The 115,343-nt window shown below is 71.4% G+C and carries 91 protein-coding genes, 1 tRNA gene, 2 pseudogenes and 1 riboswitch (1 of these 95 running past the window's edge); of the genes and pseudogenes, 36 read left to right on the forward strand and 58 right to left on the reverse strand.

Going from position 1 to position 115,343, the window contains the following annotated elements:
• Positions 1-610 precede the first annotated feature (610 nt).
• Positions 611-1,618: a stage II sporulation protein M gene (locus HNQ79_RS08790; protein ID WP_185028817.1), complete on the reverse strand. Its 1,008-nt coding sequence runs from the start codon at positions 1,616-1,618 to the stop codon at positions 611-613.
• Between the two features lie 126 nt (positions 1,619-1,744).
• Here HNQ79_RS08790 and HNQ79_RS08795 point away from each other — a divergent pair, with 126 nt between their 5' ends.
• Entirely contained in the window at positions 1,745-2,893 is a 1,149-nt protein-coding gene (locus HNQ79_RS08795) for an RDD family protein (RefSeq protein ID WP_185028819.1), read from the forward strand.
• A 15-nt stretch (positions 2,894-2,908) separates the two neighbouring features.
• Here HNQ79_RS08795 and HNQ79_RS08800 read toward each other — a convergent pair whose 3' ends face one another.
• The 8 genes from HNQ79_RS08800 to HNQ79_RS08835 form a co-directional block, all read right to left on the reverse strand.
• Positions 2,909-3,547: a hypothetical protein gene (locus tag HNQ79_RS08800; protein WP_185028821.1), complete on the reverse strand. Its 639-nt coding sequence runs from the start codon at positions 3,545-3,547 to the stop codon at positions 2,909-2,911.
• Between the two features lie 142 nt (positions 3,548-3,689).
• A complete protein-coding gene (gene ahcY / locus HNQ79_RS08805; protein ID WP_185028823.1) occupies positions 3,690-5,147 on the reverse strand; it encodes an adenosylhomocysteinase in 1,458 nt (485 codons plus the stop codon).
• Positions 5,148-5,645: 498 nt separating this feature from the next.
• On the reverse strand, positions 5,646-6,611 hold the full coding sequence (locus HNQ79_RS08810; protein WP_185028825.1) for a cation diffusion facilitator family transporter: 966 nt from the start codon (positions 6,609-6,611) through the stop codon (positions 5,646-5,648).
• Between the two features lie 129 nt (positions 6,612-6,740).
• Positions 6,741-7,964 carry a mannose-6-phosphate isomerase, class I gene (gene manA / locus HNQ79_RS08815; protein ID WP_185028827.1) on the reverse strand — a complete coding sequence of 408 codons (1,224 nt, stop codon included), beginning with the start codon at positions 7,962-7,964 and terminating at the stop codon, positions 6,741-6,743.
• A 64-nt stretch (positions 7,965-8,028) separates the two neighbouring features.
• Positions 8,029-9,171: an SIS domain-containing protein gene (locus tag HNQ79_RS08820; protein ID WP_185028829.1), complete on the reverse strand. Its 1,143-nt coding sequence runs from the start codon at positions 9,169-9,171 to the stop codon at positions 8,029-8,031.
• Between the two features lie 190 nt (positions 9,172-9,361).
• On the reverse strand, positions 9,362-9,544 hold the full coding sequence (locus HNQ79_RS08825) for a Trm112 family protein (protein ID WP_185028831.1): 183 nt from the start codon (positions 9,542-9,544) through the stop codon (positions 9,362-9,364).
• A 512-nt stretch (positions 9,545-10,056) separates the two neighbouring features.
• On the reverse strand, positions 10,057-11,421 hold the full coding sequence (locus tag HNQ79_RS08830; RefSeq protein WP_185028833.1) for a phosphomannomutase/phosphoglucomutase: 1,365 nt from the start codon (positions 11,419-11,421) through the stop codon (positions 10,057-10,059).
• Positions 11,422-11,532: 111 nt separating this feature from the next.
• On the reverse strand, positions 11,533-11,958 hold the full coding sequence (locus HNQ79_RS08835) for a DUF3499 domain-containing protein (protein ID WP_185028835.1): 426 nt from the start codon (positions 11,956-11,958) through the stop codon (positions 11,533-11,535).
• A gap of 276 nt (positions 11,959-12,234) precedes the next feature.
• Here HNQ79_RS08835 and HNQ79_RS08840 point away from each other — a divergent pair, with 276 nt between their 5' ends.
• A complete protein-coding gene (locus HNQ79_RS08840; RefSeq protein ID WP_185029530.1) occupies positions 12,235-12,744 on the forward strand; it encodes a metallopeptidase family protein in 510 nt (169 codons plus the stop codon).
• 228 nt (positions 12,745-12,972) lie between these two features.
• Here the strand turns inward: HNQ79_RS08840 and HNQ79_RS08845 are convergent, their stop codons facing one another.
• The 3 genes from HNQ79_RS08845 to HNQ79_RS08855 form a co-directional block, all read right to left on the reverse strand.
• Positions 12,973-14,472, reverse strand: coding sequence for a DUF5719 family protein (locus HNQ79_RS08845; RefSeq protein WP_185028837.1), 1,500 nt, complete (start codon positions 14,470-14,472; stop codon positions 12,973-12,975).
• A complete protein-coding gene (locus HNQ79_RS08850) occupies positions 14,469-18,125 on the reverse strand; it encodes a glycosyltransferase family 2 protein (RefSeq protein WP_185028838.1) in 3,657 nt (1,218 codons plus the stop codon). Before HNQ79_RS08850 ends, HNQ79_RS08845 begins: the two co-directional genes overlap by 4 nt.
• A 270-nt stretch (positions 18,126-18,395) precedes the next feature.
• Positions 18,396-18,659, reverse strand: coding sequence for a WhiB family transcriptional regulator (locus HNQ79_RS08855; protein ID WP_185028840.1), 264 nt, complete (start codon positions 18,657-18,659; stop codon positions 18,396-18,398).
• Positions 18,660-19,372: 713 nt separating this feature from the next.
• Between HNQ79_RS08855 and HNQ79_RS08860 the strand changes: the two genes are divergently transcribed.
• The 4 genes from HNQ79_RS08860 (at position 19,373) to HNQ79_RS08875 (ending at position 23,516) form a co-directional block, all read left to right on the forward strand.
• Positions 19,373-19,888 (forward strand): cysteine dioxygenase, encoded by a 516-nt coding sequence (locus tag HNQ79_RS08860; protein WP_185028842.1) that lies wholly within the window; start codon positions 19,373-19,375, stop codon positions 19,886-19,888.
• 13 nt (positions 19,889-19,901) lie between these two features.
• Complete coding sequence (gene cofD, locus HNQ79_RS08865) at positions 19,902-20,858, forward strand: 2-phospho-L-lactate transferase (protein ID WP_185028844.1); 957 nt, start codon at positions 19,902-19,904, stop codon at positions 20,856-20,858.
• Between the two features lie 5 nt (positions 20,859-20,863).
• Positions 20,864-22,222 carry a coenzyme F420-0:L-glutamate ligase gene (locus HNQ79_RS08870; RefSeq protein ID WP_229923560.1) on the forward strand — a complete coding sequence of 453 codons (1,359 nt, stop codon included), beginning with the start codon at positions 20,864-20,866 and terminating at the stop codon, positions 22,220-22,222.
• Positions 22,223-22,619: 397 nt separating this feature from the next.
• Positions 22,620-23,516, forward strand: a complete 897-nt coding sequence (locus HNQ79_RS08875) for a DNA-3-methyladenine glycosylase family protein (protein ID WP_185028846.1) — start codon at positions 22,620-22,622, stop codon at positions 23,514-23,516.
• A 102-nt stretch (positions 23,517-23,618) separates the two neighbouring features.
• Here the strand turns inward: HNQ79_RS08875 and manB are convergent, their stop codons facing one another.
• Both manB and HNQ79_RS08885 read right to left on the reverse strand, forming a co-directional pair.
• On the reverse strand, positions 23,619-24,701 hold the full coding sequence (gene manB, locus HNQ79_RS08880) for a mannose-1-phosphate guanylyltransferase (protein WP_185028848.1): 1,083 nt from the start codon (positions 24,699-24,701) through the stop codon (positions 23,619-23,621).
• 111 nt (positions 24,702-24,812) lie between these two features.
• Positions 24,813-26,051 carry a peptidoglycan recognition protein family protein gene (locus HNQ79_RS08885; RefSeq protein WP_185028850.1) on the reverse strand — a complete coding sequence of 413 codons (1,239 nt, stop codon included), beginning with the start codon at positions 26,049-26,051 and terminating at the stop codon, positions 24,813-24,815.
• A gap of 127 nt (positions 26,052-26,178) precedes the next feature.
• Between HNQ79_RS08885 and HNQ79_RS08890 the strand changes: the two genes are divergently transcribed.
• The 4 genes from HNQ79_RS08890 (at position 26,179) to HNQ79_RS08905 (ending at position 32,231) form a co-directional block, all read left to right on the forward strand.
• On the forward strand, positions 26,179-26,946 hold the full coding sequence (locus tag HNQ79_RS08890) for a TIGR03089 family protein (RefSeq protein WP_185028852.1): 768 nt from the start codon (positions 26,179-26,181) through the stop codon (positions 26,944-26,946).
• A gap of 178 nt (positions 26,947-27,124) precedes the next feature.
• On the forward strand, positions 27,125-28,474 hold the full coding sequence (locus tag HNQ79_RS08895) for an LCP family protein (protein WP_373312572.1): 1,350 nt from the start codon (positions 27,125-27,127) through the stop codon (positions 28,472-28,474).
• A gap of 228 nt (positions 28,475-28,702) precedes the next feature.
• Positions 28,703-30,475 carry an LCP family protein gene (locus tag HNQ79_RS08900; protein ID WP_185028856.1) on the forward strand — a complete coding sequence of 591 codons (1,773 nt, stop codon included), beginning with the start codon at positions 28,703-28,705 and terminating at the stop codon, positions 30,473-30,475.
• A 55-nt stretch (positions 30,476-30,530) separates the two neighbouring features.
• Positions 30,531-32,231 carry an LCP family protein gene (locus HNQ79_RS08905; protein ID WP_229923546.1) on the forward strand — a complete coding sequence of 567 codons (1,701 nt, stop codon included), beginning with the start codon at positions 30,531-30,533 and terminating at the stop codon, positions 32,229-32,231.
• A gap of 98 nt (positions 32,232-32,329) precedes the next feature.
• Here HNQ79_RS08905 and HNQ79_RS08910 read toward each other — a convergent pair whose 3' ends face one another.
• Positions 32,330-33,349 carry a glycosyltransferase family 2 protein gene (locus HNQ79_RS08910; protein ID WP_268253569.1) on the reverse strand — a complete coding sequence of 340 codons (1,020 nt, stop codon included), beginning with the start codon at positions 33,347-33,349 and terminating at the stop codon, positions 32,330-32,332.
• 137 nt (positions 33,350-33,486) lie between these two features.
• Here HNQ79_RS08910 and HNQ79_RS08915 point away from each other — a divergent pair, with 137 nt between their 5' ends.
• On the forward strand, positions 33,487-34,959 hold the full coding sequence (locus tag HNQ79_RS08915; protein WP_373312571.1) for an LCP family protein: 1,473 nt from the start codon (positions 33,487-33,489) through the stop codon (positions 34,957-34,959).
• 114 nt (positions 34,960-35,073) lie between these two features.
• On the opposite strand, the gene HNQ79_RS08920 is transcribed toward HNQ79_RS08915, so the two are convergent.
• Complete coding sequence (locus HNQ79_RS08920; protein ID WP_185028858.1) at positions 35,074-35,622, reverse strand: acyl-CoA thioesterase; 549 nt, start codon at positions 35,620-35,622, stop codon at positions 35,074-35,076.
• Between the two features lie 107 nt (positions 35,623-35,729).
• Between HNQ79_RS08920 and HNQ79_RS08925 the strand changes: the two genes are divergently transcribed.
• Positions 35,730-37,046: an LCP family protein gene (locus tag HNQ79_RS08925; protein WP_185028861.1), complete on the forward strand. Its 1,317-nt coding sequence runs from the start codon at positions 35,730-35,732 to the stop codon at positions 37,044-37,046.
• 253 nt (positions 37,047-37,299) lie between these two features.
• Entirely contained in the window at positions 37,300-38,520 is a 1,221-nt protein-coding gene (locus HNQ79_RS08930) for a dipeptidase (RefSeq protein WP_185028863.1), read from the forward strand.
• Positions 38,521-38,580: 60 nt separating this feature from the next.
• Here HNQ79_RS08930 and HNQ79_RS08935 read toward each other — a convergent pair whose 3' ends face one another.
• A complete protein-coding gene (locus HNQ79_RS08935; protein ID WP_185028865.1) occupies positions 38,581-39,918 on the reverse strand; it encodes a UDP-glucose dehydrogenase family protein in 1,338 nt (445 codons plus the stop codon).
• 201 nt (positions 39,919-40,119) lie between these two features.
• On the opposite strand from HNQ79_RS08935, the gene HNQ79_RS08940 reads away from it, so the two are divergent.
• The 3 genes from HNQ79_RS08940 (at position 40,120) to HNQ79_RS08950 (ending at position 43,051) form a co-directional block, all read left to right on the forward strand.
• Positions 40,120-41,280 carry an acyl-CoA dehydrogenase family protein gene (locus HNQ79_RS08940; RefSeq protein ID WP_185028867.1) on the forward strand — a complete coding sequence of 387 codons (1,161 nt, stop codon included), beginning with the start codon at positions 40,120-40,122 and terminating at the stop codon, positions 41,278-41,280.
• Between the two features lie 192 nt (positions 41,281-41,472).
• Positions 41,473-42,048, forward strand: a complete 576-nt coding sequence (locus HNQ79_RS08945) for a hypothetical protein (RefSeq protein WP_185028869.1) — start codon at positions 41,473-41,475, stop codon at positions 42,046-42,048.
• Positions 42,014-43,051, forward strand: a complete 1,038-nt coding sequence (locus HNQ79_RS08950) for a tyrosine-type recombinase/integrase (RefSeq protein ID WP_185028871.1) — start codon at positions 42,014-42,016, stop codon at positions 43,049-43,051. The genes HNQ79_RS08945 and HNQ79_RS08950 overlap by 35 nt, the downstream gene beginning before the upstream one ends.
• Before the next feature lie 79 nt (positions 43,052-43,130).
• Here the strand turns inward: HNQ79_RS08950 and HNQ79_RS08955 are convergent, their stop codons facing one another.
• From HNQ79_RS08955 to HNQ79_RS08965, 3 genes are read right to left on the reverse strand one after another with little or no spacing between them, the layout of a single operon-like run.
• Positions 43,131-44,333, reverse strand: a complete 1,203-nt coding sequence (locus HNQ79_RS08955) for a dipeptidase (protein ID WP_229923545.1) — start codon at positions 44,331-44,333, stop codon at positions 43,131-43,133.
• Positions 44,330-44,863, reverse strand: a complete 534-nt coding sequence (gene purE, locus HNQ79_RS08960; protein ID WP_185028873.1) for a 5-(carboxyamino)imidazole ribonucleotide mutase — start codon at positions 44,861-44,863, stop codon at positions 44,330-44,332. The genes HNQ79_RS08955 and purE overlap by 4 nt, the downstream gene beginning before the upstream one ends.
• Complete coding sequence (locus HNQ79_RS08965; protein ID WP_185028875.1) at positions 44,860-45,999, reverse strand: 5-(carboxyamino)imidazole ribonucleotide synthase; 1,140 nt, start codon at positions 45,997-45,999, stop codon at positions 44,860-44,862. The genes purE and HNQ79_RS08965 overlap by 4 nt, the downstream gene beginning before the upstream one ends.
• A gap of 171 nt (positions 46,000-46,170) precedes the next feature.
• Between HNQ79_RS08965 and HNQ79_RS08970 the strand changes: the two genes are divergently transcribed.
• Positions 46,171-46,719: a GtrA family protein gene (locus HNQ79_RS08970; protein WP_185028877.1), complete on the forward strand. Its 549-nt coding sequence runs from the start codon at positions 46,171-46,173 to the stop codon at positions 46,717-46,719.
• 54 nt (positions 46,720-46,773) lie between these two features.
• Here HNQ79_RS08970 and HNQ79_RS08975 read toward each other — a convergent pair whose 3' ends face one another.
• Both HNQ79_RS08975 and HNQ79_RS08980 read right to left on the reverse strand, forming a co-directional pair.
• Positions 46,774-48,048 (reverse strand): sensor histidine kinase, encoded by a 1,275-nt coding sequence (locus HNQ79_RS08975; protein WP_185028879.1) that lies wholly within the window; start codon positions 48,046-48,048, stop codon positions 46,774-46,776.
• A gap of 138 nt (positions 48,049-48,186) precedes the next feature.
• Positions 48,187-48,864, reverse strand: a complete 678-nt coding sequence (locus tag HNQ79_RS08980; RefSeq protein WP_185028880.1) for a response regulator transcription factor — start codon at positions 48,862-48,864, stop codon at positions 48,187-48,189.
• A gap of 426 nt (positions 48,865-49,290) precedes the next feature.
• Here HNQ79_RS08980 and HNQ79_RS08985 point away from each other — a divergent pair, with 426 nt between their 5' ends.
• The gene (locus tag HNQ79_RS08985) at positions 49,291-50,817 is read left to right on the forward strand and encodes a peptide MFS transporter (protein ID WP_185028882.1); all 1,527 of its coding nucleotides are present in this window, start codon (positions 49,291-49,293) and stop codon (positions 50,815-50,817) included.
• A gap of 498 nt (positions 50,818-51,315) precedes the next feature.
• Here the strand turns inward: HNQ79_RS08985 and HNQ79_RS08990 are convergent, their stop codons facing one another.
• Positions 51,316-52,023, reverse strand: a complete 708-nt coding sequence (locus tag HNQ79_RS08990; protein WP_229923544.1) for an ATP-binding protein — start codon at positions 52,021-52,023, stop codon at positions 51,316-51,318.
• 182 nt (positions 52,024-52,205) lie between these two features.
• Positions 52,206-52,574 carry an STAS domain-containing protein gene (locus HNQ79_RS08995; protein WP_185028884.1) on the reverse strand — a complete coding sequence of 123 codons (369 nt, stop codon included), beginning with the start codon at positions 52,572-52,574 and terminating at the stop codon, positions 52,206-52,208.
• Positions 52,575-52,913: 339 nt separating this feature from the next.
• On the opposite strand from HNQ79_RS08995, the gene HNQ79_RS09000 reads away from it, so the two are divergent.
• Positions 52,914-53,891, forward strand: a complete 978-nt coding sequence (locus tag HNQ79_RS09000) for an RNA polymerase sigma factor SigF (RefSeq protein ID WP_185028886.1) — start codon at positions 52,914-52,916, stop codon at positions 53,889-53,891.
• A gap of 125 nt (positions 53,892-54,016) precedes the next feature.
• Here HNQ79_RS09000 and hutI read toward each other — a convergent pair whose 3' ends face one another.
• The 3 genes from hutI to HNQ79_RS09015 form a co-directional block, all read right to left on the reverse strand.
• Positions 54,017-55,204 carry an imidazolonepropionase gene (gene hutI / locus HNQ79_RS09005; protein WP_185028888.1) on the reverse strand — a complete coding sequence of 396 codons (1,188 nt, stop codon included), beginning with the start codon at positions 55,202-55,204 and terminating at the stop codon, positions 54,017-54,019.
• Positions 55,201-56,085, reverse strand: coding sequence for a hypothetical protein (locus HNQ79_RS09010; protein ID WP_185028890.1), 885 nt, complete (start codon positions 56,083-56,085; stop codon positions 55,201-55,203). The genes hutI and HNQ79_RS09010 overlap by 4 nt, the downstream gene beginning before the upstream one ends.
• A 265-nt stretch (positions 56,086-56,350) precedes the next feature.
• Positions 56,351-57,169: a class I SAM-dependent methyltransferase gene (locus HNQ79_RS09015; RefSeq protein ID WP_185028892.1), complete on the reverse strand. Its 819-nt coding sequence runs from the start codon at positions 57,167-57,169 to the stop codon at positions 56,351-56,353.
• 104 nt (positions 57,170-57,273) lie between these two features.
• Between HNQ79_RS09015 and HNQ79_RS09020 the strand changes: the two genes are divergently transcribed.
• The 3 genes from HNQ79_RS09020 (at position 57,274) to HNQ79_RS09030 (ending at position 58,962) form a co-directional block, all read left to right on the forward strand.
• Positions 57,274-57,999 carry a GntR family transcriptional regulator gene (locus HNQ79_RS09020; protein WP_185028894.1) on the forward strand — a complete coding sequence of 242 codons (726 nt, stop codon included), beginning with the start codon at positions 57,274-57,276 and terminating at the stop codon, positions 57,997-57,999.
• 97 nt (positions 58,000-58,096) lie between these two features.
• Positions 58,097-58,780, forward strand: coding sequence for a hypothetical protein (locus tag HNQ79_RS09025; RefSeq protein WP_185028896.1), 684 nt, complete (start codon positions 58,097-58,099; stop codon positions 58,778-58,780).
• Positions 58,777-58,962, forward strand: a complete 186-nt coding sequence (locus HNQ79_RS09030; RefSeq protein ID WP_185029607.1) for a hypothetical protein — start codon at positions 58,777-58,779, stop codon at positions 58,960-58,962. The genes HNQ79_RS09025 and HNQ79_RS09030 overlap by 4 nt, the downstream gene beginning before the upstream one ends.
• 167 nt (positions 58,963-59,129) lie before the next feature.
• Here the strand turns inward: HNQ79_RS09030 and HNQ79_RS09035 are convergent, their stop codons facing one another.
• The 3 genes from HNQ79_RS09035 to hutU all read right to left on the reverse strand — a co-directional run bounded on the left by HNQ79_RS09035 (position 59,130) and on the right by hutU (position 63,426).
• A complete protein-coding gene (locus tag HNQ79_RS09035) occupies positions 59,130-60,464 on the reverse strand; it encodes a formimidoylglutamate deiminase (protein WP_185028898.1) in 1,335 nt (444 codons plus the stop codon).
• Positions 60,461-61,651, reverse strand: coding sequence for an allantoate amidohydrolase (locus HNQ79_RS09040; RefSeq protein ID WP_185029538.1), 1,191 nt, complete (start codon positions 61,649-61,651; stop codon positions 60,461-60,463). Before HNQ79_RS09040 ends, HNQ79_RS09035 begins: the two co-directional genes overlap by 4 nt.
• 110 nt (positions 61,652-61,761) lie before the next feature.
• Entirely contained in the window at positions 61,762-63,426 is a 1,665-nt protein-coding gene (gene hutU, locus HNQ79_RS09045; protein WP_185028900.1) for a urocanate hydratase, read from the reverse strand.
• A gap of 336 nt (positions 63,427-63,762) precedes the next feature.
• Here hutU and HNQ79_RS09050 point away from each other — a divergent pair, with 336 nt between their 5' ends.
• From HNQ79_RS09050 to HNQ79_RS09065, 4 genes are all read left to right on the forward strand, one after another.
• Positions 63,763-64,152: a roadblock/LC7 domain-containing protein gene (locus tag HNQ79_RS09050; RefSeq protein ID WP_185028902.1), complete on the forward strand. Its 390-nt coding sequence runs from the start codon at positions 63,763-63,765 to the stop codon at positions 64,150-64,152.
• Positions 64,149-64,928, forward strand: coding sequence for a transcriptional regulator (locus tag HNQ79_RS09055; protein ID WP_185028904.1), 780 nt, complete (start codon positions 64,149-64,151; stop codon positions 64,926-64,928). The genes HNQ79_RS09050 and HNQ79_RS09055 overlap by 4 nt, the downstream gene beginning before the upstream one ends.
• Before the next feature lie 121 nt (positions 64,929-65,049).
• Positions 65,050-65,505 carry a roadblock/LC7 domain-containing protein gene (locus HNQ79_RS09060; RefSeq protein WP_185028906.1) on the forward strand — a complete coding sequence of 152 codons (456 nt, stop codon included), beginning with the start codon at positions 65,050-65,052 and terminating at the stop codon, positions 65,503-65,505.
• 57 nt (positions 65,506-65,562) lie between these two features.
• Entirely contained in the window at positions 65,563-65,937 is a 375-nt protein-coding gene (locus HNQ79_RS09065) for a hypothetical protein (protein WP_185028908.1), read from the forward strand.
• A 238-nt stretch (positions 65,938-66,175) separates the two neighbouring features.
• Here the strand turns inward: HNQ79_RS09065 and HNQ79_RS09070 are convergent, their stop codons facing one another.
• On the reverse strand, positions 66,176-67,018 hold the full coding sequence (locus HNQ79_RS09070; RefSeq protein ID WP_185028910.1) for a MurR/RpiR family transcriptional regulator: 843 nt from the start codon (positions 67,016-67,018) through the stop codon (positions 66,176-66,178).
• Between the two features lie 274 nt (positions 67,019-67,292).
• On the opposite strand from HNQ79_RS09070, the gene HNQ79_RS09075 reads away from it, so the two are divergent.
• Positions 67,293-67,739 (forward strand): hypothetical protein, encoded by a 447-nt coding sequence (locus HNQ79_RS09075; RefSeq protein ID WP_185028912.1) that lies wholly within the window; start codon positions 67,293-67,295, stop codon positions 67,737-67,739.
• 452 nt (positions 67,740-68,191) lie between these two features.
• Here the strand turns inward: HNQ79_RS09075 and HNQ79_RS09080 are convergent, their stop codons facing one another.
• Positions 68,192-69,589, reverse strand: coding sequence for a cystathionine beta-synthase (locus HNQ79_RS09080; RefSeq protein ID WP_185028914.1), 1,398 nt, complete (start codon positions 69,587-69,589; stop codon positions 68,192-68,194).
• Between the two features lie 201 nt (positions 69,590-69,790).
• Here HNQ79_RS09080 and HNQ79_RS34445 point away from each other — a divergent pair, with 201 nt between their 5' ends.
• From HNQ79_RS34445 to HNQ79_RS09095, 3 genes are all read left to right on the forward strand, one after another.
• A complete protein-coding gene (locus HNQ79_RS34445; protein ID WP_185029539.1) occupies positions 69,791-70,783 on the forward strand; it encodes an SGNH/GDSL hydrolase family protein in 993 nt (330 codons plus the stop codon).
• Between the two features lie 208 nt (positions 70,784-70,991).
• Entirely contained in the window at positions 70,992-72,212 is a 1,221-nt protein-coding gene (locus HNQ79_RS09090) for an acetyl-CoA C-acetyltransferase (protein ID WP_185028917.1), read from the forward strand.
• A gap of 494 nt (positions 72,213-72,706) precedes the next feature.
• A complete protein-coding gene (locus tag HNQ79_RS09095) occupies positions 72,707-73,600 on the forward strand; it encodes a hypothetical protein (RefSeq protein ID WP_185029541.1) in 894 nt (297 codons plus the stop codon).
• 18 nt (positions 73,601-73,618) lie between these two features.
• Here the strand turns inward: HNQ79_RS09095 and HNQ79_RS09100 are convergent, their stop codons facing one another.
• The gene (locus HNQ79_RS09100; protein WP_185028919.1) at positions 73,619-73,930 is read right to left on the reverse strand and encodes a hypothetical protein; all 312 of its coding nucleotides are present in this window, start codon (positions 73,928-73,930) and stop codon (positions 73,619-73,621) included.
• 100 nt (positions 73,931-74,030) lie between these two features.
• On the opposite strand from HNQ79_RS09100, the gene HNQ79_RS09105 reads away from it, so the two are divergent.
• Positions 74,031-74,261: a DUF4287 domain-containing protein gene (locus tag HNQ79_RS09105; protein ID WP_185028921.1), complete on the forward strand. Its 231-nt coding sequence runs from the start codon at positions 74,031-74,033 to the stop codon at positions 74,259-74,261.
• Between the two features lie 116 nt (positions 74,262-74,377).
• Here HNQ79_RS09105 and HNQ79_RS09110 read toward each other — a convergent pair whose 3' ends face one another.
• Entirely contained in the window at positions 74,378-75,241 is an 864-nt protein-coding gene (locus HNQ79_RS09110; protein ID WP_185028923.1) for a Bax inhibitor-1/YccA family protein, read from the reverse strand.
• 213 nt (positions 75,242-75,454) lie between these two features.
• Positions 75,455-75,537 (reverse strand) — tRNA-Leu (locus HNQ79_RS09115).
• 396 nt (positions 75,538-75,933) lie between these two features.
• On the opposite strand from HNQ79_RS09115, the gene HNQ79_RS09120 reads away from it, so the two are divergent.
• Entirely contained in the window at positions 75,934-76,707 is a 774-nt protein-coding gene (locus HNQ79_RS09120) for an ABC transporter ATP-binding protein (RefSeq protein WP_185028925.1), read from the forward strand.
• 64 nt (positions 76,708-76,771) lie between these two features.
• Complete coding sequence (locus tag HNQ79_RS09125; protein WP_185028927.1) at positions 76,772-79,309, forward strand: ABC transporter permease; 2,538 nt, start codon at positions 76,772-76,774, stop codon at positions 79,307-79,309.
• A 109-nt stretch (positions 79,310-79,418) separates the two neighbouring features.
• Here the strand turns inward: HNQ79_RS09125 and HNQ79_RS09130 are convergent, their stop codons facing one another.
• The 13 genes from HNQ79_RS09130 to HNQ79_RS09190 all read right to left on the reverse strand — a co-directional run bounded on the left by HNQ79_RS09130 (position 79,419) and on the right by HNQ79_RS09190 (position 94,796).
• Complete coding sequence (locus tag HNQ79_RS09130; RefSeq protein ID WP_185028929.1) at positions 79,419-80,636, reverse strand: phospholipase D-like domain-containing protein; 1,218 nt, start codon at positions 80,634-80,636, stop codon at positions 79,419-79,421.
• A gap of 133 nt (positions 80,637-80,769) precedes the next feature.
• The gene (locus tag HNQ79_RS09135; RefSeq protein ID WP_185028931.1) at positions 80,770-82,113 is read right to left on the reverse strand and encodes a class I SAM-dependent methyltransferase; all 1,344 of its coding nucleotides are present in this window, start codon (positions 82,111-82,113) and stop codon (positions 80,770-80,772) included.
• A gap of 232 nt (positions 82,114-82,345) precedes the next feature.
• A complete protein-coding gene (locus tag HNQ79_RS09140; protein WP_185028933.1) occupies positions 82,346-83,752 on the reverse strand; it encodes an NAD(P)/FAD-dependent oxidoreductase in 1,407 nt (468 codons plus the stop codon).
• A 360-nt stretch (positions 83,753-84,112) separates the two neighbouring features.
• Positions 84,113-85,030 carry a Ppx/GppA phosphatase family protein gene (locus HNQ79_RS09145; RefSeq protein WP_185028935.1) on the reverse strand — a complete coding sequence of 306 codons (918 nt, stop codon included), beginning with the start codon at positions 85,028-85,030 and terminating at the stop codon, positions 84,113-84,115.
• The gene (locus HNQ79_RS09150; RefSeq protein ID WP_185028937.1) at positions 85,027-85,569 is read right to left on the reverse strand and encodes a DUF501 domain-containing protein; all 543 of its coding nucleotides are present in this window, start codon (positions 85,567-85,569) and stop codon (positions 85,027-85,029) included. The genes HNQ79_RS09145 and HNQ79_RS09150 overlap by 4 nt, the downstream gene beginning before the upstream one ends.
• Positions 85,570-85,608: 39 nt before the next feature.
• Positions 85,609-86,103, reverse strand: coding sequence for an FtsB family cell division protein (locus HNQ79_RS09155; RefSeq protein ID WP_185028939.1), 495 nt, complete (start codon positions 86,101-86,103; stop codon positions 85,609-85,611).
• 110 nt (positions 86,104-86,213) lie between these two features.
• Positions 86,214-87,500 (reverse strand): phosphopyruvate hydratase, encoded by a 1,287-nt coding sequence (eno, locus tag HNQ79_RS09160; protein ID WP_185029543.1) that lies wholly within the window; start codon positions 87,498-87,500, stop codon positions 86,214-86,216.
• A gap of 329 nt (positions 87,501-87,829) precedes the next feature.
• On the reverse strand, positions 87,830-88,564 hold the full coding sequence (locus HNQ79_RS09165) for a LysM peptidoglycan-binding domain-containing protein (RefSeq protein WP_185028941.1): 735 nt from the start codon (positions 88,562-88,564) through the stop codon (positions 87,830-87,832).
• 2 nt (positions 88,565-88,566) lie between these two features.
• Positions 88,567-88,769, reverse strand: a riboswitch (cyclic di-AMP (ydaO/yuaA leader).
• Between the two features lie 291 nt (positions 88,770-89,060).
• The gene (locus HNQ79_RS09170; protein WP_185028943.1) at positions 89,061-90,197 is read right to left on the reverse strand and encodes a LysM peptidoglycan-binding domain-containing protein; all 1,137 of its coding nucleotides are present in this window, start codon (positions 90,195-90,197) and stop codon (positions 89,061-89,063) included.
• Positions 90,198-90,344: 147 nt separating this feature from the next.
• On the reverse strand, positions 90,345-91,628 hold the full coding sequence (locus tag HNQ79_RS09175; RefSeq protein ID WP_185028945.1) for a cytochrome P450 family protein: 1,284 nt from the start codon (positions 91,626-91,628) through the stop codon (positions 90,345-90,347).
• Positions 91,625-92,884, reverse strand: a complete 1,260-nt coding sequence (locus tag HNQ79_RS09180; RefSeq protein ID WP_373312569.1) for a nucleoside triphosphate pyrophosphohydrolase — start codon at positions 92,882-92,884, stop codon at positions 91,625-91,627. The genes HNQ79_RS09175 and HNQ79_RS09180 overlap by 4 nt, the downstream gene beginning before the upstream one ends.
• A 143-nt stretch (positions 92,885-93,027) precedes the next feature.
• Complete coding sequence (locus HNQ79_RS09185) at positions 93,028-93,717, reverse strand: SurA N-terminal domain-containing protein (RefSeq protein WP_185028947.1); 690 nt, start codon at positions 93,715-93,717, stop codon at positions 93,028-93,030.
• Between the two features lie 62 nt (positions 93,718-93,779).
• Entirely contained in the window at positions 93,780-94,796 is a 1,017-nt protein-coding gene (locus HNQ79_RS09190) for a glycosyltransferase family 2 protein (RefSeq protein ID WP_185028949.1), read from the reverse strand.
• 122 nt (positions 94,797-94,918) lie between these two features.
• Between HNQ79_RS09190 and HNQ79_RS34450 the strand changes: the two genes are divergently transcribed.
• Positions 94,919-97,480: a YfhO family protein gene (locus HNQ79_RS34450; protein ID WP_185028952.1), complete on the forward strand. Its 2,562-nt coding sequence runs from the start codon at positions 94,919-94,921 to the stop codon at positions 97,478-97,480.
• Between the two features lie 18 nt (positions 97,481-97,498).
• Here HNQ79_RS34450 and HNQ79_RS34455 read toward each other — a convergent pair whose 3' ends face one another.
• The gene (locus tag HNQ79_RS34455) at positions 97,499-100,063 is read right to left on the reverse strand and encodes a YfhO family protein (protein ID WP_268253568.1); all 2,565 of its coding nucleotides are present in this window, start codon (positions 100,061-100,063) and stop codon (positions 97,499-97,501) included.
• Here HNQ79_RS34455 and HNQ79_RS34460 point away from each other — a divergent pair.
• A pseudogene (locus HNQ79_RS34460) lies at positions 99,962-100,273 on the forward strand (hypothetical protein); the annotation flags it as partial. The gene HNQ79_RS34455 and the pseudogene HNQ79_RS34460 overlap by 102 nt on opposite strands.
• Positions 100,274-100,333: 60 nt before the next feature.
• Here HNQ79_RS34460 and HNQ79_RS09210 read toward each other — a convergent pair.
• The 9 genes and pseudogenes from HNQ79_RS09210 to HNQ79_RS09250 all read right to left on the reverse strand — a co-directional run.
• A pseudogene (locus tag HNQ79_RS09210) lies at positions 100,334-100,684 on the reverse strand (GtrA family protein); the annotation flags it as partial.
• Between the two features lie 17 nt (positions 100,685-100,701).
• A complete protein-coding gene (locus HNQ79_RS09215; RefSeq protein ID WP_185029545.1) occupies positions 100,702-101,736 on the reverse strand; it encodes a glycosyltransferase family 2 protein in 1,035 nt (344 codons plus the stop codon).
• A 90-nt stretch (positions 101,737-101,826) separates the two neighbouring features.
• Positions 101,827-102,783 carry a class I SAM-dependent methyltransferase gene (locus HNQ79_RS09220; protein WP_185028954.1) on the reverse strand — a complete coding sequence of 319 codons (957 nt, stop codon included), beginning with the start codon at positions 102,781-102,783 and terminating at the stop codon, positions 101,827-101,829.
• Between the two features lie 191 nt (positions 102,784-102,974).
• Positions 102,975-104,552: a serine/threonine-protein kinase gene (locus HNQ79_RS09225; protein WP_185029547.1), complete on the reverse strand. Its 1,578-nt coding sequence runs from the start codon at positions 104,550-104,552 to the stop codon at positions 102,975-102,977.
• Entirely contained in the window at positions 104,549-105,379 is an 831-nt protein-coding gene (locus tag HNQ79_RS09230) for a hypothetical protein (protein ID WP_185028955.1), read from the reverse strand. Before HNQ79_RS09230 ends, HNQ79_RS09225 begins: the two co-directional genes overlap by 4 nt.
• Positions 105,380-105,512: 133 nt before the next feature.
• Positions 105,513-106,268 carry an HNH endonuclease family protein gene (locus HNQ79_RS09235; RefSeq protein ID WP_185028957.1) on the reverse strand — a complete coding sequence of 252 codons (756 nt, stop codon included), beginning with the start codon at positions 106,266-106,268 and terminating at the stop codon, positions 105,513-105,515.
• A 493-nt stretch (positions 106,269-106,761) separates the two neighbouring features.
• Complete coding sequence (gene mfd / locus HNQ79_RS09240) at positions 106,762-110,295, reverse strand: transcription-repair coupling factor (protein ID WP_185028959.1); 3,534 nt, start codon at positions 110,293-110,295, stop codon at positions 106,762-106,764.
• Between the two features lie 372 nt (positions 110,296-110,667).
• Positions 110,668-113,244, reverse strand: coding sequence for an ABC transporter permease (locus tag HNQ79_RS09245; protein WP_185028961.1), 2,577 nt, complete (start codon positions 113,242-113,244; stop codon positions 110,668-110,670).
• The gene (locus HNQ79_RS09250; protein ID WP_185028963.1) at positions 113,241-114,029 is read right to left on the reverse strand and encodes an ABC transporter ATP-binding protein; all 789 of its coding nucleotides are present in this window, start codon (positions 114,027-114,029) and stop codon (positions 113,241-113,243) included. Before HNQ79_RS09250 ends, HNQ79_RS09245 begins: the two co-directional genes overlap by 4 nt.
• Positions 114,030-114,310: 281 nt before the next feature.
• Here HNQ79_RS09250 and HNQ79_RS33580 point away from each other — a divergent pair, with 281 nt between their 5' ends.
• Positions 114,311-115,343 carry the 5' portion of an MFS transporter gene (locus HNQ79_RS33580; protein WP_229923540.1) on the forward strand. It continues 701 nt past the right edge of the window, so only the first 1,033 of its 1,734 coding nucleotides appear in the window; the start codon lies at positions 114,311-114,313; the stop codon falls past the right edge of the window.

The raw sequence follows: 115,343 nt of genomic DNA on the forward strand, positions 1-115,343 counted from the left end.
ACTCTCCGTGAATGTTTACCCGTGATCGGGCAGACACATCGGAAGAGCGGAACAGCCACCATCGGAATAAGACGGTGTGTTCCTGCGTCCTCGCTGTGTTTTGCCTACCTGCCGCATGGGCCGGTAGGACTTCAAAGGAACCACCAACCACCGAAGTGGCCGGGGTATCAACATATTTGGCGTTGACTTTTGGCACGCTGTTGAGTTCTCAAGGAACGGACGCTTCCTTCGTACTCACCCCTGCGGGCTTTCCTCCGGACGTTTTCGTTCGGTGTTTCTTTTGTGTTGTTGCGTTTCCGACTCTATCAGACCGTTTCCAGTGCCGATTTTCTCGGTGCTTTCCAGGTTTTCCGCTCTCGCGTTTTCCCTTTCCGGCGGTTCCGACTCTATCAGACACATTTTGGCCGAGCTAATCGACCTGATGATTCTGAATAGGGAATCGAAAGGCTCTCACCGGATGTAAATCCTGGAGAACGAGGGAGACGCTAACCGGTCGCCATCGAGTTTGTCCAACTCAAGGCAACCGTTCGAATCTACCTCCCCTTTGTAACCATGTCAACGGTCTTTGGGGCGCCATGCAGACTAGCAGGTCAGAGAGGTTGCACGCACGTCAAGCGGCTGCGGGGAGCTCGGAGTTCCGGTCCGCCGGTTCGACATCTCCTCGTTCACCTGCTCGGGCAGCCCGGCCGCCCAGTACGTAGACGTACAAGAGGAAGACGAGTTCCGCTGCAACGCCGATCGTGACGCGAGCCCAGGTGTGGAGACCGGACGGGGTGACGAAGCCTTCGATCAGGCCCGACACGAAGAGGACCAGTGCGAGGCCGATGGCCATACCCAGGGCGGCTCGGCCTTCTTGGGCCATGGCAGCCCTACGGGTGCGCGGCCCCGGGTCAATGAGAGTCCAGCCGAGGCGGAGTCCCGTACCGGCGGCGACGAAAACGGCGGTGAGTTCCAGAAGCCCGTGCGGCAGGACCAGTCCGAGGAACGTGTCCAAGCGGCCCGCGGCGGACATCAGGCCCACGCCGATGCCCAGATTGAGCATGTTGAGGAAGAGGATCCAGAGCACCGGCAGGCAGAGGAACGCGCCGAGCGCGAGGCACATGGCGGCCGCCTGGGCGTTGTTCGTCCAGACCTGGGCTGCGAAGGAGGCGGCCGGGTGGCTGGAGTAGTACGACTCGTACTGGCCGCCGGGCCGGGTCAGCTCGCGGAGGTCCCCAGGGGCACCGATGGACGCCTGGACTTCGGGGTGGACGGCGATCCACCAGCCGATCACCGCTGCCGCCGCGATGGAAAGCAGTGCGGTGGGTATCCACCAGCGCCGGGAGAGGTAGACCGCGGCCGGAAAGCCCGCGGTCACGAACCGCGCAGCGTCCCGCCAGGAGGCACGGCGGGTGCCGGTTACTACGGCACGGGCCCGAGCCACGAGGTGAGTGAGGCGGGCGACCAGCGCGGGGTCCGGGGTCGTGGACTGGAGCAGCGAGAGATGCGTCGCGGTGCGCTGGTAGAGAGCGACCAGTTCGTCGACCTCGGTGCCTGAGAGCCGGCGGCTACGGCTCAGAAGTTGGTCGAGGCGGTTCCACTCGGCGTGGTGGGCGGTCACGAAGACGTCGAGGTCCATGGTCGGCTGCTGCTCCAGGCACTGGGTCCGGGTCCGGCGGGAAAACACAGCATTGCGCGCGCTGCGGGTCAGCTTGGCAGACTGAGGATTTCAGGGGTGGGGAAGGTCTGCGAGAGGTGGGCAGCGGTGAGTCGGTTCGTGACGGGCGACGCGGTGGTCCTGGGGGTGCGCCCGGCACGCCTGCCTACTCGGGCGCTGGCATTGCTGATCGACATGGTGGTGGTGTGGACGGCCTACCTCGCGTTGGTGCTGGCGCTGGCGGTGGCCACCGCTTCGCTGGACGACGCGGCGACAGCGGCGGTCATGGTGGCTTCGTTCCTGTTGTTTCTGGTGGGGGCTCCGATCGCGGTGGAGACGCTGACGCGTGGGCGTTCCCTGGGGAAGCTGGCCTGCGGACTGCGGGTGGTGCGGGACGACGGTGGACCGATCCGGTTCCGCCATGCGCTGGTGCGGGGAGCGGTGGGGGTCGTCGAGATTTTGGGCACCTTCGGCGTTGTGGCCTGCATCGCCTCGCTTGTTTCCCCGCGAGGACGCCGGATTGGGGATGTTCTCGCGGGGACGCTCGTGGTGCGGGAGCGGGTGTCGGCGGGGCGGGCCGGTGCGGTGCCGCCTCCGCCGCTTTGGTTGGTGGGTCGTTTTGCCGGGCTGGATCTGTCGCGCGTGCCGGATGGGTTGTGGCTGGCCGTACGGCAGTACCTGACGCGCATGGCACAGCTGGACCCTCAGGTGGGCGGGGCGATGGCGCAGCGGTTGGCAGGGGACCTCGCCGGGTACACCGGAGTATCGGCGCCTCAGGAGGCGCCTGCGGCCGCCTACTTGGCGGCGGTGGTGCACGAGCGGCAGCTACGCGACGCCCGGCGGGCGTTCCCGGGTGCGGCTGGCCCTGGCGGGGCGGTCGGGCCGCGGGTTACGGGTCCGAGTGCTGTGACTCACGAGGCGGAAGGGCCGTGGGGCCGGGCGCCGGGTGAGGCTGTACCGCGGAGCGCGGGTGACACGCAGACTCGTGGGCCGAGCGAGGCTGTGGCGCAGGGCGCGGGTGAGGTGTGGGGGCGGCCAGGGGGTTTTGTGAGCGAGCGCGCGGGTGGGGTGGCGGGGCAGGGAGCGGCGGAGAGCGCGTCGCCGCTCGTCGTGCCGGACTCGGCGGACGGACGTGTGGGCGCCCCTGGGACCGCGCTACCGGTGAGTGAGGTTCCGGTGACCGCCCCCGAGGGCGGCTCGCGGGGCGGGACGGGGGACGACAGGCCACGGAGAACGGGGTTCGCTCCCCCTTCGTAGGTGCGGGGCGTTGGGTCAGGCGCCGGCGGTGTCCGGAGCCGCGGGGAAGACCGACGGTGGACTTTCGAGGTGTTCGAGCTCGATTCCCGGTGCGGAGAGCACGACGTCCCCCGCGAGGTGGATCAGGTGTTGTTCACCGGTGTCCAGGGCGCCGACCTGGTATTCGTCCACCGTCAGGGGGCCGTTGTCAGTGGCGTGTGCTTCGCTTCTCACCAAGGCCCAGGACTGGTCGAGCGTACGTGGTGCCAGGACGGGGTCGGTGAAGGCGACCAGGCGGACGCGGGCGGCGGGGGAAGCGGGGGTGAGGCGCAGCAGGCGGGCGGTGGCGATGAGGAATGCCGGGGAGGTGCCGGTGAAGGCATGGGCGCGGACATTGCCTTCGGTGGCGTGCTCGCCGGTCGGGTCGGTACGGACCCAGGTGACGCCGTCGAGGGCGGCCCCCCGTACCTGCCAGCTGGAGGCGTGGAGTTGGAGCCGGATGGGGCGGCCGAGTTCGTCGAGGGCGAGGTCGAGGGAGCCGGCGTGGCGGCCGGAAGGGGTGGTGGTCTGGGAGACGTAACGCCAGCCGGAGGGGCCTGGCGCGCAGTGGAAGTGTTCTTCGCCGAGAGGGGTGTGGTCGTGGGTGTCGTGCAGTGAGTAGCGGCCGCGGGGCATGGCGTCCTTCGGGTCTTGCGGGTCGCACGGGGGCGGGCACGGGGCAGGCCCCCGGCACGGGAGTCCGGGGGCCTGCCCGACAGCCGGCGCCGTGCTGCGGCGAGGCTGTCCACTGCTGGTGAGCGGCGTGGTGCCGGTCGGCTCAGTAGCGGTAGTGGTCCGGCTTGTACGGGCCTTCGACCGGGACGCCGATGTAGTCGGCCTGCTCCTGGCGCAGGGTCGTCAGCTTGACGCCGAGGGCGTCGAGGTGGAGGCGGGCGACCTTTTCGTCGAGGTGCTTGGGCAGCACGTAGACGTCGGTCGGGTACTCCTGCGGCTTGGTGAACAGCTCGATCTGGGCCAGGGTCTGGTCCGCGAACGAGTTGGACATCACGAAGGAGGGGTGTCCGGTCGCGTTGCCCAGGTTGAGCAGGCGGCCCTCGGACAGCACGATCAGGACCTTGCCGTCGGGGAACGTCCAGGTGTGGACCTGCGGCTTGACCTCGTCCTTGACGATGCCCTCGACCTTGGCGAGACCGGCCATGTCGATCTCGTTGTCGAAGTGACCGATGTTGCCGACGATGGCCTGGTGCTTCATCCTGGCCATGTCCGAGGCCATGATGATGTCCTTGTTGCCCGTCGTGGTGATGAAGATGTCCGCGGTGGAGACGACATCGTCCAGCGTCGAGACCTGGTAGCCGTCCATCGCCGCCTGCAGGGCACAGATCGGGTCGATCTCCGTGATGATCACCCGGGCGCCCTGGCCGCGCAGCGACTCCGCGCAGCCCTTGCCGACGTCGCCGTAGCCGAAGACGACGGCGACCTTGCCACCGATGAGGACGTCGGTGGCGCGGTTGATGCCGTCGATGAGGGAATGCCGGCAGCCGTACTTGTTGTCGAACTTCGACTTCGTCACGGCATCGTTCACGTTGATCGCCGGGAAGAGCAGGTGACCGTCGCGCATCATCTCGTACAGGCGGTGGACGCCGGTGGTGGTCTCCTCGGTCACGCCGCGGATCTCCGAGGCGAGCCGGGTCCACTTCTGCGGGCTCTCACCCAGGGTGCGGTTGAGGAGCGTGAGGATGTGCGCGTACTCCTCGGAGTCCGCGGTCGACGGGTCCGGCGCGGCCCCGGCCTTCTCGAACTCGACGCCCTTGTGGACGAGGAGGGTGGCGTCGCCACCGTCGTCCAGGATCATGTTCGGGCCGCCGGTGGCGGTGTCCGGCCAGGTCAGCGCCTGCTCCGTGCACCACCAGTACTCCTCCAGCGTCTCGCCCTTCCAGGCGAAGACCGGAACGCCCTGCGGGTTCTCCGGAGTGCCGTCGGGGCCGACCGCGATGGCCGCGGCGGCGTGGTCCTGGGTGGAGTAGATGTTGCAGGAGGCCCAGCGGACGTCGGCACCGAGCGCGACGAGGGTCTCGATGAGCACGGCCGTCTGGATCGTCATGTGCAGCGAGCCGGTGATCCGCGCGCCGGCGAGCGGCTGGGTGGCGGCGTACTCGCGACGGATCGACATCAGGCCGGGCATCTCGTGCTCGGCGAGGATGATCTCCTTGCGCCCGTACGCGGCGAGGGAGAGATCGGCGACCTTGAAGTCCTGGTCGGTGGCGACAGTCGTCATGAAGTGCTGCTCCTCGTGAAGTGGTGCGAGGCGGTTACGGCTGATCTGCGGCGGCGGGCATACGAATGCCCGAGCACTCGCAGCGCAGTCCGTCGGAGGCCCTCTCTCCCTCGGCCGGTCCTGCGGACCGCCCGACCGCCATCAGCAGCGACGTCTGGCTAGGTTACGAACCTACACCGATCGGCCCAGCGACCCCCAGCCCGTCCGGGGTGTGATCCTGGCCGTAATCCGTGTGACCGGCAGGGCGCATTTCGGCACCTTGAGGACTTTCCGTGCAGGTGGTGGGAAGGGTGTCGCTGGTCGGACGCGGCGGAGGTCTGCTGCGGAGGTTACGGGTGCGGCTGGAAAACGTCCGTAGGGCGAGAGGTGGAGCGCCTCCGGGCACCGTCTGTGGGGCGCCCGCATCCGCGTAGCGATGTGCTTTCGGCCGTGTACAGGACGTGCCGTACGCGGGAAGGCCCCCGTCCGGTTGGGCGGGGGCCTTCGGGGCGGAGCGCGTCAGAGAGCGGGGCCCGCCGGGGTGTGCCCGGGGTCCTGGCCCATGGCGGCCGCGGTCTCGCTGTAGATGTCGGGCTCCAGGTAGATGACCCGTGCGATCGGTACGGCGGCGCGGATGCGGTCCTCGGCGGCGTTGATCGCCTGCGCGATCTCCGCGGCCGTGTCGTCGTGCTGTACGGCGATCTTGGCGGCGACGAGGAGTTCCTCGGGGCCGAGGTGGAGCGTGCGCATGTGGATGAGTCCGGTGACCGTCTCGCCGTCGACGACGGCGGCCTTGATCCTGTCGACCTCATCGATGCCGGCCGACTCGCCCAGCAGGAGCGACTTGGTCTCGGCCGCGAGGACGATCGCGATGATGATCAGCAGAATGCCGATGCAGAGGGTGCCGATGCCGTCCCACACGCCGTTGCCGGTGATGAGAGCCAGGCTGACGCCGATGAGCGCGAGGATCAGGCCGACGAGCGCGCCCAGGTCTTCGAGAAGGACGACGGGCAGTTCGGGGGCCTTCGCGCGGCGGATGAAGTCCTTCCAGGACTGCTGGCCGCGGGTCGCGTTGGACTCCTGAATGGCCGTGCGGAAGGAGAAGCTCTCAGCGATGATCGCGAAGATGAGTACGCCGACCGGCCAGTACCACGCCTCGATCTCGTGCGGGTCGTGGATCTTCTCGTAACCCTCGTAGATGGCGAACATGCCGCCGACGGTGAAGAGCACGATGGAGACGAGGAAGGCATAGATGTAGCGCTCGCGGCCGTAACCGAAGGGGTGCTGCGGGGTGGCTTCGCGCTTGGCCTTCTTGCCGCCGAGCAGGAGCAGGCCCTGGTTGCCGGAGTCGGCGAGGGAGTGAACGCTCTCCGCGAGCATCGAGGACGAGCCGCTGAAGAGAAACGCCACGAACTTCGCGACGGCGATCGCGAGGTTGGCGACGAGAGCCGCCACGATTGCCTTGGTGCCGCCTGACGCGCTCATGGGTACAGGGTTCCTTTCTGGAAATCCTGGTGGACGGGGATGCCCTGAATGCTGCGGCCGGAGCGCCACAGGGAGGTGCGGCCGCACATTGTTGCAGCTTCGGGTGGTGAGTGTGGGGTCGCTGGTGCGTCAGGCCATCAGGGTGGCACGGAAAACCGTGCCGGGCCCGGACAGTTCGGTATTTTCGCTCGCCGGTACGAACACGGACTGGCCGGGGGTGAGGGGGAGTTCACCGGCCCGGGGTGTGCCCGCGGTGCAGAGCAGGATCTGCGGGGCGCCGGCCGGAAGACGTACCGGAGCGGCGTCCCGGGGCAGGACGTACCGGGAGAGCCGGAACTCGTCGGTCGGGGTGACGTACAGCTCTTCACCGTCGGGGGCGGCTTCGGGGCGGAGGATGCCGGGGTCGGTCGCCTCGAAGCGTACGACGCGCAGGAGTTCGGGGACGTCGACGTGCTTGGGCGTGAGGCCGCAGCGCAGGACGTTGTCCGAGTTCGCCATGATCTCGACGCCGAGGCCGTCCAGGTAGGCGTGCGGGACGCCGGCACCGAGGAACAGGGCCTCACCGGGCTGGAGTTCCACGTGGTTGAGGAGCATCGCGGCGAGGACGCCCGGGTCGCCCGGATAGTGGTGGGCGAGGGACACGGTCATCGCGTGAGCGGCTGCTTCGCGGGGCGGAGTGCCGGGGTGGGCGGCCAGGCGTCCGGCCGCGGCGGCAGCCTCCGTGACCGTGGCGGCGATCTCGGTGCGGTCGGCGGCCAGGACCGCGGTGAGGACTTCGCGGAGGGCGGCTTCCTCGGGGCGGGCACGCAGCAGGTCCGCGTACGGCTTGAGGGAGTCGACGCCGAGGGATTCGAGGATTTCGGCCGATTCGGCGGGAACTCGGAATCCGCACAGTCCGTTGAACCGGGTGAGCGCACAGATCAGTTCGGGTTTGTGGTTGGCGTCCTTGTAGTTGCGGTGCGGGGCGTCGACCGGGACCCGGCGGCGTTCCTCGTCGGCGTACCCCTCCTGCGCCTGGGCGAGGTTCGGGTGGACCTGGAGCGAGAGCGGTGCTCCGGCGGCGAGCACCTTGAGGAGGAACGGCAGTCGCGGGCCGAATTTCCTCACCGCCGCCGGGCCCAGCTCGGTCTCGGGTGCGGCGGCGATGACGTCGGACAGGGCGTACGACTGTGCTGTCCCGTCCTGGGCCGCTTCCCCGGTTCGTGCGCGGGTGAGGCGGGAGGGCGCGCCGGGATGGGCGCCCATCCACAGTTCGGCCTGCGGTTCGCCGGTGGGCTCGGTGCCGAGGAGTTCCGGGATGGCGGTGACGGAACCCCAGGCATAGGGGCGCACGGTGTTGTCGAGGCGGTCCATGGTGGCTCTTTCCGGTCCGGGGCCGTGAGTCGGAGACGATCCGGCGGGCGTCCGCCGGGAAGTGTCAGCCGGCGGGCGGAGGTGCGGATGCGGCGAGGGAGAGGTAGGCGGTCGCGAAGTCTGTGACGGCGAGAAGCTCGGCGAGGCTTTCCAGCTCGCCGCCCTCGCCGGGTTCGAGTTCGCTGAGCGCCGTGTCGTGGCCGAGGGCGAGCTCGCGGGCGGCGGGAGCCGCGGTGAGGCCGCCGGTGAGGCGGTCGCGCAGCAGCACCACGCGGGCACGCAGTGCCTGGGGGTCCTCCACGCGGTCCCGGAAGAAGTCCTCCGGGTCGGCTCCGGCCGCGTACGTGCCGGTGAGCAGCATGCCGTGGGCGGGCAGCGCTTCGGGCAGTTCGGCGGCGAGGGCCGGGCGGCCCGCCAGCTCGGCCAGGACGGCGGCGAACCGGCGGCCGACCGGGCTCGCGACGGTGCCTTCCGTCCAGACCAGCGGGAGCGAGTCGGCCAGCTCGGTGGCGAGCGTCTTGGCCGGGTTGCTGTACGTGGCGACGGCCGGGCCGCAGCGCTCGGCGGTGTGGTCGAGGCGGTCGGCGACGAGCTGGAGGGTCTCGGGGGGCGCGGAGAGGAGACCGACGCGGTCGAGCAGGACCAGGAGCGGGGTGAGCAGCGCCCAGAGGGCGCCGGGGCCCGCGGCGGTGCCGTTGTCGTACTCCTCGTACGGGGCGGCCGCCATGGGTACGACCACTCCGTGCACGCCGCTGACGGACTCGCTCAGCGGGGAGCGTTGCGGGGCGACCGCGACGACCGTGCAGCCGCGGCGGTAGGCCTGTTCGGCGAGGAGGGCGAGGCCGGGCTCGGCGCCGTCCGTCGTGACGAGCAGCAGGAGGTCGACGGAGCCCGCCCAGCCGGGAAGTGTCCAGCGCAGGGCGCCCGCGGCGGGGGCGACGCCGGTCGGGTTGAGACGGGCCACCGGGCAGGCGGCGCCCGCGAGGGTGGTCAGCAGGTCGCTCACCCCCACGGCGGCGATGCCGGGTCCCGCGATCAGTACGGCGCGGGGGCGGCCCTCCGGCTTGAGTTCGGCGAGGCCGGCCTCGGTGGCGTGCCGGGCGGCGGTGCGTACCCGGGCTCCGGCCTCGGCCGCGCCGCGGAGAAGCCCGCGGTGGTCGGCTCGGGCCAGAGCTTCCGGGGCATCGAGCAGCGACTCGTCGAGCATGGGGTGAAGCCTCCGATCGCCTTGCACGGATTGGGACTTGCGGGACGCCAGGAGGGGGCCCGGCGCTGGTGGCCGGGGGCGGGTTCCGGGCGGTGGCCGCGGTCCCTGAACGGGATCTGGTCCCGGGGGGCCGGGCCTGGTGGCCCGGCCTGGGCATCCATCGATGGGGCTGGGCCTGGCAGTGGTCGGGTCAGGCGGGGCGGCGGGCCTCGTCCACGAGGAGGACCGGGATGCCGTCGCGTACCGGGTAGGCCAGTCCGCAGTCCTTGCTCGTGCAGATCAGTTCCGGGGTGTTCGCTGCCGTCTCGTCGCCGAGCGGGGCGTGGCAGGCCGGGCAGGCGAGGATCTCCAGGAGGCCGGCTTCGAGCGGCATGGGGGGTGGTCCCTTCAGAGCGTGCGGTGTGCGGGGTGCGCGGGTGCGGGTGCACGGGTGTGCGCGGCGTTCAGGTGCGTGGTGCGTGTACGGGTTGGGCGAGGTCAGCGTACCGCCGGGGTGGGGTGGGGGGAGGGGGTTGGGGGTGCGGGTTCCGGGGTGGGGTCGCACTGGGGTGGGGTCGGGGTGAGGGGGCGCGGGGTGGGGGGGGGGTGCGGGGTGGGGCGTACGGGGGGGGTGGGGACGTAGGGCAAGGGACGGCGCCCGCTGAGGGCCGCCCCTTGCCCGCCCGCTCCGCCCCGCGGGGCGGCCCGCCGCCCGAGGAGGCTGGCGTAGGGGTGTCCCGCCGCCCAAGGGAGCTACCGGGGGTGGGCGGCCCCGCCGCCGAAGGGGTCGGGGCCGGGAGGGGGTGGCCGCGCCGCCCAAGAGGGCTATGGAGAGCGGGCGGGCACGGCGAGGGAGGGGGGCTGGCGTTGGGGCGGGAGAGGGAGGGGGTTCGCTCGGGGGTGGGGTCAGGGGTGGAGGAGGGTGAGGGTTTGGTCGCGGATCTGGCGCATGGTGGGTTCGTCGCGGGCTTCGACGTTCAGGCGCAGGAGGGGTTCGGTGTTCGAGGCGCGGAGGTTGAACCACCAGTCCGCGGCGGTGACCGTCAGGCCGTCGAGGTGGTCGAGGGTGACGTCGTCGCGGTCGGCGTAGAAGGCCGAGACCGCGGCGGTGCTGGCGGCCTGGTCGGTGACGGTGGAGTTGATCTCGCCGGACCCGGCATAGCGGTCGTACGAGGAGACGAGGGCGGAGAGGGGGCCCTCCTGCCCGCCGAGCGCCGCCAGGACGTGCAGGGCGGCCAGCATGCCGGTGTCCGCGTTCCAGAAGTCCTTGAAGTAGTAGTGCGCGGAGTGCTCGCCGCCGAAGATCGCGCCGGAGGCCGCCATCTCGGCCTTGATGAACGAGTGGCCGACGCGGGTGCGTACGGGGGTGCCGCCGTGCTCGCGCACGACCTCCGGGACCGACCAGGAGGTGATCAGGTTGTGGATGACCGTGCCGCGGCCTCCGTTGCGGGCGAGTTCGCGGGCGGCGACGAGCGCGGTGATGGCGGAGGGGGACACGCCCCGGCCGCGTTCGTCCACGACGAAGCAGCGGTCGGCGTCCCCGTCGAAGGCGAGGCCGAGGTCGGCGCCCTCGGCGAGGACGCGGGCCTGGAGGTCGACGATGTTCTTCGGGTCGAGCGGGTTCGCCTCGTGGTTCGGGAACGTCCCGTCGAGCTCGAAGTACATCGGGACGAGGGTGAGCGGCAGGGACTCGAAGACGGTGGGCACCGTGTGGCCGCCCATGCCGTTGCCCGCGTCGACGACGACCTTCAGCGGGCGGAGCGCGGAGAGGTCGACGAGGGACAGCAGGTGGGCCGCGTAGTCCTGCAACGTGTCGCGGGAGGTGAGGGTTCCCGGGGAGGCGGCAGGGGCCGGCGCGCCGGTTGTGGACCACTTCTCGACCAGCGCGCGGATCTCCGCGAGGCCGGTGTCCTGACCGACCGGAGCGGCGCCGGCGCGGCACAGCTTGATGCCGTTGTACTGCGCCGGGTTGTGCGAGGCGGTGAACATCGCGCCGGGAAGGTTCAGCGCGCCGGACGCGTAGTAGAGCTGGTCCGTGGAGCAGAGGCCGATCTCGGTGACGTCCGCGCCGAGGGCTGCCGCACCGCGGGCGAAGGCCCGCGAGAGGCCGGGCGAGGAGGGGCGCATGTCGTGGCCGACGGCGATCGCGTCCGCGTCGGTGACTCGTACGAAAGCGGCTCCGAACAGTTCCGCCAGGGTTTCGTCCCACTGGTCGGGGACTACCCCCCGTACGTCGTACGCCTTGACGATCTGTGACAGATCAGCAGCCACGGCCACCCCTCCTGAAATTCCTGTTCGGTCGGCCCAAAACTACCCGTGCGGGGGTACTGCGGGCCGTGCGGTCCGAGCGGAGCTCGCGGGAGGAGAAGGCGGTACGGGAAACTACTCGGGCGACCGGAGGACCCTCAGGTGGCCGCGCCGGGTGGCGGAGGGTGCGCCCGGGTTCGCCGTACGCGCGCTGTTGGCGTCGGAGTCGGCGGGACGTTCGTGCGGCCGGGCGGCCTCGCGGACGGCGTTGGCGAGCGCTTCGAGGTCGTCACCGCTGGGACGCGCGGGGGCCGAGCTGTCGGAGAGCCGGACCACCTCCCAGCCTCGGGGCGCGGTCAGCCGGTCCGAGTGCTCGGCGCACAGGTCGTAGCAGTGGGGCTCGGCGTAGGTGGCAAGCGGACCGAGAACTGCGGTCGAGTCCGCGTAGACGTACGTCAGTGTCGCGACGGCAGGGCGGCCGCACGCGGTGCGCGAACAGCGACGTACAGGGCTCACGAGGTTGGACGGTACCGCACTCTTGAACGGGCCGCGACGACTCACCCCCGACGGCACCCCACCGTGTCGCTCCCGGGGTGTTCTCCTGAGCGGTCCCGGGGCGGCTGCGCTGACCTGCGGGAAGGCGGACGGGACGGAAGGATCGGTCCGGTCGTTTCGGTCACATAAAGCCGTGTATGCGCCAATTGACGAAAAGTCCGTGATCGCTGACAGGCGTGATTTCGAGCCCCTGCTTGGCTGAAACGATCAATCGAGGACAGGTGCGGCGTCCGGCCGGAGACCTGATCGTGGGGCTCGCAGGAGGGCTACGCTGCGTCAGTGATGGACAGTTCCGGACCGCACCGATCCCCCGGGCCGCACGCAGTCGGCTCCCCGCCCGCCGAACCGCCCCCCGCCGGCCCCCGGCCGCGCAGGCGTGACCGGCACGGCCGCGGCATGCGCGGCCCGGTGGCGCCGCCCCAGGTGCCGCTCTCGGTCAGCCGGGCGGAGGTGTTCGGCGATCTCGTACGGGACTCCGTGGAGCGGCTGGAGCGGCGCTGGCCGCAGCTCTCCGAAGTCGACTTCCTGGTGCTCGACGTGCCCCGCGCGCCGAGTGCGGAGGGGGCCGAGGACTGGACGGACGAGCCGGTTCCACTCGGCGGGGTGATCGCGTCGGGCAGCACGGGCGAGGGCAGCCCGGCACGCGTGGTGGTCTACCGGCGTCCGGTGGAGATCCGTACCAAGAGCCGGGACGAGCGGGCGATGCTCGTGCACGAGATCGTGGTCGAGCAGGTGGCCGAGCTGCTGGGGCTGGCTCCCGAGTCGGTCGATCCGCGCTACGGCCAGGACTGATCCCCGCCCGGCGGGGGCACCCACGCTCCCACGCGTCCGGCACCCACGACGGACGGCAGGACCGGACTCGACCGTTCCCGACCATTTCCGACGGCAAAGGCCCCCCTTGCGCGGGCGGGCCTTTGCGATCACTTCCGTGCACACGGGCCGGTGACCCGTGTGCGTCGGCGACGTGCACGGCCCAGGGCTCCGTACGCGTCGGGGATGCGTACGGAGCCGGGGCGGCCGTCAGTCGTCCAGGACCGACAGGTCGCTGTGCGCCCGGGGCACCACGACGGTTCCCTTGTCGTCCGGCAGGGTCTGGATGGTGAACATCGGGACGTTGTCCTCGGGGAACTGGAGCATCCGCGCCGCGTGCACCGGGCCGCCCGAGACCGTTTCGACGGTCAGCGCGTACGAGCCCTTCAGGCCGGTCGGCACGGGTGCCGTCAGCGACTGCGTCGTACCGGCCTTGACCTTGTACGTCCTGACGACCGGCGCGCCGCCGCCGCTGCCCGCCGATGCGGTCACCTTCACTTCGCCGGCCGCCCCCGGCGCGACCAGCGACAGCACTCCGCCCTGTGCCCTGTTGTCGGCCACCGAGGAGCGCGCGCCGATCGGGGCGGTCGCCGGGACGAACGCCACCTCCTGCTTGTCCTTCGTGCCGCGCACGATCCGCACCGCGGCCACCACGGGGGCCCCGCGCCCGCCCTGCGAGGGCGTGAGCACCAGGGAGCCCGCCTCGCCCTTGGTGACGTCGCGCAGGTCGAGCGAACTGGTCATCCGCGACTTCACGTGCAGCGTCTCCGCCCCGGCCGGGGTGAGCGAACCGTTGGCACCCGCCAGCCGCACCTTCAGATCGGCGTCGTCCTCACCGGTGGCGAACACCACCAGGCGCACCGAGGTGGCGTCGGCCGGGATGCCGGGGAGCACCACGCTGCCCGTCGGGTCGGCCGAGGCGGCCAGCCAGTCGCTGCCGGCCTTCGCCTCCACGGCCTGCACGGCGGCGGCGACGCGCCCCGCGCGCGTGCGGACGTGGACGGTCGCGTCCGTCACCCGCGTGGCCGACAGCGTGGACAGGAGCACCGCGACGCTGGAGCGCGGCGGCACGGTGATGTTCTGTCCCGTCTCGGACTTGAGGGCGCCCTGCGGCCCGTACAGCTCGACGTCGGCGACGGCCGCGGCGTCGTCCGGGTTGGTGAGGTGGACGTAGTCCTGGCGGGTGGCGGCGGTGCTCGCGCCGGGGAACCAGAACGCGGTGTCCGGCGCGGTGCAGCTGACTCCCAGCACGCCGCGCGAGGTTCCGGCGGCGACCTTGGTCGTCTGCTGCGCGGCCCAGCCGGGCGCGAGAGCGCCGTCCGCGGTGCCGACGAGGGCGGGGCGCTCCGCACCGCTCGCGGTGGCTGTGACGGGCGTCCCGGGCCCCGCCAGCGAGACGACCGGTTTACCGGCGGCCTTGCCGCCCGCCGGGAACAGTTCCGCCTTGCCCGGCTTCGCGTCGCCGGCGCGGCCGGGCGCGGCGTCGCTCTTCGGGGTGAAGGCGGAGTACGTCGTCTCCGCCAGGTCGGACGTGCTCGGCGCGGGGCAGAGCAGGCTGGAACGCTCCACTGGCTGCCGTGCCGCGGCGGCCGCGGGGGCGCCCTCGGTGTCCGGGCCTCCGTTGCCTTCGGGGGCGGTGACAACGGCGAATCCGGTGACGGCGGCGAGGGCGGTGGCGGCGGCCAGCAGGGAGAGGGTGGCGCGGTTCATCGGTGGTTGCTCCCGTCGGGACGCTGCCGGCCGTTGTCCTGGTCGTCAGCGAAGGGGTCGTACGGCTGCTGCTGCGCGGGGTGCTGCGGGTCGTAGCCCCCGCTCGCGTAGGGGTCGTACTGCTGCTGCGGGTAGCCGTAGGCGTCGTACTGCTGCCCCTCCGGGTAGCCCTGCTGGGTGCCGTACGGGGCGGGCGGGGCGGCGTCCTGCTGGTAGGGGTCCTGCGCGTAGGGCGGGGGCGCGGGGACCTGGGCGTCCCACTCGCCGTACGACGCCTGCTGCGGCACCGCCGCGTAGGGGTCCTGGTCGCCCTCGGGCGCCGGGTAGGGCGAGGCGTACGGGTCCACGACCTGGGCGGCCGGTTCCTCGTGCGCGGTCTCCGCCTCTGCTGCCGCGCGCAGTCTGCGCGCCCGGCGGCCCTCGCCCTCGACGGGGGCGGCAGAGAAGTCCGGGGCCGCCTCCTCGGGCAGGTCGTCGTCGATCTCGCGGCGCCGGCCGGGCAGTGCGAGCACCACCAGGAGGAGGGCGAGCGCGCCCTGGGTCCACAGCCAGACGGTGTGGGTGAGCGGCGCGGAATATGTCAGGACAAGCTTTCCGCCCCCGGCGGGCAGGTCGAAGCCCTGGGCCCAGCCGTCGACGGTCTTCTTCGTCAGCTCGCGGCCGTCGAGCGTGGCCCTCCAGCCGGGTGCGGCGGCGTCCGCGAGGCGCAGCACGCGGCCCTGGCCGCCCTGCGGGACGGTGGTGTGCGCCTCGACGGCCCCGGAGGCGACGGGTTGGGCTTCGGCGCCCTCCCCCGGCGGCACGATCATGAGGCGGGCGACCTGGCGGTCGACGCGCCACAGGGCGCTGCCGTCGAGCTGGCTGAGGCGGCCGAGGCCGGGGGTGGAGTCGAGCACGCGGCTCATCTGGCGGGCGCCGGCGCCGTCCCGTACGAGGACGTAGCGCACGGCGAAGGCACCGAGCTGGTCCGCCTGGTCCGCGCCGGAGCCCGCGACAAGGTTCGAGACGATCTTGTCGAGCTGCGGGGTCGCGGCGCCCGCCTCGGTCAGTTCCGCGTCGCCGAGACGTCCGCCGGAGCCGCGTACGAGCGAGTACGACACCCGGTTGGCGGAGGTGCCGCCGAGTACCAGGGTGCGGGGCTGGTCGCGGGTGGTGGACTCCTCCGCCACGAACGCGGGCACCTGCACCGGGTCGCGCCTTCCGAGCGGCCCGTCGGCGCCGGTGATCAGCCAGCCCGCCGCGGCGAGTACGGGTCCTGCGGCCGCCGCGAGGGCGATCAGCACGGCGACCGGCTGGCGCCACCCGAAGCTCTGGGAGGCGACGCGTTCGCGGGCGCCGTCCGCTCCGAGCACGGTGGCCGCGATCAGCGCGAGGCCGTAGACGAGGGTGGCGGGACCCGCCCAGCCGTCCCGGTTGACCAGTACCGCGAGGACGAGACCGAGGAGGGCGACCACCCAGGCGCTGCGGATCGCGAACTGCCGCTCGCCGCGCAGCAGGGCGGCGAGCGCGGCGAGCACGATACCGATGAGCAGCAGTCCGCCCGCCGTCTTCGGTCCGCCCGGACTGATGCCGAGGAGGTCCAGTGCGGTGGCCGAACCCGCCCCGAAGGGCAGCCCCGCCTCGCGCAGCAGGGAGGCGGGCTCGGTCAGCAACGTGAGCGACCACGGGGCGAGCACCAGCACGGGAGTACCGACGGCGGCTGCCCAGCGCAGTGCGTACGCCACGAGGTCGTCGCGGCGCAGTACGAGCACGCCGAGGCCCAGGAGCACCGCGAGCGGCCACACGATGGGGGTGAACGCCGTGGCGATGCTCAGCAGCAGCGCGTACGCCCATACCGAGCGCCAGCCGGCACGTGTGCCGTCCGTGCTGCGGGCACCGCTCGCGGAGACGGCGCAGCGCGCGATCAGCGGCAGCAGCACCGCCAGGACCGCGGTGCCGATCCGGCCGCCCGCCAGCGCGCCGGTGACGGCGGGCAGGAAGGCGTACGCGACGGCCGCCCAGGCGCGCAGCAGCCGGGACTCCACTAGGGGCCGGGAGACGAAGTACGCGGTCAGTCCGGCCAGCGGGACGGAACCGACCAGGAGCACGGTGAGGGCCGCGTGCGCCGAGCCGAACAGCAGGGTCGCGAAGGCGGCGAGGAGCGCCAGGTACGGCGGCGCGGTCTGGGTGCCGCCGATGCCCGTGGGGTGCCAGGCGTGGGCGTAGCGGGCCCACAGTTCGGACGCCGCGTCGGGGGACGGCAGCAGGGCGCCGCCCGCCAGCGAGCCGCCGCCGAAGAGGCCGCGGCAGGCGACGAGGGCGACGAGCAGCAGCAGGGCGAACAGGACGGGCCCGGGCTTGCGGGCGACCTTCTTGACGCGGGCGAACTGCTCGACCTCCAGGAAGTCCGCGTCGTCGCCGCCGGGGCCGCTCTCGACGGCGCCGTGCCGGGAGCCTCCGGAGTCCGCCTCGGTGCTGCCGCCGAAGGATGCGGCGATCTGCTCGACGGTGGCCCGCAGGGTGGCGCCCGGCGGCGGGAACAGCGGCCGCAGTTCGCTCGGTTCGACGGCGCCCTTTCCGCGTGCCTTGCGGGCGGCCAGTACGCGTCCGGGCCGCAGCAGGACGCCGAGCAGTCCGGTGACCTCGTCGACGGCCTGCCCCGGCACCTTGCCGACGAGGTAGGCCAGCGTCCTCAGGAGGGTGCCGACGAGGAGGCGCAGCAGGACGTACGGCAGGACCGCGCCCCGGGCGTTGGCGAGCATGGTGTAAACGGCGCCCGCCTTGTCGACGCGGTGCGGGTTGGCGACGGAGCGGCCCGCGCAGTCGACGGTGCGGCGCTCGCGTGCGGCGGCCTCGGCGTGCCGCAGGACCGCGTCGGGGGCGACCAGCACGTGGTGACCGGCCGCGTGCGCGCGCCAGCAGAGGTCGACGTCGTCGCGCATCAGGGGCAGCCGGCGGTCGAAGCCGCCCAGCTGCTCCCACACGTCGCGGCGGATCAGCATGCCGGCGGTGGAGACGGAGAGCACGGAGCGGACCTGGTCGTGCTGGCCCTGGTCCTGTTCGCGGCGGTCCAGGCCGGTCCAGCGGCGGCCGCTGTTGGCGATGGAGACGCCGACTTCGAGCAGCTGCTTCCTGTCGTACCAGCCGCGGAGTTTGGGGCCGACGATCGCGGCGTACTGGTCGGAGTCGGCGACCCGGAGCAGTTCGGCGAGTGCGTCGGGGGCCGGGGCGCTGTCGTCGTGCAGCAGCCACAGCCACTGCACGGGCTCGCCGTGCGGCAGGTCCGGCATGTCGTAGGCGTCGTCGCGCCACTGCCTGCTGACGGGGTCCCAGCCGCTGGGCTTCTTCAGGTACGGGAGGTCTTCGGGCGTCAGGACGCCCGCCGTGCGGACGGCCTCGTCGACGGCGGTGCCGAAGCCGGTGCGGCGGGCGAGGTGCAGGACGCGCTCGTCGCCCAGTGCCTCGGCGACGAGGCGGGCGGAGTCGTCGGCGCTTCCGGTGTCGGCGGCGACGGCGTTCTGCACGGGGCGTTCCTGGCCGAGCAGTCCGTGCAGTACGTCGGGCAGCCAGCGCGCACCGTCATGGGAGACGAGTACGGCGGTGACGACGTGCCGTGGGAACTCGGGCGGGGTGGCGGCGGCCGCGTACGGGGCCGTTGATTGACTGACGGACATCGACGTACGGGCCCTCCGGCCGGGGTCCGGGGGTCGCCCCCCGGAAGGCTGGTGTAGCTGACTGCGGTGCACGCGCGGGCCCTCGCGGGGGCGTCGGGTGCGATCGCTGGACAGCGGCCCACACTAACGGCTGTGCATACGGACGGTCCGCCGCCTGCGGGGAAGGGGCAGGCGGCGGACCGTCTCTTGTGTACGACCTTGTGCTGTTTTGCTGGGCGGGGGCGCCGGTGCCTCACCGGGGCCGCAGCGCGGACCTGCCCGTCGGCGCGCTCAGACGGCGGCCTTCTTCAGTCTCCGGCGTTCACGTTCCGACAATCCGCCCCAGATCCCGAAGCGTTCGTCCTTCGACAGGGCGTATTCAAGGCATTCCGAGCGGACTTCGCAGGAGAGGCAGACTTTTTTCGCCTCACGAGTGGAACCACCCTTCTCGGGAAAGAAGGACTCGGGATCGGTCTGGGCGCACAATGCGCGCTCCTGCCAGCCGAGTTCCTCGTCCGCGTCGTCGACCAGCAGTTGCTGGAACAGCTCGGTCATGTGCGCCCCTCGTCTGTCTTTTGCTTCCCCGTGATGTTGCCGTTACCGGAACCGGCCGAACGACACGAGTGAAATTACAAGTGTGTAGCTCCGTGGCGGTCAAGCTCAGGTCTGCTATTGGGCCCGTTATTCACTCTGCGGAACCAAAGCTATGCAGAAAGTGTTCAAATCGCCAAAAACCGTGACACATGACCTCACCTCTGTGCGGGTACCCCGGTCACGGAGGAAGACGCGGTTCGGAGTGATCTTGTTGCGGCCGATCCGGCGAAGCGACTCGGATCACAGTCGGATCACGGGACGGCAAAGGCGCCGGGTGCCCGGGTCCACCCGGGCGCGGGCACGGTCGAAGCGCCATTTCTCCTCGTCAGTGACTGCACAAACCTTTCTCCGGACGACGTAACCGGAAGAGGTGAAACATTGCCGCCGAACCGGTCCCCGAGTTGACAGCCGAGAGGGGGCCCGTCACCTTTGTTCTCATGCCAGCGACCGCAGCACCCACCCGGACCCGCACCCGTGCGGTCCGCTGTGCTGCCCCGGCCCGCTGTCACTGTTGCTGTCACAGCTGTTGAAGCCACCCGCGCTCCAGCTCTGATCCGCCGCACACCGCATCCCGTGTGCGCTGCATCTCCCCCGCAGTCGCCCCCCCGAGGGGCGAGGCTCTGCGAACCCGTTCTGCGACACCCCAGCACTCACTGCCGAGGAACCCCCGCACTATGAACAGCGACAGCGACCTGCAGATCGCCGGCGACATCCTTGAGGTCACGCACCTCCTGGCTCCCGCCCGCGAGCACCCCTCCACCGTGGCCGGGTTCGCCGGTCTCGCCCGAGCCGTCGCGGCCGACCGCGCGCAGTGGGCCCCGCTCGTCGAGTACGACGCCACCACCCGCTGGTACCACCGGCTGCGGACCGGGCCCGGCTACGAGGTCTGGCTGCTCAGCTGGGTGCCGGGCCAGGGCAGCGGGGCGCACGACCACGGCGCGTCGACCGGTGTCCTCACCGTCCTTCAGGGCGAACTCACCGAGCGCAACGACAGGGGAGCCCGGGTCCTAGGGACGGGCGCGCAGTACGTGTCCGTGCCCGGTCACGTCCACGAGGTCGTCAACGACTCGCTGGAGCCGGCCGTCAGCCTGCACGTCTATTTCCCGGGGCTGACCGAGATGCCGATGTACGGCGCCGGTGCCCGGACCGGCGCTGCCATGACTGCCCGACAGGATGTCAGTACTGCCTGAGAGACTTCTCGGCATGCGCATTGTGGTCTTGGCAGGCGGTATCGGCGGTGCTCGTTTTCTTCGCGGCCTCAAAGAGGCGGCACCGGAGGCGGACATCACCGTCATCGGCAATACCGGTGACGACATTCATCTGTTCGGGCTGAAGGTCTGTCCCGACCTCGACACGGTGATGTACACCCTCGGCGGTGGCATCAACGAGGAGCAGGGCTGGGGGCGTGCGGAGGAGACCTTCCACGTCAAGGCCGAGCTCGCCGCGTACGGGGTCGGACCGGAGTGGTTCGGACTCGGCGACCGCGACTTCGCGACGCACATCGTGCGGACGCAGATGCTCGGCGCCGGCTACCCGCTGAGCGCCGTCACCGAGGCCCTGTGCGAGCGGTGGCAACCGGGCGTGCGGCTGATCCCGATGTCCGACGACCGCGTCGAGACGCACGTGGCGGTCGACGTGGACGGCGAGCGCAAGGCGGTGCACTTCCAGGAGTACTGGGTGAAGCTGCGCGCCTCCGTGGAAGCGCACGCGGTCGTGCCGGTCGGTGCCGACCGGGCGAAGCCCGCGCCGGGCGTGCTGGAGGCGATCGCCGGGGCCGACGTCATCGTCTTCCCCCCGTCGAACCCGGTGGTGAGCGTCGGGACGATCCTGGCGGTCCCCGGTATCCGCGAGGCCATCGCGAACGCGGGGGTGCCGGTGGTCGGCCTCTCCCCCATCGTCGGCGACGCACCGGTGCGGGGCATGGCCGACAAGGTGCTCGCGGCCGTCGGCGTGGACTCGACCGCCGCCGCGGTGGCGCAGCACTACGGCTCGGGACTGCTGGACGGGTGGCTCGTCGACACGGTCGACGCGGGCTCCGTGCGGGTGGTCGAGGACGCGGGGATCCGCTGCCGTGCCGTACCGCTGATGATGACGGACCTGGCGGCGACCACAGCGATGGCACGGGCCGCACTGGAGCTGGCCTCGGAGGTGCGGGCGTGAGCGGCATGCGGCCGGGCGCGGACGGCCGCGTCGCGGGGCCGAGCGGCGGCGTCGCGGCCGAGAGGGCGCCCGGGTACCGGGTGTGGGCGGTCCCCGGACTGCCCGAGGTCCGGGAGGGCGACGACCTCGCGAAGCTGATCGTGGCCGCGGAGCCGGGCCTGGCCGACGGGGACGTGCTCCTCGTGACGTCCAAGATCGTCAGCAAGGCGGAGGGACGGATCGTCGCCGCGGACTCGCGCGAGGACGCGATCGACGCGGAGACCGTACGGGTGGTGGCGCGGCGCGGGGCGCTGCGGATCGTGGAGAACCGGCAGGGGCTCGTGATGGCCGCCGCCGGGGTGGACGCCTCCAACACCCCCGCCGGGACCGTGTTGCTGCTGCCCGAGGACCCGGACGCCTCCGCACGGGCGATCCGCGACGGGGTGCGGGACGCGCTGAACGTCGAGGTCGGGGTCGTCGTCACCGACACCTTCGGGCGGCCGTGGCGCAGCGGGCTGACCGACGTGGCGATCGGGGCCGCCGGAGTGCGGGTGCTCGACGACCTGCGGGGCGGCGTCGACGCGTACGGCAATCCGCTGAGCGCGACGGTCGTGGCGACGGCGGACGAGCTGGCCGCCGCGGGCGACCTGGTCAAGGGCAAGGCCGCCGGACTGCCGGTGGCCGTGGTGCGGGGCCTGGCGCACGTGGTGGACGCACACGCGGACGGTGAGGGCGCCCGCGCGCTGGTACGCGGGGCGGCCGACGACATGTTCCGGCTGGGGACCTCGGAGGCGGTACGGGAGGCGGTGACGCAGCGGCGCACCGTGCGCGAGTTCACGGACGAGCCGGTCGATCCCGGGGCGGTGCGGCGGGCGGTCGCCGCCGCCCTCACGGCGCCGGCACCGCACCACACGACGCCGTGGCGTTTCGTGCTGCTGGAGAGCGAGGCGTCGCGGGTGCGGCTGCTGGACGCGATGCGGGACGCGTGGGTCGCGGACCTGCGGGCGGACGGGAAGTCCGAGGAGTCGATCGCGAAGCGGGTGCGGCGGGGGGAGGTGCTGCGGCGCGCCCCCTGCCTGGTCGTGCCCTGCCTGGTGATGGACGGTTCGCACACGTACGGGGACACGCGGCGGGACGCGGCCGAACGGGAGATGTTCGTGGTGGCCATGGGGGCGGGGGTGCAGAACTTCCTCGTCGCGCTGGCCGGGGAACGGCTGGGGTCGGCGTGGGTGTCGTCGACGATGTTCTGCCGGGACGTGGTGCGGGACGTGCTGGGGATTCCGCCGGAGTGGGATCCGATGGGTGCGGTGGCGGTCGGGCGGGCGGCGGTGGCGCCGGCGGAGAGGGCGGAGAGAGGGCTGGAGGGGTTCGTCGAGGTGCGGTGAGGGGCTTGGGCGGGCGGCTCGTGGGGGGTGGTGGCGCGGGGGTGGGTGCGCGGTGCGGGGGCGCCCGGTGGGAGCGTGAACGGTGGGTGCGCGTGCGGTGCGAGGGCGTATGGCGGGAGGGTGCACGTCCGGCTGGGGGGGCGCGTGCGGTGCGGGGCGTGCGGCGGGAGGGTGCACCTCCGGTGGGCCGCCCCCTTGCCCGCCCGTTCCGCCCTCGGGGCGGCCCCGCCGCCCAAAGGGGCGGGCGTAGGGGCGGGCGGCCCCGCCGCCCGAGGAGGCGGGGCGTAGAGGCGGTCGGCCTCGCCGCCCGAGGAGGTGGGCCGTAGGAGCGGGCGGCCCGCCGGGGCAAGGGGGCGGGGCGTAGAGGGGGCCGGCGTGGGGGTCGTAGGCTTTGGGGGTGGCTGGGCGATTCTGGGTGGGGCGGGCGGAACTGGGGCTGGTGCTGGGACCGCTGCGGCGGGGCCCCGGTGACCCCACGTTCCGGGTGACGCCGGACGGAAGCGTGTGGCGGGCGAGCCGTACGCCCGACGGGCCGGGCACCCTGCGGTTCGGTGCGGGCTCCGTGGAGGCCTGGGGCCCCGGGGCGCAGTGGCTGCTGGAACGGGTTCCGGACCTGTTGGGCGCACGGGACGAGCCGCACGGGTTCGTCGCGCATCACCGAGTGGTGGCACAGGCCGCGCACCGGAATCCCGCGTTGCGGCTGTGCCGGTCCGGGCTGGTGCTGGAGTCGCTGATTCCGTCGGTGCTGGAACAGAAGGTGACCGTCATCGAGGCGTACCGGTCCTGGCGGACCCTCGTGCGCCGGTTCGGCGAACGCGCGCCGGGGGCGGAGGCCGGCGCGCCCGAGGACCTGTACGTGATGCCGTCGGCCCGCCAGTGGGCGCTGATCCCGTCGTGGGAGTGGCACCGGGCGGGCGTCGACGCGAAGCGTTCCGACACCGTCGTACGGGCCGTACGGGTCGCCGCCCGGCTGGAGGAGGCCGCGGAGATGCCGTACGAAAGGGCGAAGGCCCGGCTGGAGCTGGTGCCCGGCATCGGGCCGTGGACCTCCGCCGAGACGCTTCAGCGGAGCAACGGGGCGCCGGACGCCCTGACGGTGGGCGACCTGCACCTGCCGGGGATCGTGGGGTACGCGCTGGCCGGCGACCGAAGCGCCACCGACGCGGACATGCTGGAGCTGCTGGCGCCGTACACGGGTCAGCGGCACCGTGCCGCCCGCCTGATCATGCTCACCGGCCTCACCCCGCCCCGCCGGGCCCCGCGCATGGCCCCCCGGCGCATCGCCCACCTCTGAGGAGGAGAGCCCCGCGCACGCGACCGGGGGGACGTGCGGCCCCACGCGGTTCGTCCCGCTCCCCCGCACCACCTCGCCCGTATGTCGGAGCCGGTACGCGGGCTACTGGTCCGAGGAGAAGCGGACCGAGGCCGCCGGGAGCACCGCGTCGCACCAGACGCGGACGCCGGGGTTCAGTTCGTTGTCGGGCCCGACGCTCGCGCCGTCGCCGACGACGGCGCCCAGCAGCGTTGTACGGGCGCCGATCCTGGCTCCCGCGCCGACCAGGGAGTCCGTGATCACCGCACCCGCCTCGACGACCGCGCCCGCCAGGATCGTGCTGCCCTCGATCCGGGCCCCCTCGCCGACCACCGCGTCCGTGCCGATGACCGTGCCGCCGGTGAGTTTGGCGTCGGGAGCGACGGCCGCGCCCGGCATGACGAGGCGGTCCCCGCAGCGGCCGGGGACGGCGGGCGAGGGCGCACGGCCCTGGACGAGGTCGGCGGAGCCCCGTACGAACGCCTGCGGGGTGCCCAGGTCCAGCCAGTACGTGGAGTCGACCATGCCTTGCAGGTGCGCGCCGGAGGAGAGCAGGTCGGGAAAGGTCTCGCGTTCGACGGAGACCGGGCGACCGGTGGGGATGGTGTCGATGACCGAGCGGCGGAAGACGTACGCGCCCGCGTTGATCTGGTCGGTGACGATTTCCTCGGGGGTCTGCGGCTTTTCGAGAAAGGCGGTGACGCGGCCCGTGTCGTCGGTGGGCACCAGCCCGAAGGCGCGCGGGTCCTCGACCCGGGTGAGGTGCAGCGAGACGTCGGCGCCGGAGGTGCGGTGGGTGGAGACGAGGGCCGCGATGTCCAGGCCGGTGAGGATGTCCCCGTTGAAGATGAGGACGGGCGCGTCGGGGCCCGAGTGGAGACGGGAGGCGACGTTGCGGATGGCGCCGCCGGTGCCGAGCGGCTCGTCCTCGGTGACGTATTCCAGATGCAGGCCGAGGGAGGATCCGTCACCGAAGTGCGGCTCGAACACCTCGGCGAGATACGAGGTGGCGAGGACGATGTGTTCGACTCCGGCCGCCTTCGCCCGGGCCAGCTGGTGGGTCAGGAAGGGCACGCCCGCCGCGGGGACCATCGGTTTGGGGGTGTTCACCGTGAGCGGCCGCAGCCGGGTTCCCTTGCCCCCGACCAGGAGGATCGCTTCAGTCACCTTGTCGTCTCTGCTTCCTGCTGGGGCCGGCCGGATAGTGGGCGGCCAGTGTATGCAGACTGTTCGATCCGTCCCGGTCGGCGCCCCGCACAGACTTGCGAACCGTCCCCGTCAGCGCCCCTGGAGGTCGGCCGCCTTCGCGCGTGCGGTCCCGAGCTTCTTGTAGAGGCGCCCGCCGGGGCATTCGGTGGCGAATCCGTCGCGGTGGCCCGAGATCACGTTGAGCCGGACTTTGCTGCCCTTCTTGTAGAGGTTGCTGCCTCCTGAGGTGAGGTAAGCGACGCCCTTGGGGTTGGCGCCGTGCAGTCCGAGCTTCCAGGCGGCGAGCCGGGCGACGGCGTTCACCGCGGCGGCGGGCGGGGTGGTGCGGCTGTACGTTCCGAGGACGGCGATGCCCATGCTGTTGGTGTTGAAACCGAGAGTGTGCGCCCCGAGAACCGGCTTGGCCACACCCCCCGCACGTCCTTCGTAGATGTTGCCGCACTTGTCGACGGCGAAGTTGTAGCCGAAGTCACGCCAGCCACTGCTCTTGACGTGGTAGCGGTAGATACTGCGCAGTACGGAGGCCGACTGCGAACAGCTGTACCCGTTCCCGGACGCGCTGTGGTGGACGAAGGCGGCTTTGATCGTCTTCGAGTAGACGAAGCCCTTCTCCCTGAGCCGCTCGTCGGCGCCCCACTTCTTGCGCGTGATGATCTTCGGGCGCGGCCCGATGTGCGGGCCTGCGCCGCCCATCTCCGCTTCCGCTTCCGCCCTTGTCCGGGCCAGGTCGAGGGCGGGGATCTCCCCGTCCACGTCGGCCGCACGCGGGCGGGGCGGCTCCGCGCCCGGGTCGACCAGGTCCAGACGCAGTCCGCGCGGCAGGGGCGCGCCGTCCGTCCGTACGCGCGCCTGCACACCGTCCGAGGCGCCGACCCACAGCGGGTCCGTCGAGCCGTGGTTGCGGCCGGTGCGCGCCTCCTTCGCCGAGGGGTCGGCGCCGTGGTCCGCATGACCGGCCGTCAGGTCCTGCCAGCCGGACCACTGGCCGCCGACGGCTCTCGTACGCACCTGGACCCGTCCCTCCAGTACGGCGCGCGGATCGTCCCAGACCGCGCCGACCAGGGAGAACGGCTCCACGTCCCGGGCCGCGAGGTCCGCCGTCGGCGCCGGCCGCGCCGCCCTGTTCGTACTGTGCCCGCCAAGCGGTGCCAGCGGGATCGAGCGGGTGGCCCCGGGGAGGTCCGCGGCCCGCGCGTCGCCCGCCTTGTCCGCGTACCGGTCCGGCCGGCCGTCGTCGGGCAGGGCGAACGGGAGGGAGACGAGGACCGCACAGGTGACGCCGAGTGAGGAAGCAACAAGTGCACGCATACGGCTGATAGTGGGCATAGCGGTATAAATCTGTCCATCGGTGAATTGACGTCACGTCTGCCGGACGGGTGGCCACGGCCCTCCGCTCCGCCCGCCCGCACCGCGCCGTCCGACGTACCCTCGTGCGATGAACACCACCGACCGCACCCCTGCCGACCTGCTGCGTTCCGCACTCGCCGCGGACCCGGGCCGTCCCCTCGTCACCTTCTACGACGACGCGACCGGCGAGCGCGTCGAACTGTCCGTCGCCACCTTCGCCAATTGGGTGGCCAAGACCGCCAACCTCCTTCAGGGCGACCTCTCCGCGGGCCCCGGCGACCGGCTCGCACTGCACCTGCCCGCGCACTGGCAGACCGCCGCCTGGCTGCTCGCCTGCGCCTCGGTGGGCGTCGAGGCCGACGTACGGGGGGCGCCGCAGGACGCGGACGTGGTGGTCAGCGGCCCGGACTCGCTCGACGCGGCGCGCGCCTGCCGGGGCGAGCGGATCGCGCTGGCGCTGCGTCCGCTGGGCGGCCGGTTCCCGCAGCCGCCGGAGGGCTTCGCCGACTACGCCGTCGAAGTCCCCTCCCAGGGCGACCGGTTCGCCCCGTACGCGCCCGTCGACGCGGACGGGCCCGCCCTGTCGGTCGGCGGCACGACGCTGACCGCGGCCGACGTGGTCGGGCGCGCGCGGACCGACGCGCAGGCGCTCGGGCTCGCACCCGGCTCGCGGATCCTGTCGGGCCTGCCGTACGACACCTGGGAGGGACTGTCCTCCGGTCTGTACGCGCCGCTGGCGGCGGGCGCTTCGGTCGTCCTGTGCCGGAACCTCGGGCAGCTGTCTGCCGAGGGGCTCGCCCAGCGGGTGGAGAGCGAGCGCGTGACGCACACGGTGGGAGCGCCGGCGCAGGCGTAGGGCGGGTACGTCGACGGGGGGCGGACCATTCGGTGGACCGGGGCGCGGCCTCGCGGGCTCCGGGAGCGGCCCGGTACATGATCGGTGAAGCGCACAACCAAGTGCCGGGTTAAGCCGTCTACCCCTGCGATCGGCGGCCCCGCGCGCCGCCGACTTCGCACCGAGGATGGACGCAGACGTGACCGACACCGCTGGCACGCCCCCCGAACCGGAAAGGCCGGTGACGGAGGACAGCGGTGCGCAAGACGCCGCGGAGTCTCCGCCCGGCACCGGTTCCGCCTCCGCCGCCGAGGCCGGTGCAGCCGCGACGGGGGCCGGTCCCCAGCCCGGTACCGCCGATGGGGACACCTCCAGGACCGGCGCGGGCACGGCCGGAGCCGGCCCCGAAGCCGCCGCGTCCCACCGCAAGCGGCGCTGGGTGCGCTGGGCCGCCGGCGGGGCAGCGCTCGTCGTGCTCGCGGCCGCCGGGACGGGGTGGTGGTTCTACCAGAAGCTCGACGGCAACATCACCACGGACACCGGCGTCGCGGCCGAGCTGCACACCTGGGAGAAGGAGCGTCCCGCCCAGGCCGAGATGGCGATGGACGCGCAGAACATCCTGCTGATCGGCTCGGACACCCGCGCGGGCGACAACAGCAAGTACGGCCGGGACGAGGGCACCCAGCGTTCCGACACCACGATCCTGCTGCACCTGGCGGCCGACCGCTCCAGCGCGACGGCCGTCTCGCTGCCCCGCGACCTGATGGTGGACATCCCCACGTGCACGAAGGCGGACGGGTCCCGCACCCGGGCGATGTTCGCGCAGTTCAACTGGGCGTTCCAGATGGGCGGTACGGCCTGCACCATCCGTACCGTCGAGAAGCTGACCGGCATCCGGCTCGACCACCACATGGTGGTCGACTTCGAGGGCTTCAAGGACATGGTGGACGCGGTCGACGGCGTCGCCGTCTGCCTGAAGGAGCCGATCGACGACCACGACGCACACCTCAAGCTCGCGGCGGGCCCGCAGACGCTCAACGGCGAGCAGGCGCTGGGCTATGTGCGCGCACGCAAGAGCATCGGCGGCGGCAGCGACACCGAACGCATGGACCGTCAGCAGCAGTTCCTCGCGTCGCTGGTCAACAAGATGCAGAGCACCGGCGTCCTGCTGAACCCGACGAAGCTCTACCCGGTGCTGGACGCGGCGACCAAGTCCCTCACCACGGATCCCGGGTTGGCCTCGCTGCGCGACCTGTACGACCTGGCGACCAGCATGCGGGACGTGCCGTCGGAGAAGGTGCAGTTCATGACGGTGCCCAGACGGCCGTACCGGTACAACACGAATCGGGACGAACTCGTCACATCACAGGCGGACGTGCTGTTCAGGCAGTTGCGCGAGGACACACCCGTTTCGGTGACACCGAACAAGTCGCGTGCGCCGGGCGAGACGCCGGTGAGCGACGAGAAGCCGGACGACCCGGGGCCGGCGGACCCCACGCCGTCCCCCACTTTCACCGGCACAAACGCGGCAACAGGCATGTGCGAGTAAAGCGATTCCCAAGGTGAGGCCATTACCCGTTGCTTTTTGGTCGACTTGCCCGGTTGTAAGGGCCGTGGAGTTGGTCACTGACGTCGCTCGCCACTGATCCGGACAGATAGTGTGACGCGATCCAGTGCAACGAGCCGCAACTCGGGTCACGCACGCACAACTGGACCGAATGACCGAGCGCCTGGGGGGAGGCGCCTCGCGTGGGACCGACGGAGGACTCAGGCAACCGTGGACGCGCACAGCCGTGGCGGGGCGGACGAGATCGACCCCGCCGACCAGTGGGTTCTCAACCCGCACACCGGCCATTACGAACTGCGACTGGACCGTTCCGCAGAGTCCGTACGGAGCGCCGGGCAGCCGCAGGGGAGCCCTCGCGGCCGTTCCCGGGCCCCTCGGGGCCCCGGCGACGGAACTCCGCCCCGGCGTGAGGTGCCCGCGCAGCGGAGCCGTCGTGGCCAGACCGCAGGCGGCCCCGGCGCCAAGGGTCCCCGGTCCGCCACCGACGGCACCGCGCAGGCGGGCCGCCGCAAGCGCAAGCAGCCGAAGAAGAGCGGCAAGAAGGCCCTGAAGATCACCGGCGGCATCGTCGGCTTCGTGCTCGTGACGGGCTCGGTCGGCGCGTGGGCGCTGTACGAGCACCTCGACGGCAACCTCAATTCCGTCGAGGTGTCCGGCGGGTCCGGCGGCTTCAAGAAGGACCAGGCGATCAACATCCTGGTCATCGGCACGGACAAGCGGACGGGCGACGGCAACGAGGGCTACGGCGACAAGGACAGCCCCGGCCACGCCGACACCACGCTGCTCTTCCATGTCTCCAAGGACCGGACGAACGCGACCGTGCTGTCCATCCCGCGCGACCTGAAGACGAAGATCCCGGACTGCCCCACGAAGCAGACGGACGGCTCGGAGACGGTCGTCCCCGGCTCGGCCTTCGAACGCTTCAACACCAGCCTGGGTCAGTCCGGCCGCGACCCCGGCTGCACGATGCGCACCGTCCGGGAAATGACCGGACTGACCGTGGACCACTTCATGATGGTCGACTTCAACGCGGTGAAGTCGCTGACCTCCGCCATCGGCGGCGTCGAGGTCTGCGTCGCCAAGGACGTCGACGACAAGAAGTCGCACCTCAAACTGACCAAGGGCAAGCACACCATCGAGGGCGAGCAGGCGCTGGCCTTCGTACGCACCCGCGGCGCGTTCGGCGACAAGTCCGACCTCAGCCGGATCCAGACGCAGCAGCAGTTCCTCGGCGCGATGATCCGCAAGATGAAGTCCAGCGAGACCCTGACCGACGTGAGCAAGCTCTACAAGCTGGCCGACGCCGCGACCAAGGCGCTCACCGTCGACTCGGGCATCGACGGCATCGGCAAACTCAAGTCCCTCGCCGGGGAGATCGCCCAGGTCGACCCGGAGAACGTCACCTTCGCCACGCTGCCGGTCCTCGACAACCCGGCGGAGCCGCCGAACAAACGGTCCACCGTCGTCCTCAACGAGGCGAAGGCGCTCCCGCTGTTCGAGATGCTGCGCGCCGACACCTCGCTGACCGAGGTGAAGAAGAAGGAGAAGGCCGACAAGGCCGAGGCGAAGGAGAAGCAGAACGCCCTGCTGCACGGCGAAAAGGCAGCCGCGGAGGACGTACGCGTCAACATCTACAACGGCAGTGGCAAGGGCGGCGCGGCCCAGGAGACGCTGTCCTGGCTCCAGTTGCAGAAGGGCGCGAAGCTCGCGACCAACGGCGGCAACTCGCCGAACCCGGACATCGCGACGACCGTCCTGGAGTACGGCGAGAACCAGGCCGACCAGGCCCGCGCCCTCGCCGCGATGATGGGCCTGCCCGCCTCGGCGCTGAAGCCGTCCGGCCAGAACGCCGGGGACCGCGAGCCGATGACGCTGACGCTGGGCAAGGACTTCGGCGGGGCGGGCAAGCCGCTCGGCGGGCCGACGAAGGCGCCGGAGGGCGTGCAGCAGGCCAACGCCGCCAAGTCGGTGTGCGCCCAGTGACCGCCGGTCACCGCGCGTCGAGCACGATCTGAGTCGGAGTGGGAGTGGGGGCCCGGTGAGCAGCAGCAGTGTGCACGGGGAGGGGACCCGGGCCCGCAGCCTCGGCTGGGACGAGAGTCTCTACGAGAGCGCGGCGCCCGGGGATGCGGCACCGGGAACGGGCGACACCGACAGGGCCGGCTCCGGCAGGAGCAAGGCCCCCAAAGGCGGCGCGAACGGCACGGCAGGGGGCGGGGGGCGGCGCCGCGGCGACTCGGCGCGAAGACGTGCCGGCAACGGCAGGCGCGGTCGCGCCCTGCGCTGGGCCGCGATATCCCTGGCCGTGCTGATCCTCGGCACGGCCGGCGCGGGATACCTGTACTACGAGTACCTCGACAGCAAGCTCCGGAGGGAAAAGCTCAGCCTGGGGGACGACAGGCCGGGCAAGGCCGCACCCAACGCGGCGGGCCAGACCCCGCTGAACATCCTCCTCATCGGTTCGGACGCCCGGGACACCGAGGCGAACAAGTCTCTGGGCGGCGCGAAGAAGAGCTTCGACACCCCGCCGCTCGCGGACGTCCAGATGCTGCTCCACATGTCCGCGGACCGCAGCAACATCTCCGTCGTCAGCATGCCGCGCGACACCATGGTCACACTGCCCAAGTGCACCGACCCCGAGAACGGCAAGGTGTACCCGGCGACCACCCGCCGGTACAAGGCGAACGAGTCGCTGGGGCGCGGCGGCCCCGGCTGCACGGTCTCCACCTGGGAGAACCTGACCAACATCCACATCGATCACTTCATGATGATCGACTTCGCCGGTGTGGTGTCGATGGCGGACGCCATCGGCGGCGTCCCGGTGTGCGTGCAGGACAACGTGCGCTCCCGCACCGCCGACGGCAAGGGCTCCGGTCTGGAGCTCCGCAAGGGCACCACACCGGTCAAGGGCGAGCAGGCCCTGCAGTGGCTGCGCACCCGTTACGGGTTCGAGGACAACACCGACATCGGCCGTACGAAGGCCCAGCACATGTACATGAACTCGATGGTGCGCGAGATGCGGGCGAACGCGAAGCTGACCGACCCGCACAAGCTGCGCAAGCTCGCGGAAGCGGCGATCGAGGCGCTGAAGGTCGACGACTCCCTCGACGTGAAGGGTCTGTTCGACCTGGGCACCCAGCTCAAGAGCGTGCCGACCAACCGCATCACCATGGCGACCATGCCCTGGCGCTACACCCTCCGGCAGGACGTCGAGCCCATGCCGGGCGACGCCGAGCAGCTGTTCCGGCTGATCCGCGAGGACCTGCCGCTGGACGGCAAGGCGTCGAAGCAGCCCGCGAAGAAGGCTCCCGAGCCCGACAAGCCCGCCCACGCGCCGGGCGAGATCGGCGTCTCCGTGCGCAACGGCACCGGTGACAACACCCAGCAGGCCGTGCAGGGGCGTGCCTCGGACGTCGCGCGGATCCTCGCCGGCAAGGGTTACACCCGCGCCGCCGCCTCCCAGGAGCGGCTCTCCGCCGCGTCCACCGTCGTCCAGTACCCCAGCGCCGAACTGGAGGGCGACGCCCGCGCGGTGGCCAAGGCGCTCGGTCTGCCGTCCGGGGCGGTCCAGAAGTCCACGGACGCGAGCGGCGTCACCGTGATCGTGGGCGCCGACTGGCGCACCGGCGCGGCGTACCCCAAACCCAAGGACGACAAGGCCCCGAGCACGGCCGGCATCCTGAACGGCGAGGACTCCAAGGCCTGCATGAAGATCCACCCCGGCTTCGTCTGGCGGTAGCGCACCCGGTCGTACGGACGGGGAGGTGCGCGAAGGGGGGCCGGGACGTCGTGTCCCGGCCCCCCTTGTCGTGCACGGCTACGGCCTCGTACGTACGGCTAGACCGCGGCGCCCTGCACCGAGGGACGCCGGCTCGCGATGACCTTCCTCGCGAGGGACTTCGGCGAGGTGAGGAAGCCGTACCCCCACGACATGTGCATGGTCGCGAGCGCGACCGGGATCCGGACCCGGGCCTTGAGGGACAGGCCCTTGCCGGCCGGCAGCGAGCCGGCCGTGATGGCCGCCAGGTACCCGGCCGGGATCACGAAGCCCCACGGGGTGACGAGCGCGCCGACCACCGTGCCCGCCGCGATCGCGCAGACGGCGGCCGGCGGGGCGAGGTAGCGCAGGTTGATGGAGCCGGAGTGGTAGCGGGCGACGACGTGCCGCCAGCGGCCGTAGTCCTTGTACTGCTTGGCGAGCGCCCTGACGGAGGGCCTCGGCCGGTACTGGACCTTCAGCTCGGGCGAGAACCAGATCAGGCCGCCCGCCTCACGGATGCGGAAGTTCAGCTCCCAGTCCTGGGCACGGATGAACTCCTCGTTGTACCCGCCCTGCTGCTCAAGGGCTTCGCGGCGGAAGACGCCCAGGTAGACGGTCTCGGCCTGCTGGGCCTCGCCGCCGGTGTGGAAGGCCGCGTTGCCGACACCGATCTTCGAGGTCATCGCGGCGGCGACCGCTTCCTCCCAGGCGTTCTCGCCCTCGGCGTGCATGATGCCGCCGACGTTCTGCGCACCGGTCTCCTCCAGGAGGCGCACCGCGGTGGCGATGTAGTCGGCGGAGAGCATGCCGTGGCCGTCGACGCGGACGACGATCGGGTGGCGGGACGCCTTGATCGCGGCGTTCAGGGCGGCGGGGGTGCGGCCGGTCGGGTTCGGGACGGTGTGCACGCGGGGGTCCTCGCGTACGAGCTCGGCGGCGATCTCGTCGGTGCGGTCCGTGGACGGGCCGAGCGCGATCACCACCTCCATCTCGCCCTCGTACTCCTGCTCCAGGATGTGGCGGACCGAGTTGCGCAGGTGCCGCTCCTCGTTGAGGACCGGCATGATCACGGAGACCGCGGGGGCGGCGGGGGCAATGGCGTTCACACCGGCTCACGTTACAGCGAACGGGGGACAGCCTCGCGCGGCGGCCGCGGTGATGCTGCGGGCTGCAGATCGTATCGGCATACGGTGCAACGCGATCCCCGTCCTGTGCTCCAGCGGAGGTGTCCCCCGTGCCCGTGCCACCCCGTCCGCCAGCCGACCCGCACCCACACGACCACGGCCGCCCCCGGCGGCGGCGCGAGAAGCGCAGGCGACAGGACGAGCGGCCGCACTGGGGCATGCGCGCGGCGACCACCCTGTCCGTACTGGTCCTCGCGGCCGGCGGCATCGGACACGCGGTGGTGACGAGCATGAACACGGGCATCGCCCGCGTCGACCCGTTCAAGGACATGAAGAACCGGCCCGAGGCCGGGAACGGCATGAACATCCTGCTCGTCGGCACCGACGGGCGCGACAGGATCACCAAGGAGGAGAAGGAGAAGTACCGCCTCGGTGGCGCACCCTGCCACTGCACCGACACGATCATGGTCGTGCACGTCTCCGAGGACCGGGACCGCGCCAGCATCGTCAGCCTCCCCCGCGACAGCTACGCCGAGATGCCCGAGCACACGGACGGGACGAGCGGCGAGCACCACAAGGCGCACCCGGTCAAGCTCAACGCGGCGTACGCGGAGGGCGGCCCGGCCCTCACCACCCGCACCGTCGAGCACATGACCGGCGTCAAGATCGACCACTACCTGGAGGTCGACTTCACCAGCTTCATGAAGACGGTGGACGTCCTCGGCGGCGTCGACATCTGCACCTCCAGCGCCCTGAAGGACAGCCACACCGGTCTCGACCTCGCCCCCGGCACGCACCGGCTCGGCGGCGGCGAGGCACTGCAGTACGTCCGCTCACGGCACATCGACGGGGCCTCCGACCTGGGCCGGATGCAGCGCCAGCAGCGCTTCCTGGCCGCCTTCATCGCCAAGGCGACGAGCAGCGGGGCACTGCTCAACCCGGTGCGGTTCCGCGCGGTGGCGGCCACGCTGCTCGGATCGGTGCGCGCGGACAGCGGCTTCGGGACGACGGAGATGTACGCGCTGGCGCAGGCCATGCGCGGGTTCTCACCGGCCTCGTCGGAGTTCACGTCGGTGCCGATCGGCGAGATGGGCCACCAGGTCAGGGGCATCGGCACCACCCTGAAGTGGGACGACGCCAAGGCGAAGAAACTCTTCGCGGCACTGCGCGAGGACCGGCCGCTGGCCGCGCCCCGCCCCCGGGGGCCCAAGGCGACGACCGTGGACGTCTCCCCCGAGCAGATCCGGGTGCAGGTCGACAACGGGACGCCCACGGCGGGCCTGGGCAAACGCGTCGACGCGGGCCTGCGCGCCACCGGCTTCCGTACGACGGGCCTTCCGGGCAACGGCCTGCGCCGCGACCTGACGCGCACTCTGGTGACGTACGACCCGCGCTGGGACCGCTCGGCGCAGTCCCTGGCGGCGGCGCTGCCGGGCTGCGAGCTGAAGGCGGTGCCGGGGCAGGGCGGGACCATGCGGGTGACCGCGGGCGCGGACTTCCGGGCGGTGACGCCGGTGCGGGCGCTGGATCCGCACCAGGGGGAGTTCGGGGTGGTGACCGGGGACCAGGTGGTCTGCCCGTAGCGCCACCGCTTTGTCACGACACAGATGTCCTGACAAGGATGCATGTCCGGACACGGGCGTCCTGGCTCCTGTCAGGACATACGGACACCCGCCCGGGCGGGGCGCACGCCCGCGCTAGTCGTTGAGCCCTTCGGCCGCCCGCCGGTCCCGCAGCTCCTTGATCGCCCGCCGCCGCGCGAGCCTGTGCGTACGGCGGATCTGGGCCTCCTGGTAGCGCCGCTGGTCGCGCTCCGTCTCCGGGATCACCGGTGGAACGGAGCGTGTCTTGCCGTCCGCGTCGACGGCCGCGAAGACGAGGTAGGCGGAGCCGACCTGCTGGGCGGGGGTCGACTCGTTCCAGCGCTCGGCCAGGACCCGTACACCGATCTCCATGGAGGAACGGCCGGTCCAGTTGCACTGGGCCTTCACGTGCACGAGGTCGCCGACCTGCACCGGCTCCAGGAACACCATCTCGTCCATGGAGGCGGTGACGGCGGGCCCACCGGAGTGCCGGCCCGCGACCGCACCTGCCGCGTCGTCCACCAGCTTCATGATCACGCCGCCGTGCACCGTGCCGAGCAGATTCGTTTCCGCAGCGGTCATGATGTGGCTGAGCGTGGTGCGGGAAGCGGAGGTGGGCTTGCCCGGGATGGGATCTTCCGGGCCCTGGGCCTGATCTGTCATGCGCTCTACTTTATGCGCCCGACGCATTGCATCAGCTCTGCAACAGCCCTGCCCCGATTTCCCACCCGGCCTGTGAGACCGCGGCTCCCTGCCTGCACACTGAGGCCATGAGCGACTGGCCCAGTGCACGAAACGACGACCGCGACGACCGGTACGGCCGGGGCAGCGCAAGCGCGCAGCCCGAGGGCCCCCGGGTGATGCGGCATGTGCAGCGCGGCCAGACGCCCCGTCCCGCGCACCCGCATCCGGCCGCCCCCACCGCCCCGCCCCGCGGTGCCGTCCCCGCGCAGCACGCGCAGGGTCACGACGGGTTCGCCGCCCACGACCAGTACGGCGGCACCGGCCGGAACGACGGCTACAACACCGGCCAGGTCTACGGCGGCGGCCGCTCCGGCGGCGGCCCGGGCGGACCCGGCGGTTCCGGCGGCCGGGGCCCGCGCCCCGCCCCCAACTGGGGCCGCCGGATCAAGGTCGGCGCGATCGCGGCCGTCACGGTCCTCGCCGTCACCTCCGTCGCCACGTACTTCTGGGCGGACTCCAAGGTGCGCCGCGAGGTCGACCTCTCCAAGGTCATCGACCGGCCGGAGGAGGGCGACTGCACCACGTACCTCATCGTCGGCTCCGACAGCCGCGAGGGCATGACCGCCGAGGAGAAGAAGAAGCTGCACACCGGCTCCGCCGAGGGCAAGCGCACCGACTCGATGATGATCCTGGCCTCGTGCGGCAGCGGGAACACGATGATCTCGCTGCCCCGCGACTCGGACGTGGAGATCCCGTCCTTCGTCGGGTCGGAGTCGGGCAAGCGCTTCGAGAACCGCCACATCCGCATGAAGCTCAACGCCGCGTACGCACAGGACGGCCCCGAACTCCTCGTCCGCACCGTCGAGCACAACACCGGCCTGCGCATCGACCACTACGCGGAGATCGGCTTCGCGGGCTTCGCGAACATCGTCGACGCGCTGGGCGGCGTCGAACTGGACATCCCCAAGGCGTTCAAGGACAAGAAGTCCGGCGCCGACTTCCAGGCCGGCAAGCAGACCCTCAACGGTGAGCAGGCGCTGGCCTTCGTCCGTACCCGCTACGCGTTCGGCTCCGACCTGGAGCGCACCAAGAACCAGCAGAAGTTCCTGTCCGCGCTGGCCTCGCAGGCGGCCACCCCGGGCACGATCCTCAACCCGTTCTCGCTCTACCCCACGCTGGGCGCGGGCCTGGACACCCTCGTCGTCGACAAGGACATGGGCCTGTTCGACCTCGGCGAGATGTTCTTCGCGATGAAGGGCGTCCAGGGCGGCGAGGGCAAGTCCATGAACATGCCGATCTCCGGCAAGCGCGGCAGCAACCTCGTCTGGGACAAGGCCAAGATGCAGCAGCTGGTGAAGCAGATCAAGAACGACGAGCCGGTCACCGTCACCCCGGACCGCTGAGGCGACTGAGGCGACTGAGGCGAACGAGACAGCCCGTCCCCACGGGGGGCGGGTTCTCTCATGCCCTTTGTACCCCTTCGTACGGCCCTCCTTTCGGACAGCACCCGCTTCCCCGCCCGAGCGCGTACGACCGGGGCGCCCGCAACCCGGGCGGGCGCCCCGCCCCGTACCCCGAACGCCTCACCCGCCGCGACCCTCCGCCGCGCCCGTGCCACGGTGAACCGTACTGCCGTCGCCGAACCGGAGCCCCGTCATGGCACTCATACAGGACGACCCGCACGCCGCCCCCACGGCCGGCCCGCTCGACACGAACGCCCCCGCGGCCGACGCCCCGGCGGAACCCGAGCCGCACCCCGACCAGGTCGCCAGGGCCCGCGCCCTCCTCGCCGCCCACCCGGTGGCCGACGGGTACAACGGGCTGGCCCGGGCGCTGCGCTCGGTCCCGTGGTCGGACGTCGAGCTGGGCGAGAGCAGCCTGGACACCGACATCCCCCGGCTGCGGGCGGGCGGCGTCGGCGCACAGTTCTGGTCCCTGCACTCCGACCCGTACGACCAGGCCCCGCGCCCGGGCAACACCGCGCCGACCGAGCGCGCCCAGCGCTCCGATCGCGCCGGGCACAGCGAGCACACCGAGCACACCCACCTTGCCGAGCTCCCCGGACCCGCCCACCGCTCCTGTCCCGTGAGCACCACCCTGGAGCAGATCGACCGCGTCCGTTCGCTCACCGACGCCTACCCCGAGGGACTGCGCCTCGCGCTCAGCTCCGGCGAGATCGCCGACGCCCGCTCCTGCGGGCGCGTCGCCTCACTGCTCGGACCCGCCCGCGCCCCCGCGATCGGCGACTCGCTCGGCGCCCTGCGCACCCTGTACTCGCTGGGCGTGCGGTGCCTGACCCTGACCGGTGTCGACTGGGCACCGCCGACCGGACTGACCCGGTTCGGCGAAGAGGTCGTACGGGAGATGAACCGCCTCGGCATGCTCGCCGACCTCAGCGGCACCACCGCACCGACCGCCCACGCGGCCCTCACCGTCTCCCGGGCCCCGGTGATCTTCACCCACACCGGCGCCGCCGCCCTGAACGGCCACCCCGCCAACGTCCCCGACGACGTCCTGACCGCGCTGCACGAGAACGGCGGCCTGTGCATGGTCCCCCTCGCCACGGACCGCACCGGCCCCGAACTGCGCGACGTGGCCGACCACCTGGACCACATCCGTTCCGTCGCGGGCCCCGCGTGCGTCGGCCTCTCCGGCATGTACGACACGGGCGCCCCGCACCCCGCCGGCCTCGCCGACACGGCCGCGTACCCGCTCCTGATCGCCGAACTCCTGGAACGCGGCTGGCCGGAGAGCGACCTGGCCCGCCTCACCTGGGGCAATCTCCAGCGGGTGCTCCGCGACGTGGAGCTCACCTCCAAGACGGCTCGGCAGCGGCGCCGGGCGTCGACGGCCCGGATCGAGGACCTGGACGGCTGATCCCGCACGGGCGGGCCGGGGGAACCCCGCGGGCACACCTCCCGCCCGCCCGCGCCCCGCTCAGGCCTTCGGCCTGCCCATCGCCCGGTACGTCCAGCCCGCCTCGCGCCACTTCGCCGCGTCGAGTGCGTTGCGGCCGTCCAGGATCAGCCGGCGTGCGGCGACCTCGCCCAGCTCCGCCGGGTCCAGCTCGCGGAACTCGCGCCACTCGGTGAGGTGCAGGACCACGTCCGCGCCGCGCACCGCGTCCACCGCGGAGTCGGCGTAGCCGAGCGTCGGGAAGACACGGCGGGCGTTGGCCATGCCCTTGGGGTCGTACACGGTCACCTGTCCGCCCTGCAGGTGGATCTGCCCGGCGACGTTCAGCGCGGGCGAGTCCCGGACGTCGTCGGAGTCCGGCTTGAAGGTCGCACCCAGGACCGCGACCCGGCAGCCGAGGAAACCGCCCTCCCCCAGCGCCTCCCGAGCCAGCTCGACCATGTGTCCGCGGCGGCGCATGTTGATGGAGTCGACCTCCCGGAGGAACGTGAGCGCCTGATCGGCACCCAGCTCACCGGCGCGCGCCATGAACGCCCGGATGTCCTTGGGCAGGCAGCCGCCGCCGAACCCGATACCGGCCCGCAGGAACTTGGGGCCGATCCGCTCGTCGTACCCGATGGCCTCGGCCAGCTTCGCCACGTCCCCGTCGGCGGCCTCGCACACCTCGGCCATCGCGTTGATGAAGGAGATCTTCGTCGCCAGGAACGAGTTCGCGGCGGTCTTCACCAGCTCTGCCGTCGGGAAGTCGGTCACCACGAACGGGGACCCCTCCGCGACCGGCACCGCGTACACCTCGCGCAGCAGCTTCTCCGCGCGCTCGCTCTCCACGCCGACGACCAGCCGGTCCGGGTGCAGGGTGTCCTGCACGGCGAAGCCCTCGCGCAGGAACTCCGGGTTCCACGCCAGCTCGACACCCTCCGGGGCCTGCGTCGCGAGCACCTCCTTGAGCCGGGCGGCGGATCCGACCGGGACGGTCGACTTGCCGACCACCAGCGCGTCGCTCCGCAGATGCGGGGCGAGGGAGGCGAAGGCGCTGTTCACGTAACTCATGTCGCACGCGTACTCGCCGTGCTTCTGCGGGGTGTTCGTGCACACGAAGTGCACGTCGCCGAACTCCCCGACCTCCGCCCAGTCCATGGTGAAACGCAGCCGCCCGGTCGACCCCGGCAGCCCCTCCACATGCTTGTGGAGCAGTTCCTCCAGACCCGGCTCGTACATCGGCACGCGCCCGGCGCTCAGCATCTCGATCTTCTCGGGCACGACGTCGAGGCCGAGCACCTCGAATCCCAGCTCCGCCATGGCCGCTGCGTGGGTGGCGCCGAGGTATCCGGTGCCGATCACGGTGATCTTGAGGGCCATGCGGTGCTCCTAGCGGTACGGGCGGGACAACGCGCCCGAGCATATCCGGGCAGCCGAAAGGGGATGTTCCGGCGAGGACGCGGCCCTGTAGGCAAACTCACGTATCCCCCGCCGGGCCGCACCCTCTAAAATCAGGGTTACTTAACGGTAATTAGCATCGCCGCACCCGCATCGCATCAGCATCCTTGGGAGTGAGAAGCCTTGGCAGGTTCGCCCGATTTCGATCTGTACCGGCCGTCCGAAGAGCACGACATGCTCCGTGACACGGTGCGCGCGCTCGCCGAGGCGAAGATCGCCCCGTACGCCGCCGAGGTGGACGAGAACGCCCGCTTCCCGCGGGAGGCCCTGGACGCCCTCGTCGCGGCCGACCTCCAGGCCGTGCACGTACCCGAGGAGTTCGGCGGAGCGGGCGCGGACGCGCTCGCCACGGTCATCGTCATCGAGGAGGTGGCCCGCGTCTGCGCGTCCTCCTCCCTCATCCCGGCGGTCAACAAGCTCGGCTCGCTCCCGGTGATCCTCTCCGGCTCCGAGGACCTCAAGAAGAAGTACCTCGCCCCGCTCGCCAAGGGCGAGGCGATGTTCTCGTACTGCCTCTCCGAGCCGGACGCGGGTTCGGACGCGGCCGGCATGAAGACGCGCGCCGTCCGCGACGGCGACTTCTGGGTCCTGAACGGCGTGAAGCGCTGGATCACCAACGCCGGCGAGTCCGAGTACTACACGGTCATGGCCGTCACCGACCCCGAGAAGCGCTCCAAGGGCATCTCCGCGTTCGTCGTCGAGAAGTCCGACGAGGGCGTCTCCTTCGGCGCCCCGGAGAAGAAGCTCGGCATCAAGGGCTCGCCGACCCGCGAGGTCTACCTCGACAACGTGCGCATCCCCGCCGACCGCATGATCGGCGCCGAGGGCACCGGCTTCGCCACCGCGATGAAGACCCTCGACCACACCCGCATCACCATCGCCGCCCAGGCCCTCGGCATCGCCCAGGGCGCCCTGGACTACGCGAAGGGCTACGTCCAGGAGCGCAAGCAGTTCGGCAAGCCGATCGGCGACTTCCAGGGCGTGCAGTTCATGCTCGCGGACATGGCCATGAAGCTGGAGGCCGCCCGCCAGCTCACGTACGCCGCCGCCGCCAAGTCCGAGCGCGTCGACGCCGACCTGACCTTCTTCGGCGCCGCGGCCAAGTGCTACGCCTCCGACGCCGCCATGGAGATCACCCTGGACGCCATCCAGCTCCTGGGCGGCTACGGCTACACGCGGGACTACCCGGTGGAGCGGATGATGCGCGACGCGAAGATCACACAGCTGTACGAGGGAACGAACCAGATCCAGCGCATCGTGATGGCGCGGAACCTGCCGAAGTAGGCGGCCGAAGCACAGCGGGGGCGCCTTCAGAGGCACCCCCGCTGTTTTCATTCATACGTTCACCCGTCCCCCCGCTCGGATGAGTAAGACACGGAACATGCCTCTTGCCATGTTTCGTGTTCTAGGTTTCTTGTCGTGGCCGGGGACCTCCCGGCATGTGGTGACTGCTGTACGCCGCGTTACTTTCGACGGATGACGGACGCGTATGAGGACGGCGAATTTCCCGCAGGCTGGCGACTGGAGGGGGAGAACCTCGTCCACGAAGCCGAGTTGCACGGATGGCGGCTCACCGTGGTGAACGTGCTGAGTGCACCGTGGGACGGCCCGTCCAGTCTCCGTATCGACCCTCCGGAAGATCAGGAAGCCGCGAGGGAGTCGGACGGCATCACGGCGGAACTCATGCGGTCGATCTCCCTGGCGGAGATCCGCAGGACGACGAAGATGCTCAGGGCGCGGCTCGGTCGCCCGGTCGACGGCCCCGGAGCGAGTGCTGCGCTCGACAGGGTCGAATCCGATCACGACTACGCCTTGATGGCCCGTGAATACGTGCGACTGGTGGAGCAGGGGTACCGAAGTCCCGTCACGCGACTGGCGACCGCGTGGGGGATGAGCCGGAACACCATCAGCGGACGTATTCGCCGGGCCCGCGCCATGGGCTTCCTCGCCGGGTCACCAGGTAAACCCGCAGACCGTCTGACGGCCAAGGCCAGGCGGTGTCTGGAGGGCGAAGAACTTGAGCAGTCCCGAGTACGTTCCGAACGGAAGTGAACCCGTCGTCTCGGTCTTCGAGAGGTGGGCCACCACGCGAGGAGTCGAGAACAGCAGCGTCAAGCAGTACCGGACGATCCTGGCGAGAAGCGTGGAACCCTTTTTCGGTTCGCGCCTCATCACTTCGGTGAACCGCTCGGACATCGTGGAGTGGACGGCCTGGCTCCGGGAGGTCCGCGCCTACAAACCGTCGACTACTCAGTTCCGCTTCAATATCCTCATGTCCATGTTCAGCTGGGCCGTGGAGGGTGGGCTCATCGAGGACAACCCGTGTCGGGGCGTACTCCTGCCCGACAGCAGGGCCCACGTCTACCGCTCCCAGCGCGCTGAGGTCCACGTCCCTGATGCGAACGTCGTGCACGCCGTCATTGGCGCGGCACCCGAGCGCTACCGCGGGATGTTCTGGCTCATGGCCGGCTGCGGACTTCGGCTGGGGGAGGCCATGGGAGTCGCCCGGAGCCGCATTGACTTCCAGCGCCGGACGATCACGGTCGACCGGCAGGTGGCCTGTGACGGGGACACCGGTACGGGCAAGTACGGCCGAATGCGCCTGCGGCATGTCAAGTGGCGCGAGGAGGACGACCGAGGGCGATTGGTACCGCTCCCGGAAGTCGTGGGGCTGGCGCTGCGGCGCCAGCTCAGGGACCACGGAACATGGGGCCCCGAGGGCTTGTTGTTCGCCAATGTCACGGGCACCGGCCTGCTGTACCCGCATTACTGGTACGAAAAGATCTGGAAGCCCGCGCTGACTATGGCAGAGGTCGGCTACTTCAAATCGCACAGCTTGCGGCACTTCTATGCGGCTTCCCTCTTCGCGCAGGGGGTACCGGTGACGGAGGTGTCGTCCTGGCTGGGGCATTCCTCCGTGAGCTTCACGGAGCGCTATTACAGCGACCTGTTGCCGGACGCCCCGGATCGTGCCCGGCTGGCCATTGACGGTGTGCTGGGTCTGCCCGACTTGGCTGCACCCGACGGGCCCGTGCGCTTGCACGGGGTGGCCTGATGTATCTGCCGAAGTAGGCGGAGCAGCACGTGAGAAGGGGGCGTCCCGCGGGACGCCCCCTTCTCGCGTTGCCGGCCGCTCAGCCGTCCAGCTGGTCCAGCGTCGCGTTCGACGGGGCCCGTCGGGGCTGGAGGTCGCGGGCAACCGATTCGGCGTCCCGCAGGACGCGGACCGCGTTGTGCCAGGTGAGTTTGGCGAGGTCCTGGGAGGACCAACCGCGGCCGATGAGTTCGGCGATCAGGTTGGGGTAGCCGGAGACGTCCTCCAGGCCGGACGGGGTGAACGCCGTGCCGTCGTAGTCGCCGCCGATGCCGATGTGGTCGACACCGGCGACCTCGCGCATGTGGTCGAGGTGGTCGGCGACGGTGGCGGCGGTGGCCATGGGGCGGGGGTTCGCGGCTTCGAAGGCGCGCTGGACCTTCATGCCCTCGGCGGTGGTGTCGAGGTGGTGCAGGCCGTGGGCGCGCATGTTCTCGTCGGCGCGGGCCGTCCAGGCGACCGCTTCCGGGAGGATGAACTTGGGCACGAAGGTGGCCATCGCGACGCCGCCGTTGGCGGGGAGGGCGGCCAGGATCTCGTCCGGGATGTTGCGCGGGTGGTCGCAGACCGCGCGGGACGAGGAGTGCGAGAAGAGGACGGGCGCCTCGGAGGTGTCGAGGGCGTCGCGCATGGTGGTGGCGGCGACGTGCGAGAGGTCGACGAGCATGCCGATGCGGTTCATCTCGCGTACGACTTCGCGGCCGAAGGCGGTCAGGCCGCCGGCGGCGGGGGTGTCGGTGGCGCTGTCCGCCCAGGGGGTGTTGTCGTTGTGCGTGAGCGTCAGGTAGCGGACTCCGAGGGTGTGCAGGGCGCGCAGGGTGGCGAGCGAGTTGTTGATGGAGTGGCCGCCCTCGGCGCCCATCAGGGAGGCGATCCGGCCGGCGCGGCGGGCCGCCTCCATGTCGTCCGCGGTGAGGGCGCGGACGAGGTCGTTGGGGTGGCGGGCCAGGAGCTGGCCGACGACGTCGATCTGTTCGAGGGTCGCGCTGACCGCGGAGTCCCCGGTGAGGTCGGTGCGGACGTAGACCGACCAGAACTGGGCCCCTACACAGCCGGACTTCAGCCGGGCCAGGTCCGTGTGGAGGTGGGCGGACTGGTCGGCGGCGATGTCGAGGCGGTCCAGGTCGTAGCGGACCTGTTCGCGCAGCGCCCAGGGGAGGTCGTTGTGGCCGTCGACGACGGGGAATTCGGCGAGGTGGGCGCGGGCCGCGGAGAGGTGGTTCACGGTCGTGGTTCCCGTCACTTGCCGAAGCCGAAGGAGTCCGGGTCGCTCATGGCCTTGGTGCGCAGGCGCTTGCCCTTCTCGGTGGCCTGGGCGTTCAGCTCCCGCTGGAACTCCTGCATGCGGGTGAGCAGTGCCGGGTCGTGGGCGGCGAGCATGCGGGCCGCCAGGAGGCCCGCGTTGCGGGCTCCGGCGACGGAGACCGTGGCGACGGGGACACCCGCCGGCATCTGCACGATGGACAGCAGGGAGTCCATGCCGTCCAGGTACTTCAGGGGGACGGGGACGCCGATGACGGGCAGCGGGGTGACGGAGGCGAGCATGCCGGGGAGGTGGGCGGCGCCGCCCGCGCCCGCGATGATCGCCTTCAGGCCGCGGCCCGCCGCTTCCTCGCCGTAGGCGATCATCTCGTGCGGCATCCGGTGGGCGGAGACGACGTCGACCTCGTACGGGATGCCGAACTCGGCGAGGGCGGTGGCGGCGGCCTCCATGACGGGCCAGTCCGAGTCGGAGCCCATGACGATGCCGACGAGGGGTGCGGAAGCAGTCATTCGGTGATCGTTCCTCGGAGGTAGCCGGCGGCGTGACGGGCGCGGTCGAGCACCTCGTCGAGGTCGTCGCCGTAGGTGTTGACGTGGCCGACCTTGCGGCCGGGCTTCACGTCCTTGCCGTACATGTGGATCCCGGCCTGCGGGTCGCGGGCCATGACGTGCAGGTACGGCTTGTACATGTCGGGGTAGTCGCCGCCCAGCACGTTGCACATGACCGTCCACGTCGACCTCGGGCGCGGGTCGCCCAGCGGAAGGTCGAGGACGGCGCGCAGGTGGTTGGCGAACTGGGAGGTGATCGCGCCGTCCTGGGTCCAGTGGCCGCTGTTGTGCGGGCGCATGGCGAGTTCGTTGACCAGGATGCGGCCGTCGCGGGTCTCGAAGAGCTCGACGGCGAGGTGGCCGATCACGTCCAGTTCGACGGCGATGCGGATGGCGAGCTGCTGGGCCTCGCCGGAGAGGTCGGCGGCGAGGCCGGGGGCCGGGGCGATGACGGTGTCGCACACGCCGTCGACCTGCTGCGATTCGACGACGGGGTACGCGACGGCCTGGCCGTGCGGGGAGCGCACGATGTTGGCGGCGAGTTCGCGTACGAAGTCGACCTTCTCCTCGGCGAGGACCGGGACCCCGGCGCGGAAGGGGTCGTGCGCGTCGGCTTCGGAGCGTACGAACCACACGCCCTTGCCGTCGTATCCGCCGCGGACCGTTTTGAGGATGACGGGGTAGCCGTCGCCCTCGTCCGCGAACGCGGTCACGTCCGCCGGATCGGTCACGATCCGGTGGCGGGGGCAGGGTGCGCCGATCTCGGTGAGTTTCGCGCGCATCACCCCCTTGTCCTGGGCGTGCACCAGCGCGTCGGGCCCGGGGCGGACGGGGATGCCGTCCGCTTCGAGGGCCCGCAGGTGTTCGGTCGGTACGTGTTCGTGATCGAAGGTGATCACGTCGCAGCCGCGCGCGAAGGCGCGCAGCGTGTCCAGGTCGCGATGGTCGCCGATGACGACGTCGCTCACCACCTGGGCCGCCGAGTCCTGGGGGGTGTCACTGAGGAGCTTGAACTTGATGCCGAGGGGGATGCCCGCCTCGTGGGTCATACGGGCGAGCTGACCGCCACCGACCATGCCGACTACCGGGAACGTCACCCGACCAGAGTATCCGTAGGCACCCACCAGACCGGACGCCCGGTCCTTCGTACGAAAGTACCAAGGCGGGCCGTGTGGGGTCGCCGGCTTCGCTGGTCCGCACGCCGCCGGTGGAGTGATGGTTAGCATGGCGGGGTTGACGGCATCAACCGAACGGGGTCGACGGACATCATGAGCGAGCCTGGCGGCACAGCCGCGTTGCGGACCCGTGTGGAGCAGCTCGCGCGCGAGGTGGCCAAGTTCGGTGCGGTGGGCGGGCTCGGTCTGCTGGTCAACATGGCCGCGTTCAACCTGCTGCGGCACACCACGGACCTTCCGGTGGTGCGGGCCAGCCTGGTCGCGACGGTGATCGCGGTGCTCTTCAACTACGTCGGCTTCCGCTACTTCACCTACCGGGACCGCGACAAGAGCGGGCGGGCCCGGGAGCTGTCGCTGTTCCTGCTGTTCAGCGTGGCCGGGGCGGTCGTCGAGAACGGGCTGCTGTACGCGGCGACGTACGGTTTCGGCTGGAACACCCCGCTGCAGTCCAACTTCTTCAAGGTCTTCGGCATCGGGGTGGCGACGCTGTTCCGTTTCTGGTCGTACCGGACGTGGGTGTTCCGGACGCTGCCCGCGACGGCGGCGGGGCAGGCGGAGACGATCCTGGCGGACCGGCCCGCGGCCCTGGCGGACGAGCCCGAGGCAGAACCGGCCGCCTCTGCCGCCTCCCGCGTCGGCTGACGGCTGAGGGCCGTCCCTCGGCGGTGCGTCCGGCCCCGGGCCGCGCGCCCCGGCTCATCTGATCGTCTTCCCGCCCTCCCGCTCCCGCCTGCTGTCGGCGGCGACGGTGCTGAGGAAGAGGGCGAAGACGGCGGGCTTCTGCTGGAGGAGTTCGAGACGTCCGCCGTCCGCCTCCGCGAGGTCGCGGGCGACGGCGAGGCCGATCCCGGTGGAGTTGCGGCCGCTGATGGTTCGCTCGAAGATGCGTGCGCCGAGGTCGGCGGGGACTCCCGGGCCCTCGTCGGTGACCTCGATGACGGCCTGGTTGCCGGTGACGCGGGAGCGCAGGGCGACGGTTCCGCCGCCGTGCATGAGGGAGTTCTCGATGAGCGCGGCGAGCACCTGGGCGACCGCGCCCGGCGTGCCGACGGCCCGCAGCTCCTTCTTCCCGGACTGGACGATCGCCCGCCCGGCGCTGCGGTAGGCGGGGCGCCACTCCTCGATCTGCTGCTTGATCACCTCGTCGAGGTCGAAGGAGACGGCCGAGCCGGTGCGCGGGTCGCGGGAGTTGGTGAGGAGGCGCTCGACGACGTCGGTGAGCCGCTCGACCTGGGTGAGGGCGATCGTCGCCTCGTCCTTGACGGTGTCGAGGTCGTCGGTGAGCGTGATCTCCTCCAGTCGCATGGACAGGGCGGTGAGGGGGGTGCGGAGCTGGTGCGAGGCGTCGGCGGCGAGCCGCCGTTCCGCGGTGAGCATCCGTGCGATGCGTTCCGCGGAGGCGTCGAGGACGTCGGCGACCCGGTCCAGTTCGGGGACCCCGTAACGCCTGTGGCGCGGGCGGGGGTCGCCGGAACCGAGGCGTTCGGCGGTCTCGGCGAGGTCGGTGAGCGGGGACGCGAGCCGGTTGGCCTGCCGTACGGCGAGGAGTACGGCGGCGACGACGGCGAGCAGCGCGACCGCGCCGATGATCAGCAGGGTGCGGCCGACCTCGCGGGTGACGGTCGAGCGGGACTCCTGGACGGTGACCGTCTCGCCGTGCTCGCCGGCCGACCGGCCTTCGATGACGCCGCCGGCGGGGTGGGTGCCGATCTCGATGGGGGCGCGGCCCGGGATGTCGATACGGGCGTAGCGGTGGTCCGCGATCTGTTTGGCGAGCACCTCGCGGCTGACGTTGCCGTCGCCGCCGAGGCGTCCTTCGACGACGCTGACCAGCCGCAGCGCTTCGGAGTCGACGGACTCCTGTGCGCTGTTGCTGATGGTGCGGGTCTCGACGATGACGAGGGAGACCCCGAACACGGCGATGACGACGAGCACCACGGCGAGCGTGGAATTGATCAGACGGCGGCGCATGCGTCAAGGATGCACGGTCGCCGCGCGGGAGTGCCGCTGCGGAGCGGGTCGCTGCGCTGCGGAAGCGGTCGCCTTCCCCGAAGACTCAGGCTTCCCCGCACGGCGGCGGTCGGCCCCGACCGCGGGTCCCCGGAGGGGTCAGCTCTTCTCGAAGCGGAAGCCGACGCCGCGGACGGTGGCGATGTAGCGGGGGTTCGCCGCGTCGTCGCCCAGCTTCTTGCGCAGCCACGAGATGTGCATGTCGAGGGTCTTGGTGGAGGACCACCAGGTGGTGTCCCAGACCTCGCGCATCAGCTGGTCGCGGGTGACGACCCGGCCGGCGTCCCGTACCAGGACCCGCAGCAGGTCGAACTCCTTGGCGGTGAGCTGGAGCTCCTCGTCGCCCATCCACGCGCGGTGCGACTCGACGTCGATCCGTACGCCGTGGGTGGCGGGGGCCGGGGCGGGTTCGGCGGCGCCGCGCCGCAGCAGGGCCCGGACCCGGGCGAGGAGTTCGGCGAGGCGGAAGGGCTTGGTGACGTAGTCGTCGGCGCCGGCGTCGAGGCCGACGACGGTGTCCACCTCGTCGGCGCGGGCGGTGAGTACCAGGACCGGCACGGTGTGCCCGTCGGCGCGCAGCCGGCGGGCGACCTCCAGGCCGTCCATGCCGGGCAGCCCGAGGTCGAGCACGACGAGGTCGACGCCGCCCTGGAGTCCGGCGTCGAGGGCACTGGGTCCGTCCTCGCGGACCTCGACCTCGTAACCCTCCCGACGCAGTGCGCGGGCCAATGGCTCCGAAATGGACGCGTCGTCCTCGGCGAGCAGTACACGGGTCATGGGGGCATGTTAGTCGGCGTGGCCGGTGGGGCGGCAGGGAGCGTGCGCGAGTGACAAGGACCTGCGAGTCAGTGACTCGATCTTGTGTGGGACCTTTGAATGTGCTGACTTGGTTCCAATGTCACCTGTGATCCATCTCTCAAGTCCTTCCATATGCGGCACTGTCGTGTCGTAAGGTAGCGAGCGCGTTTGTTGCACTAATCGGGGGCCTTTGGCGGCAATGACTGCCAAGGGTCCTTTTGTGTGCTGATCGGGTCCACCGATCTGACGGCAGTGAATGACCTACGGCCGGGCCTCGCGCGCGACGATGCGCAGCGTGGCGTGGATCCCGGGGCGGGGACCTTTCCGCTCCGGTGCCGGCCTGCCCCCCACCGGGCGCGTACCCCGCCATCCCGCGGACGCGTCCCGAGCAAGCAAGGATCGACCATGGCGTCCAGCCTGACGAAGGATTCTCCCGGCGCAGCAGCCGAGGACACGGCCTTCTTCGGCCACCCCCGCGGCCTGGCCACACTGTTCATGACCGAGATGTGGGAGCGCTTCTCCTACTACGGCATGCGCGCACTGCTCGTGATGTACCTGGTGTCCGGCGGCGCCGACGCGGCGACCGGCAGCCAGGGCGGTGGTCTCGCGATGACCGCGGCGACCGCCACGGCCATCTACTCCGTCTACGTGGCCATGGTCTACCTCATGGCCATGCCGGGTGGCTGGTTCGGCGACCGTGTCTGGGGCGCCCGCAAGACGGTCATGATCGCGAGCTTCGTGATCGTCGTCGGCCACCTCTCCCTGGCGCTGCCGGGACAGGTGATGTTCTTCGTCGGTCTGGGCCTGGTCGCGATCGGCTCGGGTCTGCTGAAGGCCAACATCTCCACGATGGTCGGCCATCTGTACGCCGACCCCAAGGACGTCCGCCGTGACGGCGGCTTCACGATCTTCTACATGGGCATCAACCTCGGTGCCGTCGTCGCGCCCTTCGCCATCGGCATTCTGGGCGAGAAGGTCAACTGGCACCTGGGCTTCGGCCTGGCGGCGCTCGGCATGGCGCTCGGCGCGGTCCAGTTCCTGTTCGGCTCCCGCCACCTCAGCCAGGAGAGCAGCCGGGTCCCGAACCCGCTGTCGTCGGACGAGAAGCGCGCGGTCGTCACGAAGGCGCTGCTGGGCGTCGCGGTGGTCGCGGCCTTCTACCTGCTGGTGAACTTCACCGGTGTCTTCCGGCTGACCCTGAACTGGGTGCTGGTCCCGATCATCCTGGCCGGTCTGCTGATCCCGGTCGCGGTACTGGTCAAGATCAAGCGGGACAAGGACCTGTCGGGCGAGGAGCAGACGAAGATGACGGCGTTCATCTACTTCTTCGCCGCCGCGGCCATCTTCTGGATGATCTTCGACCAGGGTGCGTCGACGCTGTCCCTGTTCGGTGACTCCAAGACCGAGCGCAACATCTTCGGCTGGGACATGCCGAACACCCTGTTCCAGGCGCTGAACCCGGGCTTCGTGATGCTGCTCGCCCCGGTCTTCGCGGCGATATGGCTGGCGCTGGCGCGCCGCAACCGCGAGCCCAGCACGATCGTGAAGTTCGCCATCGCCCTCGGTGTCACCGGCGCGTCGTTCTTCGTGTTCCTCATCCCGATGGGCCTGGCCACCGGCGGTACGAAGGTCACCATGTGGTGGCTGGTGCTGATCTTCCTGATGCACACCGTCGCCGAGCTGTGCCTGTCCCCCGTGGGTCTGTCGCTGACCACGAAGATGGCTCCGGCCAAGTACGCGTCGCAGATGATGGGTGTCTTCTTCCTCGCCGTCACCGCGGGTGACAGCGTGACCGGCATGCTGGCCGTCGCCGGGGTCGACCTCAACAGCTCGGGCGTCGTCGTCTTCGAGGCCGCCGCCGCCGCGCTGGCGGGTGTCGCGATCTACCTGTCGCGCAACAAGGTGCGCGGACTCATGGGCGAGGTGCGCTGACCCCGCCCCGCGCCCGTACGGAGGGCCGCCGCACCGGTTTCGGTGCGGCGGCCCTCCGTCGTGTGCCCGGGGCCCTGCCGTCCGGGTGCGCGGCGCTCCCCGCCCGCCCTCCGGCGCTCGGTCAGGCGTTGCCCCTCCAGGGCTGCCCTCCTCCGGCCCACGGGCCCCCAGCACCCCGCCCGCCCCGCCCGCCGGCCCCGTTCGGCGCTGCCGGCGGGGCCGCCCTGCGACGTGCCGCCGGAGGCGACTGCGCTCGGCTTCATGGCACCCCTGCCGAGCTCGACTGGTACGTCACCTTGTGCTCCCCTCGTGCGCCGGAGCACCGCCGGGCAACGGGGCCGGACGGAGCGGCCCGGTTACTGACGGCGCATCAGATCGGCGCTCAAGGTACGCCGGGGCCCTGTTGAGGGGAAGACAAAGAGCACGCCGTATCGACGTGCTCTCCCACTGGCTGCGTGCGCCCCTGTACGGGCGGTGTCCCCGGGTTCCGGGGCCGGATCACGGGGCCGGAGCGGCAAGTTCCGCCCAGACCGTCTTTCCGTTGCTCGGACCGTCGCTCTCCGGTGCGCGGACGACGCCCCAGTCCAGGCAGAGACGCTGGACGATGAACATGCCGTGTCCGCCGGGGCGGCCCGCCTGGTGCGGGCTGCGCGGCGAGGGCTCGCCGGCGCTGCGGTCGGTGACTTCGAGGCGCAGCACCTTGCCGTCGCTGGAGACGCGCAGGCTGTCGGGGCCCTCGGCGTGCAGGCACGCGTTGGTGACCAGCTCGGAGACGACCAGCAGGACGTCCTCGGCGGCGGCCTTGCGGTCGGCGGTGGAGGCGGGCAGCCAGCCCCAGTCGTACAGCGCCTGCCGCGTGAAGTCGCGGGCGAGCGGGACGATGCCGCTCGCGCCGTTCAGCGGGAGGGAGCGCACCTGCTCGACGGACTCGCGGGCGACGCGGGCGGTGGGCTCGGCGGCGGCGCCGAAACCGGCCGCCGCCGCGCCGGTGCCCTGCGCCCCGGGATCACCGGCTTCCATCCGGGCCGTGGGACCGCCGCCCAGGGAGACGTCCGCCAGGGACGTGTCCGAGAGGGATGCGGAACCCTCCGGCACGGCCGTGCCGGAGACGGGCGCGGGCGCGGCCGCGGACGCCTCGGAGACGGAGGCGATGCCGTCCGGCTCGGGGCCGAGGTCGCCCGGCGGATGCTGCCGGGTGGTGCTCATCAGCGCTTCACCTCACCGATTCACCAAGTCGTCGTTGGCGTGGGGTTACGGGCAGGACGTCGGGTGGGAACTTTTACAGGGTCTGAAGGTCCTCCTGCCCGACCGAACCGTGAGAACACCCACTATTCGGAACGGACCACGCCACGTCCGCCACACGGGCGAGCGCGGGAGGGTGCGGGAGGTCAGTCGCGCAGTGCGGATTCGAGCGAGTCGTGGACGGTGAAGACCGCCTCCGCCCCGGTGATCTCAAAGACCCTGGCCACCACCGGCTGCATGCCCGTGAGGTGTACCTCGCCACCTGCGGCCTCCGCCTTCAGGCGCGCCCCGAGCAGTACGTTCAGCCCGGTGGAGTCACAGAATTCGAGCAGGGAACAGTCGACCACCAGGCGCGTACGCCCGTCGTCGAGTGCCTGCTCGAGGGGTTCCCTCAACAGCTCGGCCGTGTGGTGATCCAGCTCACCTGCCGGAGTCACGATCTCGTTCCGGCCTTCGGTCCGCACTTCGACCTGAAGCCGGCCCCGGTTCGCGCTGCCGACCGTCCCGCGGTCCATGCCCGTCCCATTTCGCCGTCGTGTTCTTCTGCGTACTCGTCCTGCTCGTTGGCTGTCCCCGGTCGGACCGGGCACCGCCTGTCTGCACCCTAAGGGCGGATCAAGGCAGCGCGTAATGCTCTCGACAGCAGCAGAAGACTACGCCTTCTTCACACGCACGGGTAGCCGAACAACCCCCTGAACTGGTCTTATTCGGACATAAGGTACTTGCGAGTCCGCACTTCGAGCGGGTAGGGCTAGAGAAGACAGATCCGACCACCGCCCGCCCACCACCGGCTTTGGAGGCGCCGCTTCACCGCAGGAACACGTATCGGCATCGGCAGCCATATGCCGAGAACGATGGAGGAGACCATGTCACCCCGGCTCGACGAAACGCATACCCCTCATCGGCGGGACGCGTCGTCGACACTTCTGCCCGAGCATTCCGACAGCGAAACCGGAACCGCAGGCGCGGCGTCCGCCCTGCTGACCGAGACCGTCGTACCGACGGAGTCGGCCGAGCGCCCCGAGAGCCTCGCCGACCTCCCCGAGATCCCGCCATACCACCAGGTGGGACCGGTGGACGCCAGGGCTCTGTCGAAGACGCTCTTCGAGCGTCTCGAATCCCTCGAAGAGGGAACCCACGAGCACGCCTACGTCCGCAACACCCTGGTCGAGCTCAACCTCGCCCTGGTGAAGTTCGCGGCCTCCCGGTTCCGCACCCGCAGCGAACCGATGGAAGACATCATCCAGGTCGGCACGATCGGTCTGATCAAGGCCATCGACCGCTTCGAGCTCAGCCGCGGTGTGGAGTTCCCCACCTTCGCGATGCCGACGATCATCGGCGAGGTCAAGCGCTTCTTCCGCGACACGTCGTGGTCGGTGCGCGTCCCGCGCCGCCTCCAGGAGCTCCGCCTGGACCTGGCGAAGGCCGGCGACGAGCTGGCCCAGCAGCTGGACCGCTCCCCGACCGTCGCGGAACTCGCCGAGCGCCTCGGTATCAGCAAGGAAGAAGTCGTCGAGGGCATGGCCGCGAGCAACGCCTACACGGCGAGTTCGCTGGACGCCCAGCCCGAGGAGGACGACTCCGAGGGCGCGCTGGCCGACCGGATCGGCTACGAGGACAACGGCATCGAGGGCATCGAGTACATCGAGTCCCTCAAGCCCCTGATCGCTTCCCTCCCGACCCGCGACCGGCAGATCCTCTCGCTGCGCTTCGTCGCGAACATGACGCAGTCGGAGATCGGCGACGAACTCGGCATCTCGCAGATGCACGTCTCGCGCCTGCTCTCGCGCACGCTGGTCAAGCTCCGCAAGGGGCTGACCGTCGAGGAGTGACGGGAAGGGTGAGCGAGGAGTAATTCTCGTCACCTCCGTGTGGAGTCACGTACGTGAAGGGCTGCCCCAGGCCGTATCCGGGGCAGTCCTTCACTGCGTTGTACGAGGGCCGCCTACCCAGCGGATCACACCGCACGCACCCCGTCGCGCCAGACTTCCGCGACCAGCGGAACGCCCGGCCGGTAGGCCAGGTGCACATGGCTGGGCGCGTCCAGCAGCGCGAGGTCGGCCCGTGCCCCGACCGCGATCCGCCCCACGTCCTGGCGCCGCAGTGCCCGCGCACCGCCCGCCGTCGCGGACCAGAGGGCCTCGTCGGGGGTCATCCCCATGTCGCGAACCGCGAGCGCGATGCAGAACGGCATCGAGGACGTGAACGAGGACCCCGGGTTGCAGTCGGTCGACAGCGCCACGGTGGCCCCGGCGTCGAGCAGCCGCCGCGCGTCGGGCCACTGGGCACGGGTGGAGAACTCGGCCCCCGGCAGCAGTGTCGCGACGGTGTTCCCGTGCGCGAGCGCGTCCACGTCCGCGTCGGTGAGGTGCGTGCAGTGGTCGGCGCTGGCGGCGTCGAGCTCCACCGCGAGCTGGACGCCCGGCCCGTACGAGAGCTGATTGGCGTGGATGCGCGGCAGCAGGCCCTTCGCCTTCCCGGCCGTCAGGATCGCCCGCGCCTGGTCCCCGTCGAAGGCCCCCTTCTCGCAGAAGACGTCGATCCAGCGGGCGTACGGGGCGCAGGCGTCCAGCATCTCGCCGGTCACGAGGTCGACGTACCCGGCCGGGTCGTCCGCGTACTCCGGCGACACGATGTGCGCGCCGAGGTAGGTGACCTCCGACGTCTGGGCACTCGCGAGGCGCAGCGCGCGGGCCTCGTCCTCGACGGTCAGTCCGTAGCCGGACTTGGTCTCGAAGGTCGTGGTGCCCTGGCGCAGCGCCTCGCGGAGGTACTTGGCGAGGTTGGCGGCGAGTTCCTCGTCGGTCGCCGCGCGGGTGGCGGCGACGGTGGTGCGGATGCCGCCCGCCTCGTAGGGCCGGCCGGACATGCGGGCGTTGAACTCCTGCGTGCGGTCGCCGCCGAAGACGAGGTGGGAGTGGGAGTCGACGAAGCCGGGGATCGCGGCACGGCCCTGTGCGTCGTGGACGGTGTCGGCGGCCGGGGCGTCGGCGGCGGTGCCCACCCAGGCGATGCGGTCGCCCTCGATGACGACGGCGGCGTCCTCGACGAGGCCGAGGGGGCCGCCGGACCCCCGGGAGGGGTCGTTGGTGACGAGGCTGCCGAGGTTGCTGATGAGGGTGGTGGTGTTCGTCGTGGCACTCATCCCCGCATCCTCGCAGCGGGCCCGTCCCCCCGCTCACGCAGGTCGTGCCGGATGCGGGCCGCCCTGCCGCGTACGACCTCGGTCGGCAGACCGTCGTGCGGAGGCTCGTACGGCACGCTGCGGCACGGCCCGCACAGCCCGCCGGGCAGCGCGTCGGGCACCCCCGGCACCCCGCACCCGCTGCACTCCATGCACACCAACCCCTGGACGGGCCCCGGCAGTTCGGGCGGCATCTCGTTGATCAACCGCTGCTGCACGAAGCCGAAGGGGTGGCGTACGGGCCGGGGCAGCGCGAACGTCAGCGTCCACACGAACTGCGACTCGCTCATCCCCCGCTCGAACCACTCCCCCGCGAGTGGAGCGAGGGCTTCGCAGGACGCGGCGGAGAGGGGCAGTTGCGGCTCGGTGCGGGCGATCCGGGCCAGCGCCCGGTACCCGCGCCGCGCGGGCTCCTCGGGCTGCTCCGGCTGCTCCTTGCCACTCTCGGGAACGTCCTCGGAGAGGAAGGCACGCCACCAGTGCTCGGGGCGGGCGGTCCGGGAGAAGTGGGTGCGGGTGACCCGCCGGTATCCCTCCCTCTCGACGTGGACCTCCTCCCCGAACCGACGCAGGTGCCCGGCGGTCGAGAGGTATCGCAGGGCGGAAGCGACGGCCGCCTGCCCGTACCCCTCCATCTCCCGGGCGAGGGTCTTGATGCTGATGTCGGACCCGTCGGGGAGGAGGTCGATGTACCGGGCGACGGCCGCCTCACGCCTGGGCAGGTGTGCGAAGGTGCCGCCGTCGAACGGGAGTTGGTCGGGCGCGGACTTCTTCCCGTACCCGGGATTGGCCATCGGGTGGGCGGGAGCGTGGAGGGCACGACTAAGCTGCGCAACAGCCATGGGATCGACTCCTTGGAAGTCATGATCTGGTGGTCAGACCCCTGTGTGGTGCTGGTAACACCGCATGGGGGTCGTTCTGTTGTGACGCACGGTACACGCTCGCCACGCGTGGTCGCGACACGATCACGAAAAGTCATCTGACGCCGCGCGGCAGCGAGTTGGCGCCTTGCGCGCACACGCCGCGCGCACGCGAAGGGGTGGGTGGCGGGGAGGAGTCCCACCGTCCATTCCTAGTAAAGAGGTCTTGGGGGTCGGGGCTCGGAGCTCAAGCGCGGGTCTTCGTCCCGAAGGCCAACAGATGCGAGGACGCGGCGAGCAGTTCGGGGTACGGCTCGGCGAGGCGGGCGGCGGTGAGGGCCGAGGCGAAGAGCGACGAGTCGGCGACGGACTCGCCCGCGTACTGTTCGGTGGCCTTGAGCAGGGACCAGGCAGGGCCTTCGACGCCGTACACGGTGACAGTGTGCAGCCCGGCCTCGCGCATCTCCTGCTCCAAGAGCTGCGGGCTGTGGAAGTACGCCTCGGTGAAGCCGCGCTTTCCGTCGTGCACGTGGGTAGCGAGAATCTTCTCGATGTTCGCACGGATCGGCTCCCGGTCGAGGTGGGCGTACGCGGTGTGCTCGAAGAGGGAGGCGTACTGGTTGATGCCCGCCGCCGCGACCAGGCCGCCGGGGCGTACGACGCGGTACGCCTCGGTGAGTGCGCGGTGCCGGTCGGCGGCGTCAACGAGGTGGTACAGCGGGCCCATGACGAGGACGACGTCGTACGACTCGTCCCCGGCGCTCAAGTTCCGGGCGTCGCCCAACTCCACCGTGCAGCCGCATTCCTGGGCCTGTTCGACATGACGGCGCACCGGGTCGACGAGGTGTACGGCATACCCGTCGGCCACCAGCCAGGCAGCGTGCACGCCGGGGCCTCCGCCGACGTCGAGGACGCCGGCGGGGGCGGCGGGCAGGTGTCGCCGGAGCAGTTCCTGCGTCCGGACCATCTCCAGCCTGCCGTCGGCGGAGCCGGACAGCCGGGTGCTCTCGTCGATGGTCTTGGCGTAGAAGTCGAGAATGCCGGGAGCCACTGCCGGATTGGTCATGGCCGCATTCTGCCGCCCCGGCCAACGGTCGCGAGAGGGTTTGGCCATAAATTGACCGGTGGACCGGTCCGGGGGTTCCAGCGAGCAGGAGCGAGGGAGCAAAGATGGCAACCCTGAAGTACGAGCAGATCGCGGAAGCTCTGCGGGCACGGATCGCGGACGGGGAGTTCGAGCCGGGGGCACTTCTGCCGTCCGGGCGGGATCTCGCCGACCAGTGGTCGGTGTCACGTGCGACCGTCGTCAAGGCGATGGACGTGCTGCGCAACGACGGGCTCGTGGTGGCCCGCGCGGGTTCGGGTTTCACGGTTGCGGAAACCCCAGTCGCCCGCCCTGCGGGCAACCGCAAGTCCTCTTCCCGGATCGCGGGCGGCCTGCCCTTCCGGCGGCTGGGCAAGCCCGACTGGCAGGTTCCGCCCGGCCCGGTCGCCGATGCGCTCGGCCTGGCGGACGCCGAAGTCGCGTTGCGCCGCAGGCGACTTGTGATGTTTCCGGACGGTGGCGCGTTCACCCTGGTCACGGCGTGGTTCCCGTCGGACGTGGCGGACGCGGCACCACGCCTGAAGGAGGAGGGGCCATTGGCGGAAGGCACCACCCGCTATGTGGCACGCCAGACGGGTCGCACCCCGGAGCAGGGCACCGACGTGACGACCGCGCGGCTGGTCTCGGCCGACGAGGCGGAACTCCTGGGCGTCGAGACCCCTGCCGCCGCCGCTGTGGTGATCCACACCGCACGCGATGCAAAGGGCCGAGCCCTCGTCTGCGAGGAGGGCGTCACTCCCGCCGACCTCTGGCAGCGAGAGGAGCACTACTCGATGGGGTTGGATTCCTGAACCTCTCTTGACTGGACCGGTCCACCGGTCCAGTCTCGGGCATGCGGAGCGTGGCACATGAGGCCTACCCCTATCGCACACAAGGGAGTTGAGGATCGTGGAGGCACACGACGCAGTGGACCGGACGGCTTTCCCGGCCGGAGCGAGAACCGCAGAACCCAGCGCGGCCTGGCTCGCCGCCGCCGCCGACGATCCCGCCCAGGCATACACGGAGTGGGGAGAGCGCGGCGTCGCCCTCCTCCCCCTCGGCCGCCGTTTCGACGCCGTCCGCATCCCGGAAGTGCTGGTCCGCGCCGCGCTGCGCGCCCACGGGACCGTCGACGGGCCGATGGTCCTCGACCCCGGCAACGGCATGTACTACGCACTCGTACCGCCGCAGAGCACCGAGACGTGGGCCTGCGCGTTCGGCGCCTGCCTGGGGCGCGGCGCCCACCTCGGCGTCCCGCACCCCTCCCGGCTCGGGCCGCCGGGCGCGCACTGGGTGGTCCCCCCGTGCGCACACGAACCGTCGGTTCTCGCCACCGCCCGCATCGTGCGGGAACTGATCGAACTGGGCCGACGCGAGGTCGAGGGAGCCGCCGCTGTGCCCCGCGAGCAGTGCGGCTGGTGCAAGGAGGAGACCGGGCGGCCGGTGAAGGTCGGGCTCATCCACGGCGGGTCCGGCGGCGGGGGCGACGTCCACGCCTGTCCCGGATGCGTCGCGGCGCACCGGCTCATGGCCCTCGCCGACCACCCGGCCGACAGCGACGGCACGCCCCGCCGCGTACCCGGCCGGTCGTGATCCGCCCGAGTCGTCCGGGCACGTCGGTCCGTGCACGTCCCTCGTCGGGTGATGACGAACAGCTCCTCACTGCCTGGCAGCACACGGCCGAGGTCCGCTCCGACCCCGAGCTGCTGGCGGCACTGACCACGGATCACGGCGCGGACCACGGGCAGGTTCCCGACCCGCGGGAGGTCGGGTGACCGCAGGAGGTCGGGTGACCGCAGGAGGTCGGGTGACCGCGGGACGAGGCGATCGCGCCGCACCGCCCGCTCCGCGCGGGGAGTGTGAAGTCCGGTTCGCCGACGCGGCCGCGGCCAGGGATGGGACTGAGATGTCGAGTCCTCGCAGCCGCGACCCGCCCGCCAGATCAGCCGTGCAGCGCCCCGATCGAGGCCGCCAGTGCCCCGGCCGTGTCCGGAACCGCGGCGTGGACCCCGTCCCGGACCACCTGGCGTCCGCCGACGATCGTGTGGCGGACGTCCGCGCCCGTGGCGGCGAAGACGGCCGTTTCGGCGCCCAGTATCGGGACGGGCCCCGCCGTGCGGACGGTGTCCAGGGCGATGGTCGTGAGGTCGGCGAGCGCGCCCGGTTCGATCACTCCCGCATCCGGCCAGCCCAGCGCCGCGTGGCCGTCGGCGGAGGCGGCGCGCAGGAGGGCCGCCGCCGTCCAGTGGCCCCGGGTGCGGGAGCGCAGGCGTTCGTTCAGCTCCATCGCGCGGGCCTCTTCGAAGAGGTCGATCACGGCGTGGCTGTCGCTGCCGAGGGAGAGCGGCGAGCCGGCCCGCTGGAGCTGGACGGCCGGTCCGATGCCGTCGGCGAGGTCGCGTTCGGTGGTGGGGCACATGCAGGTGCCGGTGGAGGACGAACCGAGGAGCTTGATGTCCGCGTCCGTGAGGTGGGTGTTGTGGACGCCGGTGGTGTGCGGGCCCAGCACGCCGTGGTCGGCGAGGAGCCGGGTCGGGGTGCAGCCGTGGGCGGCCAGGCAGGCGTCGTTCTCGGCGGTCTGCTCGGAGAGGTGGACGTGGAGGGGGGCCTCGCGGTCCCGCGCCCACTGGGCGACCGTGGCCAGCTCGGCGGCGGGCACGGCGCGCACCGAGTGGATGGCGGCTCCGTGCCGTACGTTCGCAGAGTCCCGCAGCCCGGACACGCGTTCCGCCCAGGCCTGGGCCGTGCCGTCGGAGAAGCGGCGCTGGTGGGCGGTGGGGGGCTCGCCGAAGCCGGAGGAGAGATACGCCGCGTCCAGCAGGGTGAGGCGGATTCCGGCGTCCGAGGCGGCGGCGACCAGTGCCTCGCCCATCGCGTTGGGGTCGGCGTACGGGGTGCCGCCCGGGGCGTGGTGGACGTAGTGGAACTCGCCCACGGACGTGATGCCGGCCAGTGCCATCTCCGCGTACACGGCGCGCGCGAGGGCGTGGTACGAGTCGGGGGTGAGGCGGGAGGCGACGCCGTACATGACCTCGCGCCAGGTCCAGAAGGTGCCGGAGCCCACCTGGACCGTGGAGCGCAGCGCCCGGTGGAAGGCGTGCGAGTGGGCGTTGGCGAGGCCCGGGAGGGTCAGGCCGCGCAGGGCGGTCGCGGCCGGTGGCGGCACCGCGACCCCGGTACGGACGGAGGAGATGCGGCCGTCGTCGAAGACGTCGACCAGCACGCCCGGCTCCACGTGGGTGCCGAGCCAGGCGTGTTCCAGCCAGTAGGTCGTCATGCGCAGGCGAGACCTTCCGTGACGTCGGCGAGTGCGAGCACCCCGGCGACGCAGTCGTCCTCGGCTGCGTACTCCGCCGGGGAGTGCGAGACGCCGGTGGGGTTGCGTACGAACAGCATGGCGGTCGGTACGGAGGCGGAGAGGATTCCGGCGTCGTGTCCGGCGCCGGTGCCGAGCACGGGGATGCCGGGACCCAGGAGGCGGGCGAGTTCGTCGCGCAGGGCGTGGGCGAACTCCACGACGGGGGTGAAGGACTCCCGGACGATCCTGAGGTCGATGCCGGCCCTGGCGGCGCCCTGCCGTGCGGCGGCCTCGATGCCCGCGACGACCTCGTCGAGGGTGTCCTGGTCGGCGGCGCGGGAGTCGAGCCAGCCCCTGACGAGGGAGGGGATGGCGTTGACGCCGTTCGGCTCGACGGAGACCTTGCCGAAGGTGGCGAGGGCGCCGGTGAACTCGGCCTGCGCGCGGGCGGCGAGGACGGTCTCCGCGTACGTCACCATGGGGTCGCGGCGGTCGGCGAGACGGGTGGTGCCCGCGTGGTTGGCCTCGCCGTGGAAGTCGTACCGCCAGCGGCCGTGCGGCCAGATGGCGGAGGCGAGGCCCACCGGGTTCGCCGTGATGTCCAGTGCGCGGCCCTGCTCGACGTGCAGTTCGACGAACGCGCCGATGCGGGCGAGGCGTTCGGGGTCGGCGCCGAGGGTGGACGGGTCGTGACCGGCCGCCTCCATCGCCTGCGGGAGGGTGATGCCGTCGCCGTCGCGCAGCCCGTACGCCTTCTGGGGCGTCAGCTGTCCGGCGGCGAGCCGGGACCCCACGCAGGCCAGCCCGAACCGGGCCCCCTCCTCGTCACCGAAGTTGGTGACGGCGACCGGCCTCGTGAACTCCGCTCCCCTGCGGCGGAGTTCGTCGAGCGCGGCGAAGGACGAGACGACCCCGAGGGGGCCGTCGAAGGCGCCGCCGTCGGGCACGGAGTCCAGGTGCGAGCCGATGACGACGGCGTCCCCGGCGAGCGGGTCGCCCTGCCAGGCCCACTGGTTGCCGTTGCGGTCGAGTTCGTAGGTGAGCCCGCGCGCCTTCGCCTGCGCGCGGAACCAGGCCCGGCAGTCGGCGTCGGCGGCGGTCCAGGCGTAACGGCGGTAGCCGCCCGAGGACTTGTCCCGGCCGAGGGGCAGCAGGTCCGCCCACATGGTGTGGAAACTGTCGCCGCCGGTGGCTGCGGGTGCGGATGTGGCGGCGGGTCCCACTGCCCGCGCGCCGCCTGTACCTCCCGTGCCTCCCGTGCCGGGTGCGTCCGTGCTCACGCGTCGCCGTCCTCGCGCATCGGGACGCGTACGCCCTGGGCTTCGGCGGTCTTCTCGGCGATGTCGTAGCCCGCGTCGACGTGCCGGATGACGCCCATGCCGGGGTCGTTGGTCAGGACGCGGCGGATCTTCTCGCCCGCGAGCTCCGTGCCGTCGGCGACGGACACCTGGCCGGCGTGGATCGAGCGGCCCATGCCGACGCCGCCGCCGTGGTGGATGGACACCCACGAGGCGCCGGAGGCCACGTTCACCATGGCGTTCAGCAGCGGCCAGTCGGCGATGGCGTCGGAGCCGTCGAGCATGGCTTCGGTCTCGCGGTACGGGGAAGCCACCGAGCCGCAGTCGAGGTGGTCGCGGCCGATGGCGAGCGGCGCGGCGAGGGTGCCGTCGGCGACCATGTTGTTGAAGAGTTCGCCCGCCTTGTCGCGTTCCCCCTGGCCGAGCCAGCAGATGCGCGCCGGGAGGCCCTGGAAGTGGACGCGCTCGCCGGCCATCTTGATCCAGCGGTGCAGCGATTCGTTCTCCGGGAAGAGCTTGAGCAGTTCGCGGTCCGTCTTGTGGATGTCGGACGCCTCGCCGGACAGCGCGGCCCAGCGGAACGGGCCCCTGCCCTCGCAGAACAGCGGGCGGATGTACGCCGGAACGAAGCCGGGGAAGTCGAACGCGCGTGAGTAGCCCGCGAGTCGGGCCTCGCCGCGGATCGAGTTGCCGTAGTCGAAGACCTCGGCGCCGGCGTCCATGAAGCCGACCATCGCCTCGACGTGCCTGGCCATCGACTCGCGGGCCCGCTGGGTGAAGTCGGCCGGCTTCTCGGCGGCGAGGGCCGCCATGTCGTCGAAGTCGACGCCGACGGGCAGGTAGGCGAGCGGGTCGTGGGCGGAGGTCTGGTCCGTCACGATGTCGACGGGCGCACCTTCGGCGAGCATGCGAGGGAGGATCTCGGCGGCGTTGCCGAGGAGGCCGATGGAGAGCGGGCGGCGGGCGTCACGGGCCTCGACGGCGAGCTGGAGGGCGTGCTCCACGGAGTCGGCGCGTACGTCCAGGTACTTGTGCTCGATGCGGCGCTCGATGGCGCGCGGGTCGACGTCGACACAGATCGCGACGCCGTCGTTCATCGTCACGGCGAGCGGTTGCGCGCCGCCCATGCCGCCGAGGCCGGCGGTGAGGGTGATGGTCCCGGCGAGGGTGCCGCCGAAGCGCTTGGCGGCGACGGCGGCGAAGGTCTCGTACGTGCCCTGGAGGATGCCCTGGGTGCCGATGTAGATCCACGAGCCGGCGGTCATCTGCCCGTACATGGTGAGGCCGAGCTGCTCCAGGCGCCGGAACTCCTCCCAGTTCGCCCAGTCGCCGACCAGGTTGGAGTTGGCGATCAGGACGCGCGGGGCCCACTCGTGGGTCTGCATCACTCCGACCGGGCGGCCGGACTGGACGAGCATCGTCTCGTCCTGCTTGAGGGTCTTCAGGGTGCGCACCATGGCGTCGAAGGAGCGCCAGTCGCGGGCGGCCTTGCCGGTGCCGCCGTAGACGACGAGTTTGTCGGGGTGCTCGGCGACCTCGGGGTCCAGGTTGTTCTGGAGCATGCGCAGGGCGGCTTCCTGCTGCCATCCCAGGGCGCTGAGCTCCGTACCGCGCGGGGCTCGTACGGGTCGGGGTCCTGACATGGGTGCCTCCTGATCGCGGGCATGAGGTTGTTATTCACATCCTGGCCATCTGAATAGGTCTAGTCAACACCCGCGCCGACGAGTCCCAGGCCCGGCACGGGAACTTCGCGCCGCTCCCCGGGACTCGGCGGGCCGCCCGCTCGGCGCGAGCCCCCGGGCGTGACGGCCGCCTCGGCACCCCCTGCGGCGGACGCACGCGACACACGGGGGCCGACACACTAGTGCGGAACCTGCCCCTCCGTTGGAATATGCCGGAACTCACCGTTCCTGCACGGCAGTTGCGTAATCTCACCCCATCGAGCGAACCCGGAGAGGACCCGGGGAGGGGAGTTCTGCGTGTCCGGAATCGACGCGTGCCTGGTCGAAGCGATGCAGTTGCCCGGAGCACGCGGGGCGGCCCTCGTCGACTGGACCAGCGGACTCGCCCTGGGGACCGCGGGCGAGGCGGCGGGCGGAGACGGCGAGACCGCGGCCGCCGAGTCCGCCGAGCTGGCCCGGATGGCGGCGGAGCACGGCACGTTCGCCCCCGGGGGCGGCCAGGACAAGGGCCTGCCCGTCGAGGACGTCATCATCACCACCCGCACCGACTACCACCTCCTGCGGTACGTCGAGACCTCGTTCGAGAGCAGCGTCTTCCTCCACCTCTGGCTCGACCGCGACCAGGGCAACCTCGCCCTCGCCCGGCTGCGCCTCGCCGACCTCGCCGAACGGCTGGTACTGGGATGAGCACAGCGACCCTGGGGGACGCCTCGCCCTCCCTCTCCCCGATGCTCGCCCGGCTCGCCGAGGAACGCGCCACCGGCGCCCTGCTGCGCGACCACGGCACGCTCTACCTCCTGGACGGGCAGGTCGTGCACGCCGAGAGCCCCGCCGCCCCCGGCCTCGACGTGCTCCTCGCCGACCGGCTGCCCCGCGAGGGCTGGCAGGAGGCGTTCGACCGGGCGGGGCCGTACGGCAGGGTCGGCCGCTTCCTGGTCGACAGCGGGCGTCTCGCGGACGGCGAGCTCGAACTCGCCCACCTGGGAGCCCTGTTCGACGCGGCGTACTTCGCGCTCGCGCCGGGCAGCGGCCCGACCCGGTTCCGGCACGGCGTCGCGCACTGGCTGGGCCCGGTGCGGCCGGTCTCCGCACGCCTGGTGGCCCGCGAATGCCTGCGCAGGCGAGAACTGCTGGACACGCTGTGGCCGTACCCGGACACCGACAGCTCCCCCGTCGTACGCGAGGACCTGGACGCTCCCGCGCCCGTCACCCGGCGCCAGCGGGACGTGCTCGACCTGGCCGACGGGACGCGCACCCCGCCCGACATCGCGCGGGCGCTCGGCAGGCCCGCGTTCCACACGCTGATCGACGTACGGCGGCTGGCGGCGGCCGGCGCGGTGACGACGCCCCGCGAGGAGACCGGGCCGGCCCCCGTCGCCGTACCGCGCTGGGTGGCGGACGTGTCGCAGGACCCGGACATCGCCCTGCTGCGCAGACTCCGCAACGCACTGGAGGCCCTGTGACGACCGCGGGGGCCGCGAGGCCCCGCACGACCGCGAGAACGGAGAGGCATTCACGGTGAGACGCGCCCTTCGCACCCGGACCGTACGGGCCGCCGACAAGCGCACGGAGAGGAGGCCGCCGATGCCGCAGTCCAGACCTCCCGACCCGGAGGTCCTGGCGGAGCTCCGGCGGTTGCGGGCCCGCCTCCCTTCGCTGACGGGAGCCGTCGCCGCGAGCGTCGACGGCCTCGTCCTGGCCGGGGACACCGCACCCGGTGTCGAGCCGGAGGGCGTCGCGGCCCTCACCGCCGCCGCGCTCGGCGTCTCCGTGCGGCTCGCCGACGCCACTGGTCAGGGCGACTTCAGGGAACTCCTCGTGCGGGGCGCCGAAGGGTACGTCGCTACGTACGCCGCCGGCGGCTCGGCCGTCCTCACGCTGCTCGCCGAACCCCGCGTCAACGTGGGACGGCTGCACCTGGAGGCGCGCCGGACCGGCGCCCGCATCGGCGAACTCGTCGACCGTACGAACCGGACGCACCCGCCGCCCGGGACCGGCGCCACCGCCCCCACGACCCGCCCCGCGGAACCCGGCGCCTGAGCCACCACAGCCCTTTTTGACACACCCGTTCACCACACCGAAGGAAGTGCGTACCTCATGGCCAACACCGAAGCCGCCCTCAAAGAGATCATGACCAGCATCGAGGGGACCATCGGCGTCGCCCTCGTCGACTACACCAGCGGCATGGCCCTGGGCACCGCGGGCGGCAGCAAGGAACTCGACCTGACGGTCGCCGCCGCCGGCAACACCGACGTCGTGCGCGCCAAGGTCCGCACGATGGAGCACCTCGGCCTCAACGAGGACATCGAGGACATCCTCATCACCCTGGGCACCCAGTACCACATGATCCGGCTGCTCAGGGGGCGTGGCACCAACGGCCTGTTCCTCTACGTGGCGCTCGACAAGGGCCGCGCGAACCTGGCGATGGCACGGCACCAGCTCCGCAAGATCGAGAACGAGCTGGAGGTCTGAGGCGGCAGCGGGTGGGGCGCGCCCCGGGGCCCCACGCCCCACGCCCCACCCGTCACCTGAGCACCCCGAACGCTGCGGAGGCCCCGACAACCCCCGCAGCCCCACCGCCACCGGGGTGGCCCGTACGCCGACGTCACCGGGCCGTCCCCCGGCCCCCGCCACCGGGGTGGCCCGCACGCAGCGGTCGCCGGTCGTGCGCCTCCCCGGTGTCCCGCAGGTACCGCCCGCCGCCCCCGGTTCACTCCACGAACAGGCCGCGCGCGCTCGCCCGTGCGTCGAACTCCTCCAGCCGCGCCTGCGCCTGCGGCAGCCCGTCGCACATCGCCTCCAGCAGCACCCGCCCCAGCAGCATCGGCGCGCACGCCGTGTCGAAGGCGAGTCCGGTGCCGACCGCCGCCGGGATCAGCAGGTCGCTGTGCCCGGCCACCGGCGCGAACGCGGAGTCCGCGACCGTCACCACGGTCAGCCCCTGCTCCCGTGCGTAGGCCAGTGCCTCGACCACTTCCCTCGGGTGACGCGGCAGGGCGAAGCACAGGAGTACCTCCGCACCCGCCCGCCGGGCCGCGTCGATGCGGTCGGCGAGCATCGAACCGCCCTCGTCCAGCAGCCGCACGTCCGGGTGCACCTTCGCCGCGAAGTACGCGAAGCCGCGCGCCTGCGAGGACGCGGCGCGCAGCCCGAGCACGGGCAGTACCGCCGACGCGGCGAGGAGCCGGCCCGCCCGTTCGACGGGGGCCGGGTCGGCCAGCAGTTCGGCGAGGTGCCGCAGGTTCTCGATCTCCCCCAGCACCGCCTGCTGGTACTCGTTGTACGAGACGGCCTCCTCGTCGGCGGCGCTCGCGGGTGCGACCTCCCGCAGGTGCCTGCGCAGTGCCGGATACCCGTCGAAGCCGAGCGCGACCGCGAACCGGGTCACCGACGGCTGGCTGACCCCCGCCAGTTCCGCCAGCTCCACGCTGGAGAGGAACGGCACGTCGGCTGCCCCGCGCACCATGCTGTGCGCGATGCGCCGCTGGGTGGGCGTGAGCCGCCGCCCCTCGAAGAGCTGGTGAAGCCTGGCGGCGGGGCTGCTGTCGCTCATCCCGTCGTCTCCTGTCTCGGTGATTGCACGCTCGGGCGATTCCACCATCCGGTCCGTGTCGCGGTCCGGCCGATCCCACGATCCGGTCGGTGCGACGGCCCGGCACGTCACGATCCGGTCCGCGACCGGTTGCGGGCGGACCGGACCACGCAGATCTATTCATCCACCCGAAGTCCTGCATGACCATATACAGACCGTCCCGGGGGTGGGCCGCAGGGGGAAGACGGGGGTTAGCCCCAATGCCGGGGTCAACGGCGCTCCGTACCGTCGAAGCATGGAAGCATCCAGCCGGGCCCGCGATCCCGAGCTCAAGAAGGACCTGGACGCCACCGTGGACGCCCGCCGGGAGCTCGGGGCGGACTACGAGACGGCGCTGGTCGAATCGTTCCTGGAGAAGGTCGAGCAGCGGCTCGACTCCACGGTCGACCGCCGGGTGCGCCGGCAACTGGCCGAACAGCAGATGGCCGTCGCGCGGGACGCCTCCCGTCCCGCCAGGGCCTCGTCGGGGGACGGCGGGTTCGGCGAGAGGTTCGGGTTCGCGATCATCTCGCTGATCCTGGCGATACCGCTGTCCGCGATCGGGGTGGCGAACGCCGGCCTGCCGGGTCTGCTCGTCGCGTGGGCGGGCATCCTCGCCGTCAACACGGTGCACGCGGCAGGCGGGTGGCCCTGGCAGCCACCCGGTCGCGGCCGGGAGCGGGTGTCCGACTGGGAGGGCTGACCGCCGCCCGTCGACGCCCCGGCGGTACGCACCGCGGGCACCGCACGGAGCAGGCTGACGCGGGGACCGCCGCACCCCGGCTGCCCGGGGGCGGGACGACGGCGGTCCCCGCGGGGACACGGCCGCCCGGGGTCAGGACCGGGCGCTTGCGTGTCCGTGGCGTCCGCGGAGGTCCGGGAGCCGCTCCGGTGGTCCGTGACGCCGATGACCATCACTGTGCCGGGGGCATGTTAAGCGCGTGCTGCGCGAGCGTGTCCTGCCCGTACCGTTCGCACGAAGTCCGCGCCTCGCGCCTGCGCGAACTGCCGCCCCGCACCGCGCCCCGCCGGAAACCCCGCGGATCGCGGAACCGGAACCGTGCGGCCCTCTTCGCGGCTCCCGGCCGGGCCGGCACCGGAGCCTCGTCCGTCCTCCCGGCCGCGTCGGGCCCGGCCGGGAGGGCGGACGCCCGCTCACTGCTCCGGACGCGCCAGGTACGCCAGCAGGTCCTGCCTGCTCACCACGCCCGTCGGCTTGCCTTCGACCAGCACGATCGCCGCGTCCGCGCCGCCCTTGCCGCCGAGTACCGCCATCAGGTCCTCCACCGGCTCGCCGGAGCCGACCTGCGGCAGCGGGGCCGACATGTGCCTGTCCAACGAGTCGCCGAGCGAGGCACGTTGGGCGAAGAGCGCGTCCAGCAGCTCCCGCTCCACGACCGACCCGATGACCTCGGCGGCCATCACGTCCGGGTGGCCCGCGCCGGGCTTCACGATCGGCATCTGCGAGACGCCGTACTCGCGCAGCACCTCGATGGCCTCGCCGACGGTCTCCTCCGGGTGCATGTGCACGAGGTGCGGCATGGACCCGCCCTCCTTGAACTGGAGCACGTCGCCGACCCTGGCCGGGTGGTCGCCCTCGCCGAGGAACCCGTACGAGGCCATCCACTCGTCGCTGAAGATCTTGCTCATGTAGCCGCGTCCGCTGTCCGGCAGCAGAACGACCACGACGTCGTCGGGACCGAGCCGCTCCGCCACCCGCAGCGCGCCCACGACCGCCATGCCGCAGGAGCCGCCGACGAGCAGCCCCTCCTCCTTGGCGAGCCGGCGCGTCATCTGGAACGAGTCCTTGTCGGACACCGCGACGATCTCGTCCGTCACGCTCTTGTCGTACGCGGACGGCCAGAAGTCCTCACCGACGCCCTCGACGAGGTACGGACGCCCCGAGCCGCCCGAGTACACCGAGCCCTCCGGGTCGGCGCCGACGACGGTGACCTTCCCGCCGCTGACCTCCTTGAGGTACCGGCCGGTGCCGGAGATCGTGCCGCCGGTGCCGACGCCCGCGACGAAGTGGGTGATCCTCCCGTCCGTCTGCTCCCAGAGCTCGGGGCCGGTCGTCTCGTAGTGCGAGCGCGGGTTGTTGGGGTTGCTGTACTGGTCGGGCTTCCAGGCGCCCGGCGTCTCCTGGACCAGCCGGTCGGAGACGTTGTAGTACGAGTCGGGGTGCTCGGGGTCGACGGCCGTGGGGCAGACGACGACCTCCGCGCCGTACGCACGCAGCACGTTGATCTTGTCGAGGGACACCTTGTCGGGGCAGACGAAGATGCACTTGTAGCCCTTCTGCTGGGCCACGATCGCCAGACCGACACCGGTGTTGCCGGACGTCGGCTCGACGATGGTCCCGCCGGGCTTGAGCGCCCCGCTCTCCTCCGCGGCCTCGATCATGCGGACGGCGATCCGGTCCTTCACGGAGCCGCCCGGGTTGAAGTACTCGACCTTCGCCAGAACGGTCGCCTGAATGCCTTCGGTCACTCTGTTCAGCTTCACCAGCGGGGTGTTGCCGACGAGGCTGATCATCGAGTCGTGAAATCGCACGTCTTCTCCGGGGTCTCCGTGATGGTGCGGCCCAGCCTAGGCCCGTGCGGACCGCCCTTCCACCACTGGTATTCACCGTTCGGCGTGATTGAGCGACACCCGGTAACGGGCAGTTAGCAGGAGTACGGACAGACATCCGCACGGACGTTCCAGCGCGCAAGGTTCTTCGAGGAGGTGGCTGCGACTGTGTCGAGGGCGAGGGTGGCACGACGGATCGCCGCGGGCGCGGCGTACGGCGGCGGCGGCATCGGGCTCGTCGGGGCCGCCGCGCTCGGCCTGGTGATCGCCGAGGTGCAGCTGGCGAAACGGTCGGTGGGCGGCGGGGTCGCCCCGATCGCCCCACCGGCCGACGGGCTGTACGGGACGGCCTTCGCGGGCCGTACGGACCTCCCCGCGCTGCGCCTGGGCGTGCTCGGCGACTCCACGGCGGCGGGCCAGGGCGTACGGCGCGCGGGGCACACGCCGGGCGCGCTGCTCGCCTCCGGTCTCGCGGCGGTCGCCGAGCGTCCGGTGGAGCTGCGCAACGTGGCCCTGCCCGGCGCGATGTCCGACGACCTGGACCGCCAGGTCTCACTGCTCGTACGGGACCCGCTCAGCCCTCCGGACGTGTGCGTGATCATGATCGGCGCGAACGACGTGACGCACCGGATGCCTCCCACGCAGTCGGTACGCCATCTGGCCACGGCGGTCCGCAGGCTGCGCACCGCCGGTGCGGAGGTCGTCGTCGGGACCTGCCCTGACCTGGGCACGATCGAGCCGGTCTACCAGCCGCTGCGCTGGCTGGCCCGCCGGGTCTCGCGGCAGCTGGCCGCCGCGCAGACGATCGGCGTGGTCGAACAGGGCGGACGCACCGTCTCCCTCGGCCACCTCCTCGGCCCGGAGTTCGAGGCCAATCCGAGGGAACTGTTCGGCCCGGACAACTACCACCCGTCCGCCGAGGGGTACGCGACGGCGGCCATGGCCGTTCTCCCCACCCTGTGTGCGGCGCTCGGACTGTGGCCGGAATCCGACCGGCTGGACGGCTCCCGCGACGAGGGCATGCTGCCGGTGGCGCGGGCCGCGGCGGAGGCCGCGGCGGAAGCGGGCACGGAGGTCACGGGCGCCCGCGCCCCGTGGGCCCTCCTCAAGCACCGCAGGCGCCGCCGCATCCCGGCGGCCCCGGACCCGGCCCAGCCGTCGTCGGCAGGACACTGAACGAAGCCCCGTGTCGCGGGCGGGGCGCGCCCCCGCCCGCCCACTCACCCGCCCGCAACCCTCCGCCCAAGCCCCGCCGCCACCTGAGCGCCCGCTTAGAATTGCGGCCCGCATCACACCGCCCACCCGGTGACCCCACCCGGTACGGACCGGTAACTTCGAAACAAGCCCGCCCAGTTCACTCGCCCCCGTATCCCCAGGAGCCCCGATGCCCGAAGCCGTCATCGTCTCGACCGCCCGCTCCCCCATCGGCCGCGCCTTCAAGGGCTCGCTCAAGGACCTCCGCGCCGACGACCTCACCGCGACCATCATCCAGGCCGCCCTCGCGAAGGTTCCCGAGCTGGACCCGCGCGACATCGACGACCTGATGCTCGGCTGCGGCCTCCCCGGCGGCGAGCAGGGCAACAACCTGGGCCGCGTCGTCGCCGTGCAGATGGGGATGGACCACCTCCCCGGCTGTACGGTCACCCGCTACTGCTCCTCCTCCCTCCAGACCTCGCGGATGGCACTGCACGCCATCAAGGCGGGCGAGGGCGACGTCTTCCTCTCGGCCGGCGTCGAGATGGTCTCCCGCTTCACCAAGGGCAACTCCGACTCGCTCCCGGACACGCACAACCCGCTGTTCGCCGACGCCGAGGCCCGTACCGCGGCCGTCGCCGAGCAGGAGGGCGCCACCTGGCACGACCCCCGCGAGGACGGCCTGGTGCCCGACGCGTACATCTCCATGGGGCAGACCGCGGAGAACCTGGCCCGCCTCAAGGGCGTCTCGCGCCAGGAGATGGACGAGTTCGGCGTCCGCTCGCAGAACCTCGCCGAGGAAGCGCTCAAGAACGGCTTCTGGGAGCGGGAGATCACGCCGGTCACCACCCCGGACGGCACGGTCGTCAGCAAGGACGACGGCCCGCGCGCCGGCGTCACCCTGGAGGGCGTCCAGGGCCTGAAGCCCGTCTTCCGCCCCGACGGCCGGGTCACCGCGGCCAACTGCTGCCCGCTCAACGACGGCGCCGCCGCCCTCGTGATCATGTCCGACACGAAGGCCGCCGAGCTGGGCCTGACCCCGCTCGCCCGCATCGTCTCCACCGGCGTCTCGGGGCTGTCCCCCGAGATCATGGGCTACGGTCCGGTCGAGGCCAGCAAGCAGGCGCTGAAGCGCGCCGGGCTGACCGTCGGCGACATCGACCTCGCGGAGATCAACGAGGCGTTCGCCGCCCAGGTCATCCCGTCCTACCAGGACCTGGGACTCGACCTGGACAAGGTCAACGTGAACGGCGGCGCCATCGCGGTCGGCCACCCCTTCGGCATGACCGGCGCCCGCATCACCGGCACGCTCATCAACAGCCTGCAGTTCCACGACAAGCAGTTCGGCCTGGAGACGATGTGCGTCGGCGGCGGCCAGGGCATGGCCATGGTCATCGAGCGCCTCAGCTGATCACGCCGCACCACCACCGCACGGCCGACGACGCCGGCACCACGGCGGCACGACAGCCGTACGACCGCACCACCACGGGGCGCCTCCGGCACGCAAGCCGGGGGCGCCCCCGTGTGGAACAGCTCACGAATCCCCCCAATCAGCGCGCGCGCCGCTTCCGCGAAGCGCACAATCGACTGAGCGCACCGGAGCACCACACGCTCCCCCGCGCCCCGTGAACCGCCTCGCGTCCCTGCCGTGACCCAATCTCCCCCAGGATGTGACCTGTCTCCCCGGGGAACCGGATTCCCGCAGGTCAAAGCTGTACGGGAGCAAATGGCCAGGACCAAAGACCTGTCCGTTTCATGACGTTATGCACTGACGGCGAGCAGAGGCACACGGGAAGCTGAGGTAGGAAGTCCGGGGGATCGGTCGGGGGACCGATGCCGTCAGGGCGCACCCGCACGGAGCGCCCGGGGGATCGCAACGAATTCAGGAGTACGTCAGTGAGCGCCATGTCTGTTGCCCTGCTGCTCGCCACCACTGCCACCGCAGTCGTGGGCGGCGCCGTCCTGCACACCGTTCGCGGACTCCACCAGGAGGTTGCCGCCCTGCGCGCCGAACGTGCGGCCGACCGCATCCGGGCCGCCGAGCTGCGGCACCGGGACGCGCTCGCCGCACTCCCCCACCAGACCCGTACCAGCGAGTCCCCGCTCACCCCGGCCGCCGAGATACGGGCCGCGGTGAGCGAGGCGCTGGCCGAGGAGCGGGAGCGCGAGCTGGCCGAGGCGAGGGCGTTCTGGGCCGCGCAGGAGGCCCGTGACGCCGCGGACGCCCCGTCGCTGCTCGGCGGCCTCACCGGCACCGAGGACCTCTCGTACTACCTGCCGGGGACGAACGACTTCCTGGCGGCCGACTTCGCGACGGCCTTCGAGGACGGCGAGTTCCACAAGCTGCTGGAGCGCGCCCAGGAACGGGTCGACGCGGAGGACGCAGCCGAGGACGACGAGGACGAACTGCTGGAGGACTCCGCCGAACTGGCCGCCGCCCGCCGCCGCCACCCCTCGCACCCCGACTTCGTCCCGCGTCCGGCGAACGGCTCCGTCGACCACGACTCGACGATGCGCCGCCTGGAAGAACTGGCCGCGGAGCGCGTGATCCTCTCCGACATCCGTCCGGGCCCGCTGGGCACCCTCGACGTGTACGTCTTCACCGACGGCACGACGCTGGGCATGACCCCCGGCCACCGCGAGACGGCGGAGCTGCTGGGCCAGGCGCTGCGCGACGGGAAGCCCCCGGTGCTGATGGGCGGCTCCAGCCTGTCGGGCGCGTACGCACTGACCTTCTCCTGCGGCGACGAGAGCGTCTACATCCTCGCGGACCGCGTCATCGCGTCGTCCCCGGAATAGCCGGACGCCCCAGGGCCCCTACAGCCTCTTCTCCACCGCCTCCACCAGCGCCACGGCCTCGTCCAGGGAACCGGACGGGGCCGTTCCGATGACCAGCGCCAAATCTCTCCCGGCGACAGCCAGTTGATCGGCGACGGCGAAGACCCCCGCGTCCCGCAGTTCGGCCGGCTGCCGCCCGGGGAACTCGATCCGCTGTGCCCGCAGCGCGAATTCCCTGGCCAGCGCCAGCGCTTCGGCGGCGGCGCCGCGCCGCAGTCTGCTCTCGGGGAGGGCCCGCAGCCGGTCGGTGAGCCGCTCCAGGGCGGTCAACAGGGGTGTCGTATCAAGCACGTCGCGACCCTACGCGCCTCCCCGGGCCTGTTGCCAACGGGCGAACGCTCAGGCACGGTGGCGTGAAGGACCAGCACGCGCAACGCCTCCGGAGGCGCCGATGTCCCAAGTCTTCTCCGAAGAGACCCACCGCAATCTGCTCTCCCGCATCCCACAGTGCACCGGTCGTGAAGTGTCCGACTGGCTGCGCGCCGTCGACGACGGCCCCTCCCTCTTCCGCTTCGAGGAAAAGGTGAGCTGGCTCCGCAGCGAGCACAACCTCGCGCACGGTCACGCCAAGGCGATCATCCACGAGTACGACCTCAGGCGAGCCGCCCGCAAGTTCCGGTAAACGGGCACACCCCTCCGACAAGGACCCCCGCCCCTACTCACCCGACCCCTCGACACGCGAAAGGGCCCGCAGACCGCCGAAAACGGTCTGCGGGCCCTTTCCGTACGCCGGGCCTGCTAGTCGTCGCCGCTCAGGATCGCGACGAGCCGCAGCATCTCCAGGTAGATCCACACCAGGGTCATGGTGAGGCCGAAGGCCGCCAGCCAGGACTCCTCGCGGGGAGCGCCGTAGGCGACGCCGTCCTCGACCTGCTTGAAGTCCATGGCGAGGAAGAACGAGCCGAGCAGCACGCCCACCACGCCGAACAGGATGCCCATGCCACCGCTGCGGAAGCCGAGGCCGTCACCGCCGCCGAACACCATGAACAGCAGGTTCACGGCGGTGAGCACCATGAAGCTGATCGCGGCGATCATCACGAAGCGGGTGAAGCGGGCCGTGACCCGCACGATGCGGGTCTTGTACAGCACGAGCATGGTGGCGAAGACCGCCATCGTGCCCAGCACCGCCTGCATGGGCGCGCCGGGCACCCACTGGTTGACGTAGTTGCTGATCGCGCCGAGGAAGAGGCCCTCGAAGCCGGCGTACGCCAGGATGACCGGCGGCATCGGCTTGCTCTTGAACGCCTGGATCAGGCCGAGCACCATCGCGACGAGCGCCGCGCCGATGGCCAGACCCAGACCCATGTCGGTCACCCAGGCGACGGTCGCGCCCGCGACCACGACGCCGAGCGTGATCGCCGTACGGGTGACGACGTCGTCCATCGTCATCACGCTGCCGCGCGGCGGCGCCACTGGGGCGCCGTACTGGTCCTGCTGTGCGTACGGGTTCGTCGCGTACGGGTTCTGCGCGTCCTGGGCGTACGGGTTGCCCTGAGTCCCGACGGCGGGGCCCCCGGCCTGCGGCTGCTGCGCGTTGAAGCCCGCGTAGCCGTTGTCGCGGCTGAACCCCCGTCGCGAGAAGACCGGGTTGCTGCTCCTCATCTCACTCCTCCATGGCCACCGTGTGCGACCTTGCTGTCAAGAGTAATGGGGTCGCAAAGAAAGCACCCCTGTACCAGAGGAGGATCTTTCCCCCGGATCATGAACAACGCACGACGGACCCGGGATGTTCCACCCTCCCGCGGGACCCCCCGCCGGGCGGACGTGTCCCCGGCCGGGCTTTTCGGCGGGGGCCTGAAGGAGGGTGCGCGAATGTGCCCGGAACCGGACTCGAACCGGTACGCCCCCGAGGGGCAGCGAGGTTTAAGCTCGCCGTGTCTGCATTCCACCATCCGGGCAGGCCGCGCGGCCGCGACAATGGCTCAGAGCCTATCCGCAGAGGTCGCCCGAACAGCGGGGGATCGATCCAACGCTGTCTTATTTTATGGGCGCTTGATGGAGCGTCAGTACACGGACCAGGTCATCGGCACATGCCGGGGCGGGTACGGAGGCGTACCGTCCGGTGTCGGAGCGTGCACGGGATTGACGGAAACTCGACGTCTTGTGCCCAGGTGGCGGACTGTCCAGCGTCCGGGAACGCCCTCAGGGTCGCCGTCATACCTGAGGAGGACCGCGGTGGGCGCGGGTCAGACCCGAGTCGGCCCCCGGAACGGGCACGCGGACTGATTCGGGAACGTAAAAGCGACGTGAGGATGGGAAGCGTCCCCCCGAAGCGTCTCGACAGGAGCACCACCGTGACCACGTTCCCCCACGCCACGCACCGCACCACCACGGTCGCCGCCCGCGCCACCGAGCTGTCCAAGGTCTACGGACACGGAGAGACGCAGGTCGTCGCGCTGGACCGGGTGTCGGTGGAGTTCCGGCAGGGCGAGTTCACGGCGATCATGGGCCCGTCGGGTTCCGGCAAGTCGACGCTGATGCACTGCGTGGCCGGGCTGGACTCCTTCTCCTCCGGGTCGGTACGCATCGGCGACACCGAGCTCGGGACGCTGAAGGACAAGCAGCTCACCCAGCTGCGCCGGGACAAGATCGGCTTCATCTTCCAGGCGTTCAACCTGCTGCCGACGCTGAACGCGCTGGAGAACATCACGCTGCCGATGGACATCGCCGGCCGCAAGCCCGACCAGGCCTGGCTGGACAAGGTCATCGAGATGGTCGGCCTGTCCGGCCGCCTCAAGCACCGCCCCTCCGAGCTGTCCGGCGGTCAGCAGCAGCGCGTGGCCGTGGCCCGTGCACTGGCCAGCCGGCCGGAGATCATGTTCGGCGACGAGCCGACCGGAAACCTGGACTCGCGCTCGGGCGCCGAGGTACTGGGCTTCCTGCGCAACTCCGTTCGCGAGCTGGGCCAGACCGTGGTCATGGTGACGCACGACCCGACGGCCGCCTCCTACGCGGACCGCGTGATCTTCCTGGCCGACGGCCGGGTGGTCGACGAGATGCTGCACCCCACCGCGGACGGCGTCCTGGACCGGATGAAGGACTTCGACACCAAGGGCCGTACGAGCTGATCCGCCGCCCTCGCGCCGCGCCCCGTTCCGTACTCGCCACACTCTCCCCCAGGACGTAACCGCCATGTTCCGCACCGCCCTGCGCAATGTGCTCGCGCACAAGGCCAGGCTGCTGATGACCGTGCTCGCCGTCATGCTCGGCGTCGCCTTCGTCTCCGGCACCCTCATCTACAGCGACACCCTCCACAACGCCTTCCGCCAGCAGTCGAGCAAGGGGCTCGCCAACGTGGCCGTCGGCGTCACCGACCACGGCAGCCGCTCGGACGCCGCCGAGAAGCGGCCCGGCCTCAGCCAGGCCCAGCTCGACAAAATCGCGGCCTTGCCCGGCGCGGACACCGCCACCGGCGTCGTCAGCGGCTTCGCGGGAGCCGCCGACCGCGACGGCAAGCTCATCGCGCAGGGCTGGTCCAACAGGGGCGGCAACTTCTTCCCCGGCGAGGACGGCCAGGACCGGCGCTACACCTTCACCGGCGGTCACGGCCCGGCCGGCCCCGGGGAGATCGCCCTCGACCGCGGCACCGCCGACAAGGGCGGCTACAAGGTCGGCGACAAGGTGCGCGTCGCCACCAACCGGCCGGTGAAGGAGTACACCCTCAGCGGTGTCTTCACCTCCGACCAGGGCGACGTCAACGCGGGCGGCAGCCTGGTGCTGTTCGACACGCGGACCGCCCAGGAGCTGTTCCTGAAGCCCGGCTACTTCGAGTCGGCCACCGTGACCGGCAAGCCCGGCGCCGACCAGGAGGCCATGCAGGAGGCGATCATTCCGCTGGTGTCCAAGGACGCCACCGTGCAGACCGGCCGGCAGCTCGCCGCCGACGAGGAGCGCAACCTCGCGGAATCGACGAAGACGCTCACCCAGATCCTGCTGGGCTTCGCCGGGATCGCCCTGTTCGTCGGAGTCTTCCTGATCTCCAACACCTTCACCATGCTGGTCGCCCAGCGCACCAAGGAACTCGCGCTGATGCGCGCGGTGGGCGCGTCCCGCAAGCAGATCACCCGGTCGATCCTGGCCGAGGCCGGCATCGTCGGCCTGATCGCCTCGGTGATCGGCTTCGCCCTCGGTCTGGGCATGGCCGCGGGGCTGAGCCCGCTGATGGACGCCATGGAGGCCCAGCTTCCGTCCGGTCCGCTGATCGTCGGCGCGACGCCGGTCCTCGCCTCGCTGGCCGTCGGCGTACTGATCACGATGTTCGCCGCCTGGCTGCCCGCCCGCCGGGCCGCGAAGATTCCGCCGGTCGCCGCAATGAGCAGTGTGCACGCCACCCCCTCCGTGAAGTCCCTGGTGGTACGGAACGTCATCGGCGCCCTCGTCACGGGCGCGGGCGCGGCGACCGTCGTCGGCGGCGCGGCCCTGGGCAAGGACACCGGCCGGATGCTGATCGGCGGCGGCGCGTTCCTGGCCCTGATCGGCGTCATCATCCTGATCCCGCTGCTGTCGCGCCCGGTGATAGCCCTGGTCCGCCCGCTGCTGGACGGGGTGTTCAAGGTCTCCGGCAAGCTGGCGGGACTGAACTCGGTCCGCAACCCGCGCCGTACCGGTGCCACCGCCTCCGCGCTGGCCATCGGCCTCACCCTGGTCACCGGGCTGACCGTGCTCGGCGTGACGATGGGCCGGGCCATCGACAAGCAGACCACGGACGTCGTCAAGGCCGACTACATGGTGACCATGGCGAACCAGTCCTCGATGGACAAGTCCGTCATCGAGGCGCTCGCCGGGGCGAAGGGCGTGACCGCCTCCTCCCCGCAGCAGTTCGCGTCCCTGGAGGGCTCCGACGACTCGTTCCTGAACGCTGTCGGCGTCACCCCGGGCGACGTCGAGCGCGTCCTGAACCTCAAGGTGGTCGAGGGCTCGCTGAGCGGTCTGGCGCGCGGTGAGATCGCCATCGACGAGAAGGCCGCCGCGAGCAAGGGCTACCGGGTGGGCCAGACCCTGGACATGGCCTTCGAGGACGGTACGAAAACCAAGCTCACCATCGGTGGCATCTACGGCAGCAACGAGTTCGTCTCCGGCGCCATGATCGACACCGGGATCCTCAGCCGGCACACCCCCGAACCGCTGTTCTACTCGGCGTACGTCGCCATGGACGGCGGCCCGACCGCGGCCAACGAGCAGTCCCTCGTCGACTCCCTGGGCAAGAACCCGGCGATCGTCGTGATGGACAGCAACGACATCCGCAACCAGTTCGGTGGCATCGTCAACCAGATGCTCAACATCATGTACGGGCTGCTCGCCATGGCCCTGATCATCGCGGTCCTCGGCGTCGTCAACACCCTCGCGATGTCCGTCTTCGAGCGGCAGCAGGAGATCGGCATGCTGCGGGCGATCGGCCTGGCGCGCAGCAAGGTCAAGACAATGATCCGTCTGGAGGCCGTGGTGATCTCGGTGTTCGGCGCGGTGGTCGGCGTGGTCCTCGGTACGTTCCTGGCCTGGGCGATCGGGCAGACCGTCAAGGACCAGATCACCGGCTACTCGCTGGTCGTCCCGTGGGACCGGATCGGCATCTTCCTGCTGCTGGCGGCTGTCGTCGGCGTCCTGGCCGCCATGTGGCCGGCCCGCAGCGCGGCGAGGCTGAACATGCTCAGCGCCATCAAGGCCGAGTAGCCCGCCCCGGCGGCAGGGGACACGGGGGCGGCCCCCACGACGTGACACACACGTCGTGGGGGCCGCCCCCGTTCGTACGGGGCCGGTCAGGAGCCCTCGCGTACGCGGGTCAGGAGCCCTCGCAGAAGGTCATGATCTCCGTGTGGTTGGCCTTGAACTGGTCGTAGAGCGCCGCGTTGTCGATCTTCAGCAGCGTCTCGTCATTGGCGCGCAGCGCCGCGTACGAGTAGTTGTGGCTGCCCGTGAAGACCAGCTTGCGGCCGGTCCTGCCCTCGTACGTGCCGTTGATCAGAACGTACTTGGAGTGCAGGCCGACCTTGCGGTCGCCGACGCTCTCCGCGCACTGGACACGTTCGGTCATCTTCCCGGCGACGATGCCGGACACGTCGTCACTCATCGACGTGCCGCCGTCGTTGGCGAGGATCACCTTGCAGCCCGCCGACTTCATCGCCACCAGCTTCTCGGCGACCTCGCGGCGCGAGAAGAGGTTCGCGGCCATCCGCACCTCGGTGCCTGCCCCGCAGTCGACGTTGCCGAGGATGAGGGAGACCGTGTCGGTGGAGGCGTCGTCGTTCCACGGCTTCCCTGCGGCTTCCTTGCGCGGGAAGAAGTACGTCTTGTACGCGCCCGCCGTCGGCGTCCGGTAGTAGTCGTTGTTCACCTGACGCTTGGCGAGGTCGGCGAAGTAGTCGCGGTAGACGCCGTAGAGCCCGGCGTCGACGATCGTCACCGCGTTGTTGAAGTAGTCGGTGCGCTGGGTGCTGGTCATGTTGGCCGAGGACTGCACGACGACGCTCTTGCTGCCGCCGGTCTCGGAGAACAGCCAGAACTTGTTGTGGTTGATCGAGCCGTCGTCCGGCTTGGAGGGCATCAGCACGCGGTCGCCGATGCAGCCGCGGTTGACGCCGCAGTTCGTCACGTAGGAGCCCTTGGACTGGTCCGTGCCCAGGGCTGCCTTCAGCGCGGCGTACTGGCCGCCCTCGCCGGTCGCCGCGTTGTCGACGACGATCCGCACGTCGACGCCGCGCCGCTTGGCGTCCGCGAGGGCGCCGGAGACCTGGGTGTCGGTGAACGAGTAGAGCCCGGCACTGATGGTGGAGCCCGCCGCCGCCCCCTCGATCAGACCCTTCACGTGGTCGCGGATGCGGCTCTGGGCGGCGCTGTCGCCGGACGGGTCGTTGAACGTCGCGGTCGTCGTCACCGCTGCCGCCTGTGCCTCGCCCGGCACCCCCGCATGGGCGGTGACCGGCACCGCGAGGGCGAGCGCGGCGGCCCCCGCTCCCCATGTCCACATCCGTCCGGCCCGCGTGTGCTTGCTGTGCTGCACGCCCCGTCCCCTCTTCTCGCGTGTACGTACGTGACGGAGCCCCGCGCCCGGTCCGCGGGGGCCAGGCACGGAGCTCCGCGAGAAATCAACGTATCGTCACACCATCGGACTTGGGACCGCCCCCTTCAGTCGGTCACTCACTCCTCCCGTTCCACACACGGGTCCGGAGCGGCATGCGGGACACACCGGACGGGCCGGGCCTGACGGCCAGCACCTGGTTGACGCCGATCGTGTTGTGCTCGAAGGAGAGCGCGGAGGCCGCCATGTAGAGCCGCCAGACCCGGGCCCGGCCCGGGGTCACCGTCCGCAGCGCCGCGTCCCAGTTCTTCTCCAGGTTGGCGACCCAGTGACGCAGGGTCAGCGCGTAGTGCTCGCGGATCGACTCGACGTCGCGCACCTCGAAACCCGCCTGCTCCAGCTGCCCGACGGTACGGCCCAGCGGAGCGAGTTCCCCGTCGGGAAAGACGTAGGAGTCGATGAACGGGTCGACCTGGTACGTCTCCTCGTCCGGGACGGGGCGGCGGGCGATCTGGTGGTTGAGCAGCCGGCCGCCCGGCTTCAGCAGGGCGTACAGGTCGGCCGCGTACTCGCCGTACTGGACCGCCCCGACGTGCTCGGCCATCCCGACGGAGGCGATCGCGTCGTACGGTCCGAATGGGGCATCCCCTGCTCGAGCGGAGCCGAGAGCTTGGGGAAGCACGTCGCGGTAGTCCTGGACGCGGATCTCGACCCGGTCGGTGAGGCCCGCCCCGGCGATGCGCTCGCGGGCGAAGGCGGCCTGTTCGGTGGAGAGCGTGACGCCGGTGACCCGGACCCCGTACGTGCGGGCCGCGTGCAGGGCCAGGGAGCCCCAGCCGCAGCCCACGTCGAGCAGCCGCTGCCCGGGCCGGAGGTCGAGCTTGCGGGCGATCAGGTCGAGCTTGTCGTGCTGGGCGTCCTCGAGAGGGGCGGTGGGGTCGGAGAAATAGGCGCAGGAATAGACCATGGAGGGGCCGAGGACCAGGGAGTAGAAGTCGTTGCCCACGTCGTAGTGGTGGCTGATGGCCTCCTTGTCCCGGCGTTTGCTGTGCGGCCGGCCGGTGTGGCGGCGCAGTTCCTCGGGGGGCGGGGGCGGCGGCGGGAGCGGACCGCCCAGCCTGAGCAGAGCGCGGGCGGCGGCCCGTTTCCTGCGGTCGAGGACCGGGTGGACGGTGTCGCCGCCGTCGTCCTCGCGCTCCCAGATCAGGTCGGCGAGCTTGTCCAGGGCCTCGTACAGGTCCCCTTCGAAGTCGATCTCACCGGCCACCCAGGCGCGGGCGAGCCCCAGCTCCCCGGGCTTCCAGAGCAGTCGGCGCAGGGCCCGGCGGCTCCGGATCACGAGGACGGGGGCGCCGGGCGGTCCCGCTTCGCTGCCGTCCCAGGCGCGGATGCGGACGGGGAGCGGGGTGGCGAGGAGATCCTCGGCAAGAGTGGTCAGCCGCTGCGCGGCATCGGCCATGGTGCTCACCTCCGTGACGTACGACGTGGAGCTACGTACTGGGATTAACACCGGAGCCGGGCCGCCGCATCCCCGAATCGCCGCACGGGACGACGGAGCACGTGGCGGAAGGACGCACCGGCGACCGCGGGCACTTCGTGGCGGGAACGCCGGAGGGGCCGCCCGCACCACGGATGGCGGGCGGCCCCTCCGGATGGGGCTGCGACAGCTGGAACGCGTTACTGGTGAAGCGTCAGGAAGCCTTGGCCCCGGTCTTCTTCGGCTCGGCCGCGGCCGGCACCTTCACCGCGTCGGCCGGGGCCGGGGCGGGGCGGGCGGCCTCGTAGAACTCCTCGCGGGGAGTCTCGATGGCGCCCAGCGAGACGACCTCGCGCTTGAGGAACATCCCCAGCGTCCAGTCGGCCAGTACGCGGATCTTGCGGTTGAACGTCGGCATGGCCATGCCGTGGTAGCCGCGGTGGGCGTACCAGGCGAGACGGCCCTTGAGCTTGATCTTCATCTTGCCCATGACGATCATCGCGACGCCCTTGTGCAGGCCGAGACCCGCGACGGCGCCCTTGTTGGCGTGGCTGTACTCCTTCTGCGGGAAGCCCCGCATGCCGGAGACCACGTTGTCGCCGAGGACCTTGGCCTGGCGCAGCGCGTGCTGGGCGTTGGGCGGGCACCAGGCGTTGGGGTTGCCGTTCTTGCGGCCGACCAGGTCCGGCACCTGGGCGTTGTCGCCCGCGGCCCAGATGTAGTCGGTGCCCTGCACCTGGAGGGTGGCGGCGGTGTCGACGTGACCGCGCGGGCCCAGCGGCAGGCCGTAGCGGGAGAGCACCGGGTTGGGCTTGACGCCGGCGGTCCACACGATGGTGCTGGAGTCGACCTCGACGCCGTTGTTCAGCTTGACGTGGCCGTCGATGCAGGAGTCCATGCCGGTCTTGAGGTAGACCTCGACGCCGCGGCTCTCCAGGTGCTTGCGGCCGTACTCGCCGAGCTTGGGACCCACCTCGGGAAGGATCTTGTCGGCGACGTCGACGAGCAGGAAGCGCATGTCGTCGCGCGAGACGTTGCTGTACTGCTTGGCCGCGTCGCGGGCCATGTCCTCGACCTCGCCGATGGTCTCCGCGCCTGCGAAGCCACCGCCGACGAAGACGAAGGTGAGCGCCTTGCGGCGGACCTCCTCGTCGGTCGTGGAATCTGCCTTGTCGAGCTGCTCGATGACGTGGTTGCGCAGGCCGATGGCCTCCTCGACACCCTTCATGCCGATGCCCTGTTCGGCGAGGCCGGGGATCGGGAAGGTACGGGAGACCGCGCCGAGCGCGACGATCAGGTAGTCGAAGGGCAGCTCGTAGGCCTCGCCGACGAGCGGGGAGACCGTGGCGACCTTGCGGTCCTGGTCGATGGTGGTGACCCGACCGGTGAGCACCTCGGCCTTGGGAAGGACGCGTCGCAGTGGTACGACGACGTGCCTCGGCGAGATGTTGCCGGCGGCGGCTTCGGGCAGGAAGGGCTGGTAGGTCATGTACGAGCGGGGGTCGACGACCGTGACGGTCGCTTCCGCATAGCGCATCTTCTTGAGAATGCGCTTTGCCGCGTACAGGCCTACGTACCCACCGCCTACTACGAGGATCCTGGGACGCTCCGTGGTGCTCATGCAATCGAGTATCCACCCCGTCCCGGGGGGTACCTCGTGAGCCCCTTCACAAGGTCTCTCGACCCCTCTGCTACACTCCGCCGCCCACGCGACACAGGTCATGCTCCCGGCGGGGAACCGGAGGACCTCCGGACACGTTGGAAACCCCTTCCCAACTGGCCCGATGGCCCTTCGCGGGCACTGGACCACTTACTCATTTCATACGCCCGACATCCGTCCGGAACCGTCCGTTATGCGCGGCCCCGGGGGCGGTGGAGCACCCGCCGTGCCAAGGGGCGCGAAAAAGGGGCCCATCGGGCCCCTTTTCCTTGTGAAGAACTTCACGAACTTGGTCCGGCGCGGCGTTCCGCCAGGTCCGGCTCAGGCCACGCTCCAGCCGATTCCGTCCAGAATGTCGTGTTCCGAGACCACCACTTCGGCGGCCCCGGCCCGCTCCATCAGCGCCAGCAGGATGAGCGCGCCGGAGACGATGACGTCCACCCGGCCCGGGTGCATGGCGGGCAGGGCCGCCTTCTCGTCGTGGGTGGCCGCGACGAGCCGCTCGGTGACCCGGCGGACCTCGTCGTACGGGATCCGGGAGTGGTGAATGGCCGCGGAGTCGTACTCCGGCAGGCCCAGCGCGAGGGCGGCGACCGTCGTCACCGACCCGGCGAGACCGACCAGCTTGTGCGCCTCGCGGAGCGGGACGGTCTCCTCCGCCAGGTCCAGCGCCGCCTCGATGTCGGCACGGATCGCGGCGACCTGCTCGGGCGTGGCCGGGCTGGACGGCCGGTGGCGTTCGGTGAGGCGTACGCAGCCGATGTCGACGGAGCGGGCGGCACGGACCGCATCGCCCCCGACCACCAGTTCGGTGGAGCCGCCGCCGATGTCGACGACGAGGTACTCCCCCGCCCGGTGCGCGAGTTCCTTGGTGGCCCCGGTGAAGGAGAGCTGCGCCTCCTGGTCACCGGTGACCACCTCGGGCTCGACGCCCAGGATGTCCAGGACGCCGCCGACGAACTCGTCGCGGTTCTCCGCGTCCCGGGAGGCGGAGGTGGCGACGAAGCGCACCTTCTCGGCCCCGTGCGCCTCGATGACCGTCGCGTACTCGCGGCAGGCGGCGAACGTGCGCTCCAGCGCCTCGGGGGCGAGCCGGCCGGTCCTGTCCACGCCCTGGCCGAGCCGGACGATCGCCATCCGCCGGTCCAGGTCGACCAGCTCGCCGGTCGCGGGGTCGGCGTCCGCGACGAGCAGGCGGATGGAGTTCGTACCGCAGTCGACGGCGGCGACCCTGGTCACTGGGCGCTCCCCGGGGACGGGTCGGCGCACGGGGTGACGCAGGGGCCCTTGGCCCACCACTCCGGCAGCAGCGCCAGCGCCTCGTCGCCGAACGGGTTCACCCCGGGTCCCGCGACCAGCGAGTGGCCCACCAGCACGTGCAGGCACTTCACCCGGTCGGGCATCCCGCCCGCACTGGGGAAGCCCACCAGTTCCTCGATCGCGTCGCGCCGCTTCAAGTAGTCCTCGTGCGCCGCCCGGTACTGGTCGGCCAGCGCCTCGTCCGTGGACAGCCGGGCCTGCATCTCCTTCATCAGACCGGAACCCTCCAGGGTGCCGATCGCGCCCGTGGCCCGGGGGCAGGTCATGTAGTACAGCGTCGGGAACGGCGTCCCGTCCTCCAGCCGCGGGGCCGTCTCGACCACGTCCGGGTTGCCGCAGGGGCAGCGGTGCGCGATCGCGCGCAGTCCGCGCGGCGGGCGGCCGAGCTGGAGCTTGAACGCCTCGATGTCCGTCCCGGTGGGCTCGGAGCGCGGCGTGGTCGGGGGCGGTGTGTCCATGCGTGCCTTCTGTCGTGACTGATGCTCTGTAGGTGGGGTCTACGGTTCCCTGCGGTCGGCCTCGTCGACGCCGCGCCAGACGTGGGAGTACCAGGGCTGGTCGGCGCTCTTGCCGCCGTCGGGGTGCGGCGAGGAGCCGGACGCCTCCGGGTCGTACATGGTGAAGCCGGTCTCGCCCGGCTTCACGTAGTGCAGGTGCTCGCGCGAGAGGCGCACGATGTGCGCGTCGTCCTGGAGGCGCGCCTTGGCGTCGCGGAGCTGCTCCACCCGGCGCTCGGCCTCGTTCTTCGCGCGCTCCTGGCCGGCGATCTCGGTGCGCTGCGACACGTACTGCCGTATCGGGTACGCGAGAGCGACCACCAGCGTGCACACCACCAGGACCAGCAGCGCCGCCCGCCCGGTGAGGCGGGAGCGGCGGGCCTGGCGGCGGGTCTGGGAACGGTAGACGCGGGCCGCGGTCTGCTCGCCGAGCAGCCGCAGCCTGGTCGTGGTGGAGAACCGGTCGCGGTTGCCCTTCGAGCCCTTCGCGGCCATGTGCCTGTCCCGCCTCCCCGTTACGCGCGTACGTCCCCGGACACGGTACGGGACCGTGGCCGGGGACGTAGGGACGACTGGCGTGCCAGCCGGGGCTACCGGAGCCCGGATCAGCCCTTGAAGCGGGGGAACGCCGAGCGGCCGGCGTACACCGCGGCGTCGTCGAGGATCTCCTCGATGCGCAGCAGCTGGTTGTACTTGGCGACGCGGTCCGAGCGGGCCGGGGCGCCGGTCTTGATCTGGCCGCAGTTCACGGCGACGGCGAGGTCGGCGATGGTGACGTCCTCGGTCTCGCCGGAGCGGTGGCTCATCATGCACTTGAAGCCGTTGCGCTGGGCCAGCTCGACGGCGTCCAGCGTCTCGGTGAGCGAGCCGATCTGGTTGACCTTGACGAGCAGGGCGTTGGCGGAGCCCTCCTCGATGCCGCGGGCCAGGCGCTCGGGGTTGGTGACGAAGAGGTCGTCGCCGACGATCTGGACCTTGGCGCCCAGCTTGTCGGTGATCACCTTCCAGCCGTCCCAGTCGTCCTCGTACAGCGGGTCCTCGATGGAGACCAGCGGGTACGCGGAGACGAGCTCCTCGTAGTACTCGGTCATCTCGGCGGCCGAGCGGGACGCGCCCTCGAACTCGTACTTGCCGTCCTTGTAGAACTCGGAGGCGGCGACGTCGAGCGCGAGCGCGATCTGCTCGCCCGGGATGTAACCGGCCTGCGTGATGGCCTCGATGATGAGGTCGAGCGCGGCGCGGTTGGACTCCAGGTTCGGGGCGAAGCCGCCCTCGTCGCCGAGACCGGTGGACAGGCCCTTGGTCTTCAGCACCTTCTTGAGGGTGTGGTAGACCTCGGCGCCCCAGCGCAGCGCCTCGGAGAAGGACTCGGCGCCGATCGGCGCGATCATGAACTCCTGGATGTCGACGTTGGAGTCGGCGTGCGACCCACCGTTGAGGATGTTCATCATCGGCACGGGCAGCAGGTGCGCGTTCGGGCCGCCGAGGTAGCGGAACAGCGGCAGGTCGCTGGCCTCGGAGGCGGCGTGCGCGACGGCGAGGGAGACGCCGAGGATGGCGTTGGCGCCCAGCGAGCCCTTGTTCTCGGTGGCGTCGAGGTCGAACATCGCCTGGTCGATCAGGCGCTGCTCGGTCGCGTCGTAGCCGACGAGCTCCGGGCCGATCTGCTCGATGACGGCCAGCACGGCCTTCTCGACGCCCTTGCCGAGGTAGCGGTTGGGGTCCCCGTCACGAAGCTCCACGGCTTCGAAGGCACCGGTGGAGGCGCCGGACGGAACAGCAGCACGGCCGGTGCTGCCGTCGTCGAGGCCGACCTCGACCTCGACCGTGGGATTGCCTCGGGAGTCCAGGATTTCCCGGGCTACGACGACGTCGATGGACGGCACGAGCATCTCCTTCATGGGGTGTGACGCTGGGGAAGCTGAGTGCAGGGTCGCTTTCGGCCTTGCGACAAGAGCCTAACCGGACCTGGGGCATCGTTCGGCCGCACGACCATCCGATGGGACGAAAAACTGCCCGAATGCCTGTAATAGGGGACGAAGACCGCACCGGTCGTCGCCGTCGGCGGCCCGTAGCCGGTGCACTCCGCACCGTGCGCCCCGCGTACGGACGGGGCGGGGGTACGGAAAAACCCCGGCCGGGCGCGAACGGGGGGACGTCGCGTCCGGCCGGGGTCCGGCGTGCGGGGGCGGCGGGGGTGGGCCGCCGCCCCGCACGGGGGTCAGCGCAGGTGGAGCTGCTGACCCGGGAAGATGAGGTCGGCGTCGGTGACGACGTCCTCATTCAGGTCGAGGAGGTGCTGCCAGCCGCCCTTGACGTGGTGCGCCTGGGCGATCTTGCCGAGCGTGTCGCCGGCCTTCACCTCGTACTCGCCGTCACCCTTCTTGACCGGGGCGGCGGACTTGGGGGCAGCCTGCTTGGCGGCCTTCGGGGCAGCCTTGGGAGCCACCCGCTCGACAGCCTTCGGGGCCTTGCGGGCCTCGCTGCGGGAAGCGGCCGGGGCCTCCTGGCGCTTCTGCGCCTTGGGGGCGGAGTTCTGCGAGCCGGAGCCCGAACCGGTGCTGACGCCCGGGTCGACACCGTCGTTGGTCAGACCGCCGGCACCGGCGCAGGCCCAGGCACCCGGACCCTGCATGTCGAGCAGGCGCTCGGCAGTGGCGATCTGCTGGCCCTTGGAGGCCTGGTCGGCGCGCGGGGCGTACTTGGTACCGCCCGCGGCGGCCCAGGAGGACTGCGAGAACTGCAGGCCGCCGTAGTAACCGTTGCCCGTGTTGATGGACCAGTTGCCGCCGGACTCGCACTGGGCGACCTTGTCCCAGGTGTCGACGGAGGCGGCGGAGGCCGTGGAGGCCCCCATCAGCGGGGCCGCGACCGCGACACCGGCGACACCGGCGAGGGTGACGACACGGGTGGCCTTGGACGGGCGGCGGTGCTTGCCCTTGCTGAAAAGCGACATGGATATCTCCTCACCGACGCCTTCGAGGTGAGCTGTCGGGTTCGGGCTGTGAGTGCGCCCGGCCTCCGGTCCGGTCCGCCGCTGCGTGCTGCAACTGCGTTCCGTTTCGGCGACTTCACCCCAAGCCGTTCCCGTCACGTCTCTCAACGTCCGGGCCCGGCACTTACCTTGGGTCCCCCGCTCCTGCCTACGGCGCTTACGCGACGACTGCTCCCGGGACCCGCCGGCAGGATTCGGCGTGACGGGCTCCGGTGCTCACCGGTGGCGAGCGATGTCGACCGTAAACACAGGAGTCCCCGATGTTCAAAGGCGAACATCGGGGACATCTCACCCCTACTTGCCCTTCCGACGCGGTTGTTTACGCAGGTCAGAGGGGACGCGCCGGGAGCTCACGGGCGGGACACACCAGTTGGAGCGAAGAGACTCATGTCTCACTTGCACAGAACCGGACATAAGGCACTGAACTACCCGTATTTTGTGTCCGTTTCGCGGTCTTTCAGTGACCGGCAGCCGGTTGGCCCGTGCCCGTCGCGTCTCCCAGAACGAGGTTCTGGCCAGGGCGGATGAGGTCCGGGTCGGCACCGACGGCCGAGCGGTTCGCCTCGTAGAGGGCGGGCCAGCCGCCGGGCACCTTCGCCTCGTCCGCGATGTGCGAGAGATTGTCGCCGGCGCGGACCGTGTACGGCTTGTCCGGCTCGGGCGCCCCGCCGGACCGCTCGGCCTTCCCGCCGCCGCGGGAGGCGTGCCGGCTGGACTCGCGGCCGTCGGTCACGGACGGGTCGGCGGCGGACGGGTCGGTGCCCGGCGGGACGGACGGGTCGAGGCTCGCGCCCGCCGTCGAGTCCATGCCCGGTTCGACCGAACTGCCCGATTCGGGGGAGGTGTTCTCGGGGGCGGGCTCACCGCGGTGCTTGCCCCGGCTCGCGCCCTGCCCGGGGTCCTGGCTCCGGTCGGCGGTGGCCGAGGGGTCCGCGGAGCCGGCCGTGGCGCCGTTCCCCGCACCCGGGGTGCCCTGCCCGGTGCCGGCGCTCGGACCGGTGCTGGGGGTGACGCTGGTGCCCGGCGTGGGCTCGGTGGGGGTGACGGCGCCCGCGGAGGCCGCCGGGGTCCCGCGCTCCGGGCTCTGCGTGCCGCCCTCGGGCGCGTCGCGCTTCACGGAGCCCGCGGGAGCCTTGGGCGGCGCACTGGCGTCCGTACCGGGGTCGGCGGCGTCCACACCGCCGGAAGCGCCCGAAGCGGAACCGGAGCCGGAGCCCCCGTCGGCGGCCAGCCCGGATATGACGGCGCAGCTGGGCCACGCCTGCCGGCCCTCCGCCGCGAACACCTTCTCGGCGACCTTGATCTGCTGTGAGCGGCTGGCGAGGTCGGCACGCGGGGCGTAGTCGAGGCCCCCGTACCGCTGCCACTTCTCCTGCGAGAACTGGAGCCCGCCGTAGTGCCCGTTGCCCAGGTCGGCACTCCACATGCCGCCGCTCTCGCACTCGGCGACCCGGTCCCAGGTGTTCGCGTCGGCCGCCGAGGCGCTCGTCGCACCCAGAAGCGGAATCGCGATGGCGGACCCGGTCACCCCTGCCGCGACGAACAGAGCGGGGGCCTGACGCGGGCGGCGGTGTTTACCGTTCCCGGAACGCATGCGGTTGCCTTTCAGCTGACGGTGACTCGGCTTCCGTCCGTAACTGCCGAGTCGCCCGTGAACGTAGCCGTACTCGAACACCCGTCACAAGTCGATGCAGTGGAGATCACGCGAAGGTCACATTGCTGAGGTCCCGTCACTTCCCCTTCACGTACGGGCGTCCCCGAACTCGACGGGGAGCGTGCGCAGTCCGCGCATGATGAGACCGCCGCGCCACCGCAAATCAGCAGGATCTTCCGCGAGCCGCAGGTCAGGAAGGCGGGTCAGGAGGGCGGCGAGCGCGGTCCTGGCTTCGAGCCGTGCGAGCGGCGCACCGAGGCAGTAGTGGATGCCGTGGCCGTAGCCCAGGTGCTGGTTGTCCCGCCGGCCGAGATCGAGACTGTCCGCATCCTGGAACCTCTCGGGGTCCCGGTCGGCCGCCGCGAGCACGACGAGCACCGGGTCGCCCGCGGCGATGTCCTGCCCGCCCAGGGTGAGTGCCTCGGTGGCGTACCGCCAGGTGGCGAGCTCCACCGGGCCGTCGTAGCGCAGGAGTTCCTCCACGCCGGTGGCGAGAAGGCCGTCCGGGTCGCCGTCGGCGAGGGCCTGCTGGAGGCGGGCGCGCTGGCCGGGGTTGCGCAGCAGGGCGTACACGCCGTTGCCGATGAGGTTGACGGTGGTCTCGAAACCCGCGAAGAGAAGGATGAAGGCCATGGCGGCGGCCTCGTTCTCGGTGAGGTGCTCGCCGTGGTCGCCGGCCCGGATCAGGTTCGAGATCAGGTCGTCGCCGAGGTCCTCGCGCTTGCGGTGGATCAGCTCGGCGAGATACGCCCGCATCTTCTTGACGGAGCGTGCGACGCCGCCGCGCGGCCCGCCGCCGTGGCGGATCATCATGCCCGCCCAGTCCCGGAAGTCGTCCTGGTCCTCGCGCGGCACGCCGAGCAGGTCGCAGATCGCGTAGATGGGGAGCGGGAAGGCGAACTCGTGGATGAGGTCGGCGGAGCCCTTCGCCTCGAAGGCGTCGATGAGCCGGTCCGTCAACTCCCGCACACGGGGCTCGAACTCGGCCACCGTACGGGGGGTGAACGCCTTGGCGACGAGCCGGCGCAGCCGGGTGTGGTCCGGCGGGTCGATGTTCAGCAGGTGCGTCATCAGGTCGGCGCTGCGCTCGCCGGGGATGCCGGTCCTGCCCTTGGCGTGCGCGGATCCGGCGTGGTTCGCCGGGTTCTTGCTCAGACGCTGGTCGGCGAGGGCCTGACGGGCGTCCGCGTACCGGGTGACCAGCCAGGCCTCGACGCCGCTGGGCAGTTCGGTGCGTTGCACGGGTGCGTGCTCACGCAGCCACGCGTAAGCGGGGTAGGGATCGGTGGCGAACTCCCAGGTGAAGAGCGGGGGCTGCGGGCCGCGGGGGGCGTCGGACCCGGCGGCGGCCTCGTGTGCGGCGTCGGTCACTGCTGGGCGTCCGTCCGGGGCGGGCGGGCTTCGGTCCGGTGCGGTGGGGCGTCCGTCCGGGGCTGGTGCGGGGCCGGGGTCTGTGCTTGTGGCCGGGTCTGCGGCGCCGTTCGTGGGGCTGCCCGCGCCCCCTCGGCCACCAGGATCGCGTCGCGGTACGCGCGGGCGGCGGCGCGCAGGGCGGTTTCCGGGTCCGTGCCTTCGGCTTCGGCGCGGGCGGCGAGGGCGAGGAGTTCGTAGCCGACGCGGTTTCCGGCGCCACCGGCTTCACTGCTGGTGGCCGCGGCGTCGGCACGCGCGCCGGTGGTCGCGCCGGCGCCACTGCCGCTGACTTCGCTGCCGCCGTCGCCGTCGGCCGGGGGTACGACGTCCAGGCCCGCGCTGCGTACCCGGGAGGCCAGTTTGGCGGCGAGGGCCAGAGCGGGCTGCGCGAGCGGGATGCCCTCCGTGACCGAGGCGCGCTGCTTCTCGACGGCCTTGGTGCGCAGCCAGGTGGCCTTGACCTCCTCGGGCGTCTCGGCGGTCTCGTCGCCGAAGACGTGCGGGTGGCGGTGGATGAGCTTGTCGATGAGCGTGGCGGCCACGTCGTCGATCGAGAAGGGCGCGTCCGCCCCGTCCTCGTCCTCGTCCTCCCCGGGCGCTTCCTGCGCGATGCGGGCGTGGAAGACGACCTGGAGGAGTACGTCGCCGAGTTCCTCGCGCAGTTCCGTGCGGTCACCGGTCTCGATGGCCTCGACGAGTTCGTACGCCTCCTCGATGCCGTACTTGGCGAGGCCCTCGTGCGTCTGCCGGGAGGACCACGGGCACTCGCGGCGGATCCGGTCCATGACGTGGACCAGGTCGAGGAGGCGGGCCCCGGGCAGGTCGTACGAACCGGGCAGGAGCTCCAGGTCGGGCATCTGGACCCTGTTCGACCCGGCGAGGCGGGCGAGACCGTCGGTGAGGCGCTGGTCTCCCTCGCCCGAGGGGAGGACCACGGCGGTGCGCCCGCCCGCGCAGAACGCCACCAGTTCGTCGGCCGCCGGGACGTGCTGCTCGACGGCGACGCCCGCCTCCGCCAGGTACGGCAGCTGCGGGTGCCCCGGGTCGGCGCACAGCACCCGGTCCGCGGCGCGCAGCGTCTGCCAGGCGGGCCAGGACAGCAGGCCGGGGGCGACCCGGTGGCTGGCGGTGAGCAGGACGATGCGGCCGGGGGCGGACGCCGCGTCGGGTGCGTCCGGTGCGTCGTCAGGTGCGTCAGGTGTTTCTGTGGTCACCCTTCGACGTTACCCGTGGGGCACGACGGGCCGGCCGCCCGGTCGCGCCGCACAACCCGCCCGGTCGCGCGGCCGGGTCGGGGTCCGCTCGCGTGACCGTACGGCGGGGGTGGCCGGTCCCGGGTTGGGGCGCCGGTTCCGGGTTACGGGGCCGGTTCCGGGGCGGGCTGGGCGCCCGCGTCCTGTGCGGCCTGTGCCTCGCTGTCCTTGGTCTTCTGGTTGATCCACGGGGCGCGGTGTTCGACGAGGCCGATCTTCGCGTCGTCCCAGTCGCCGTACCGCGGGTTGACGTCGATCTTCAGGGACTTCGACGCCTCGGCGAGGATTTGGGTGACCTTCTGCTGGCCCGCCGGGTCGGCGAGGTTGGCGCCGTTCGCGACGGCGATCTTGTTGAGCAGGATCTCCTGGCGGACGGCCTGCTCGATCTGGTCCGGCGCGATGCCGCGCTGGAGCAGCATCGCCTCCAGCTTGTCCGCTCCCTGCGCCTGCCCGACGGCGGCGTCGCGCGCCTGCTGGATCTCCTTGCGGGAGGCGGTGACCCCGGCGTCCGCGGCGGCGCGCTCGACGACCCGGCCGAAGATCATGCTGTGCAGCTTGGCACGGCCCATCTGTCCGGTGCCGCTGATGGCCTGGTCGCCCTGCGGCGACTTCGCCTGTGCGTTCCGTACGTCCCTGACCTGTCCCTGGAGCGAGGACACCTCGATGCGGTCGCCGTCCACGAGGGCCGCCGCGCCGGGGTGCGCCTCGCCGCCGCAGGCCGTGAGGAGGGGGGCTGCGGCGAGCAGTCCGGCGGAGAGGAGGAGCGAGGTGCGGGTGCGCGTACGGCGGTGCAAAGGGTGCCTCCCGGGTGGCGGTGATCGTGCGGCGTTGCACAACAGCCTTGCGGTTGTTGATGTTAGGCAGCCGGAGTGGTCCGGGCCACTGGTTCGACCAACGAGTCGTTCATGAGTTGGGATGCGGCGGGGCCCGGGTACGGCCGGGTGTGGGGCTCGCCGTCGGTCTCGCTCACCAGGAAGTGCGGGCGGCGCTTGGTCTCGTAGTAGATCCGGCCGACGTATTCGCCGATGACGCCGAGCATCACCATCTGCACCCCGGAGAACGCGGTGACGGCGACGAGCAGGGTGACGTAACCGGGGGTGTCCACGCCGTTGACCAGTGCGTCCCCGACGATCCACGCGGTGTACAGGCCGGCGACGGTGAGCAGGGCGAGTCCGAGGTAAAGGGCGGCACGCAGCGGCTTGTCGTTGAAGGAAAGGACACCGTCGAGGCCGTAGTTGAGGAGTTTTCCGAAGGTGTATTTCGAGCGGCCCTGTGCACGGACCTCGTTTTCGTAGGAGAAGGTCGCGGTGGGAAATCCTATCCAGGCGAAGAGGCCTTTGGAGAAACGGTTGTACTCGGTGAGCCGGAGGACGGCGTCCACCGCGCGGCGGGAGAGCAACCGGAAATCACCCACACCGTCGACGAACTCCACGTCGACGAGGCGGTTGACCAGCCGGTAGTAGGCGCGGGCGGTGAGGGCACGGGTGAAGCGGTCTCCGGTGCGGTTGCGGCGGGCGACGACCTGGTCGTGGCCCTGGGCGTGCAGGGAGATCATGCGGCCGATGAGTTCGGGCGGGTGCTGGAGGTCCGCGTCCATGATCACCACGGCGTCTCCCGTGGCGTGCCGCAGGCCCGCCAGCATGGCCGCCTCCTTTCCGAAGTTCCGGCTGAAGGAGACGTAACGGACGCGGGCGTCGGTGGCGGCCAGCTCACGGATGTGCGTGAGGGTGTCGTCCCGGCTGCCGTCGTCGACGTAGACGAATTCGAATGCGGTGGTGGGGGCGAGGGGGCCGATTTCCCGTGTGACGCGGTCGTGGAATCGCCGGACGGTGTCCGCCTCGTGGAAACAGGGCACGACGAGGGAGATGAGCATGTGCCATGGCAGCGCGCGGAGATGACGTTCTCTCACGGGGGAGGTGACGGGCGGCGGGCGATTCGGTTAACGGAATCGCGGGACGGTGGTGGAGCGCCATCCGCCTGTTTAGGTTCGGTTCCATGCTCATTCGGCTTCCCGGAAAACGCCCCGTCGCGGCTTCTGCCCTGCTCGCCGCCCTCGTGGCGGGTTTCACCCACTGTCTGGGGTCGGCGCTGGCCGGAAGCCGGCCGTTCGGCTCGATGAACCGGAACGTGAACGACCTGGGAACGCAGTTCGTCCCCTTCCACACGTATCTCTGGGACCTGCTGCACGGCCGTGCAGACGGCGGCTGGCTGATCAACTGGCAGGCCGGATACGGCTCCAGTTTCCTGCCGGACCTGGGCACCTACCTGTCGAGCCCGTTCGCCCTGCTGGTCGCGTTCTTCCCGCGGGATCGAATAGACCTCGCGGTGTACGTGGTGTCGGTGGCCCGGATAGCGGTGGCGGCGGCGGTGATGGCCTGGCTGCTGATGACGATGCGCCCGAAGGGGCGCTGGTGGCTCGCCGGGACACTGGGTTCCGCGTACGCGCTGTGCGGCTGGGCGGTGACCGAGGCGTCGTACAACCCGATGTGGCTGGACGGGCTGATCGCGTTCCCGCTGCTGTGCGTGGTGGGCGAGTGGGTGCATGCGGGGCGCGGGCTGCGGGTGTGGTTCGTGGGCGGGGTGCTGCTGGTGGCGCTCGTGTGGACGGCGAACTTCTACACGGCGTACATGGCGACCCTCGGGGCGGGGCTGGTGCTGGGGGCGCGGCTGCTGATGGAGGGGGGCCCGCGTCCGCTGCGTACGGCGGCACGGGCGTGCGCGGTGGTGGCGCTGGGAATCGGGCTGTCCGCGCCGGTGCTGCTCACGGTGTTCGCGGGGACCCGGCACGCGTATCCCGGGATGGGCCTGACGTTCCGGCCGGCCGGGTGGGGCGAGGTGCTGGCACGGCTGATCCCGGGGACGTACGCCTTCAGCTCCCCCGCCATGTACGTGAGCTCGGCGGTCCTGGTCCTGGCCCTCGCGCTGCCCTTCCACCGGGGGGTGGCGGTGCGGATACGGGCGGGGTGGTGCGTGCTCGTGGTGGCGGTGCTGGTGTCGATGCAGTGGGGGCCCACCCATCTGGCGTGGCACGCGTTCGCGGAGCCCAACGGGAGCCCGTACCGGCAGACGTTCGTCCTGTCCGGGGTGCTGGTGATGGCCGCGTGGGCGGCGGTGTGCGGCGGCGCGCCGGGGCGGCGGGCGCTGACGGGCGCTGCGGGCTCCGTGGTGCTGCTGGGGCTGGCCGGACTGGGGAGTTCGGATACCGGAAGGGGGGCGTGGCTGGGCTGGGGGGCCGGGCTGGTGGCGGTGGTGGGTGCCCTGGTGCTGCTGAGGAGGGCGGCGCCGGTGGGGCCCGCGGCACGGCGCCGGTACCTGGCGGCGGCGGCCGTCCTGCTGGTCGGGTGCACGGTCGGGCAGTCGGCCCTGACCACGGCGTGGGCGGCGCAGCGCCGGGTGGCGACGCAGGACGACCACGCGCCGTACGGGGAGCGCCAGGCGGTGCAGCGCGCGGTGATCGCGGACGTCGGCGGCTGGCCGCGGTGGCGTACCGACCCGGGGCGGACGCAGACCGTGCACAACGACGCGCTGGTGGTCGGCGGTCAGGGCGTCTCGTACTACAGCAGCATGACCTCCGACGTGCTGACCCGGACCCTGACCGCGCTCGGCGACGGCTGGAACGGCAGCGGACGCGCGCCGCACAGTCTGGACAACCCGGTGACCGACGCGGTGTTCGGGGTCGGCGCCCGGCTGCGGTCGACGTACCGGCAGGGGCGGGACACGGAGTTCGAGGTGGTGCGGAGGCAGGCGGGACCGCTGGTGGGGATACGGCCGGCCGGCGGCCCGGCCGCGTACGGACACTCCGCCTTCGCCAACCAGGAACTGCTGCTGGGGGCGCAGGTCTACGAGCGGCTCGCGGGGACCTCGGGGGCGTGCACGCCGGGGACGCCGGTGTACGTGTGGGCGCCCGGTCTGAAGGGCACGGCGCGGCTGGCCGGCGGTCCCGCGGTCCGCTTCGAGGCCAAGAAGGGGCGGGTGCGCGCGCCGATGCAGGGCGTGGGGGCGGCCCCGGCGGACGGCAGGGTGCGCGTCGAGCTCCGGGGCACGGGGGCGCGGGGCGCGGAGGTGGCGTGCTTGCGGGAGGACCGGCTCGCCACGGCGGTACGGGAGCTGAGGGCGACGGCGGCGGACACCGTGGAGGTGGGGGACGGGACGGTACGGGCGCGGTGGGCGAGCGGCCGGGCGGCCGACGGGACCGCGGTCCTGGCGATTCCGCGGATCGCGGGGTGGCGGTGCGCGGTGGACGGCGGCGGGCTGCGGCCGGCCGACGCGTACCTGGGGCTGGTGGCGGTGCCGGTGGGGGCGGGAACCCGGGAGGTCCGGTGCGCGTTCCGGCCGCCGGGGCTGCGGGCGGGGGTGGTGGTGGGCGCCGGGGCGTTGGCAGCCGTGGCGACGGTCGCGGTGGTGGGCGCTCTGCGGCGCAGACGCGAGGACGCGGGTCCGCACGGGGAGGCGCCCTCGACGGGGGACGGCCCGGCCGCGCTTTCGCGGCCCTCGACGGGCACCGGGCGGGAAGCCACGGACACCGGGCGGGCCGAAGCGGTCCGGCCCGCCCGGTGAAGAGGCGCGAGGCGGCTGTCAGCCCACCCGGGCGACGGCCCGTACGCCGCTTTCCGTCCCCGGTGCCGCGTCGGTGACCACCGTGCCGGTGCGCCCCGTGTCGCGCCCGCCACGGCGCCCCCGGGTGCGGGACCGCACCGCGACGCCCGCCAGCACCGCCAGTCCCGCTGCGCTGCCCAGCAGTCCGGGCGTCAGGCCCGCCTGGGTGTACGTGCAGGTGAAGCGGGACGCCCGTTCCCCGAGCGGGACGGCGATCAGGCCCTGGAAGGCGGCCGCGGGGCGCGGCGCTCCGCCGTCCACGGCGCACTGCCAGCCCTTCACGGCGGGCGCCGCCACCACCGCGGTGCCTCCGGTGCGCTCGCGCAGCGTGGCGCGGATCTCATGTCCGGACATGGTGAGCTGGGCCGGGGCGGAGACCCGCAGGGCGGAGATCGCGCTGTTCAGCCTGCCGCTGTCCAGGCAGCCCACCGGGCGTTCCGGGATCCACTGCCCCTTCCTGGTCGGGACGAAGGACACCGTGAGGCGGCCGTTGCCCGGCACCTGTGCCAGTTCGCGCACCGGAGCCGCCGTCATCGTGCTGCCCCGGCCGAACCACGCCCGGTCGGGACCGCCCGAGACGCCCACCCGCCCCGCGAACCACGGTGCGTGCGCGTACGCCGTACTGCCGGGAGAGCACCGCACCTCGAAGACGCTGCGGTGGCCCTTGCGGACCGGCCAGCCCTCGGGGCCCGGCCGTTCCCCGTTCGCCGCCCGCAGTCCGGGCACCTGGTACACGGGAGCGCCGATCGCACTGTTCAGCCGGTCGAAGGCGGTGTCGGCGGTGTCCGCGGTGTCCGCGCCCACCGGGGCCCCTGAGGTGTCCGTGCGCACGCCCTGCGGTCGTACCGTCACCACCGGCGCCGCTTCCGCCCGGCGGATCTCGGCGTTGCGGGTGCCCACCGGATTCGCGGCGACGTAGGTCGTGGAACCCATCAGCGCCAGGCCGACGGGCTCTTCGAAGCTCTTGGTGTGACGGCCCTCGATGTACCAGCCCGCGCCCAGCCGCTGAAGGGTGCGCGCCGTCTCCACGGGCAGGTGACTGCTGTAGTACGCGCCGCCCTGACCGCCGAGCAGCATCGGGTCGTTGTTGGCGTACTCGTGCGGCCCCGGGTCGCTGCGCTGCCAGGGGAGGCCGTCCCCCGCGCGCAGCGCCTCGCGCGTCCTGAGCGTCTCGGCGTCGTAGGTGCGCTTGGGGTGGTACCAGGGGATGCGGTCCTTGATGGCGGTCACCGAGAAGACGGTGTACGCGCAGGACAGCAGCACCGCGCAGCCGAGCCCGGCGGCGACCAGCGCGCGTGCCGTGCGCGCGCCGGGAAGTCCCGGCCGCCCGTACCGGTGCAGCAGCCACAGTCCCGCCCACATCACCGGGATGCCGCCGAGGGACAGCACCAGGGTGGAGGTGCCCACCGTCTTCTGTCCGGCGGTGAACAGCACCGCGGCGGCCAGCACGGCCGCCCCGCGCAGGAGTTCGCGCGGTTCGGGTACGCGGGAGAGCGCCAGCCACGCCACCATCGTGAGGATGCCGCTGAGGACGAACGTCGCCCGGTACGGGCTGCCGTTGGGCAGTGCGAACGCGTGCCACAGCAGTACGCCCGGTTCGAGCACGAAGGACACCGCGACCAGCAGGACGAGCCCCCACCACAGCACCCGCTCACGCACCGGCGCCGACTTCTGGAAGAGGTACGTGGCGACCAGGACCAGCCCCAGGAGCCCGAAGCAGATGCCGGGGGCCACCATCGAGGTGCGGCCGCCGGGGAAGATCTGGGCGAGGTAGAGCACCGGGTCCGGTGGGCCCTTGTACGGGCGGGCCGTGACCGGCTGCGACGCCTTGCTGGAGAGGTACGAGACGGTGAGCGCGGGCGCGACCAGCAGCAGTGACGTCGCGGCCATGCCGGCCGCCCGCAGCAGTACGCGCGTGCGCGCGCGCCAGGACAGGTCGTCCCGCAGCAGCAGCCGTACGACCAGTACGAGTGCCGCGCCGAGGGTGGCCATGGCCGCGGTGTAGAAGTTCGCCGCCCAGCACAGGGCGACGAGCAGGGTGCCGAGGACCCAGCGGCGCCCGTGCAGGCACCAGTCGGCGGCGATGCCGATGAGCGGCAGCGCGATGGGCCCCCACATCCACATGGGGTCGGCGGCACCGTCGCTGATCACCCAGGCGCACAGGGCGTACCCGACCGCCAGCAGCCCGCGCTGCCAGGCGGGGCCGGGGCGCAGCCTGGCCAGGAAGACCGTCATGGCGGTGGCGGCGAGGCCGAGGCAGAGCAGGGTGACCAGGAAGACGGGCAGCTCGACCATGTCGCGCGGGAACAGTGCGACGAGGAACGAGAGGGGGTTGGTGAGGTAGGTGAAGAAGTCGGGGAGGAACGGGACGCCGTATCCGCTGTTCCAGTTGTAGAGCAGGTCGCCCTGCGCCTCGCCGTGCAGCAGGTCCCGCAGGTGCGCGTGGTACGGCACGAACTGGTTGCCGAGGTCGTTGACGGCCCTCGACTTCGGCCCGAAGGGGTACACACCGTTCAGCGCCAGGCCCAGGCTGTAGGCGGCCATGGCGACGACTCCGGCGAGGGCGGCGACCGGCCGTTCGGCGGAGAGCAGGCGACCGGCGCGCTGCTGCCACGCGCGCGCACGCGCGGGCGTGGCGGGGGTGACGCGGGTGGCACCGGCGGTGGCGGTGCCCGGAGTCGTGCCGGGGCCGTTCGCCGTGCGGCCGTTCTCCGCGGGGCCGTTCTCCGCGGGGCCGTTCTCCGCGGGGCCGTTCTCCGCGGGGCCGTTCTCCGCGGGGCCGTTCTCCGCGGGGCCGTTCCCGGCCGCGGTTGCGTCCTCGCGGGTCAGGATCCGCCGCGACAGTACGAACGTCACGGGGATGGCCGCCGCAGCCGCCACCAGCGGCGCGATCCGCTCGTCCATGTCGCACCACTCGACGAGCACGAAAACGCCCACCGAGGTGACGACGAAGTTCGTCAGGTTGGTGAGCGGGAACAGCAGGAACTTCCGCCAGGTGGGGCGGGTGCGATAGGTGAAGTAGGTGTTCAGGAAGAACGAACCCACCATGCTGAGCAGGAACGCCACCACGTAGGCGGGGTAGTACGGCAGCCACTGGTGCAGGACCAGGTAGAAACCGTAGAACGTGCCCGTGTTGACCGCGCCCACCAGCGCGAACCGGAGCACCTGAAGGATCTGCGAACTCACTGACCGACAGTCCTGTTCCACGTCGCCGACAGCGGTACCCCGGTGCTCGCCACCGCGCCCGCTTCGGTCGCTCCGGACCGCGTGCGTATCGGTGAAGCGGAGTCAGCGCCCGACGCGTTCGTTTCCTTCACCAGGAAGTGCGGGCGGCGCTTCGTCTCGTAATAGATCCGGCCGATGTATTCGCCCACCAGTCCCAGCATCACCATCTGTGCGCCGCCCATTCCGACGATCGCCGCCAGCAGGGTCGCGTATCCGGGGGTGCGCACGCCGAACGCGAGGGTGCTGACGACGGTCCACGCCGCGTAGAGAGTGGCCAGGCCCGCCAGTAGGAGACCGAGGTGAATGGCGACCCGCAGCGGCCGGTTGTTGAACGAAATGAGACCGTCGACGCCGTAGTTGACGAGGGCGCCGAAACGCCATTTCGTCTCGCCGGCCTCCCGCGCCACATTGGTGTAGTCGAAGGTGACGGTGTCGAAGCCGATCCAGGAGAACAGCCCCTTGGAGAAGCGGTTCTGCTCGGGCATCGACAGGAGTGCGTTGACGGCCCGTCGTGACAGCAGCCGGAAGTCGCCGACGCCGTCGACGAGCTCGACGTCCACCCAGCGGTTGACCATGCGGTAGTACGCCTTGCCCAGGGCCTTGCGCAGACGCGACTCGCCGCTCCGGTCGCGCCGGGCGATGACCTGGTCGTGGCCGACGGCGTGCAGCTCCAGCATGCGGCCGATGAGCTCCGGCGGGTGCTGGAGGTCCGCGTCCATGATCACCACGGCGTCACCCGTGGCCTCGCGCAGGCCGGCCAGCATGGCGGCCTCCTTGCCGAAGTTCCGGCTGAAGGAGGTGTAGCGCAGCCCGGCGGGGTTCTTCTTCGCGAGCGCGCGCAACAGGTCGAGCGTGCGGTCGGAACTGCCGTCGTCGACGTAACAGATTTCGTAGTCGACGGGCAGGGAATCGAGCAATGCTCTGGTTTTCGCGTCGAAGGACTCGATCACCATTTCTTCGTTGTAACAGGGCACCACCACCGACAGGCGCATGGGTGTCACTTCCGGTCTGTACGGGAGAGGCTGTTGGTCGCCTATCGAGACAGTGATTCCCGGAACTCGGTTGCCTCACTGTGAGGTACATCACATATGACGAAGAAAAGCGGAAGTAGCCACCACTCCTTCGAGAACAAGCTTCGAACGGCCGTCGCCCAGATGTGTTTCCAGCGCCTCCCGGACACCGGGCCAGGCCGCGTCGCCGTAGTCGTCGAGCACGACGATTCCGCCGTCCGCGACGATCTCCTCGGCCCACCGGAGATCGGCGAGAACACCCTCCCTGGAGTGGTCGCCGTCCACCACGATCACCCCGTAGCGCCGGTCGGACACGGACGCACGTATGTGCGAATCCTGTGAGAAACCCTTGTAGATACGGGCCGTTGCGGTCGGCGACCCGGCCGCTTCGAGTGCGGTTCCGGCCAGGGCGAGGTTGGCGCGCACGACGTCCTCGCGCACCGGCGTACCGGTGGGGTCGGCGTGGTCGTGGGTCGCGTCGGGCTGGAGCTGCGAGCCGGCGAAGGGGTCGACGATGGTCAGCCGCGGCTCGATCCCCTCGCGGTGCAGCATGCGGGTCAGGGCGGTCGCGAACAGTCCGTGGAGGGTCCCTATTTCGAGCACTTCGGGGTTCGGCGGAGCCATAAGCGGAATGGTGGCGAGTTTTCCGCAGACGTTGGACGTGCCGCCCGCGAGACGTCCGACGCCCAGCGCTTCGAGCGCGACGACGGTCCGGAAGGCGGAGGTCACCGCCCGCCGCGCGTGCGCGCTGCCGCTGACCTCCGCCACCTGGCCGACCAGTGCGGTGATCTGTCCCGCGGACGGCATGCGGTGGGCACCCCGGCCGGTGCGGTCGAGCAGCATCCCGACGGCGTGGCTCTGCTTCTTCAGCACGTCGAGTTCGGCACGGAGGGCGGCGACCTCGCTCTGGGTCGCGCGGGCCTGGGCGCGCACGCGCTGGTCGACCCGCTGGTCGACGAGGGCCGCGAGCGGGCGCAGGGCACGGCGGGCGAGGGGAAGGGTCCGCAAGGGGCGGGTCAGCAGGGGCATGGGCGGGACGGTATGCGGCCCGCCGTATGAAGGCGTGGCCCCCGGGCGACGCGGGGGCGAACCGGGGATGACGGGCACCTCCGAGCTTTGTCCGGACAACCGGACAACCGGACACCAGGGCAACCGGACAACCGCACGTCGGGACATCGGGACATCATGGCGACATCGGGGCGACGGGGCCGGTTTCCCGCTCAGCCCCGGCCGCCGCCCAGTTGCCGCTGGCGCTCCAGCGCCCGGCGCACCTCGCCCACCAGCGGGTGGTACCCGCCGTACGCACGCTCCGCGTCGTACAGTAGTGCCTGCAGCTGCCGGACCGCTTCCCCGTGGCCGCCCGTCGCCAGCAGCAGTTGGGCGGCGCGCAGGCGCAGCTCGAAGGAGCGCGCGGGGTCGTTGCCCGAGACGTAACTGTTCTCGTAGTAAGGAAGCAGCGCCCGGTACTCGGCGAGTGCCGCCGCCGGTTCGCCGAGCTGTTCCAGGCACTGGGCGGCGTCGTACCGGAACTGGAGGGCCTGAGGGTCCGCCGGGCCGCTCTCGGCGGCGCGTTCGTCGGCGAGGCGGCGCAGCTCGGGCAGGGCACGCCGGTACTGGCCGTCGTCGAGCAGCGTCGCCGCGTACTGCTTGCGCAGGATGCGCACCACCGGGGAACGCTCGCCGTGTTCCGCCGCGGCGGCCGGGAGGATGTTGCCGAGGATGTCGACCGCCTGGGTGATCCGGCCCTCGCCGAGGAGCTGTTTGACCTCGTCGACGGCTCCGGCGACGTCGGGCCGCGACGGTGGCGGCGGCGGAGTCCGCGTCGGCGGCACGGGCGGTACGTGGACGGGCGGGGGCACGGCCGCCGCCCGGTCGGGCCACGGGGCGTGCGGGCGCAGGAAGGGCCGGGTCGGGTCGAGCGGGCCCGCGGGGGCCACGCCGTACGGGGCCGGGTGCGGGCCGCGGGCCGGCAGCAGCGGTGCGAGGCGCTCGTACACCTCCTGGGCGGAGCCGGGCCGGTACTGCGGGTCCTTGGCGAGCAGGTGCAGGACGAGCGCTTCGAGTGCGCCGGGGACCTCGGGCCTGTTCCGGCGCACCGGCAGCGGCGGCTCGTAGAGGTGACGGTGCAGGATGCCCAGCGCGGTGCTCCCGGCGAACGGGACGTCCCCGGTGAGGAGCTCGTGCAGCAGGACGCCCAGCGCGTAGAGGTCGGTGTACGGGCCGACCGCGCCGCCCATCGCCTGCTCCGGCGCCATGTACGCGGGCGTACCGATGGGGGTGCCGGTATGGGTGAGGCGGGTGGTGTCGGTGTCGAGCACGGAGGCGATGCCGAGGTCGAGCACGGTGATGGTGCCGTCCGGTCGCACCATGACGTTGCGGGGCTTGAGGTCGCGGTGCACGATCGGGACGGCGTGCACGGCGGAGAGCACCGCGCACAGCTGGGCGGCGACGGAGACGGCCCACTGCCAGGGGTAGGGGGCCGTCTCGGCGTGGTGGTCGGCGAGGTCGGCGCCCTCGACGTACTGCATGACCAGGTACAGGTCCTCGGTGTCGCTGCCCGCGTCGTGCACGGTGACCAGGCCGGGGTGGTCGACCTGAGCGGTGACGCGGCACTCGCGCACGAAGCGGCGCCGCAGGTCCTCGGCCTCGGCGGCGGCGGCCATCCGGTCGGGGCGCAGCAGTTTGACGGCGACCCGGCGGTCCAGGCGCTGGTCGTAGGCCGTCCAGACCTGGCCCATGCCGCCCTGGCCGATGAGGGTGGAGAGCTCGTAGCGGCCCGCGACGACACGGCCGTTCACCACGCCCGGCCGCCCTCACCGTTCCGGCGGTCCTCGCCGTCGCGGCCGCTCTCGCCGTTGCGGCCGTCCTCGCCGTTGCGGCCGCTTCCACCGTCGCGACCGCTTTCGCCCTTGCGGTTGCGGCTGTCGCGGTATCCGGGCTCCCTGCGCAGCAGCTCGCTCAGCTCGTCGAGCTCGGCGCGCACCTGGTCGATGCGGGGCGCGGACGGCAGCGGCTGCCGGGTAGGCGGTCCGGGCTGCGGTGCGGAGTGCTGCGGGCGGGACTGCGGCGGGGAGGGCTGCGGGTGGGAGTGCGGTTCGGGCTGCTTTGGCGGGGCGGCCGGGTAGCCGTAGGCGGGCCCCGGCGCGCCGTCCGGGACGGTCGGGCGGTCGTACGGGCCGGGCTGCTCGGGGTGCTGCGCCGGCGGGAACGGCCGGTGCTGCGGTACGGCGGAGACAGGCCCCCACGCGTGGGGCTGCGGCCGCGGCGTCCGGTAGTGGGTGATGTCCGCGATCAGGAAGTACGTCGCCACCCCGACGGAAAGGACGGCGAGAGCCAGCACACCCACCGTGTCGACGGTGTTGAATTCCGCCGGCGCCGCAGAATCGTCCGAGGGCGGCGCCCCGTACAGCCCGACGATGGCGAGCAGGGTGTAGCCGAGGACCAGCACGGTCGAGAAGACCACCCAGTCGGCGGCGCGCTTGCGCAGGATCGCGATCCGCAGCGGCGCCGCCCACGTCAGCAGCCCGCAGCTGCACAGGGCGCACACGGTGAACAGCACCCGCAGCGCGACCAGCACGGCGGGGCTGGGCTGACTGCGCGGCGGCGCGTGGCCGGAGCCGGGCATGGCTGCTCCTGAGGCGAGGGCACGAAGAACGCGGCGTGCTGGAGGTGGACGTACGACGAGCGTATACAGCGACTCCCGCGTGGGCCTCAGGGTTGTACGGACCCGGCCGACTCCTTGCCCCTCGTGGCCCGGCTCACCTGCCGGTCTTCGCCTCCGTCGGGTTCCCGCCGGTGGGCAGCCGCTGCTCGGGGCAGCCGCCCAGCACCTCCTTCATGGCGGTCTTCTCGGCGGCCGTCACCCACACCCCGTACTTCTTCTTCACCGCCACCTGCGAGGCCACGTACGCGCACCGGTACGACTTGTTCGCGGGCAGCCAGGTGGCGGTGTCCGCGTCGCCCTTCTGCCGGTTGGCGGAGGCCTCCGCGGCCAGCAGGTTCAGCGGGTCGTTGGCGAAGGCGAGGCGTTTGCCGGGCTTCCACTGCTGGGCGCCCTTCTGCCAGGCGTCGGACAGCGCCACCAGGTGATCGATGTCGACCTTGCTGCGTCCACGCGCGTACTCGACGCGTCCGCCGGTGTACGGGTCGGGTTCCAGCACCCCGGAGGACACCTTGCACTGCCCCTTGCTGAACTTCACGTTCTTGAGGTCCCGCTTGAGTATGTCGTCGCGGGTCCCGCAGCCGTTGTCGTCGGTGTCGGCCCAGGCGCGGCCGAACGCGCTCCGCTCGTAACCCGTCTTGGGGGCGCGCCCCTTGACGGTCAGTTCGTCCACGGCGGCCAGGGCGGAGCCGCCCTTGCCGACCGGACCGCCCTGTCCGCCGGCCGTGCCACTGCCACCGCCCGCGCCGCATGCCGCCGTCCCGAGCACCAGCACGGCCCCAAGTCCCGCCGCGCACGCGGACCTCCGCGTGTGTCCTGCCGTACGAGTTGTCAAGGGAAGCCGTCCCGCCATGTGTTGAGTACTGGATGAAGAACCGGATTTCCCACCGTAGGAACGGCTTCCCCGAACGGGCGATCGCGACCCGCGACATACCGCCGAAATGTGGCCCGCCGCACACCAGGAAGACAGCCGGGCCCGATCCTTCGCCGGCCCTCGGCATCCGGCGCGCGCATTCCGCCCCTCCGGCGTACGGTCTGAAATGTCCCGATCTCTTCTGCGGAAGGAGCCCGCCCGTGGGGATCTGCCACAGGTTCAGGAACCGGTTCGAGGACTGGTTCGAGGACCGGGTTCGGCAGGACGCGCCAGGCACTCCCGCACAGGGGAGCCGGGCCTCCTGAACCCCCGCCCGCGAGGCCGATCGTTCCGGCCTCGCGGGCGGTGAGTTGTGCGGGCGGCTGCCGCAGGCGCGCCCCGGGTAGCCGGAGACGGCCCGGGGCGGCGGGAGACGGCCCGGGGTCGCCAGGGACGGCCCGGGGTCACGGGAGTCGACCCATGGCCCCCGGAGTCAGTTCAAAATCGTCGTCAGGAACTCGCCCGTCCACGACAGCAGTTCGCGGCCCACCACCGGCTTTCCGCCGATCTGGCCCGGACTCGGGCGCGGCACCAGGATCTGGTGGGCCGTGCCCTTGATGACCGTGCGCGGGTAGAGCCTCTTGAGGCGCAGCTCCTGGGACTCGCGGAGCTCGACCGGGGCGAAACGGATGTTCGGCCCCTGGAGGACGATCTCGCCGACCCCGCAGGCGCGGGCCAGCATGCGCAGACCGGCGACCAGCAGGAGGTTCTCGACGGGCTCGGGGAGCTTGCCGTAACGGTCGGTGAGTTCCTCCCGTACGGCCGCGATGTCGGCCTCCGTGTTGGCGGAGGCGATGGCGCGGTACGCCTGGAGGCGCAGGCGCTCGCCGGGGGCGTAGTCGTGCGGGACGTGGGCGTCCACCGGAAGTTCGATCTTGACTTCGAGGGGTGCCTCGGGCTGCTCCTCGCCGCCTTCGACGGCCGCCCGGTAGTCGGCGACGGCCTCGCCGACCATGCGGATGTACAGGTCGAAGCCGACGCCGGCGATGTGCCCGGACTGCTCCCCGCCCAGCAGGTTGCCCGCACCGCGGATTTCGAGGTCCTTCATCGCCACGTACATGCCCGCGCCCATCTCGGTGTGCTGGGCGATGGTGGCCAGGCGCTCGTGGGCGGTCTCCGTGAGGGGCTTCTCCGGCGGGTAGAGGAAGTAGGCGTAACCGCGGTCGCGGCCGCGGCCGACACGGCCGCGCAGCTGGTGCAGCTGGGAGAGGCCGAAGTTGTCGCCGCGCTCGACGATGAGGGTGTTGGCGTTGGAGATGTCGATGCCGGACTCGACGATCGTCGTCGACACGAGGACGTCGAACTTCTTCTCCCAGAAGTCGACGACCACCTGTTCCAGGGCGGTCTCCGACATCTGTCCGTGCGCGGTCGCGATGCGCGCCTCGGGGACGATCTCGCGGAGCTTGGCCGCCGCCCGGTCGATGGACTCGACTCGGTTGTGGATGTAGAAGACCTGGCCCTCGCGCAGCAGCTCACGGCGGATGGCCGCGCCGATCTGCCTCTCCTCGTACGGGCCGACGAAGGTGAGCACCGGGTGGCGCTCCTCCGGCGGGGTGGTGATGGTCGACATCTCACGGATGCCGGTGACCGCCATTTCGAGCGTGCGGGGGATGGGTGTCGCCGACATTGTCAGTACGTCGACATTGGCCCGGAGCTTCTTCAGCTGCTCCTTGTGCTCGACGCCGAAGCGCTGCTCCTCGTCGACGATGACCAGGCCGAGGTCCTTGAACCTGGTCTCCTGCGAGAACAGCCGGTGGGTGCCGATGACCAGGTCGACGGAGCCGTCCTTCAGTCCCTCCAGGGTCGCCTTCGACTCGGACTCGGTCTGGAAGCGCGACAGCGCCCGTACGTTGACCGGGAACTGGGCGTAGCGCTCGGTGAAGGTTCCGAAGTGCTGCTGCACGAGGAGCGTGGTGGGGACCAGGACGGCGACCTGCTTGCCGTCCTGGACCGCCTTGAAGGCGGCCCGCACCGCGATCTCCGTCTTGCCGTAACCGACGTCGCCGCACACCAGCCGGTCCATCGGGACGGACTTCTCCATGTCCTCCTTCACCTCGGCGATGGTGGACAGCTGGTCGGGCGTCTCCACGTACGGGAAGGCGTCCTCCAGCTCGCGCTGCCAGGGGGTGTCGGGGCCGAAGGTGTGGCCGGGGGCCGCCATGCGCGCCGAGTACAGCTTGATGAGGTCGGCGGCGATCTCCTTGACGGCCTTCTTGGCGCGCGCCTTCGTCTTCGTCCAGTCCGCGCCGCCGAGCCGGTGCAGCGTCGGGGCCTCGCCGCCGACGTACTTCGTCACCTGCTCCAGCTGGTCGGTGGGGATGTAGAGGCGGTCACCCGGCTGGCCGCGCTTGGCGGGCGCGTACTCGACGAGGAGGTATTCACGGGTCGCGCCCTGCACGGTGCGCTGCACCATCTCGATGTAGCGGCCCACACCGTGCTGCTCGTGCACGATGAAGTCGCCGACCTGGAGGGTGAGCGGGTCGACGGACTTGCGGCGGCGGGCCGGCATCCGGCCCAGTTCCTTGCTGGCCGTGCGCTGGCCGGTCAGGTCGGTCTCGGTGAGGACGGCGAGCTGGAGCGCCGGGTCGACGAAGCCGTGGTCGAGCACGCCGCAGGCGACGTGGACGACGTTCGGCGACAGGGCGGCGAGGTCGGCGTCCAGGCGCGCCGCGATGCCTTCGCCGGAGAGGACCTCGACGGTACGGGCGGCCGGACCGTGGCCCTCGGTGATGAACACGACGCGCCAGCCGTCGGCCAGCCAGCCCTTGCTGTCGGCCAGGGCCTTGGCGGTGTCGCCCCGGTACAGCTCCGGCGCGTGCATGCCGAGCTGGAGGGTGTCCGCCTCGCGCGTGGCGTCGTCGGCGGCGAACGGGGACACCGACCACCACATCATGCCGAGGTCGCGAGCGTGGTCACGGACGTCGGCGATACCCCACAGGGACGCCGCGCCGACGTCGATGGGGGCCACGCCCCCGCCGGCGCTCGCCGCCCACGACGCCTGGAGGAACTCCTGGCTGGTGGCGACGAGGTCGGCGGCCCGGGTGCGCACCCGCTCGGGGTCGCAGACCACCGTCATGGACCCCTCGGGCAGGACGTCGAGCAGCAGTTCCATGTCGTCGACGAGCACCGGGGCGAGGGATTCCATGCCCTCCACCGCGATCCCCTCGGCGATCTTGTGCAGCAGTTCCCCCAGCTCGGGGTGGGCCTCGGCGAGCGCGGCGGCCTTCTGCCGCACCTCGTCGGTGAGCAGCAGCTCACGGCAGGGCGGCGCCCACACGCCGTGCTCGGCGACCTCCAGGGACCGCTGGTCGGCGACCTTGAAGTAGCGGATCTCCTCGACGTCGTCGCCCCAGAACTCCACCCGCAGCGGGTGCTCCTCGGTGGGCGGGAAGACGTCCAGGATGCCGCCGCGCACGGCGAACTCGCCGCGCTTCTCGACCAGCTCGACCCTGGCGTACGCAGCCGCCGCGAGCGCGTCCGTCAGCTCGCCCAGATCGGCGCTCTGCCCCGACCTGATCGACACCGGAACCAGGTCGCCGAGCCCCTTGACCTGCGGTTGGAGCACCGACCGAACGGGAGCCACGACCACGCTCACCGGGCCCGCCGACGGGTCGTCGTCGCGTGGGTGCGCGAGACGCCGCAGTACGGCCAGACGACGGCCGACGGTGTCGGAGCGCGGCGAGAGCCGCTCGTGCGGCAGCGTCTCCCAGGCCGGGAACTCCGCCACGGAGTCCTCCGGCAGGAGGGTGCGCAGGGTCGCGGCCAGTTCCTCCGCCTCCCGGCCGGTCGCGGTGACGGCCAGCACCGGGCGGCCCGCGTCGCGGGCGAGGGCGGCGAGGGCGAAGGGGCGGGCGGCGGAGGGGCCGACGAGGTCGACGTGCATGCGGTTGCCGTCGACCGCGGCCTTCACCGCTTCGGCGAGCGCCGAATCTCGTACCACTGCATCCAGCAGGCCGTGCAGACTCATGAAGGGCATCCATCCGAACGCTGAGAACTCTGGGGTCCGGCCGCGCGGGGACACCTGCCGGTGCGGCGGGTGGGCAACGCGAGCCGCCCGACACGTCGCACGGGCCGGGGGCTTCCAGCCTACGACGGGTGGCGCGCGCGTGCGGGAAACGGCGGCGGGCCTGGCCGAAAGCGGGGGTCCGGTGGAGCGGGCAGCCGGCCGCCCGGCCACCGGGGGAACGGCCGGACGCCGATCCCCGCGAGGGGCCGGACGTCCGTTCCGCACGAGGCGCCGGACGCACGCATCCGGGAAGGGACGGGCGCCCGGCCCCGTGCGGATCCGGACGCACGTCCCGTCCTGGGGCCGGGCCGGCTCGCGCCGCCCCGTTCGGTCCTACTCCGTCGCGATCGCGTTCAGCACGTTCATCCTTCCGGCGCGGAACGCCGGGACCAGTGCCGCCAGCAGGCCGACCAGCGCGGAGGCCAGGAACACCGTGACGATCGTGGTCCACGGGATCTCCAGGACGCCGATGCCCTCCAGGGCGAGCAGCTTCTGGGCGGACATCCCCCAGGCCAGCCCGAGCGCCAGGCCCAGCAGCGCGCCGAAGAGGGCGATGACCACCGACTCCAGCCGGATCATCCGCCGCAGCTGGCGGCGCGACAACCCGATGGCCCGCATGAGTCCTATCTCGCGCGTCCGTTCGACGACGGACAGGGCGAGGGTGTTGACGACGCCCAGGACCGCGACGATGATCGCCAGCCCCAGCAGCCCGTAGATGATGTTGAGCAGCTGGTCGATCTGGGCCTTGAGGTCCTTCTTGTAGTCGGTGGAGTTGAGCACCCGGTACTGCGGGTACTTCGCGACCGCCGCCTTCAGTGAGGCGTACGCCTGCTCCGCCTGGCCCTCCGCCGCCTTCGCGAAGAGGGCCATGTCCTGCGGCATCCGCTCCGCGGGGGTGTGCGCGGCGGCCGTCGCGATGTCGAGGTACATCGCACCCTTGTCGACATTGACGTCGTCCGAGGTGATCGCGGCGACCTTGAGCTTCGTGCTCTTCCCGCCGGGGAACGCGACGGTCAGCTCGTCGCCGACCTTCACCTTGCGCTTCTCGGCGTATTCGTCGCCGACGGACATCGCTCCCGGCGCGTACGCGTCGGCGAGCTTTCCGGCCACCGTCTCGCGGCGCAGATCCTGCATGTACGAGGGGTCGGTGGCGGACAGGGTGGTGCGTTCCGAGGTGCCGTCCGGGGCGGTCACCGTGGCGGTGACCAGCTTGTAGTGGGTGAGCCGGGCGATCCCCTCGGCCTTCGCGAGGGCCTGCTGCGCCTGCGGCAGTACGGGCATCCCGGTGTTCGACCGTACGGTGAAGTCGGCGCCCACCGACTTGTCCAGTTCCTGGTTGGCCGAGGCGACCATCGAGGACGCGGCGACCGACAGGCAGGCCACCAGCGCGAGCCCGATCATCAGCGCGGAACCGGTCGCTCCGGTACGCCGGGGGTTGCGCAGCGCATTGCGTTCGGCCATCCGCCCGACCGGGCCGAAGAGCCGCAGCACCACCGCGCTGAGCCCCTTCACCACGAAGGAGACGAGCAGCGGCCCGACGGCGACGAACCCGATGAGGGTGAGGACGACCCCCGCCGCGAGGAAGAGCGAGCCCTGGGCGGCCTCGTCCGCCCGGGCCGCCGCGAACAGTCCGGCCGCGCCGAGCGCGGTGAGCGTCAGGCCGATCCCGGCCCGTATCCGGCCCGCCCTGCCGTCGCCGGGGGTCCCCGCGTCGCGCAGGGCCGCCATCGGGGAGACCGTGCCGGCCCGGCGGGCCGGGAGGTAGGCGGCCACGACGGTGACGACGACGCCGAGAACGAACCCGACGACCGGGGTGACCCAGGTGACGGTCAGGTCGTCCGTGGAGAGGTTCATGCCGATCGCGTTCATGAACTGCATCAGTCCGACGGCGAGTCCGATCCCCGCCCCGATGCCGAGCAGCGAACCGAAGACACCGAGCAGTACCGCTTCCAGCAGCACGGACCGGTTGACCTGCCTGCGGCTGGCACCGAGTGCGCGCATCAGGCCGATCTCGCGGGTGCGCTGGGCGACCAGCATGGAGAAGGTGTTGATGATCAGGAAGATGCCGACGAGGAGGGCGACCCCGGCGAAGCCGAGCATGGCGTACTTCATCACGTCGAGGAAGGACGCGATGTCGTTCTTGCTCTCCTCGCTCGCCTCCGCCTTGGTCTGGATCCTGTACGAGTCGGCGCCCAGCGCTGCCGCGACGCCGGCCTTGAGTTCTTCCTCGCCGACGCCCTCGCGGGCGGTGACGTTGACGCCGGTGTAGCGGTCCGGGCCGCCGAGCAGCTTCTGCTGCGCGGTCTTCTCGTCGTAGAAGACGACGGTGGCACCGGGGTTGGTCGCCCGGAACGTGGCGATGCCGCTGATCCTGGCGGTGAAGTCGCCGGTGACGGCTATGGTCCGCAGTTCGTCGCCGAGCTTCAGCCCGTGCTTCTCCGCGGTGTCCGCGTCGACCATGAGGTCGGTGGGCCCGCGCGGCTCGCGTCCGGAGGTGATGTCCATGAGCCGGGCGTCGGCGGAGGACCAGTTGCTCGCGATGGTGGGCGCGCCCGTGTCGGAGCCCATGTTCTTGTTCTCGCGGTCGACGACGGTCACCGACATGCTGCTGACCGTGCCCTCCGCGGCCTGCACGCCCTCCGCGCCGGCGATCGTGCGCAGGAGGGAGGCGGGCAGGGTGACGGGGCGTCCGGCGTGCGTCTCGGAGTTGTCGTTCTTCTCCTTCTCCGGCGTGACCGTGACGTCGGCGGAAGAGGTGGCGAAGAGTTTGTCGAAGGTGGTGTTCATGGTGTCGGTGAAGACGAGCGTCCCGCAGACGAAGCCCACCGAGAGGAGGACGGCGACGGCGGAGAGCGCCATGCGTCCCTTGTGCGCGAAGAAGTTGCGCATCGAGGTCTTCCACACGGTCATGACGTACGCCCCCGGCCGTCGAAGGCCTTCATCCGGTCCAGCACCAGCTCGGCGGTGGGACGGCGCATCTCGTCCACGATCCGCCCGTCCGCCAGGTACAGCACCCGGTCCGCGTACGCGGCGGCGACGGGGTCGTGCGTGACCATCACGATCGTCTGACCGAGCTCGTCGACCGAGCGGCGCAGGAAGTCCAGCACCTCCGCGCCGGAACGGGAGTCCAGGTTCCCGGTCGGCTCGTCACCGAAGATGATCTCCGGGCGGGAGGCCAACGCACGTGCCACCGCGACCCGTTGCTGCTGCCCGCCGGACAGTTCGGACGGGCGGTGGTGGAGCCGGTCGGCGAGTCCGACGGTGTCCACGATCCGCCGCAGCCAGTCCGCGTCCGGCTTGCGTCCCGCTATGTCCATGGGCAGCGTGATGTTCTCGATCGCGTCGAGCGTCGGGAGGAGGTTGAAGGACTGGAAGATGAACCCGACCCGGTCCCGGCGCAGTTGGGTGAGTTTCTTGTCCTTGAGCCCGGTCAGCTCGGTGTCGGCGAGGAAGACCTGCCCCGACGTCACCGTGTCCAGCCCGGCCAGGCAGTGCATCAGCGTCGACTTGCCGGACCCCGACGGGCCCATGATCGCGGTGTACTCGCCCTGAGCCATGTCGACGTCCACGTGGTCGAGCGCGACGACCCGCGTCTCGCCCGCCCCGTACGCCTTGACGACCTGCCGCGCGCGGGCGGCGACGGCCGTTCGCCCGCCTGTGCCTCCGTGCTGGGAGACGTCCATCGCCGTAGTCATGCCAATTCCCCTCGTTCGGCCGGGTGCTGCACGCACCCCGTCGTCGGTCCAGGGTGTGTAAGTCCAAGCTAAGGAAACGGCCGGATCAGCACCTCGCCCCGAGGTACCAACCCCTGACTGCACCTGAGTAGGGGGATCCGTCAGGGTTCCTCAACCCGTGGGTGGAGCACAGGGTGGGGACATCTCCTCCCTCTCCGCGCCCTCCCCCGCCCGACCTGCGGATGAGACGCTGGGGCACACCACATACGTGCAGGGGGAAGGGACTTCGGTGGACAGGAAGGATGCAAGGGGCACGGACACGGGGAACGCGGACATCCGCCGGGGACCCGTCGTCGCGGCCCTCATGCTCGGCATGGCGCTCGCCGCACTCGACGGGACCATCATCGCCACCGCCGTGCCGCAGATCGTCGGCGACCTGGGCGGGTTCACGGTCTTCTCCTGGCTGTTCTCCGGATATCTGCTGGCCGTCACCGTCACCCTCCCGGTGTACGGGAAACTCTCCCGACACGTTCGGCCGCAAACCGGTCCTCATCACCGGCATAGCCCTCTTCCTCCTCGGCTCCGTGCTGTGCGCGCTCTCCTGGAACATGCCTGCTCTCATCGCCTTCCGCATCGTGCAGGGCCTGGGCGGCGGCGCCATCCAGGGCACCGTCCAGACCGTCGCCGCCGACCTGTACCCGCTCAGGGAGCGCCCCAGGATCCAGGCGAGGCTGTCCACGGTCTGGGCGGTGTCCGCGGTCGCGGGCCCCGCCGTGGGCGGAGCGCTCGCCGGATACGCGGACTGGCGGTGGATCTTCCTGATCAACCTCCCGGTGGGCGCGGTGGCGATGTGGCTGATCGCGAAGTACCTGCGGGAGCCGGGACGGGTGCCGCCGCCGGCCCGGCAGCAAGCAGACCCGAAAGAAGCGGGGCGGGAGACCCCCGCCTCCGGGGCGGCCGGGCACGAGACGGCCTCGCAGGAAGCGGCGGGCCGGACATCGGCGGGGCGGGAACGCAGCGCGCCCCGCGTTCGTTCTCGTATCGACTGGGCCGGTGCACTCGCCGTATTCGCCTGCGGGGGGCTGCTGTTGACGGCGCTGGTGCAGGGCGGGGTGGTCTGGCCGTGGCTCTCCGCCCCGTCGCTGGCGCTGTTCGCGGCGAGCGCCGTACTGGTCGTGGTCGTCGTACTGATTGAACGGCGCGCCGCCGAGCCGATCCTCCCCGGCTGGGTGTGGCGTCGCCGGACGATCGCCGCGGTCAACGTCGCGCTGGGCGCGCTCGGCCTGCTGATGGTCGCCCCGATGGTCTTCCTGCCGACGTACGCCCAGTCGGTAC

The organism is Streptomyces candidus (genome assembly GCF_014207445.1).
GTDB lineage: Bacteria > Actinomycetota > Actinomycetes > Streptomycetales > Streptomycetaceae > Streptomyces > Streptomyces candidus.

Excerpts from the sequence above, each read along its gene's own strand:
- HNQ79_RS08790 (WP_185028817.1), bottom strand. The coding sequence starts at position 1,618 with ATGGACCTCGACGTCTTCGTGACCGCCCACCACGCCGAGTGGAACCGC.
- HNQ79_RS08800 (WP_185028821.1), bottom strand. The coding sequence starts at position 3,547 with ATGCCCCGCGGCCGCTACTCACTGCACGACACCCACGACCACACCCCT.
- ahcY (WP_185028823.1), bottom strand. The coding sequence starts at position 5,147 with ATGACGACTGTCGCCACCGACCAGGACTTCAAGGTCGCCGATCTCTCC.
- HNQ79_RS08810 (WP_185028825.1), bottom strand. The coding sequence starts at position 6,611 with ATGAGCGCGTCAGGCGGCACCAAGGCAATCGTGGCGGCTCTCGTCGCC.
- manA (WP_185028827.1), bottom strand. The coding sequence starts at position 7,964 with ATGGACCGCCTCGACAACACCGTGCGCCCCTATGCCTGGGGTTCCGTC.
- HNQ79_RS08820 (WP_185028829.1), bottom strand. The coding sequence starts at position 9,171 with ATGCTCGACGAGTCGCTGCTCGATGCCCCGGAAGCTCTGGCCCGAGCC.
- HNQ79_RS08825 (WP_185028831.1), bottom strand. The coding sequence starts at position 9,544 with ATGCCGCTCGAAGCCGGCCTCCTGGAGATCCTCGCCTGCCCGGCCTGC.
- HNQ79_RS08840 (WP_185029530.1), top strand. The coding sequence starts at position 12,235 with ATGGACAGTTCCGGACCGCACCGATCCCCCGGGCCGCACGCAGTCGGC.
- HNQ79_RS08845 (WP_185028837.1), bottom strand. The coding sequence starts at position 14,472 with ATGAACCGCGCCACCCTCTCCCTGCTGGCCGCCGCCACCGCCCTCGCC.
- HNQ79_RS08850 (WP_185028838.1), bottom strand. The coding sequence starts at position 18,125 with ATGTCCGTCAGTCAATCAACGGCCCCGTACGCGGCCGCCGCCACCCCG.
- HNQ79_RS08855 (WP_185028840.1), bottom strand. The coding sequence starts at position 18,659 with ATGACCGAGCTGTTCCAGCAACTGCTGGTCGACGACGCGGACGAGGAA.
- HNQ79_RS08860 (WP_185028842.1), top strand. The coding sequence starts at position 19,373 with ATGAACAGCGACAGCGACCTGCAGATCGCCGGCGACATCCTTGAGGTC.
- cofD (WP_185028844.1), top strand. The coding sequence starts at position 19,902 with ATGCGCATTGTGGTCTTGGCAGGCGGTATCGGCGGTGCTCGTTTTCTT.
- HNQ79_RS08870 (WP_229923560.1), top strand. The coding sequence starts at position 20,864 with ATGCGGCCGGGCGCGGACGGCCGCGTCGCGGGGCCGAGCGGCGGCGTC.
- HNQ79_RS08885 (WP_185028850.1), bottom strand. The coding sequence starts at position 26,051 with ATGCGTGCACTTGTTGCTTCCTCACTCGGCGTCACCTGTGCGGTCCTC.
- HNQ79_RS08890 (WP_185028852.1), top strand. The coding sequence starts at position 26,179 with ATGAACACCACCGACCGCACCCCTGCCGACCTGCTGCGTTCCGCACTC.
- HNQ79_RS08920 (WP_185028858.1), bottom strand. The coding sequence starts at position 35,622 with ATGACAGATCAGGCCCAGGGCCCGGAAGATCCCATCCCGGGCAAGCCC.
- HNQ79_RS08925 (WP_185028861.1), top strand. The coding sequence starts at position 35,730 with ATGAGCGACTGGCCCAGTGCACGAAACGACGACCGCGACGACCGGTAC.
- HNQ79_RS08930 (WP_185028863.1), top strand. The coding sequence starts at position 37,300 with ATGGCACTCATACAGGACGACCCGCACGCCGCCCCCACGGCCGGCCCG.
- HNQ79_RS08935 (WP_185028865.1), bottom strand. The coding sequence starts at position 39,918 with ATGGCCCTCAAGATCACCGTGATCGGCACCGGATACCTCGGCGCCACC.
- HNQ79_RS08945 (WP_185028869.1), top strand. The coding sequence starts at position 41,473 with ATGACGGACGCGTATGAGGACGGCGAATTTCCCGCAGGCTGGCGACTG.
- purE (WP_185028873.1), bottom strand. The coding sequence starts at position 44,863 with ATGACTGCTTCCGCACCCCTCGTCGGCATCGTCATGGGCTCCGACTCG.
- HNQ79_RS08970 (WP_185028877.1), top strand. The coding sequence starts at position 46,171 with ATGAGCGAGCCTGGCGGCACAGCCGCGTTGCGGACCCGTGTGGAGCAG.
- HNQ79_RS08975 (WP_185028879.1), bottom strand. The coding sequence starts at position 48,048 with ATGCGCCGCCGTCTGATCAATTCCACGCTCGCCGTGGTGCTCGTCGTC.
- HNQ79_RS08980 (WP_185028880.1), bottom strand. The coding sequence starts at position 48,864 with ATGACCCGTGTACTGCTCGCCGAGGACGACGCGTCCATTTCGGAGCCA.
- HNQ79_RS08985 (WP_185028882.1), top strand. The coding sequence starts at position 49,291 with ATGGCGTCCAGCCTGACGAAGGATTCTCCCGGCGCAGCAGCCGAGGAC.
- HNQ79_RS08990 (WP_229923544.1), bottom strand. The coding sequence starts at position 52,023 with ATGAGCACCACCCGGCAGCATCCGCCGGGCGACCTCGGCCCCGAGCCG.
- HNQ79_RS08995 (WP_185028884.1), bottom strand. The coding sequence starts at position 52,574 with ATGGACCGCGGGACGGTCGGCAGCGCGAACCGGGGCCGGCTTCAGGTC.
- HNQ79_RS09000 (WP_185028886.1), top strand. The coding sequence starts at position 52,914 with ATGGAGGAGACCATGTCACCCCGGCTCGACGAAACGCATACCCCTCAT.
- hutI (WP_185028888.1), bottom strand. The coding sequence starts at position 55,204 with ATGAGTGCCACGACGAACACCACCACCCTCATCAGCAACCTCGGCAGC.
- HNQ79_RS09010 (WP_185028890.1), bottom strand. The coding sequence starts at position 56,085 with ATGGCTGTTGCGCAGCTTAGTCGTGCCCTCCACGCTCCCGCCCACCCG.
- HNQ79_RS09015 (WP_185028892.1), bottom strand. The coding sequence starts at position 57,169 with ATGACCAATCCGGCAGTGGCTCCCGGCATTCTCGACTTCTACGCCAAG.
- HNQ79_RS09020 (WP_185028894.1), top strand. The coding sequence starts at position 57,274 with ATGGCAACCCTGAAGTACGAGCAGATCGCGGAAGCTCTGCGGGCACGG.
- HNQ79_RS09035 (WP_185028898.1), bottom strand. The coding sequence starts at position 60,464 with ATGACGACCTACTGGCTGGAACACGCCTGGCTCGGCACCCACGTGGAG.
- HNQ79_RS09040 (WP_185029538.1), bottom strand. The coding sequence starts at position 61,651 with ATGTGGGCGGACCTGCTGCCCCTCGGCCGGGACAAGTCCTCGGGCGGC.
- hutU (WP_185028900.1), bottom strand. The coding sequence starts at position 63,426 with ATGTCAGGACCCCGACCCGTACGAGCCCCGCGCGGTACGGAGCTCAGC.
- HNQ79_RS09055 (WP_185028904.1), top strand. The coding sequence starts at position 64,149 with ATGAGCACAGCGACCCTGGGGGACGCCTCGCCCTCCCTCTCCCCGATG.
- HNQ79_RS09060 (WP_185028906.1), top strand. The coding sequence starts at position 65,050 with ATGCCGCAGTCCAGACCTCCCGACCCGGAGGTCCTGGCGGAGCTCCGG.
- HNQ79_RS09065 (WP_185028908.1), top strand. The coding sequence starts at position 65,563 with ATGGCCAACACCGAAGCCGCCCTCAAAGAGATCATGACCAGCATCGAG.
- HNQ79_RS09070 (WP_185028910.1), bottom strand. The coding sequence starts at position 67,018 with ATGAGCGACAGCAGCCCCGCCGCCAGGCTTCACCAGCTCTTCGAGGGG.
- HNQ79_RS09075 (WP_185028912.1), top strand. The coding sequence starts at position 67,293 with ATGGAAGCATCCAGCCGGGCCCGCGATCCCGAGCTCAAGAAGGACCTG.
- HNQ79_RS09090 (WP_185028917.1), top strand. The coding sequence starts at position 70,992 with ATGCCCGAAGCCGTCATCGTCTCGACCGCCCGCTCCCCCATCGGCCGC.
- HNQ79_RS09095 (WP_185029541.1), top strand. The coding sequence starts at position 72,707 with ATGTCTGTTGCCCTGCTGCTCGCCACCACTGCCACCGCAGTCGTGGGC.
- HNQ79_RS09105 (WP_185028921.1), top strand. The coding sequence starts at position 74,031 with ATGTCCCAAGTCTTCTCCGAAGAGACCCACCGCAATCTGCTCTCCCGC.
- HNQ79_RS09110 (WP_185028923.1), bottom strand. The coding sequence starts at position 75,241 with ATGAGGAGCAGCAACCCGGTCTTCTCGCGACGGGGGTTCAGCCGCGAC.
- HNQ79_RS09125 (WP_185028927.1), top strand. The coding sequence starts at position 76,772 with ATGTTCCGCACCGCCCTGCGCAATGTGCTCGCGCACAAGGCCAGGCTG.
- HNQ79_RS09135 (WP_185028931.1), bottom strand. The coding sequence starts at position 82,113 with ATGGCCGATGCCGCGCAGCGGCTGACCACTCTTGCCGAGGATCTCCTC.
- HNQ79_RS09140 (WP_185028933.1), bottom strand. The coding sequence starts at position 83,752 with ATGAGCACCACGGAGCGTCCCAGGATCCTCGTAGTAGGCGGTGGGTAC.
- HNQ79_RS09150 (WP_185028937.1), bottom strand. The coding sequence starts at position 85,569 with ATGGACACACCGCCCCCGACCACGCCGCGCTCCGAGCCCACCGGGACG.
- HNQ79_RS09155 (WP_185028939.1), bottom strand. The coding sequence starts at position 86,103 with ATGGCCGCGAAGGGCTCGAAGGGCAACCGCGACCGGTTCTCCACCACG.
- eno (WP_185029543.1), bottom strand. The coding sequence starts at position 87,500 with ATGCTCGTGCCGTCCATCGACGTCGTCGTAGCCCGGGAAATCCTGGAC.
- HNQ79_RS09165 (WP_185028941.1), bottom strand. The coding sequence starts at position 88,564 with ATGTCGCTTTTCAGCAAGGGCAAGCACCGCCGCCCGTCCAAGGCCACC.
- HNQ79_RS09170 (WP_185028943.1), bottom strand. The coding sequence starts at position 90,197 with ATGCGTTCCGGGAACGGTAAACACCGCCGCCCGCGTCAGGCCCCCGCT.
- HNQ79_RS09190 (WP_185028949.1), bottom strand. The coding sequence starts at position 94,796 with ATGCTCATCTCCCTCGTCGTGCCCTGTTTCCACGAGGCGGACACCGTC.
- HNQ79_RS34450 (WP_185028952.1), top strand. The coding sequence starts at position 94,919 with ATGCTCATTCGGCTTCCCGGAAAACGCCCCGTCGCGGCTTCTGCCCTG.
- HNQ79_RS34455 (WP_268253568.1), bottom strand. The coding sequence starts at position 100,063 with ATGGCCGCCTACAGCCTGGGCCTGGCGCTGAACGGTGTGTACCCCTTC.
- HNQ79_RS09215 (WP_185029545.1), bottom strand. The coding sequence starts at position 101,736 with ATGCGCCTGTCGGTGGTGGTGCCCTGTTACAACGAAGAAATGGTGATC.
- HNQ79_RS09220 (WP_185028954.1), bottom strand. The coding sequence starts at position 102,783 with ATGCCCCTGCTGACCCGCCCCTTGCGGACCCTTCCCCTCGCCCGCCGT.
- HNQ79_RS09230 (WP_185028955.1), bottom strand. The coding sequence starts at position 105,379 with ATGCCCGGCTCCGGCCACGCGCCGCCGCGCAGTCAGCCCAGCCCCGCC.
- HNQ79_RS09235 (WP_185028957.1), bottom strand. The coding sequence starts at position 106,268 with ATGGCGGGACGGCTTCCCTTGACAACTCGTACGGCAGGACACACGCGG.
- mfd (WP_185028959.1), bottom strand. The coding sequence starts at position 110,295 with ATGAGTCTGCACGGCCTGCTGGATGCAGTGGTACGAGATTCGGCGCTC.
- HNQ79_RS09245 (WP_185028961.1), bottom strand. The coding sequence starts at position 113,244 with ATGACCGTGTGGAAGACCTCGATGCGCAACTTCTTCGCGCACAAGGGA.
- HNQ79_RS09250 (WP_185028963.1), bottom strand. The coding sequence starts at position 114,029 with ATGACTACGGCGATGGACGTCTCCCAGCACGGAGGCACAGGCGGGCGA.